The organism is Chitinophaga niabensis, assembly GCF_039545795.1.
Lineage (GTDB): Bacteria > Bacteroidota > Bacteroidia > Chitinophagales > Chitinophagaceae > Chitinophaga > Chitinophaga niabensis_B.
The window spans coordinates 2,427,202-2,542,544 of the sequence record NZ_CP154260.1 but is presented as its reverse complement, the minus strand read 5'-3'; the positions used below and the strand labels follow the sequence as shown (position 1 = coordinate 2,542,544).

The window sequence follows — 115,343 nt, the reverse complement described above, 5'->3', positions numbered from 1 at the left end:
GACAGGAACAGCAACCATTCCTGCAGGCAGTGGCCAGGTAGTTGTGGATGTACCCCCAACAGATGATAATGTGATCGAACAAACAGAAACAGTGACGCTGACTATCACCAGCGGTACAGACGGTACAAATACCTTTACCCCTGCTACCGGCAGTGCAACTGCATCCCTGAATATTGCTGATAATGATGATATCGCAGCCAATAAGATACTAAGGATTGTCAGAACAGCGCATGCTGCAGAACCGGCTACCAACGGTGGGTTCCGAATTGAGTTTGAGGCAGGCGCCGGTATTACATCAGCGGAAGATATTACCGTAAACTATACCATTGCTACCGGTGCAACTGCTGCCACCAATGGAACAGACTATAATACCTTAAGCGGCAGTGTAGTGTTGCCGGCAGGAAACAACGGCGTACCTGTAGCTATACTGGTGAAGGACGATCAGATGATAGAATCCATAACGGAAGTAGTAACACTGACGATTACAGGCGGTACTTCTGCGAGTTATACTTTCACTCCTTCTGCCACTGCAACTTCCCGTACCACAAGCCTGAATATCACGGATGATGACAATATCGCTGCTAACAAGCAGTTGATCCTTACAAAAACTGCTGACGCAGCAGAACCAGCTACGAACGGCAATTTCCGCATCAGCTTGCCGCCGGGCATCACTTGTCAGGTTCCCGTCACGGTGAATTTCTTCATTGGCGCAAGTACGGCAATAGCAACACCAACAGCAAATGCGGACTATACCGGCCTGCTCAATATTATTATTCCGGCAGGCAGTAACTATGTGGATATACCGGTAAAAGTGATCGATGATAGCAGAATTGAACAAACTGAAACGGTTGTACTGCTCCCTAACGGTACAAACACAGCTGGTCTTGTGGGTGGTCCTATCTGGACATTCCCATCCGGGGCCGTTACGGTGAATATCCTGGATGATGACAACACCCCCGCTAACCGTCATGTGAACGTGACCATGGCCTATGAAGGCACTGAAGGCGGTGCCGGGCAACTTGGCCGCATAAGGTTCAATTTCAGTTTGCCAACGGGAATTATACCTTCAGAAAACGTAACAATTAGTTACACCGTAACTGGTACTGCCGTATTAGGCACGGACTTTATCGGCACCCCTACGGCATCTCAATTTAGCGGAACTGCTCAACTTTCTCCAACAGGTTCGGGAGGCACGGCTTCTGTAGGTACTGTGGTAGATGATGATATCATAGAAGGCACAGAAGACGTGGTGATTACAATCACCAGCGTTACTTCGCCAAACTTCACTTATACCTTTGGCCCTGCCGCTACGGCCCTGATCTTAGATAACGATAATGCGCCGGCCAACCTTGAGCTTTCTGTGACCAAAACCGCCGATGCAGTTGAATCCGGCGCTGTTGGCAAATTCACCATCAGCCTGCCCGGTACAACAACCACCTCCACAGAGGATATCACGGTGAATTATACAATAACCGGTACCGCTGTCAATGGTACAGATTATACTAACTTAACCGGTACAGTGCTGATCCCTGCCAATAGCCACAGTGTAGATGTAGATGTAACCGCCGCCACCGATCAGATCTTAGAAGGTCTAGAAACAGTGATCCTTACAATCACAGGTGGTCAATCAACCAGCTTCACCTTCACTCCTGCCGCAGCAAACAGCGCCACCGTAGATATCACAGATGCAGACAACACGCCTGCAAACCTGATCCTCAGCATCAGCAAAGAAAACGATGCTAAAGAAGGCTCCAATCCAGGCAGAGTGAAATTCTCACTGCCAGCAAACATTGTAGCCGCACAGGATATCACGGTGAACTATACAGTGAGCGGCGGTACAGCAACATCAGATGTGGATTACCCCGCACTCTCCGGTACTGCTGTCATCAAAGCCGGTGACGACGGTGTAACGATACCTGTTTCCGTAATAGAGGACCAGGTGATAGAACCACTGGAAACAGTGATCATCACCCTCAACGGCGGTAACGGCGGCGGCCTTACCTATACAGGCGCAGGCAATGTAACGGTGAACATTGAAGACAATGACAATACACCAGACAACCTGTTGCTGAAAGTGATCAAAGACACAGATGCCACAGAGCAGGGTACACCAGGTAATTTCATCGTTTCATTGCCTGATGGTGTAACATCCACAGAAAATATCACGGTGAGCTATATCATAAGTGGAACTGCAACAGCTACTGACGACTATAGTGCTCTCATTGGGTCGGTTGTTATCACTGCCGGAAACAGTACTGCAAACGTACCTGTTACCGCTGTCAACGACCTGGTGATAGAAGGTACAGAAACCGTTACCCTGGAAATTACAGGTGGCTCCCAGAACGGCGGCATCACCTTTGTTCCGGGTCCGGATAAAACAGCCTCACTGGATATTATAGATGATGATCAGGACCCGGCCAACCTGGTACTGAATATCGCTCCGGACGCAGACGGCTCGGAACCTGGTACCAACGGCAGATTTATCATCAGCCTGCCTTTCGGTGTAACTTCTTCAGAAGATATCACTGTGAAGTATACTATCGGTGGTACTGCTACGCCTGGTTCCGATTACACGCCCCTCTCCGGTACTATAATCATTCCTGCCAATAATAACAGCATACCATTATCAGTAGATGTACTGAACGATGACCTCATAGAACCAAGAGAAACAGTGATAGCAACACTCACAGGTGGCAGCAGTACAAACCTCACATTCACCGGCACCAACAGCGCCACCGTGAATATAACAGACGATGAAAGCACCATACCTGCCAACCTCGGGCTGACTGTCACCAAAGTCAGCGATGCAACAGAGGGTGGCGCAGATGGCAGCTATATGATCAGCCTGCCGGGCACTGTACGCGCAGCAAATGATATCACGGTGAATTACATCATCACTGGTACAGCAACACCGGGAACAGACCATACTCTCGTTAGCGGCACTGCGGTGATCCGTGCAGGGGATGCAGGCGTAAGCGTTCCGGTTACTGCTCAGAACGATGATCTGCTGGAAGCAACAGAAACCGTTATACTCACACTCAACGGCGGCACCGGAGCAGGTATCACGTATACCGGTACAGGCAATGCCACTGTGAATATTACGGATGATGAAAACACACCCGCCAATCTGGTACTGAATGTAGCTGCTAATGGCGATGTATCGGAAGCTGGATCAGGCGCAGGCTTTATCATCAAATTGCCTGGCAATATCAAAACGGCAACGGATCTTACCGTTACCTATACAGTAACAGGTACCGCCATCAATGGTACCGACTACGCCACCCTGACCGGTACTGCAGTAATACCTACAGGTGACAATAGCGTTGCCATTCAGATAACCGGTAACGATGACCAGATAATAGAAGGCAATGAAACCATTGTGCTGACTATCGGCAATGGCGCTACTACAACAGGCATCGTTGTGACACCAGGCACCAGCAGCACTGCTACAATAAATCTGATAGACGATGATAACAACCTGGACATTGTGGTAAGCGCAACACCAACTGTTGCTGAACCATCCACGGCTGGTAAATTCACTATCAGCCTGGCCGGTGGCAAAGCGCCAGCAAGGGACGTTACTGTAAGATATACCATCACGGGTACCGCCACCACAGTAACAGATTACACCCAGCTCAGCGGCACTGCAGTGATCCCTGCAGGCAGCACCAGCGTGGATGTTGATTTAACTGTACTGGAAGATGAACTGATAGAGCCAACAGAAACCGTGATCATGACTATTGACGGCGGCTCTTCTACTGGTCTTACTTATACAGTTGGGGCTCCAAATACAGCTACCATAAATATCACAGACAACGATGCTACCGGTAACCTGGTACTGGAAGTTACAGCCAGCAAACCAAATGCTGATGAAGTTGGCAACCATGGTGAATTCACCATCACCATAGCAAATGGTAAACGCACAGTTGAACCTGTTACCGTTCAATACACCATCGGCGGAACTGCTACGTCTAACGCAGACTACCAGTCAATTACAGGCACCATCACCATACCAGCCAATGCAAACAGCATCACGGTTCCGGTACAGGTGATCAATGATCTGCTGGTAGAAGATGCTGAAACAGTGATTTTGACTATCTCCGGCGGTCAATCCACCAGCTTTACTTATACAGCTGGTGCTGCCAGCCAGGCAACGGTAACGATCGTGAGTGAAGATATTCCTGCGGGAGATCTCACCATCACCAAAGAACTGGTAGCTCCTGCAGCAGGCCCTTACCGCATCGGACAGGAGCTCACTTACCGGATCACTGTCAGCAATATCGGAAACGGCATCGCCAACGGTGTGGTGGTTACAGATACACTGGCCCTGCAACTCGGCCTGCCAACCAGCACAACTACCGGAAGAGGTACAGTGAGTGTGGCAGCGAACAGGATAGTTAACTGGACCATTGGTGACGTAATACCTGGTGAGTCAGTACAACTTGAAATACGCGTGAGGATCATTGAAGGCGGTGAACTGGTGGCAGGTTCTGAAGTCGGCTCCGGCTCAATCGATCCCGACATGACGAATAACAAGGCCTCCTTCAGGTTACAGATAGAGGGCCAGGACCTGAACTTCCCGAATGTATTCAGTCCTAACGGTGACGGTAAGAACGAGAAGTTCATTATCGGCGGTATTGAAAAATACCCTGGTGCAAAACTGCAGGTGTTCAACCGCTGGGGCAGCCAGGTCTACCGGTCTAACGATTACCGTAACGACTGGAACGGTTCCGATCTCAACGAAGGCACTTATTTCTATATCCTGGAAGTGAATAAACCGGATGGCATGAAATCTTATAAAGGATGGGTATTTATCGTGCGGTAATGATGAAAAAATGCTCTGCTGATCTTAAAAATAAAAAGATGCAAAAAATACTCAAGGCAGTGATAACAGCTTTGCTCCTCATCCCGGGAGCCTGCGCAACAGCGCAGCAGAACATACAGTTCAGTCAGTATGTTTTCAACGGGCTCAGTGTTAACCCTGCTTATGCAGGTTATAAGGAAGACCTCTACCTGAATGCCACCTACCGTCATCAATGGGCGGGTTTCCCTGGTGCACCACGCACCGGGGGCATATCCCTGGATGGTGTAACGCCTGCCAGCGAGGGCAGGGTTGGCCTGGGCGGACAGGTACTGTTCGATAAACTCGGGCCACAGGAATCAATTGCATTCTATGGTTCCTATTCCTATCGCATTCCGCTGGATGCGGAAAACACGCGCCGCATCTGCTTTGGTATTGGCGCAGGTGTAACCCAGTATTCCATTGATGGTTCTGCATTACAGTACGTGGATAACGATGACCAGGCCATCCCTACAGGCAAAACCAGCACCTGGGTACCCGATGCGCGCTTTGGCATCTATTACTATACTTCGAAATTCTATGCAGGTGTTTCTGTAATGGACCTGTTCTCCCTTTATTCAGATGCTTCGCGGTATAACTGGAAAGGGAATAACTACTCCACCATCCGCAAAACGCAACACATGTATCTTACAGCAGGTACTGTGTTCCCGCTCGGTGAAGGTCTTCAGCTGAAACCTTCCTTTCTTTTGAAAGAAGATTTCAAAGGGCCCACCAGCGTAGACCTCAATGCTTTCCTGCTGATCGGCGAAAAACTGTGGATAGGTGGTTCTTACCGCACGAATGTGAACATCTGGAAAAAGACAGCTTTACAACGCGACCTCCAGGAACAGAACGCAGCCAGCGCCATGATTGAATTCTACGCTACCCCGCAACTGCGCATCGGTTATTCCTATGATCTGAACGTAAACAAAATGGCAGGTTACCAGGGCGGTTCACATGAAATGTCTATCGGATACCTGATCCCTTCCAAAAAATTCACGGTACAGAATCCAAGGTATTTTTAAACCCATTACTCACGAAGTATGATACGACGTAGTTTAACTTTTATCGCAACCATAACGCTGGCTGGCAGCCTGTATGCACAGGAGCAGAAAAGTGTGCTCAGGCTGGCCGATGAAGCATATGCGCGGGAAGAATATGCACTGGCCAGTGCCCTGTACCAACGGCAGGCCAATAAAAAAACACCGGTAGCGCTGCTCATGAAGATAGCACATAGCTACCAGGAGATCGGCCGTTTCCAGGAAGCTGCCGGTTACTACCAGCAGATCATTGCAAAACCAGATCATCCTGCTGCAGCTTCTTTTGCCTACGGTGAAATATTGCGGCAACTGGAACAATACGATGCTGCAAAGCAGCAATATGCACTGTTCTCTTCCGGAAATGCGGATAGCATCAAACTGAAAGAAATAGCACTACGCAGTTGCGATAGCGCCATGATCTGGATTAAAACGCCCGCTCCTCTCCTGCTGCAACCTGTGAAAACGCTGAACACAAGCGGGTCTGATCTGGTGAGCAGTATAGCGGGTCAACGGCTGGTGATAATGTCCAACGGGTACCGCAAGTTATTTTCCAGCGGTATTTCGGAAACGGACAAGCGTACCCAGCAGCCTTTTTATAAAGCCTACGTTTACCAGCAATACCTGGAAGAGTTACTGCCGGAAGTATTTTCAAAATATGATTATCATATTGGGCCTGTATCTCTGAGCAAGGCGGAAGATACCCTCTATGCAACGATCAATATCCAGGGGAAAAATGTACAGAACAGTACCCGTGAGCTACAGCTCTGGCAATCTGTTAAAATTGATGGTAAATGGAGCGGGCTGGCATTGTTATCAGGCATTAACTTAGCAGGGTACTCCTCCAGTCATGCTGTACTGAATACAGCAGGCAATATCCTCTACTTCGTATCAGACCGCCCGGGCGGCCTGGGACAATCGGATATCTGGTATTGTGAAAAACAGGCTGATGGCACCTGGAGTGCACCTGTTAATTGCGGGGATAAGATCAATACCGTTGCGTCAGAAACATTCCCTACCATCAATGAAGAAGGCGTACTCTACTTCTCCAGTAAAGGGCATACTGGTTTCGGCGGATATGATATCTTCCGTGCGAAAGGGGAAAAAGCAAACTGGGCAACAGCTGAGAATATAAAAGCACCTTTCAACTCTGGTGCCGACGATATCGGTTTTGTGCTAAAAGATAACCGAACAGAAGCCTACCTGTCTTCCAACAAACAGGGCGGCGCAGGCAGTGATGATATCTATCACTTTACAGATCCTGATCTTCTCAACAGGCTCAATGGCATTAAAGCAACAGATGTTATCACGCATAACAACCAGCCTCAGGGCACAAGCAGTACCGGTACCGGAACAGGTACCCTAACAGGCGGCCAAAAACAGCTTACCGCCGCCGAAGAAGCTGATAAACGCAGTCTGGAACAGCTGAAGTTCTTATATGACTACAACAGCACCCGCCTGTTACCGGAATCTCAGCGAGTGCTCGATAAGGTTGCAGAAATAATGGCCCGCAACCCCGATTGGAAGCTCGTGGTATTATCGTTTGCAGACAGCCGTGGTGCAGATCAATATAACCTTGACCTCTCTGCACGGCGCTGCTACGCTGCCATTGAATACCTCGTAAATAAAGGCATTGATCTGAAACGGTGCTATTATGCGAACAAAGGAGAAAGCGCACCTGTAAATAAGTGTAAGGATGGCGTTCCTTGTAAGGAGGAAGAATACCAGCAGAACAGGCGCTCAGAACTACAGGTTATGTGGTAAAAAATGATAAAAATGAATAAAAAAGGCTGCCGTTAAGGTGGCCTTTTTTATTTTATGGCATTCGTCATTTCTTATCATTTGACAAACCGACGGTAGCCTATTTTCAGTACATTGCCGGTTCACCAAAACGTAATCTTATGATACAAACCAGTGTTATCAGGGGAACAGGCAAGCTCGGCGACGATGTCGGGTACAGGCGTGGTAAAAAACTCTGCTTCCGTAAGCAAGCTAAAAACGTCAGAAGAAGCGAACCCACCAAAGAAGCCGCTACCGACTTTGGCACCGCCAGCAAAGCAGGTAAACTGATCCGCCGGGCAGTACGCCAGGGGCTGAACATCCGCACGGACAACAATCTCACCAATCGCCTGAATGCAGCACTGCTGAACGTCCTTTATGGCAGCAGCGAAAAAAGGGGCAGCAGAAGTTTTAGGCGGGATAACCTGCCGGCATTAGCAGGCTTCAGGTTCAATATGAACACAGAACTAAGCCAGCTGCTGGACTTTCAACCTAAGGTTGTGCAGGATAAAAAAAGCCTCCGCATAGCCCTGCCTGCACTAACGGCTGAGGATATTCACCACTCAAAGAACACTTCTCATGTCGAAATAAAAGCGATTGCCGTAAACGTGAATTTCAACCAGGGTGAATACCAGGATGCTGCAACAGATAAAGTAATGATCGATTTCAGAAAACCAGCAGAAGCAAAGGAATTAGTACTTCCTTTCAAAGCAGGTGAAGACGAAACGATTGTGGTGTTACAGGTTACTGCATACCATGAATTGAATGGAAAGCTGTACAAGGTAGATAACCGCAAATACTTTGCTGCGGATATTATTGACGTGATACCATCACTGCCACAGGAAGATGAAGTAACTAACATCATACACCATGATCAATCAGGCAGGCATCCACTCTTCCGGCTACATGGAGATCACACTTACGCCGCACCGCAAAGAGAATAAACCAGGGCGAGGCGGGTGACAAAAATTGACGTGAAGTTTCTTCCGCAGGAAAAACTATGTCCCTAAAGTAAAATCAGCACATTTTTTGCTTTAAATTTGTAAAATGAAAGCTTGTTTTCAGATAATGTATCCACTAAAAGCACCCAAAAGGGTCACCATCTCCCCCTATAACACCGAAATACCCGCTTAACCTCCGCTTCACCTCCCCTCCATATCCGGTACACATCCTCTCCACATCCAGTCCACATTGCTCCCGTCTTTCTCATAGGAACCTCATAGCAGACAAGGATATCACCCCCATAGCACACCCTAAACACAGCACCATAAGCCTTCTTCACTGTTCACGGCTCACAAATTCGCCATCTACATAGCCCCCCTTGTTATAACGGAACCTGTCGTTCGTATGCCAGGCATAAACACCGGCAACTGATATACCCAGGTCCTGCACATAATCATAAACCATATCCCGCCATTCTCCAAACGGAGGCAGATGTTCATGCAGCAGCATAAATTCCTTTAGGTAGTTATCATGCATCTCCAGCGCCATCATATAGGCTTCCCTGATGGATACTTTATATTCATGCTGTACTACTTTTATGAGGTTCATGGTATCTCCCTCCCTGTGCAGCTCTTTGGGAAGGGAAATAAAGTCGTTATGTATGCCTATCAGCCAAGCGCAAAGCGTGTGGAGCCGTAAAATGTGCGGGTGCTCCAATATATCATCCGGCAACCGGCGGTAATCCTTCTGCATAGCTATGTATTTACAGAACGGAAGGGCTCCGCTTGTATCTTCCCTGATGATCAGGTAAACAGCAAGCGGCGGAGGAACATTAGCCTTGTAATATACTTTCTCCTCTGCATAACCAACAAATACCCTGCGTATGGCAGCTACAAAATTTTTATACAAACGTTCCGGCATTCCGCATTTAATAGCATCCTGCCTGAGTATCCAGAACTGGTGGAATATTCCATTATCAGTTGGTTCATCAGCATCTTCTCCGGATAACAGGGCCATTATGCGTTTTCCGATCTCATTCATCTCATTTCTCGAACAACGATCCAAATAATCATCCATCATGGCGCCGTTGGCTGCGTAATTGGCAAGAGGCCTTAATTCTGCGAGTGAATTTAAAAAAGGACAGCCACGCGCGGCTATATCCGTCAAATTATGTAACTTATGTTTCTCGCGGGCTTCTTTGCTATGTAAAGTATACTCCCTGTCAATCCAATCATAGTATTCTTCCCGCTGTTGTTGAAAATCCGGGTGTATAAAATCGGGAAAAGGATATGCTGGCTTAGGGAGGTCAAGTAATCCTGCATAAAATTCTTCGTCTGAAATTGTCTTTGACATGGTTAAAATTTTCCTGGGTTAAACATGAGGGTATAGTGTGAAAGTAGCCGTTTTTATTGAAATCATACTGCAGTAACTAATCTAATTATTAATATGAAAAAACAGGTGCTTTTTATCCACGGCGGAGGCGATGATGGTTACGGCGAAGACGCAAAGCTGGCAGCATCACTACAAAAGGAATTAGGAGATGATTATGAGATCACCTACCCTCAGATGCCCTCTATTGACGATTCTCCTGATTTTGGCTGGCTGAAGCAAATTGAGGAAGAGATCAGCCGTCTCAAAGACGGTGCATTTTGGGTGGGGCATTCATTAGGGGCGTCCATGCTGCTAAAATACCTCTCCGAAAATAAAGTACAGAAAAAAGCAGCCGGTATCTTCCTGATAGCTCCCCCATTCTGGCATGGTAAAGAGGAATGGAAGCAGGGTTTGAAACTTCAGAAAGACTTTGCGGAAAATCTTCCAAAAGCATTCCCGATCTTCGTTTATTACTGCCTCGACGATGAAGTAGTGCCTCAGGATCAATTTGCAACCTACAAACAGCAAATGCCATGGGCCACCTTTCGCGAAATTGAAAGCGGCGGACATCAGTTGGATAATAACCTTACCCCCGTATCAACGGATATCAAAAGCCTGTAAACCCTCAGGTTGTCGTATTTAACCCTATCATTGTCGCATTCACACACCGGGCGGCATACTATTGTTTACGAGATTTGCCCTAACAAAAAACCTACTATATGAATAAGCATGTTATAGCCAGTATCTCAATTGCAGTTGTTATGGCAGTGATCGCATCCTGCCAGCAGCCAGGTACAAAGGAAACACCAAAAACAGAACCCAAAGATTCACTCAGCACACAGCAGCTCAAACCCACTGATAGCGGTTATGCTGATGTAAACGGCTTAAAGCTCTATTATGAAGTATATGGAGCAGGCAAACCAATAGTTTTGCTCCACGGCTCCTTCATGAATATTCCCATGAATTGGGCGCAGATCATCCCCCAGTTTGCTAAAAACAGGAAAGTAATAGTTGCAGAAATGCAGGCTCACGGCCGCACAAAGGATATACCCAGGGAGTTTAGTTATGAAAGCATGGCAGACGATGTATCCGGGCTGCTCAAACACCTCAAGGTAGACAGTGCAGATGTATTGGGATACAGCATGGGAGGTGGTGTGGCTTTCCAGTTCGCAGTACGCCATCCTGAGCAGTTACGCCGGCTGGTGGTATTATCAGGTACCTATAAGCATGATGGATGGTGGCCTGATGTAGAAGCAATGTATGGTACCATAAATGCAGATATGTTTAAAGGCTCACCGATAGAACAACAATACCTCAGTTATGGTAACGATTCGGCTCATTTCCCGGAATTTATAAAAAAGGTGATGAGCATAGACCTGAAGCCATACGATTGGTCTAAGGAAGTAAAAAACATCAAGGCGCCGATATTCATGGCTATTGGAGATGCAGATGGCGTACGATATGAACATGCACTGGAACTCTTCCGCGCCAAAGGTGGTGGAAAAATGGGAGATATACACGGGCTGCCTACATCCCGGCTGGCTATTATACCAGGTACTACGCACATAGGTATGATGCTGCATATGGATTGGATGATACCCATGATCAATGATTTCCTGGATTCAGATCTGAATGCTCCTCCCCCAACCTTCTAGTTATGAAAATAAAAGCATACGGAATTAAAGATAAAAACGGCATCGCTGAGCCTTTCTATTATGAAAGGAATGTTGGTGACAACGAAGTAAGCGTGAAGATTATTTATTGCTCTATTGCAAGAGGTGATGTACAATTCATCAGTGATGACTGGGGCGATACAAAATTTCCACTTGTTCCCGGACATGAAATTATAGGGATTGTGGAAGAAACGGGTGCCAATGTAACTACTTTAAAAGCTGGCGACCACGTAGGTGTTGGTTATCAGCAGGAAGCCTGTTTTGAATGTGCGTTTTGCAGAGAAGGTAACGAACAGTTTTGTACGCAGCAGAAAGTAATTGGTGTGCATTGTTATGGTGGTTTGGCAGATCATATTATCGTTGATAACAGGTTTGCCTTCAAACTTCCGCCGGCACTTCAATCGGTTAATTCGGTCCCTTTGATGTCATCGGGCATTACAGTATATTCAGGAATTATGCGGGCACAGTTGCCCGCTAATTCCGTTGTGGGCGTGCTGGGTGCTGGTGGCCTCGGGCAGCTGGCCATCCGGTTCCTGCATAAAATGGGACATGAGGTATATGCATTTTCTCATTCTTTGGAAAAGAAAGAGATGATCAACCAGCTGGGCGCTGAATTTATACTTAGCTCAAACCTCAATACCAGTAAACAATTCGATTTTATCATCTCCACATTAAACGCCCCGTACGACCTGAATGCTTTTCTGAAGATCCTTAAACCGCAGGGAAAATTTTGCCTGGTAGCATCCCCTTTGGAAAAGCAGCCCATTAGTCTTGGCTTGCTCTATGATTATGCGCAGCGAACTATCTATGGAAATTATGTAGGAAGCCGGAAAAGTATGACGGAGATGCTTGCCTTCTCAGCAAAACATAACATTGGCAGCGAGGTAGCCGTTATGCCGCTATCAAAAGTGAATGAAGCAATAGAAAGCGTAAGATCAGGAAAAGTAAAGATCCGGTTAATAATAGAAAACGATAAATAATGAATTCACAGGAGAAAGTTTTGCATTGCTACAACCAGGTAGCTGATGATTATGCAGCTGATCGTTGGGATGAACTCTCCCATAAACATTTCGACAGGATGTTATTGAAGGAATTTGCGGCTGAGAATAAAGGCAAAGGGCTGTGTGCGGACTTTGGCTGCGGTCCCGGGCAAACAACAAAATTCCTGTACGACAATGGTCTAAAAGATCTCGTTGGCATAGATCTGGCACCAGCGATGGTGAATGTTGCCCAAAAGCTTTCTCCGCAGATTAAATTTGAAACCGGGGATCTATTGAATATCGCCTATCCATCTGGCGCTCTTGGAAGTGTACTGGCATTCTATGCGATCGTGCATTTTAATAATGAGCAGATCAGGAAGTGTTTCAGAGAAATTAACAGGGTATTAAAAGCCAAAGGTGCCTTTCTATTTTCATTCCATGTGGGAGAAGAGGTTGTTCATTTTGATAAAGCGCATGAAAAGGAAGTGGATGTTGATCTGATTTTTTTTAAAACTGATGATATTATCACATTACTTCATGAAACAGGCTTCAAGATAATCGATGCTATAGAACGGCGTCCAAACGAGGACGTAGAGTATCAAAGCAGGCGAGGTTATATCTGGGCAGAGAAAAGGTTTTAACATTTTATAAAGGTGCGGATAAACCATATAAAAGCAATTTCCCACCGGTTAAATAGAAAAAGTCCCCTAAAATAAACCCGTGTGTTGGGAAATAGCTGACAACCCCTACTTTCGCTGTTGTAATTTATTTCATAACCCAATTGCCCCAGGTTGATCCCAAAACAGTCTGCATAAATGCCAACAGGCATGGGCAATATTTATTAAAAAGTTTTAATCATAATGAATCCAAACAAAGCATTATGGGAGAAGGGCGACTTTACCAGGCTCGCTGAAACTATGCGTGAAAGCGGCGCAGCACTCGTTTCTAAGTTAGGTATCACTAAAGGTCTCAAAGTACTGGACCTTGGTTGTGGTGATGGAACTACCGCCATCCCCTCCGCAAAACTCGGAGCAGATGTTTTAGGTGTAGACATTGCCAGCAATCTCGTGGAAGCAGGAAACAAACGCGTAAAGGCTGAAGGACTTACCAATATTACCTTCCAGGAAGGCGATGCCACTGATCTGCATGAACTCGAAGATGAAAGCTTTGACCTTGTAGTAAGTATCTTTGGTGCCATGTTTGCACCAAAACCATTGGATGTGGCGAAGGAAATGGTGCGTGTTACCCGCCCCGGAGGAAGAATTGTGATGGGCAACTGGATCCCCGGAGATCCAACACTGGTAGCCCAGATCCTTAAGATCAGTTCCGCTTATACACCACCACCGCCAGAGGGCTTTATCAGCCCTATGCTGTGGGGAGTGGAAGACCAGGTTATAGAACGTTTTGCTAACGCAGGTGTGGCTAAAGAAGACATCTCCTTTGAAAGGGATACTTTCAATTTTGCTGTTGCATCCCCACCATCTGAATTCTTAGACAGGTTCAAAACCTACTACGGTCCTACCATGAATGCATTCGAAGCCGCTGAAAAGAACGGAAAGGCAGCGGAGTTAAAGCAGGAACTGGAGACCTTGTTTAACAATCAAAATAAAAGTGGCAGCAGCGATAGCACACTTATTCCGGCAACCTTTTTAAAAGTGACGGTGAATCGCAGATAGCGATTTAAAAAAGACCTGCGCTTAGCGCGGGTCTTTTTATATTTTAGAGATCAGTTTTAATGTCTTTAAGTCGTAAAGCAATATTTCACTTTTATCTGTCTTATCATATTTGCCGTTACTATTGCTATCATAATGCCCGGTAATAACAATAGTCCCGGTTTGATTATTAACTACCCAGGTACTCACAAAGAATTTATCTTCTGTTAACTGTACCTTCTCCTGCCCGTCTACTGAAACAATAATGATCTGTGTGGGATCATTCCAATCAATATGTTTGTTCTCGTCTAAGTTCACCGTACGGCCTGCCACCAGCACCTTGTTGATCTGCAGGCTATCTATCCTGATCTGCTCAACCTTTCCTATGGAAGCATCGCTGGAAAATTCAACCTTTTTTGACTGGCCGCTCCTGGCGTTGATGAACAAAAGATATTTACTTTTTACAGTAAACATTTTCCCTACATTTTCAATGGTGGCAATAACATAGTCAGAACCACTGAGTTCTATCAGCTTGTTGAAGTAAACATAATTATTCTTGTCTTGTCCGTAAGCTGAAATGGTGCATACTGAGAAGAATAAAAGGATAAGGATAGACTTCATTTTATTAAGTTTTTGTGTTTAAAGCTAAGACGATCCTATTCGGAAAAAGTTTCAGGTAAATCCTTATTAACAGGAAAAGGCCGCCCATTTAAGGTACGGCCTCTTCGCTCTATTAGTATGGCTGGTTTTAACTATCGTCTCTTCCTGTAGAGCAACAGCACGGTTGCAAAGATCAGGAGGGATACCGGTATCACGCCAAAGAAGAATACCCGCATGCTGAGGATCCCATTGTCATCACTGTCAATTACATCCTTTGATCTTACGGCACCGGTATTTACCGGGAACCTGCCATAGGTGAACCAGCGGAATGATTCCGTGATCAGCAGCTGGTTCCAGGTATCCGGTTTGCGCCGTCCCAGTTCTCCTGTGCTCATAAAATCAGCGTCCCCGGTAACGATGATCCGCTGTGTTTTGTCCTTTATTTTTCTTTCCGCCGCAATGGCCAGTGCCTGACCGTTTTTAGCCGTCAGTAACGGAATGGTATGAAAACCAAACTGTTGGCCATATTGAAGGTTTACAGCGCCTACCATGGATACTACCCCGCTATCAGCCTGGTATCCTGCGAGTTTGGGGGTGATCTCCCCTGCTTTATTGGAAAATGAGGCCAGGATAAAATCCGGTGCGTAATCCCTGCTTTCTTCCAGTATGGGAGCATCACCCAGCTGTACATCCAGCTGCTGCAGGATGGGTTTCAGTATTTCCTGCGATCCCGGTTCTGCGATCACAAACAGGTTACCGCCACTGGAAATATATTGGTCCAGCTTTGCCTGTGCTATAGGCGGAATAGCCATTTTAGGATCTGCTATTACCAGCACGGAAGTGGCTGCGGGAATTTCCTCATGGCTGAGGTTAACCGTATCTACATTAAAGCCCTGGTTGATCAGTGCATGCCTGAAGGACAGCTCGTTCACGAACTTCTTCAAAGCAGCATCCCCTTCTTTTGTAATACTTCTTTCACCATTGCCGGTAAGGAAGGTGATAACAGGTATTTCAGCAGGTGTTACAATACGCCTCAGTGCTGCCGTAAACTCCTGTTCACCGGGATAGATCATAAGGTCGTTGTAATACCGGAGGAAGGTTTTTTCCTTACCATATTGCAGCAACCTTACCAGGCGGTTTTCTTCCGGGCCCAGATCTACTGTTTTACGGATCTGATCAGGCGGTAATACTTTTTTATAATCAAGGCTCTGGATGTCTGCTACTTTTTTAGCAATGGCGGCATCACTTTCACCGGGATAATTTTTGTAGAGATTTTTGTTGTTGGAGAAATCATAGTAATACACATACTCCATTTTCAGATCTGGCATAAACCTGCGGTAAGGAGTGAGTACTCTTTCGTCTTCATTTTTTTTCTCCGGTGCACCCAGGTAATAGTTATTATCCAGGATGTTTACATAAGTGGTGATCTTAAGTGGCTTGTTCATCCCAGCGATCAACTCACGGCTTTGAGGCCCGAGTGTATGCATTCTGGTAGCCGTCATATCAACATAACCGGTAAAGATCGGGCGGGAACTGATGTAACCTGTGAGGAAACATAATGCGATTAACCCGATATACCTTGCTGTTCTTATAATAGCAGGTCTTGCTTCCCGCTGGTCCTGTAGGCGCATGCCTGTAATGGCCAGGAAAAAAGCAATCACCAGGAAGAAGTAAAAGGCATCTTCTGTACTGATCAATCCAAAAATGAACTGTTCCGTTCTTCCGGAAATGGACATGAAATGGGTGATACCTCTTACAGCATCATTACCCTGAAAGAGGCCGCCGATAAAGTTCAGGCCGGCTAATACTGCCAATGTGCTGATAGCTGCCACTACCTGGTAACTGGTAAGGGAGGACATGAAAAGCCCTATGGCAGCGTAGGCACAGATCAGCAGGTATAAACCCATTGAACCGGAAGCCAGCAGGGTCCAGTCTATGTTTTCAATGAAAAACGCGCCGGAGATGCTGTATAAACAAATGATGAGCAGCAGCAGTGCGCCATATCCCATCATGGCTACATATTTCCCCAGTACAATATCTCTTACTTTAATGGGAGAAGACAATAACAATTTAATGGAACCACTGTGTGTTTCCCGGCTGATAAGGCCCATTGTTAAGAGTGGAATATAAAGATATAATGTGCCTTTAACGCCAGGATAAAAACCCTGCTGCGGGCTGGCAAAGATCATGGCTGTAACGTTCGAAAAGTGGTTGCCCATCCGCTGCGCTCTGCCTATCATCTGGATGTAATGAATAAAATCCATCCCTATCTGTACGGGAAACACAATTAAAATGAGCCAGGCAACAGGCGAATGGAACAGGAGGCTCAGTTCCTGGCGGGCTATTCTGAATATTATTTTCACTGTATGGCAGGTTTAGATTTTTTATTGGATAACTGTGCAAAAATGGCATCGAGTGAACTCTTCTCCAGCGTGATCTCCTTTAAACGCCATTTCCTGAGAACACTCAGCTCTACGATGTTTTCAGCGATATCTGCCGCAGGTTCAAATCTTACACGGATGGTTTTCTCCGTTAGGAATTCCACATCTTTGATACCATTGATAGCCCTTAGTTCAGCTTCTGCCGGTGGATCTCCCAGGGTAGCAATGAGACTGTCCGGTTCAATGTAATTGTTGAAAGCATCCATGGTGTCTTTGAACACAATCTTACCATCTTCGATCATGATGATATCCTGGCAGGTAGCCTGTATTTCAGAAAGGATGTGCGAAGAAAAGATCACGGCACGATCAGCTGCTATTTCTTTGATAAGGTTGCGTACTTCCAGGATCTGGTTGGGATCAAGGCCGTTGGTGGGTTCATCCAGTACTACCAGCAGCGGCTTATGAATAAGTGCCTGTGCAATCCCTACCCTTTGGCGATAACCACCGGAAAGATTGCTGATGAGCCTGTTACTGAAATGTGCTACACCACATTTTTCCTTCACCGTATCTACTGCTTCTTTTACTTTGCGTTTATCTATCAGCCGGAGATGCGCACAAAAAGTGAGGTATTCATCCACCGTTTGTTCCAGGTAGAGTGGAGCATTCTGTGGCAGAAAACCGATCCTTTTCTTGGCCTCTTCCGGGTTAGCCCTCATATCAATACCCTCTATCAGCACTTTGCCCTGGGTTTGACTTAATACCCCGCAAAGGATGTTCATGGTGGTAGATTTGCCTGCGCCATTGGAACCCAGCAACCCCAGAATACCTTTTTTATTGATCTCGAAGCTCACATCTTTCACCGCCCAGTCTTTGCTGTAGCGGTGCGACAGGCCTTCAATTCTAACGATGTTGTCTTGCATGGTGTAAATTAATTTTCAAAAGGATGATAATGGCGCCGGTTAAATACCGGCGCCTTCAATAAGGCATGGTTATAGGAAAGGCTTATGATGGATTCAGTGGCCAGTCTGGATTAAACACCGTGGCATTGGGCCACAACTGGCGTAAATAACTATTGCTGCCAGGCAGTAATTCATACACTTTGCCTTCGGCTGTATGTTTGATTGTTTTCTGGAAGCGGGTTTCTTTGTTCAGGCGTTTCAGATCTATTACACGCATACCGGTGAATGCCAGTTCCCTCCTTCTTTCTTCCAGTACAAAGCGCAATACTCTTTCAGCATCATTACCAAAGTCTGCAGGTGAAAACGCTACATAAGCTGCAGGTACAATCCTGTTCGATCTTAACTTATTGATATCCGCGAGTGCATCCGTCATGTTATTTTCCCTGGCCAGGCATTCTGCGCGGATCAGGTACAATTCAGGTACGTTGAGGAAGTTGCTGTAAAAATCTCCACGCAGGTAGATCTTCACCTGGTACCTGGTCATATAATTGAACGGAGGCGCAGGAGGCCATCCGTTGGCATAATACAAGGTCCAGCGTTTATCATTGTCTGAAAAGAGTGCTGTCAGTTCCGGTGAAGCGCATACATCCTGTCCGAGTCCGAAGGGCCGGAGGAAATGCCGGGCCACGATGGTTTCTTTATTGAGCTGTCCGTCAGGAATATCCGTCCAGCCTACCGGTGCTCCTGGTACATTAGGGAATGGACCTGGTTTAGTGATCTTATATCCATTCATGTTCACCAGTTCACTTTGCAGGGAGAGTGCGAGGTCTGCATTTTTGCGGGCATTGGCATAGTCTCCCATAAAGAGATACACCCTGGCCAGCAATGCATATCCGCCTGCTTTACTTGCCCTGAACTTTGTGAGTTTATTTTTTACCGGCAGATCAGCAATTGCGGCATTGGCATCGCTCAGGATCTGATCGTATACTTCTTTTACGGTATTCCTCACAAACTTTGCATTGATATCCGCAATCAATGCAATGGGTACGCCGGGTTGTGTGGCAGCGGTAGCAGCATCATAATGATGCGCATATACATTCACCAGTTGCAGGTGTTCCATAGCACGCCCCAGGTAGGCTTCTGCACGAACGCTTTTCTTAGTGGCTTCTGAGCCTTCCGTTGCGTCCATGATATTGTTGATGATAGTATTGAAATAGAAGATCCTTTTATACCCTTCGCTCCATAAATAATCATTGGCTCCCTGTTCGTAAGGAGAAGTATTGAAGGTATAGATCTTCCTGCCCCATAATTGTTGCTTGGTATACAGGTTGCCTGGCTCACCTTCCGGCAGGAATGCATCGTCAGACAAGAGATCCCAGTATTGATCACCGAAGTTCACGATAGTACCGGAATTGAGCATGTTCTCAAAGTCCGTTACTGTAATAGGGATGAATTTATCTTTTGGTTTAATATCCAGGAACTTTGTGCAACCGGATAATATCAATGCGCTGGTGATGATATACAGTGATAATTTTTTCATGTTTCCTGGATTTAAAAAGTGATATCAAGTCCCGCCATATAAGTAGCCATTACCGGTAAAGTTCTGTTAGCATACTGGCTGGCGAACTCATAAGCTTCCGGATCAATTCCGGCAGAGTTGGCATACCAGTGGAAAGGATTCTGCACCTGCAACGTTAATTTAACTGCTGAGAACTTTTTAAAACGGGCCAATGCAGGCGTTAAATTATAAGCCAGGGAGATATCCCTTACTTTGATATAATCCGCCTTGAGCACATTCTGATCTGATGCATACCATGTGAGTGTATAATAGTTGCTTCCGGTACCTTTCAGATCTGGTGCCGGCAACATTCCCGGGATCTTTTCATCTCCCGGTTTACGCCAGTAGTTCAACACTCTTCTGTCTGTATTTGTATAGGGGAAAAGATAACCTACAGACGGCACCACATCTCTGATCACATGGCCCCCATTTCCGATGAGCATAATATTGAGGGTGAACTGGCGGTAGGTAAAACTATTGGTCAGCCCCATCGTATATTTAGGGCGCAGTGTGCCGCTATATACCAGGCCATTAATATCTGTCATATTAGCTACAATGGCACCGGTCTGATCATAGTTCTTTACTACTTTCCCATCTGCATCATATACCATCATAGAACCGTTGGTGGGATCAAGCCCTGCGGACCTGAAACTGAATACTGCATCCATAGGATAACCTATGCGGTTTACACCATAACCACCTGTAAGACCATAAATATTCAGGTCCCGGGTATTTATCTCCGTCATCTTGTTCTTATTGAAACTTAACACCAGTGTGGTACCCCAGGAGAAGTTTTTCTTACTAACATTCACCGTGTTAAGCGCCAGCTCAATACCCTTGTTATTTAAGCTGCCGTAATTGATTAACGCAACAGGAAATGCATTCGTAGGGTCAACAGCTTTTTCACCTAACAAGTCGGTGGACTTACGGATATAATAATCTATTGATCCGGAGATCCTGTTGTTCAGCACCACAAAGTCCACACCGATATTGGTAGTGGCCGTTTTCTCCCACCTCAATGATTTATTAGGCGGATAAAGAATGCTGGTAGCGGGAGCATTGGCTTCTGAGAAGAAAGTAGAAGTTGCCTGCAGGTATGGCCCTACTGTTCTGGCCACGTTTCCGCCGAGCCCATAAGTAGCGCGCACACTCAGGTTATCTATCCAGCTAACATCCTTGATGAAATCTTCTTCGGATACTCTCCAGCTGGCGCCAACTGACCATAAGGGCAGATACCGGTAACGGGGATCGGTACCAAAGAGGTTAGAGTTGTCTACACGTACACTTCCTGTAAGATTATATTTTCCTTTATAGGTATAACCAACATTACCATATGCTGAAATATACCTGTCCTCTCCGTAAGTGAAATAGTTATAGTTATTAAATCTCAGGGAGAAAGTGCTGCCCAGCGCTTCCGTTCCTTTCAGATTACCGAGAGCGATTTCATCTACCGGTGTATATTGAAGGTTATTATCGTTGTATCCCATTTTAAACACGGAAGTAGACGAATAGGCTACTGCTCTGCGTTCCATACCGGCTAATGCAGAGATGTGATGTACGCCATGGATCTGCCTGTCGAAGTTAAGCTGCGCACGGGCTGTATAGGATTTAGAGTTACCCCTTACTTCAAAGATCTGTCCGCCATCCGGTACATTTTTCACGATTGAATCAGGACGGTAATACTCCGTAGCATCATTGATCATCGTCTTCGCGTAGTAGGAATTCGGATTGTAATATTCTTTGTTGTAGGTGTTACGGCGCTCTGTCTGAAGTTTCAGGTCCAGCGTAAGGCCTTTGAGTATTTTAATGGTGAAACCTCCCTGTAGTCTGAAGTAATTTGAATTGTAGGAAAGATCAGAATTATTCATGTCTTCCAGGGGATTAAATGTTTCATCCAGCAGACCAAGGCTCTTCAGGCGCTCTATCTCATAAGGTGATTTTAGCATGGTGAATGATGTAAGGCTGCCATCGGGGTTTTTCAGTGTTTCATAGGGCATTCTTCTTTTGAGAAAACTTTCAGGGCTTTCTCGAAGGAATTTCCCGGTACTCACATTGGTACTAACTCCTATTTCAGCATCCAGCCAGTCAAACACTTTCACTTTATCTCTCATGCCCACGTTAATATTTTCATTACTGGTGCGTAAGGCATACGTTCTGTTACCAGTATAGTTCATGAAGATGTTATACTGATGGATCTCGTTACCGCCGCTGGCAGAAAAGCTGTGGCGCTGCCTGATCTCATCACGCATGAACAGGTCTTTAATCTGACCATAGCCGTCTGCATTCCTTAAATTATTGAGTGTATTGTCCAGTTCGGTTTGCGTGAGCCGGCCCTGCTCATGCTCATAAAGCGCTTCCAATACCGGGTTTTTACCTTCGCGCCTGAGAAGATCATTGTAAGAGCGGTGCCAGGTATTGAAAAGTTCCTTCTGGAGGTCCACCATCTCGGCTGAATTGAGATATTTCATGTAACCCATATCAGGTTTGGCAGTGTAAAACATCGTACTGCTGAAGTTCACCGTCAGTTTCCTGCTGCTGCCATAACGGGTGGTAATAGAGATCACACCATTCGCTGCCCTGGTACCATAAATAGAGGCTGCAGCCGCATCTTTCATCACTGTTACATTCACCACATCCGCAGGGTTAATGTAATTCAGGTCTCCTTCGTAAGGGAAACCATCTACTACATACAGCGGTGCCTGGTTACCATAAAGTGTGGAAAGCCCACGGATGGTTGCATTGCCATTCTGTATAAAGAGGCCGGGCACTGTACCTTCAAGGCGATCCATAAGGCTGGTTTCCATCCTGGCGCCGAGTGTTTTTTCCGTAATTACGCTGAACGATCCTGTTGCCCGTTCCTTTGGAAGGGACTGATATCCTGTGTTAGCAGTTACATTTAATTCTGTTAAGGTAGAAGAGATAACGGACAATGTAAGGTTACCAATGCTGCCGCTTCTAAGCATGGCAGTGGTCACCACTACTTCTTTTGTTCTATATCCTAAAAAGCTGATACGAAGTTTATCTCCTGCGTTTACATTCAGGGTAAAGTTTCCTTCTGTATCTGTAGCAACTGACTGATTGCTGCCCATAACATATACCGAAGCGCCTATCAGGGAAACGCCTGCACTGTCAGACACATGCCCTCTTACAGGTTCTGCCACAGGTGTTGTTACAGTACCCCCGGGTTTGCTATACAGCATAATGGTTTTGTCCGCTATTTTATAATTAAGCGGCTGATCTTTCAGGATCAGTTCAAGGAAGCTGGTCAGCGGCATATTTTGTACTGAAGCGGATACCGCACCTGCCTGTTTCAGGAGGTCCGATTTCCCCCATACCACAAAACCCGTTTGCTTTTTAATAGCCGCAAAAACCTTTTCCATGGGAACGGCCTTACCGGAAAAAGTAACGGATTGCGAAAAAGTGTTAGCTGAAACATGTAAACAAATGGCGAGAAGGAGAACACTGGTAAATCTCATGATCCTGAGCATTTTGGTTGGGAGCCGGCATGGCAAGTTCCAACGGCTCCAATAAGCAGTTTTTTGCATAGATTTGCAACGTTTGGTTGTTAAAAATGGAGGGCCTCGAAACCCGATTTGAATCAACCGGCAACCACCGGAAGTGTTAGTAGCACTTTCGGTTTTTTTATGCCGGCTGGTCCTTTTATTTAATTCATGTCTATGTTTCAGATTAAGGCATTACTATGAGTTTGTGCCCTTCTTCCAGGCGGAAATGCACGTCAGCGCGTTCCAGCCCTGATAATACATCAGAGAGTTTCAGCGTTCTGCTCATCTCCCCAAAGAACACCACATCCGGTACATTTCCTTCATATACAACTTCCAGGTTGTACCAGCGTTCCAGCTGGCGCATCATTTCTCTCAGGCCTACCCCTTCGAAATTGAAAAGCCCGTTTTTCCAGGCAACAGCCTTGTCTACATTTGCCTGTTGCACTAATGCCATGCCTGCGTCTCCTGCCTGCAGCTGATCTCCTGGTTTTAATACAATTCGGCCAGCGGTTTTGCTGGTATGGGATACGCTTACAGACCCTGCTACCAGTGTGGTATAGCTATGCTTTTCATTTGTATAGGCATTTACGTTGAAGGCTGTACCCAGTACTTCTATATCTATTTTTCCCGGCACCTTTACCTTAAATGGCTGTTCTGCATTTTTTGCCACTTCAAAATAGGCTTCGCCGGAGAGCTCCACTCCCCTTTCCTTTCCTTCGAAAGCAACGGGGAATTTCAGCGTACTCGCGGCGTTAAGCCATACTTTGCTGCCGTCTGGCAGGACCACTTTGAATTGCCGTCCTTTGGAGGTACTTATTGTATTGTATGCTATTTCTCCGGTACTACGTTCTCCGGGTGCGTATTGTAATCCGTCACTTTTTAATACCACAGTGGTTCCGTTCTGGCGGGTGATGATCCCATTGCCGGCACTGTCCAGTACCATTTCAGAACCATCGGCTAATGTAAGGATGGCCCCGTTTTTCCCGGGATCAACATCCAGTGGTGCATTCCCGGTGATAACGGCATCCGGTTTTGCGGGATGATTTTGGCTGAAAAACCAGGCGCCCAGGCCAAATAAAACTACCACTGCAGCCGCCCATCCCCATCTGTGCAGGTGATGAATACGGGTTGCCGGTTTGGCAAGCGGATCACCGGATAACTTATCCGATTGCAGGATCTGATCCGCCACCTGCATCCAGTGTTGCCGGTCGAAAGCAGGCCGTGCCTGCGGCTGGTTTACTTCCAGCCAGCTCTCCACGGCATCCATGGAAATGCCGGATTCGTCCTGGTCAACTAAACTTGTTAGTTCATCCAGTTCTTCCTTAGTAGCAGTATGTGCTGCCAGGCGCTCCAGTAAATAGGCTAATCGGTGGTTTTGTTCCATGTAAGGTGTGGTTTATGCCCCTCATCTATACCAGACAACTGAGCGGGAGATTGGTACCGAAAAAAAAGAAGTTTTTTTTCGGTTCAGATGAATATATCTATCAAAATGGCGAGGAATGGCAGGTAATCAGCCTTTTGCAGAGAGGTGCGGATGTTTTTCAATGCCATGACCAGCAGGTTCTTTACCGTACTGATGGCCAGCCCCATATGTGCTGCGATTTCATTGATGCTAAGCCCCTGTTCACGGCTTAAACGGTAGATCTGTTGTTGCTTTTCAGGTAATTGCTGCACGGCCTGGTTTACGAGGTCCAGCAGTTGCCGGAATTCTACCATTTCTCCCAGGTAGTTTTCTTCCTGCCCCACTGCATCCATCACTTTATCGTGGATGTTCTGACGGCGGACATAATTTACTGCCTGAAAAAAGCAGATCTTTTTAATCCAGGCGCCAGGTTGTGTAACTTCCGTCAGCTGGTCGCGTGCTATCCATATTTTAAGAAAGGTATCCTGTACCAGGTCATCTGCCACTGCTGCAGATCCTGTAATACGTGCTGCCATGGCCAGCAGGCGTGGTGCATAGATCTCGAAAAGGCCCCTGAATGCAGATTCATCACCAGCTGCAACCCGTTTATAAAGATCGGGGCCATCTATAAAATGTCCGTCGTTCAATAAAGTGATATTAATAATAAATCAGATAGATTCTGGTTGTTAAAAGGTGCATCCCGTATTTAACTTTCGAAATTGTACGGCAAGTTAAAATAATTGTGGGGTTAAGTTAAATTATTCCGGAACTTTAATGAGCCATGGGTCTTTTAAACTTCATATCACCTAATTTCATCGTTTCCAATCTACAGGAATCGGTATCATTTTATGTAGAGAAGCTGGGGTTTGAAGTATGGCACTTAGTGCCGGAAGAGGCGCCTTTTTTTGCCATGATCGGACGGGAGAATATTTCTATTATGATGAAGGAGATAGGTCCTGATGCAGCACCTATCCCCAACTCAGGTCATCATCCATGGGCAAACTGGGATGCATATATCAATACATCAGACCCGGATCAGTTGTATGAAGAATTCCGTTCAAGAGGTGTAACATTCCGTCAGCCCCTTAAAGTTAATGATGATGGTATACTGGGTTTTGAAGTAACAGATACCAACGGGTATGTTTTATTTTTCGGAAAACCTAACCTTTAAGTTTAGCCAGTCTTCCTTCTATATATTTCTTCTGCCCTTCATTAGCCTGGCCGGTTTTAACCTTCTGCTCTTCCAGTTGCTGCAGCCCCTTCTGGCAATACTTTATCGCTTCCGCTTTGTTTCCTGCATTTTCATATGCTTCACTCATACTATCATACAGGTTTATATCCTCAGGATACCACTTTAAACCCCAGTCAAAGATCTTCACAGCTTCCTGCCAGGTGCCCGGCCGCATAAAATAGTTATAGGATATCATGTTGATCTGGTCTGCATTCAGCTTATACCCGTAATTTTCTGCGAGCGCGGTAAAACGTTTGATGGTGTTCTCTGCCTTCCCGTAAATAGAACGATGATAAGCAGTCAGTCCGTTGATGAACCCGGTGAGGTAAGTATTCCCATGATTGTTTACATCCAGCACTTCATACTGCAGCTCCAGTTTTTCACGGTATAAGGGAACTGCTTTTTCAATACCCGGCGCAAAACGTGTTTCATAACTATCGTCTTTCCCCCTGGCAAGATATACAAAGGTGTTATGGCTGGCAGGCGTTCCTTTAATCCTGCTTATCAGCTGTTCATTGTCGTATTCGTAATTCGGGGAGATCATTATATGTGCATCAAACATTCTCCTGCCACTCGTCAGGCACCAGGTGAGGAAAGTGGCTCCCAGGGAATGCCCCAGTCCTATCCTTACGGGTGATGTTCTGAATTGTTGTGTTATATATGGGAACACCTCTGATTCAAGATGCGGTAACAGGGAGTCTGCTCCTCCGGTCTTCGTCCAGCTTTTATAAGGCCCGTCTGAAAGTAGTTTGGGCGTGAATTCAAAACGCCTGTTTGTTGACCGGATGCCAACAATAATGGTCGGTTCAAAACTGCCGGAGAAATTTAAATTTTGTATCAGCGAGGCCGCATAGCGGAAGAAATAATCATTTTGTGCATCGAATACATAGGCTACCTGGTATCGCTTTTTTAAACTGCTGGAATCATAATAACCTTCCGGCAGCGAGATCAGGAGCTTCCGGTCTGTTCCAAAATATCGGGAAGGAATGGTCCGGGAAATATGTAATTCCTGTGCGAAGAGAACAACACAGGATAACAGTAACAGCATGGTCAGTATTGTTTTTTGCATGGCGGTGCATTTTTAAACAAATAGACTGTTTTCCGCTGCCCTAAAATTGTACTTTTTGGCCAATAACTATTCTTTCAGGAATTGAAAGATCAGGTGATCATCCGCCAGCTTTTCTACCGACTTAAAGAATTTACCGGGATTGGAGCCTGTAATTTTCTTGTACATCTTCACAAAATAAGCCTGATCGTAGAAGTTGCTCTCGTAGCCGATATCTGTCAGGTTCTTAAATTGCTCGTTGAACAGGCGGTTTTTTAAAGAATGCCGGAAACGCGCAATCTTCCTGAAAGACACTGGTGTGATACTCATGTTATTATAGAATAGCCGGTTGAATGAACGAACGCTCACAGAAAGGCTTTCCGCGATTTCCTGCACGGGTAGTTCTGTGCTAAAATCCATTAAACTATGGATAGCTTTTAGAAGCAGTGCCTCATTATCTAATGGTTGGTAATACCTAAGCAGATAGTCTTCCAGCAGGTCCACCCTGGTTTCATTATCATTGGCATGGAAGAATGCCTGCAGGAATGCCGGTGTTTCCGCATATTGATCCCATTCATGGAAAGATTGAGAGTGTTCAGGCGTTACAGCAGCAAGGGGCCTCCTGATAAAATGATTGAGGCCGAGTGGTTTGAAATTGATGGTCACTTTATCCAGTTTACCTTCCAGCAATACCTGCAGCGGTGATTCATATTTTCCCTGTGCAATCATCAGGTACTTCTTTTCCGGCACACCGTATACGTGGGTGGAATTATTACCGATCTCACAACTGGCATTCTTATGGATATTGAAGGATTGTAAAGTATTGGGGAAGGAATAGTAAGCGGTCTTAAAATCCCGGGCATAGGTCCTGAGGAAATAGTAATATTCAATGTGCTCCCTGAGGATAGCATGTCTCGGATAGAAAGTTTCTATTTTCATAGGATCCGCATTCTGTAAGCATTCATGGCTGTATCGCCCAGTTTGGTGATCAGCCGGTAATTCACCACTACGCCTACTGCTGCTCCTACAACAGGCAACAACTGGCCGAGCTTGGCCAGGTCTATATGATCGCGGTACTCTATCTGAAAACTCTGCCAGTCGAAACCATGAATATCATCCGGCAACTGGCTGCTTTTTTCTTTCCAGTCTGTTATCTTTTCATATACATTCCTGCGATGCTCCTGGCTGCTGAAAGCCAGTTGGAAAATATAGAGCAGGTAGAGCCGTTCTTTATAATCCTTTACGTCAAAACCGTAAAAGGTAGCGATATCAAAAAGCAGTTTCAACTTCATGCTGAGCAGGATCGGGAAATCCGCGAGGCCTAATAAGATACCGCCTGCGCCGGTTATACCACCTTCTGCAGCAGCAGTTTTACGGTAAAAGTCCACCCTGCGGAGCACGGCTTCTTCCATATCATATAACGAAGCAAAATCCTGCTGACCAGGTACTGTATAGGTAGCGCCGAATAATACCCCACGTACCATTTGTTTGATGGTAACGGTAATGGCATCATGTACCTTTTGGGGAATAACGCGGTTAATGCGGGACTGCACGGATTTGGACATTTTGTCAAACATGGATGGCCGGCGCTGCATCTTGTGCTGCCAGGCTTCCATTTCTACCCTGATCCGCTGTTCGTATAACATAGCGGATTTAAGATAGCTAAATTTATTCTATTTTAGTCCGAATGAAAAATATCATATATACCCTCCTTGCAATGTTTCTATTTCAACCTGGCTTCAGCCAGGTAAAGGAGTACATTATCAAGCATACCACACCGGTCAGGGAAGCTGATTTTAATACCACAAATGATGCCGACCTTTTACCCATTGAAAAAGCAATCGGCAATAAACGGATCGTGATGCTGGGGGAACTGTATCATGGCGATGGAGAGGAGTTGAGGCTAAAATCAAGGCTTGTCAGGTACCTGCATGAACACATGGGGTTTAACGTTATCGCATTTGAAAGTGATTTCTTCTCACTCAACCACGGATGGGAAGCCTTTAAAAAGAATAAGATATCGCTGGACAGCTTGTTGTATCTCTCTGTGTTTCCGGTATGGACCCAATGCATGCAGGCCAATGATCTGTTTCAGTATATTAACAATAATGCCGGCAAACTAAGGATCACAGGATTTGATAACAGAGGGATCAGCGGATATGGCATGCGGCATCTCAAAAGGAGTATAGACGGGTTCCTGAGGGAACAACAGGTATCGTTTACCACACACCCTTCTTACAATACTTTTATTACAGCAATTGGCAGAACGCCTTGGATCCTGAACGGTAATAACAGAGAGGCGCTGGATAGTCTGTTGAAATTAATGCCCATTGTAATAGAACAGGTATCCGATCCTTTTTATCTGCATGTATTAAAAGGCTTATTGATCAATTATACCCTGGCTTTACATTACCGATATAATAAGGAACGAAAAGATCACCCACAACACGACTTTCAGATGGCGGAAAATTTAAAATGGCTGGCATCAGATAAATTCGCCAATGAAAAGATCATCATCTGGGCCCATAATTCACATGTTGAAAAAGGGCCACTGGAGAACGTAACCCACCGGAGTTATAATAGCATGGGCTATTATTTTAGCCAGGATCCGCAGCTGGCTGCACAAACCTATACCATAGGCTTAACCTGTTACGAAGGGACCGGTGGCTTAACGATCAGTGATGTTACTGAAAAGGTGACTAAACCTCACAAGAAAAGTATAGAGTCCTGGATCCACAGCATGGGATATCCATATGCCTTTACTGATCTTACTTTTCAGCAGGAAGAGGATCTTTATTATATGAAAACTTATATCAACACTGCATCCGAATTACCATGGAAGAAGTTTTATGACGGTATACTTTATGTGCGGGAAGCAAAACCCTGCCTGAAAAAATAAAAGGGGGTGTCTCAAAAGTAATTTTAACCTGATTTTACCCGGTACCTGATGGAGAGAATTTTCGTTTACGCGATTCTCAAGCTCATCAAATTACTTTTGAGACGCCCCCTTATAACGCTAAGCTCCTTACTTCCAGCCCCCTCCTAACTCCCTATACACATTCACTACTGCATTCATCTGTTGTTGTTTCGTTTCTATCAGTTCAAGCTTTGCTTCCAGCGCATCGCGTTGTGTCATCAACACTTCAAGATAATCCGCCCTGGCGGACTTGAAAAGATCATTGGAAATATCGATAGAGCGGGTTAACGCATCCACCTGTTTCTGCTTCAGGTCATAACTACTCCCCAGGTTGCTGATATTGGAGAGCTGTGTAGCCACTTCCAGGTAAGCATTCAGGATGGTACGTTCATAATTATACATCGCCTGTAATTGTCTGGCGTTGGCATTGAAGAACTCCGCTTTGATAGCCTGCCGGTTGATCAATGGGCCTACCAGATCTCCTGCGAGTGAGTACAATACAGACTCAGGGAACTTCACTAAGTAAGAGGGTTTAAAGGCCTGGAAACCAAGCGCAGCCGAAATACCAAAGGAAGGATAAAATTCCGCGCGGGCTACTTTCACATCCAGCTTCGCCGCCATCAACTGCTGTTCCGCCTGTTTAATATCCGGGCGGTTAGCCAGTAATTGAGAAGGAATACCCATGCGTACGGCAGCGGGCAAAGTGTTCAGGAAACTGCTTTTATCCCTGGCTATTTCCTGCGGGAAACGGCCTAAGAGAAAGTTGATCCTGTTCTCTGTTCCTTTTATCTTCTGCCGGATATCGAACTCCAGGCTTTGGGACTTCAGTACTTCCGCCTGGAATTTCTGCACCGCAAGTTCTGTTGCTCTGGCGGCTTCTTTCTGCACTTTCAGGATCTCCAGTGCATTCTTCTGCAGTTCAATATTTTGTTTAACGATTTCCAGCTGATTATCAAGGGCCAGTAATTCATAATAAGAATTGGCCACTTCAGCGATCAGGTTGGTGATCACAAAGTTTTTCCCTTCTACGGTGGACAGGTACCTGGTCACCGCAGCCTTCCTGGCATTGCGCAGTTTCTTCCAGATATCTATTTCCCAGTTTGCACGAACAGCCAGCGAAAAATCTGCCAGCGGATCTGGCATTTCTTTACCGGGTTCTATCTCTGTAGACGCATCTCCTGCACCCTGGCTGGTATAACGTCCTACTTTTTCAATACCGGCACCCACACCTGCTGTCACGGATGGAATTAAAGGGGCCTGTTTGAAACGGATCTCATTCCTGGCAATTTCTACTTCCTGCAAAGTGATCATCAGTTCCTGGTTATGTTTCATTGCTGAATCGATCAGCGTTACCAGGTAAGGATCTGTGAAGAAGTCGTGCCATTGAATGGCGGACATATTGGTAGTATCCGAACTGCTGTAACCGAAGGAATCCGGAACCGACCTGTTTTCATTGGCCGCCGTGATGGCCGGAACTTTACAACCTGCTACAGCCAGGCAAATGCTCAGCACAATAACGCACTGCTGTATCCTGAATTTATACATTATGATCAATTTCTTCGGTTAATGGATTCTCTTCTTCGTCTTTCACAAAGGAGTGTCTTTCTGCGATCTTGCCGAATATGTAATACAATCCGGGAATGATCAGCACACCGAACACGGTTCCGAATAACATCCCTCCTGCTGCTGCAGTACCAATGGTTCTGTTACCAAGCGCACCGGGGCCTGTAGCAAACACCAATGGGATCAATCCTGCAATGAATGCAAAAGAGGTCATCAGGATGGGACGGAACCTTACCCTGGAACCTTCCATGGCAGCCTGCAGCACTGTTGCGCCGGAACGATGTTTTTGTACGGCAAACTCTACGATCAGTACGGCATTCTTACCCAGCAGCCCAATGAGCATTACCATGGCTACCTGTGCATAGATATTGTTTTCCAATCCCAATACTTTCAGCAAAAAGAAGGCGCCGAAAATACCTGCCGGCAGAGAGAGGATCACGGCAAAGGGCAGGATGAAACTTTCATACTGTGCAGCCAGGATAAGGTATACGAAACCAAGGCAGATCAGGAAGATGTAAATAGCCTGGTTGCCCTGCGCCACCTCATCTTTGGAGATACCGGCCCAGTCGATACCAAAACCTCTGGGCAAAGTTTTCGCCGCCACTTCGTTGATCACTTTGATAGCTTCACCACTACTGTAACCGGGTGCGGCAGAACCACTGATCTCTGAAGCGTTGTACATATTATGCCGCGTGATCTCAGAAAGGCCATACACTTTTTCCAGTTTCATGAAAGCAGAAAAGGGCACCATTTCATCCTTATCATTCTTCACATACAGTTGCAGGATATCCTCCGGCAATGCCCTGTATTCAGGAGCTGCCTGCACCATTACTTTGTACTGGCGGCCGAATTTGATAAAGCTGATCTCATAGTTACTCCCTACCAGTGTGGACATGGTGTTCATGGCATTTTCTATACTCACGCCTTTCTGTTGTGCAATATCATTATCCACCTGGAGCATATATTGCGGGAAGCTGGCACTGTAGAAGCTGAAGATGGAAGTAAGCTCCTTCCGTTTTTCCAGTTCCCGTGCAAAATCCTTACTCACCGTTTCCATTTTCCTGTAATCGCCGGAGCCTGCTTTGTCCAGCAAACGCAGCTCGAAACCGCCTGCAGCTCCATATCCTGGTACAGCGGGTGGCAGAAAGAATTCAATGTTGGCACCTGTGATGTCTTTCGACTTCTCTTCCAGTTCCTCAATGATCTCCTGCACGGAATGTTTCCTTTCCGTCCAGTCTTTCAGGTTGATGAGGCAGGTTCCTGAGTTGGCGCCTGTACCTTCTGTTAAGATCTCATAACCTGCGAGGGAAGACACAGATTGTACGCCTTCTACATCTTCTGCTACCTTCTGCAGTTTCTCTGATATTTCATTCGTTCTTTCCAGGGATGAACCGGGAGGTGTTTGAATGATGGCATAGAACATGCCCTGGTCTTCGTTGGGAATAAAACCGGAAGGCACTTTACCATTCAGGTACCATGTTCCCGCACAGAAAGCGCCGAGCATCAAAAAGGTAATTGCTCTCCTGTTAACGATGCGGCCCAGCACCTTTTGATATTTCCCGGAAGTAGCATCAAAGCCCCTGTTAAACCCACCCAGGAATTTATCCATGATGGTTTTCTTCTTCGGCTTTCCGTGATTATTCTTCAGGATCATGGCGCAAAGCGCAGGTGTAAGTGTAAGCGCCACTATACCTGATAAAATGATCGCCGTAGCCATGGTGATGGAGAACTGCCGGTAGAAGATCCCCACGGGGCCGGACATAAATGCCACCGGTATAAATACCGCTGCCATCAAAAAAGTAATGGCTATGATAGCGCCGCTGATCTCATGCAAAGCTTTTTTGGTAGCCTTAAACGGCGAAAGATGTTCTTCTTCCATTTTAGCATGCACGGCCTCAATCACCACAATCGCATCATCCACCACCACACCAATGGCCAGCACCAATGCAAAGAGCGTGATGAGGTTAAGTGTGATACCAAAGAATTGCATGAAGAAGAAGGTACCTACCAGCGATACAGGTACTGCCATGGCCGGGATGAGCGTTGAACGCCAGTCTCCCAGGAACAGGAATACCACCAGCCCCACCAGGATAAAGGCTTCCACTAAGGTGTGAATTACCTTTTCCATGGATGCATCCAGGAATTTGGAAACGTCATAGCTGATCTCATAGTTCATTCCTTTAGGGAAAGACTGGGCTTTGATCTCTTTCATCCTCTCCTTCACGGCCTTGATCACCTGGCTGGCATTACTGCCATAGGATTGTTTTAATACAATCGCAGCAGAAGGTTTACCGTTCAGGTTGGAATAAATATCGTACATGGAACTGCCGAACTCTACGCTGGCCACATCTTTCAGGCGAAGTAATTCTCCGTCCGGGCTGGCCCGCAGCACCACATTTTCATATCCTTCTTTGGTAGTGAACCGGCCGGAGTACTTCAATACATATTCAAATGCCTGCGATCTTTTACCGGAACTTTCCCCGGTTTTTCCCGGTGAAGCTTCCAGGCTCTGATCTGCCAGCGCTTTCATCACTTCATCCGCAGAGATCTTATAGGCCAGCATCCTGTCCGGCTTCAGCCAGATGCGCATGGCATATTCCCTGTTACCAAGAATGTCCGCCACACCTACGCCATCTACCCTTTTTAATTCGGGCAGGATATTGATATCGGCAAAGTTGAAAAGGAATTTCTGGTCTGTATGAGGATCATCGCTGTACAGGTTGATGTACATAAGCATGTTGGATTCCTCGCGGGTGATCTTCACTCCTTCACGCACTACCAGCGGCGGCAACTTGTTCACAACCGATGCCACCCTGTTCTGCACGTTCAGCGATGCCTGGTTAGGATCGGTACCCAGGTTGAAAACCACCTGGATGGTAGCCTCTCCGTCATTACCTGCATCCGAAGCCATGTATTTCATTCCCGGAATACCGTTGATGGCTCTTTCCAGGGGAATGATCACAGATTTGATCATTAATTCACCATTCGCTCCGGGATATTCCGCCGTAACATTCACCTTAGGCGGTGAGATGGAAGGAAACTGTGTAACCGGTAACTGGGTAATAGCCAGCACCCCGAGGAACACGATGATAAGCGATATCACAATAGACAGTACGGGTCGCTGTATAAACTTATTAAACATTGCGCTACACTATTAGTTAGAAAACTATTATTCCGCTTTCAACCGCAGATGGGAGATCACCTCCTCTGGTTTCTGGTATTCAGCATTGATCTTATCATCCTCTTTTACTTTCTGCACACCGTCCAGCAGGATCCTGTCCGTTTCTTCAAGACCGCTTTCGATCACATACAGATCGGGCAATTGGCCACTGATGGTAATGTGCCTGGACTTCACCACATTGCTTTTATCCACTACAAAAACATAACGTTTATCCTGGATCTCGTAAGTGGCTTTTTGCGGAATGATGAGCGCACGGCTAACCGGCAGCGTCATCATCACTTTACCTGTTTCTCCGTGTTTCAAAAGTTTGTCCGGATTCGGGAACCTTGCCCTGAAAGCAATGTTCCCGGTTTCATTGTCGAACTCCCCTTCAATGGTTTCTACTTCTCCTGCGTATGGGAGGAGGCGACTGTTAGCCAGCAGCAGGTTTACCCTGGTGTTTCCTTTTGCTTTTTTATTGGAAGCATAGTCCAGGTATTCCGGTTCAGATACATTGAAATAAGCGAACATCTGGCTGTTGTCTGAAAGGCTGGTCATTAGTTCCCCTTCATCAACGAGACTGCCCAGTTTCAGGGGAATACGGTCGATCACACCATCAAACGGCGCGCGGATCTCTGTAAAAGAGAGATGCACTTTAGCCAGTGCGATCTCTGCTCTCGCCTGGTCCAGTTTGGCCTGGGCCATGGCCTGCTCATTTTTGGAAATCACATTTTTGTCTACCAGCGTTTTGGCGTTCTGCAGTTCTATCTCTGCGGCTTTGGCTTCCGCCTCTGCTTTTAATAGTTCTGCTTCATAAATTTTGGGCATGATCCTGAACAACAGCTGACCGGCTTTTACATTCTGCCCTTCATCTACATAGATGTTCTGCAGAAAGCCTTTTTCCTGTGCCCTGATCTCAATGTTCCGGACAGAACGTATCTGTGAAACATATTCCCTGGTAAAAGAAGTGTCCATCCTAACAGGACTGGTTACAGCATACTTAGCGGCTTCTTCCTTTTCTTTTCCTTCGGAAGATTTACAGCCTGTTTGGCAGAATAATGCCAACAAGCCAGCGAACATGACTAAACTTTTCATGATAATAAATGGGTATTAGAGCGATGGGAAATTCGGTGACAGAGCAATGCCCGGAGGCATGCATGGTTATGCCTTCAGCATCTCTGGAATGATGTAGATCAGATTCTTAACGTTCTTTGGGCTATGTATTTACAGGAAAGATGCCCCAGGTTGGGTGGCGGGGCTTTTAAATATTTGTTGAGGTTCTCTGCTAACAATGGGTCATCTGGCGAGCCTGAATAAGATCTGGCCAGCAGTTTGTATTTTCTGACAAGGAGGTGATTGACCTCATCATCCTCTATATCCTCGGCGATGAAGTATTCAGTTTCTTGCTCCTGGTGGGTTTCTTTGAATTCGGCGAAGTTCTCTTTGTTGTTGTATCCGGGGGCGTAGTGGAAGCTTTTAACGTGATGATGATGCGTAGCAATATACAGGCTGTTTGCCCCTCTTAAGAGGAGAAACCCCAGTAATGCAAAAAAAACAGCTACTCTCATTTGGGGGGCAAAAATAGTAAAATTTGATACCGGGGCAACCGCTTAATAAAATATTAAGGCTATTTTAATTTGAGGGAAATAACAATTTCTTAACCTTTAAAAGGCAGAAGGGATACACTGTTACCAATGTATCCCTTCTCTTTATTTCTTACCGATCCGGTATAGTCTGCCCTGATCAGTGATAGCATATAATGCACCGTCCTTCCCTTCCGTGATGTCACGGAAACGTTGCCCTTCATTGGAAAGTAATCTTTCCTCGCCGGTCACTTTGTTGTTCTCAATTACCAGCCGGGCAATATGCGTACTGCTCAGGCCGGCAATGAAGAGGTTGTTCTTCCATTCAGGAATACCTGCTCCGCTGTAGAAGGTAATACCACTCGGAGAAAGCACAGGGTCCCAGTAATAAACGGGTTGTTCCAGTCCTGCTTTCTGTTGTATACTGTCGCCTATTTTTTTGCCGCTGTATTCAAGGCCGTAAGTGATAATAGGCCAGCCATAGTTTTTACCGGCTTCTACCCTGTTCAGTTCATCTCCGCCTCTTGGACCGAATTCTGTTTCCCAGAGATCACCGGTTTCAGGATGGAATGCAAGCCCCTGTACATTGCGGTGGCCATAGGAATACAATTCCGGTCTTGCATCCGCTTTGCCTTCAAAGGGATTTCCTGCAGCAGGTTTACCTTCTTTAGTGATGCGGATTATCTTACCCAGTCCGGATTTGGTGTCCTGCGCCTGGGGCCTTGTTTCCAGGTCAGAACGTTCGCCGGTGCTGATCACAATATTGCCGCTTTTGTCAAACAGGATCCTTCCGCCATAATGTAAAGTGCCATTATAGGCAGGCGTAGCACGATATATAACGGTAGCACCTTCTATAGTTTTCTCATCGGCAGATAATTTGCCTTTGGCTACAGCGGTGAGGTTACCTTCCGGTAATGGTTCAGAGAACACCCAGTATACCATCCTGTTGCTGGCAAAGTCCGGATCTACACGGATACCCAGCAAACCACCCTGCCCATCGGAACTTACCTTTGGGATGCCGGTAATGGGCTCAGTCACTTTCCCTTCCAGGGTAGCGATGCGCATGGTGCCTTTCTTTTCTGTAATGATAAAACGTCCGTCTGGTAAGGAGGTGATGCCCCAGGGGGATTTAAGGCTGCTATCCAGTACTTTGTAGTCATATGCAGCGATAGTTTGAACGCTGGCTATCCTGGTCTGGCCTTCAAATGCAGGTTTGTAATCCGTATTGGCCGGCTTGGTTTCTACAGAAGCAACACTGTCTTTAGTTTCTGTGTTTTCGACTGATTTAGAGGTAGTCTGACCGCAAGCGGCTAAAGCCAGCACGCCGATCGTCAAAAAATAAGGGTTCAGGAACCTGTTCATAGATGAAATTTTATCCTTAAATATAATCTAAGTTCCTTTAAAATTAAGCATGGTATATTTGTTGTCCCCATTGCTGATCTTCAATCGTTATAAAGTATGAAAGAGTTCCTGCTGATTTTCAGAAACACTTATAACCCGCATGAGCATCCCTCTCCTGAACAATTACAGGAAAGGATGAACTGGCTGGGGAACATCATTGCACAAAACAAACTGGTGGACAAAGGGAACAGCCTTTCTGTTGAACAGGCAAAAACTGTACGGCCGGAAGATGTTGTAACGGATGGCCCTTACACGGAGATCAAGGAATTCATCAGCGGTTATATGATCCTGAGAGCGGAAACCATAGAAGAAGCCATAGCCATAGCAAAAGCAAATCCCAGCCTTAAAGATGGCGGGAATATAGAAGTAAGGGCGATCAATAAAAGTGAATGAACGAAAAGGATACATCCTGGAAAGAACTGCTCCCACACCTCTTCAGGCTGGAGTATACTAAAATGACTGCCGTACTGTGCCGTCACTTTGGCCTGCAGCATATTGAAACAGCTGAAGACATCACCAGCGAAACATTCCTGAAAGCAACAGAGGCCTGGGCACTACACGGCATTCCTGAAAATCCCACGGCCTGGCTGTATACCGTTGCTAAAAACAAAACGAAAGATCACCTGAAACACCTCCGTGTTTTTGAAACACAGGTAAAAGATGCCATCCGGCCGGATGAATTACAGGCAGAAGAAGATCCTGACTTTACACCGCAAACCATTACAGACAGCCAGCTCGCGATGATCTTTGCGGTTTGTAACCCGGCTAATTCGGCGGAAGCACAGATCTGCCTTGCTTTACAGATCCTCTGCGGGTTCAGTGTGGAAGAAATTGCCAATGCCTTTCTCTCCAAAACAGAAACTATCAAAAAGAGGCTGCTCAGGGCAAGAGCGAATCTCCGCAAGGATAATTTCCAGATCAGGCAATTACAGGAAGCCACCATACAATCAAGGCTGGATGTGGTGCTCAGGACCATCTACCTCTTATTCAATGAAGGATATTTTTCCCGCAGCAATAACCACCTGATCCGGAAAGACCTTTGTTCTGAAGCGATCCGCCTGGCACTTATGCTTATTGAGAACCCGCTCACCAACACTACGCATGCCAATGCCCTGCTGGCATTGATGTGCTTTCAAAGCTCAAGGCTGGATGCCCGGGCAGATGAAACCGGGGAATCCATTCTTTTTGAGCAGCAGGATAAAAGCCGCTGGAGCACGGAGCTGATCGAAAAAGGGAATTACTACCTGGTGAATGCCTGCTCAGGGAATTATGTATCCAAATATCACCTGGAGGCCGGAATTGCTTACTGGCATACTACACCTACCGATCACAATAAATGGGAACATATCTTGCAGCTTTACAACCAGCTTATCCTCATAGAGTATTCTCCCATGACGGCCCTGAACAGAACATTCGCTTTTGCAAAGGTACATGGGCATGAGCTGGCTATTGAGGAGGCTGAGAAGCTGAAGCTGGTGGAGCATACGGCTTATCATTCTTTGCTGGGTTATTTATATGCGGGGGTAGATGAGCAAAAGGCGATAGTGCATTATAGTAAAGCCCTCAGCCTTACAAAGTCAAAAGCAGAGAAGAAAACCCTGATGAAGGAAATTGAACGGCTGAGCGGCCAGAACTCCTGGAATGCGGGGTAGGGTTACCAACGGTACCTGGAAGTATAATATACCGGAGTAAAGTATATTTGCTGCTGTTTAATACAATATTTTATGGCAGTGCAGTTACAGACAAGTTTCAAATTCCTGAAAAAGCTAAAAGAGAACAATAACAGGGAGTGGTTCAACGCCCATAAAACGGAATTCCAGGCAGAACAGCAATTCGTGGAAACCTTTGCGGAAGAATTACTGGGAAAACTCAGCAAACATGATCTGATAGAAACCCCTTCAGGCAAAAAAAGCCTGTTCCGCATTTATAGGGATACCCGTTTTTCAAACGATAAAACACCTTATAAAACAAACTGGAGCGGAGCCTTCAGGCGTGCTACCAAACAGCGCAGAGGTGGTTATTACTTCCAGCTGGAACCCGGCAATACTTTTATTGCAGGTGGCTTCTGGGGACCCAGCCCGGAAGACCTGAAAAAGATCAGGGACGATATTGCTTTTGATCCCGCACCACTGAGGAAAATACTCAAAAGCAAATCATTTATGTCCCACTTTGGTACACTGGAAGGAGAACAACTGAAAACCACACCCAAAGGTTTTGATGCTGGTCATGAAGGCATTGATCTGCTGCGCTATAAACAGTTCCTGCTCATTAAAAGGTTCACAGATAAAGAAGCATTGAGCGATACCTTTCTCAAAGAAGCCGATCTCACCTTTCAGGCCATGCGCCCCTTTTTTGATTATATGAGTGATGTGTTGTCTACAGATCCGAATGGTGAATAAGATTGTCGCATTCTACCCTGTATTAAGTCGTGTTTACACATCTCCTGCTACCTCTGCAACGTGTAAATTTGATATAAAAACAGGAAACTATGAGAAAGATAATTATCACTTCATTTGTTACAATGGATGGTGTGCTTCAGGCACCCGGAGGTCCCACAGAAGATCCTACCGGAGGTTTTAAATGGGGCGGCTGGACTGCCTCTTACGGAGACGAAATAACGAACCAGGCCATTGGCAGCATTATGGACCAGCCTTTTGACCTTTTGTTAGGCCGCTTTACGTACGATATCTTTGCGGCATACTGGCCATATATTAAGGACCATCCCATTGCGGATAAGTTCAACAAACTTCAAAAGTTTGTTGTTTCCAGCAAACAAATAGACCTGAGCTGGTCCGGGTCTCACCTGATCACGGGAGACGTGGTAAAAGGCCTGAAAGAACTTAAAAAACAGGATGGTCCTGATCTGTTGGTACATGGTAGCAGTAAACTCATTCAAACATTACTGGCCAATGGTCTTGCCGATAGGCTTCATATCTGGACGTACCCCGTAACCACCGGACCTGGTAAACGTTTATTCGGAGAAAGTACGCCGGCAGCTGAATGGAAACTGCAGGACATCAAGACCTCCGGCAAAGGTGTTATCCTGGCCACTTATGAACCTGCAGGAGAGATCAAGATAGGAACCTTCATAACCGGGGAGGTATCCGAAGCAGAACTAGCCAGAAGAAAACAGATCGCTTCATTATAAAAGAAAAAGCCGCTGATGATAAGCGGCTTTTTTCTTTTCTACGGAACTTGCATTTATAAATATTTCTCTCTACCTTAATGCAAACGATTCCATAACCCGTATTACCAGAACCCAAATATTCACAACCCTTAAAATTTCACGTATGAAAAAGACCCTTATCCTTGTGTGCATGTTATGCATGCTCGTATTACACAACTCCCAGGCAGCACCTGCAAACGTAATCCCACAAACCCTTAGCTGGAACCCTGTAAGCGTTATTGCAGAAAGTTACACCACCACGCCCGGCGTATTCAAAGTGATGGCAAGAGTTGGCAGCAACAATTACCTCACGCCTGTTTACGCAAGGATCAGCCATGAAAACGTTTATTTCATAGGCGTTGCCCGGATGATTGATGTGTATGTGCGCTTTTATGAAGATGCGGCTAACACCATCCCTGCCTATGTAAGCAACCTCCAGGTGAATTACAGGGTAATAGGGTATGATGGTTCTGCCCCCTACGACTTCACCAGTTCTGCATGGGCCAATGGCGATTATGTTGTGCTGGCATCGAATGTAGAAAATGATTACCAGGAAAATGGTGTGATGCGTTACAGAGATTATCACCTGGAGTCAGGAGATTACATTCCTCAACCGCTCTAGCAAAAACAAGAGGGTATGCTGCAGTATACCCTCTTGTTTGAACAACATAGGTCAAATATAAAATGATTTTTGTATTTTGATCAGCATGAGATATTTGCTGTGTTACCTGCTGTTATGCCCATTTACGCTACTGGCCCAGATCACCTTCAAAGTGGAAGGTGCAAACCGTGAACCCGTTCGTGTAATGCAACCCCTGAAGGGAAATTACCACATCGCCGCCTGGAAAAATGATACCCTCAACAACAATGGAGAACTGGTGCTTCCCAACCAGCCCGGCACCAACGAATTCATCTACAAACAGAAAACATACAGGTTATATGTGCGGCCCGGCAAAACCTATGTACTTACACTCAACAAGGATGAAATAAAGATCCAGGCTGAGGATGAAGAAGGACAACTGGCATTGAACCGCCTTTCCTTACCTTTTTACCAGGCGGTGGCTATGAAATACTATAAAGAAGACACGGTATTTGCCCATAACAAAATAAGGGTGCTGGCAGAAATGGAGCAACAGCTGCGACCCTTCCATACTTTAAACATAGATAAAGGATTTCATCAGTACGTTGAAAAGCTGGTAAAGGTCTATTACGCCAATATGCTGGCCTGCACGTTCATTCAGCCTATGATGAAACTGGATTTCAATAAAGACCAGGCGCAGATAAAAGAGATCGCCGGGTACTGGAAAGATGTATTCGCCATTGCTGATCCGCAGGATCCCGCCTGCATGGCCGTGAACACCTATTTCGATTATGCGAACTTCTACAATACCTGGTACCTTGCTTATTTCCTTCCGGGCTCAAAGGGAACGTATAAACGCCAGGTACTGGATGATGAATACTGGACCCGGAAATACGCTGTTATCCAATCTGATTACAAAGAACCATTGAAAGAATACCTGACGGCCCAATGGATCTATGCTATTACTATGGAAGGCGGCTTCCAGCCTTTTGCGCTGGACTGGTACAATGAATTCCAGACCCTCTATCCCCGCAGCATTTATACCGCTTATTTAACAAACGGGATCAATACCATCAGAGAGTACCAGAAAAAAACGAAGAACGATTTCTCCCTTACACAGCATTTCATAGAAGATACTGTTAATAGCTTTGATCAGCTGGCTGCAAAGTTTAAAGGGCAAACGGTATATGTAGATCTATGGGCTACCTGGTGCGGCCCCTGTAAAGAAGAGTTTGCCTATAACGAGGGGCTTAAACAGTTCCTGAAAAAGAACAATATGCAGGCCTTGTATATTTCCATCGATAAAGATGCCGTGGATCAGAAGTGGAAAGACATGATCAAGTATTATGACCTGCAGGGTTATCATATCCGCGCATCCGAAAAACTGTTGAATGACATCCGCAATATTTTCGGGGAGAACCGGGGCCTGGCCATTCCCCGTTATGCCATTATCAAAGACGGGAAAATGGTACTCAACAATGCCAAACGCCCCAGCGACCAGGATGCATTGTACAAACAGATTGCCCGCTTCCTGTAAAAAATAAAGCGCTATGAAAGTTTCCCTTCATAGCGCAACCCTTCCTCTCTGAAGATTACAATCCATTGATCTTAGCCACCGTAGTATCCGGCGCCTGGTGCCACATCTGGTACACATCTCTCGTTAAACCACTTCTAATCGCAAACTGATCATTCTCCACGCCTTCCAGGATGTCTGCTGCCAGGTCTTCCGGTTTCATTTTGTCTACTTCCACACCTTTCGTCATATCCGTGTCTATATATGGAGGGAATACTTCAAACACTTTCACCGCAGCGCCTTTCTGCTGTAATACCAAACGCAGGCCCTGCGAATAAGAATGCAGCGCTGCTTTGGATGCACTATAAGTTAAAGCCATGGTAAGCGGCAGGTAAGATAAAATGGACTGGATATTAATGATCGCAGCATCCCCGCTTTTCTTCAGCACCGGCAGGAACAGTTCTGTTAACTGCAACACCGCAAAGTAATTGAGGTTCATTTCATCTTTTGCCGTAGCCAGGAAGTTAGCTCCACCGTCTACTGAAGCACCATGTAATACACCGGCATTGTTCACCAGTATATCAATCTGACCGGCTTTTTGTACCAGGTTCTCTACATCCTGCTCATTCGTAATATCGCTCACGATATAAGAAGCATTGCTGATGGAAGCCACTGCCTGTTTTAAGCTGGCTTCATTCCTGCCGGTGAGGATCACTTTGGCGCCTTTGGCAGAAAATAATTTAGCGATATGTAAACCGATACCCCGGCCACCGCCTGTAATAAGTGCTGTTTTACCCTGAATGTTCATTTTTTTAGTATTTATGTATATTAGACCGATCGGTCTTTTAATAGGCAAAAAAAATCAAACACTGAATGCTGCTATTTCTGATTTTAGCATACTGATGATCAATTTCATTTGCTGATTGTTTCCAAATATCCTGCTGGTAAGGATCCCGCCCTCTACCAGGGCAAAGATCTTAATACTCAATTCTTTTGCGTTCACTGTATCTTTAAATTCACCCGCCTGAATGCCATCTTTAATTAACTGGCTAAGCCTGTTCTGTGTGAACCTTACTGCATCTGCCACCATACTTTGAATAGCGGGGTCAGTATCATCGCTCTCTGCGCCAAAATTCTGCATAGGGCAACCACCCACATCATTCACTGCCAGTTCCTTGTAATGGTCTAATAAGGCCAGCAGTTTCTCTTTATAAGATGTTTTCCCCTGCAACACCCTGGTTATACCTTCATTTAAATTCTTCATCAGGTAAGTAAACACCTCCCGGCAGATCTCATCCTTGTTCTCAAAATTCCCGTAGATCCCACCCTTTGCCAGTTTGGTAGCAGCCATAATATCAGAGATAGACGTTCCCGCCATACCCTTCTGATTTATGATAGAAGCAGCCTTTTCTATAATGAACTGCCTTGTTTTTTCTGCTGTTGCCATAACGGGAACAAAGATAAGACCGATCGGTCTTATCACCAAATATTTCTTCAATAACCTTACCTTTATTCTTAAGTGAATGTAGAAAAATACATACCATCGGCCACTTTAAGCCCTTTCATCAAGCATTACCTCATCGTTGAAATGCAGGATGAACAGGTAAACCACATCATGCCGGATACTTCCCTGGTAATGGTTTTCCGCTTTAAAGGGCAGGTGAGCTTCCTGGAGAACAACGCCAAAAACCACCTTCCGGCCTCCATGATCTCCGGTCTGAGAAAATCCGGCAAACTCGTAAACTATGCCCGGCACTCCGCCAACCTGATGGTGGTATTCAACGAAGCGGGTGCCAATGCCTTCATCAAAGCACCCCTCTATGAGTTATACGACAGCAGTATTTCGCTGGACAATATCTATAAGGACGTATCCGCCATCGAAGACCAGTTGGCTGAAGCACAAAGTAATACAGCAAGAATAGCGCTCATAGAACAATACCTTCAATCCAAACTCTACCCCGGCGAACCGGATAAACTGGTATTGGCTGCACTGGAAAAGATCCACGCTGCCAAAGGCGTTATTAAAATAAAGGAACTCGCCCAGTCCCTTTATATCAGCCAGGATGCCTTCGAAAAACGCTTCAGGCGCGTTGTAGGAGTGTCCCCCAAACAGTTCTCCAACATCATCCGTATGAAATCCATTGTGAGCAATGGCTTCACCAAAGAAACACTTACGGAGGTAGCATTCAATGCCGGTTATTTTGATCAGCCCCACTTTAACAAAGACTTCAAACTCTTCACTGGTAAAACACCCACCGATTTTATCAAGACCCCTCCCCTCTGGTAAACCAGATCAATGATTTTTTACAAGGCCGGGATTTCACTTGTTGATAGTTTTGTTGCATCAAACCATCACAATGAAACCAATTTATATGTTATTGCTGGTGCTGCACACCGCAGGCCTCACGCATGCACAGACTATTAAAAATGAAACCATGGAAAAGAACAAAGAAGTAGTACGGAAATTGTATGAAGAAACATTGAACAAACGTAACCTGCATTTATTACAGGACCTGGTATCTCCTGAATACACCGCCATTCAGGGTGTAAAAGGCCCCGCCGGATTTGAAACAACGATCAATGGCATCCTTAAAGGATTTGCAGATGCACATTGGGATGTACAGGAATACATCGCGGAGGGTGATAAAGTAATGGTAAGATGGAAATTCCAGGGCACACATACCGGTCAGTTCGCCACATACGCACCCACTGGTAAAGCAGTTAACAATGATGGGCTGGGGATTTATCAGTTGAAAGATGGTAAAGTGATCGCCACACAGATATACACAGACCGGCTGAGCTTTCTGCAGCAACTGGGTATATTGCCTAAGGAGATTTAAAAGAGGCAGTGTGTGTACACTGCCTCTTTACTGCTTACTACTGCATAGTTAAAACCATTGTATCTGGTTTATTAACATAGGCTTGACATAGGCTCAAGATAGGGCATTCCATCTGGAATCCTTATCTTTACCCTATGACTAAAGACTCCACCCAACGATTCTCCAACAAGGTGCAGGACTATATCAAATACAGACCTGACTACCCGCCGGAAGTGCTTACCTATCTCTGTAAAAAAACAGGCTTATCCGAAACATCCACAGTAGCGGATATTGGCGCAGGCACAGGGATCTTCACAAGACACCTGCTCAACCTGGGATGCAAGGTTTATGCCATAGAACCCAACACGGAAATGCGGGAAGCAGCAGATACCATGCTAAAGAAGGCATACCCCAACTACATTTCCATCAATGCGCCTGCAAACAATACTACCTTAAAAGATCATAGCATAGATCTCATCGTCTGCGCACAGGCCTTCCACTGGTTCAACACACAGGAGGCCCGGGCAGAATTCCAGAGAATACTTAAACCGAAAGCACAGGCTACCCTGATCTGGAACAACCGCCAGGTGAACACAGATAATTTCTCAAAGGACTACGATCAGTTATTACGCGAAAAAACAGCAGACTACAATGAAGTGAACCACCAGAAATTATCCCCGGATGATTTTAAAGCATTCTTTAAAGAAGGGAAATATGAAAAGATGATCTTCCCGAGCTACCAGGAATTTGACGAAGCCGGTTTCCTGGGAAGAGCTAACTCCTCTTCCTATGTACCCTCGGCAGACGCAGTTTTCCAGCAGTTACTGAAGGATATTTTCCAACGCCACCAGGTAAATGGCATGGTGAAGTTCCATTACGATACGGAAGTTTATACGGGAGAAGTCTGATTATCCAATCCTTCTATACTGGCAATACCCACTTTCGAAGCCTTCCCTTTTAAACGGATCATACCCAATGGCGTGGTACGGAGCCGGGCATGTTGTTCTCCCATCGCCTCCAGCATATAGGTGGAAATAAGCAGCAGCTTATTATAATCGTTGCAAACGCTTTGTATCCTCGATGCTGTATTCAGCGTATCTCCATGATAAGCAATATCCCGCTTCACCTCTCCTATTTCCACCGCCATTACTTTCCCCATATGCAGGGCTGCTTTAAAACGGGGCTGCACACCGTAATGGGACAAATAATAATCCATACGCTCAAAGAAACGGTATTCACAACCAAAGAAAAACCGTACACAGGAAAGGTCTTTAAGCCCTTCATCGATCCGCCAGGTTACTACAATTTCATCTCCTACATATTGATACACTTCTGCATTAAAAGGTAACAGCACCTGGTTAATGTCCATAAAACTATCGCGGATGAATGCGCTGTATTTCAGATGGCCCAATTGCTCTGCAATGGCTGTGGAAGATTGCAGGTCCATGAACATAAAAATGCGTTCTTCTTCTCTGGGGTTCCTGTATTTACCCAGTAACAAAGGCACCAGCACGCCCGGGCCGTATTTTTTATTCACCTGGTTAATGAAGTTGATGATCATGGTCATGGCCAGGTAATAGATAAGCATAATGTAAAACAGGTATGACCATGCCTTATGGCTGATGCTTAAACGCCAGAACGCCCCCCTGATCAGTATCAGGATCACGAAGATCAGGCTAACGGAAACGGCTGTTTTAAAGAGGATGACCTTACCCATGGAAAGCCGTTTATAAAAACGGCGCTTGTCCAGGTACCAGTCTGTTAACCCCAATGCAATACCATATAAAAAGCCCAGCATGACAGCCACGCGTGCTATCTGTCCATAACTTACCAGGGTTTTAATGTGGGTGGTTTCTTCAATGGATAAAGCCTGCAAATGCATGATGCTTCCCAGGAAAATATTGGCAATGATCCAGAAATTGATCTGTGTACCCAGGTAACTGAGCAATGGAAAACGAGACGTGAACCTCCTGGCTAAACTTGTATAGTCCATCGGATAGAATAAAAGATTTATGTAGCCGGCGATTGTTCACTCTTCAGCCGCCGTTGTGTCACTCGCTTCAGCTTACAGATGGCTGATCAGCTCATCTATCATGCGCTGATAACCTTTGTAACTGCTGGGTTTGCTCACTACCAGGGTTGCGCCAAGCATATTGCTTTCTTTGATAAGGTTATCGTCTGTGGAGGTGGAATACACCATCACCGCAATATCTGAATAGCGGCTGGTGATCTTTAGTTGCTGTAAGGTTTGCAGGCCATTGAGTTTGGGCATGTTCTGGTCCAGTATAATGGCGTCTGGCAGTTCCGTTGTGTTATGCAGGTATTCCAGCAATTCTTCTCCATTGCTGGCAATGGGTAGTAAATGTATATCCTCTCTCTCATGCAGGAAGTCGTGGAAGAAGTCCTGATCATCTTTATCATCCTCGGCCAATAAGATCTTCTTGCGTAGATACATGTTGTGTATTTTTCTCCTGGAAGACGGGTAATAACAGTAAAAATTCGGCCCCTTCTCCAGGTATCCCCCAGGCCTGTACCAAGCCATCATGTTTTTCTATGATCTTTTTGGTGATGGACAGGCCTATCCCACTACCTTCATAACTATCTTTTGAATGTAGCCGTTCAAACAGTGCAAAGATATGGTTCTGATACTTCTGGTCAAATCCTATTCCATTATCTTTTATCCGGATCAAACAATAAGGCCCTTCAGACTGCTGCGGAGCTGCAAATGATTTTTCCTCCAGGTAAGCACCACTAATCTCAATAACAGGTGCCTCCTCTGCCTTTGAAAATTTCAGGGCGTTGGACACCATGTTCTGGAACACCTGCCTGATCTGCCCCCTGTTGGCTTCAATCTGCGGCAGGTCCCCTACCCGGATATCTGCATTTTTCTCCTGGATGATCAGTTCAAAATCTTCCAGCAGGTCCTTTACGATCTCATTCAGATCAACGGGTTCAAATATATTATTGGCCGCAGATAACCTGGAATAGCTGAGTATATCCAGGATCAGGGTTTTCATCCGCTTAGCAGAACTCATTATTTTGTCCAGGAATCTTTTGGATTCAGCGGAAAGCGTTTTCCTGTTATGATCTTTCAGGAGGTTGGAAAATATCTGGATCTTACGAAGCGGTTCCTGCAGATCATGCGAAGCCACGGAAGCAAATTGCTGCAGGTCATGATTGCTCAATCCCAGCTCATGGTTCATCCTGGCCAGCTGTGCATTTTTTCTTTCCAGTTCCTGCTGGGTTTTCTTTTGTGCCGTGAGGTCTGTAACAATTATACTCAGCGCCATGTTCTCATTAAACTCCAGGGCTGTAAGTGAAAGCAGCACCGGTATCTCCAGGTCGCAGGTACGTAGTAATACTTCTTCCTTACAGTCTTTGGACCAGCTGTTTTCAAACAGGCGCCGGAGGTTGCGCTTGCTTTCTTCCGGCACAAAATCCTGGAAAGGCATACCTATCACTTTGGAAATGGGCATGTTCAGCAAAGAGGCAAACTGTGAATTACAGTAGAGGATAATTCCTTCGTAGTTAAGCGACACAGCGCCTTCCGTCATCTTTTCAATGAATACACGATAACTGTAATCCGCTGTTTTCAGCGTATACAGTTCATGACCATTTTTGCCATTCACTACAATGGCATCTATCTGCCCTGTGCGGATAGCTTCTATCGTTTCCTGCGCTTCCCATAGCTGATGCCGTAGTTCTTCCAGCTCAGCCTGCAGCGCTGTTATGTTTTGCTGTTCTTCCATCAGTGAGCTTTTAAACCAAGGCCTTTTAATACTTTGTCAGTATCAGATAAGTCTCCGATCATCCGCCTTTCCGGAAATGGATATTTTTTTATCAGCAAGGGAAGTGCCACAATCTGTTCCTGCTGTGCTATAGCAGTCTCCTGGTACACGTCTATCACTTCCAGGGAATACTTCCCCTTCAAATACTCTTCACAAAGCTCTTTCAGGTTTGAAATAGCCCGTACAGAATTAGGTGAGGCACCTGTTACAAATAGGCGAAGAACAAACTCAGCTTCCGGGGCCGATGGATTGATGTTCAACTGCTGTTCTTCTTTTTTTCGCATCTTATTTTTTTATGGGTCTGATGTTGAGTCCAACCAATACTTTTTCTTCGTTGGACAAGTCGCCTATAATCTTGCGGATGGGTACCGGAACTTTGCGTACCAATGTGGGGATCGCAAAGATCTGATCACCCGCAGCAAGTTGCGGCTGCACCAGGAGATCGATTATTTCAAGGGTGTATTTATCTTGCAAATGTTGTTCACAATATCTTTTCAGATTGGCGAGTGCCGTCATAGATTTCGGCGTATTGCCGGCAATGTATAAACGCAATTCCCATTTCTCTGCTTTTGCCTGTTTAATCTTTTCTTTTGCCATTGCTACGCTTTTTAGATAACTGATTACGGTTCTTTTCCATGATCTCCTTGCGAAGATCCTCTTCCACATACGACTGGTACAGTTCTTCCTGAATAGTAGCAAATTCTTCCTGCAGTGAGGCTACTTTGGCTTCCAGCACTTTGCGCTTACGGTCTATCTGTTTGTCTTTCCTGCCTAAGGTATAACTGCGCATTTCAGCACCGGTGACTTCTACCAATTGCTGTGCCTCCCGGGCAGAGCCTGTAAGGATTTCGCCATGCGGGCCATTATATACATCCATCAGGTCAAGCCCTTCGTCACTGATCATAAATTCACGTACCTTATTGGAATGCTTCATACCGCGGGATTTCATGATATGTAATCCCCGGTTACGTTCTGCATTGGTTTCAATATACCTGATCATGATCCAGGCATCCACCAGTGAGGATACTCCCTCATCCGTCTGCTCACTTACAGCGGTGTTCAAATTAAGTGCCGTAAACATTACCGTGATCTGGTTAACCTGCAGGTAATCGATCAGCCGGATCAGGATGGATTTCACTTCCGGCATCAGACCTGCAGTGATCAGGTTAGTGATGGGATCCAGCACAACAATGCGGGGTTTTAACTCTTCTATCTTTTTATGGATCGTCACCAGGTGCATTTCCAGTCCGTACAAAGTTGGCCGGGAAGCATGAAAATGCAGCAGTCCTGCATCCACATGTTTTTGCAGGTTAAGGCCTATGGATCCCATATTTCGGATGATCTGTGCGGGCGATTCTTCGAAGGCAAAATAAAGACAGCGCTCTTTCCTTTTACACGCAGCATCTACAAAATTAGCAGCAATACTTGTTTTACCTGTTCCTGCTGTTCCGGATATCAGTATAGAACTGCCACGGAAAAACCCTTTGCCATCCATCATCTGATCCATTCCCGTAATGCCGGAAGATACTCTTTGGGAGGAAACCTTGTTATCCAGTTTCAAAGAGGTGATGGGTAATACGGAAATGCCATCTTCCTCTATCAGGAAAGGATATTCATTGGTACCATGTTCTGAGCCACGGTATTTTACGACTCTTAAACGGCGGGTAGAGATCTGCTCAATCACCCTGTGATCCAGCAGGATCACGCAGTCAGATACATATTCTTCCAGCCCGTGGCGGGTTAAAGTACCATCTCCTTTCTCCGCGGTGATCACAGCTGTTACATCTTTATCCTTCAACCAGGCAAAGAGCCTGCGGAGTTCTGCCCGCAGGATACCTTCATTCGTTAAACCACCAAAAAGGTTCTCAATGGTATCCAGCACTACCCGTTTTGCACCAATACTGTCAATGGCATGGTTCAAACGGATGAACAGGCCGCTCAGGTCATATTCCCCTGTTTCTTCTATTTCACTGCGGTCAATATGTACAAAGTCCATTCTAAGCAGGCCGTCCTTTTGCATCTTCTTCAGGTCGTATCCCAATGATGATACGTTCTGCTGCAGATCTTCCGCCTTTTCTTCAAAGGTTACGATCACACCTGGCTCACCATAATCTGTAGCACCCCGCACAATAAATTCTATAGCAAATAATGTTTTTCCTGCTCCTGCACCGCCACAAATAAGGGTTGGGCGCCCTTTGGGCAAACCGCCCATTGTTATTTCGTCCAGCCCGGTTATACCTGTGGGCGTTTTCGGTAATATAGATCTGGTGTTCTTTTTCCTTACTGCCATGAAAATGTTTTTGTCCTACTACTGCTGTTTTACAATTCCTATGCCTTATTATAAAAAAGAAAACCTGCGGCAAGCGCAGGTTTTTCCAATATCTTATAAACAGCTGTTTATCAGGGGTATAAAAGATACTTTTTACGCATCTTCTTATAATTGCTCAATCCCGGTTCCCAACTTTGGCGAATTTCTTCCTCACTTTTCCCCGCTATGATCTGTTCTTTAAATTGAGCAACCCCTGCCAGAAAATCGATATTACCCATTTGTTTGCTCTGTGATCTGTCAAAAAACTTCGCCTTATCAGGATAAGCTTTGTACATTTCTATCATCCAGGCAATATGCACCTTACCCGCTTTACGGATCGCTGCAGTATTATAATTCCTCAGGTCCAGCCCGTAACAGGCCTTATCCTGGTGTAATGGTGTTTCAGATTTACCGGGGATGCTCACAGGGGTAAAAGTAAAGGGATAGATCCCTTTTAATAAAGGTGCACCCAAAACCGTAAAAGGCATATGTGTACCACGTCCCTGGCTGATGATGGTACCTTCAAATAAACACAGGGAGGGATAAAGTAATACCGACTGCTGTGTATTCAGGTTAGGCGAAGGACCTACAGGCAAAGTGTAATCCATGTTGTGCGTCCAGTTCTTTACCTTGATGATCTTAATCTTACATTTTACTTTACCGGCCATCCATCCTTCTCCGTTCACCATCTGCGCAAATTCCCCAACCGTCATGCCATGCGTGATAGGAATGGGAAACTGCCCGATGCCGGATTTATACTTCATATCCAATATAGGCCCATCCACATAGGCATTGGGGTTAGGCCTGTCCAGGATGATCAGTTCCTTGCCGTTTTCAGCACAGGCTTCCATGATGTCCCTCAGGGTATTGATATTTGTGTAGAAACGGCAGCCTACGTCCTGGATATCAAAGATCATGATGTCCAGCGCATCCAGTTCCTTTTTAGTTGGTTTCTTGCGGGCGCCGTATAAAGAGATAATGGGAATGCCCGTTTTGGCATCTATTTCATCCGCCACCTTTGCGCCGTTACTGGCATTTGCACGAAAACCATGTTCCGGGCCAAAGATCATTTTAATGTTCACGCCTAAAGCGAGCAGGCTGTCCACGATGGACTTACCGCCGATCAGGGATGTCTGGTTCACTAACATGCCCACCTTTTTCCCTTTCAGGGAAGGCAGGTAAGCGGATAACTGGTCAGCCCCCGTAAGGATGGGGTCTTTTGCTAAACTGACAAAAGGAAGGGCTATGAGCAATAGCGCAAAACGTAGACGCATGGGAATCTGGTTGATGATCTGATAAAGATATAAATTATTGAAACATTTCGTAACTTAATGTAACAAATCTCCCTGCTTATGGCCGCCGCATTTGAGCATGATATAGAACCCAACCTGGAGCATGATATAGAACCAAACAGAACCGACCTTCTTCCATGGTGGATCAGGTACTGCAACTGGCTCTTTATGCTTGGTATCATTACTGTTCCCATTGCATTTATTATGACGCTGACGGGTAGCGACAATGTGTACTTTGATGCATATGGCATCACTGCAAGAGATGTTTTCTCTCCTGCCGGCATCATCTTAGCCAGCGTTATCCTCTTCAATGCATTTACAGCCTACGCGCTGCTGACTGAAAATGACTGGGCTATTGATATCGCCATCGTAGATGCGCTGATTGGCATTACACTCTGTTCCTATGCCATGTCTGCCGCGCCGGGGATCTTCAGGTATGAATTGATACCTTTGGCACTCTTCCTTGGAAAGTTACTGGGGATCAGAACTCCCTGGGCGCAGCTAAAGAATAAATAAAAAACCCGGACAACATCGTTATCCGGGCTTTCTCTTTACAAAACGATTAGAGGAACTTCAGTACTTCGGCTCCCATTGCTTCCGTACCTAATATTTTATCCGCAGGTGTAGTGCTGTCTGCAATATCCCTGGTGCGGAAACCTTCTTTTAATACTTTATCTACCGCACTGATCACCAGCTCGGATTCTGCTTTCATGCCAAAGGAAATATCCAGCAATAAGGCGGCAGACAGGATAGACGCCAACGGATTGGCCACACCCTTACCGGTAATATCATGTGCAGAACCGTGAATAGGTTCATAAACGCCGGTACCGTCTCCAATAGACGCGGAAGCCAGCATACCCATGGAACCTGCTATCTGTGAAGCTTCATCTGTGAGGATATCGCCAAACAGGTTAGCCGTTACCACCACGTCAAAACGTTTAGGATCTTTGATCAGCAACATGGCGGTAGCATCCACAAACTGATGCTCTACTTCCACATCAGGATATTCCAAAGCGATCTTTTGTACCACTTCTCTCCAGAGACGGGATGTTTCAATCACATTTGCTTTATCTACAGAGCAGAGTTTCTTGCGGCGGGTACGTGCAGCATCAAAAGCTTTACGGGCAATACGCTCTACTTCAAAGCGACTGTATTCTGCAATATCATAGGCAGTATCGCCATTATTCTTCCGGCCTTTTTCACCAAAGTAAATATCGCCGGTGAGTTCACGAAAGAACAGGATATCTGCACCTTTTAATATTTCCGGTTTAATGCTGGAAGCCCCTAACAGCTCATCAAATAATTTAATGGGGCGGAGATTCGCATACAAACCCAGTTCTTTCCGCATTTTCAGCAGGCCTTGTTCCGGTCTTACTTTAGCAGAAGGATCATTATCATATTTAGGATGCCCTACCGCGCCGAATAATACAGCATCAGACTTACGCATCTTTTCCAGGGATTCATCCGGTAAAGGATTACCTGTGGCTTCAATAGCCACGTGGCCTATCAGTGCTTCATCATAAGTAAAAGTATGGCCAAACTTAGCCGCTACTTTATCTAAAACCTTTTTACCGACTGCGGTAACTTCCTGCCCGATGCCATCGCCCGGAACAATTAAAATATGTTTAGTTGCCATGCTATTGTTTTGAACAAAAATTCCGGCCCAAGATACGCAGTAGATCTGTATTTTAATAGGAATAAAATCAGAACTGCCAGGTCCGTTTTACAATGGCATAGTCACGCAGCAGGGAGAGTTCGCGCGTGCGGGTATAAACCATCATGGGATAGGTGGTATCATCTCCGGCTGTGGCACTGGAATACCCGATCTGCATCTCCCGGTCTGCCGTATTCCAGAAAATATGCTGCCGTACGGGCATACCTTCTACCTGTATATCAGATAAAGAGCTGGGCTGGCCGTAATTTTTAGTAAGCACAGCAGGTACATCCTGCTCCTGTTTGCTGAAGAAATGAACGATGATGATATTAATCCTGTCGTTTTTATCCACGCCAATGAAGATATGCTCAATCGCCAGCAGGAGTTCAATGCTGTCTGTGGCTTTGAGGATATCCCCGGTGAAATAGTAGAAAGAGGAAGCAGCAGGGCTTACAACGTAATCCCCGGCCTGCTTAAAATCCCGGAACGGGATCACATCTTTCTGGTCTGTTATCTTTTTGCCTAGGTGGATCTCTCCAATGCCGTGATCATGGAGCATAGTTGTCTTTTGGCCGGTAAGTGTTACCGGGATGATTATACAAATTAAAGAATATAGGATAGACCGGCAAATTCGCATCATAACAGTAAAAGCAGACACCCGGAGGTGCCTGCTCGTTTAATGATCAGCAATCTCTTCCTTTATATTGAAGTGGCCTGTACTTTGTGGCATCTTTTAATCCGAAACTGGCCGAATCATAGCCAACCCGGCTGGGCTTAACATTTTGCCCATCGTAATAATCAACTTGCAGGAAACGGTCCAGGTTCACTTTCAATGCTTCTTTAAACAATCGTTTATAGTGACCGTTGTCGATCTGGCCGGGCAGCGTTCGGGGATTGAGAATCAGGCTTGCGTTCAATACCGCAAGCACTTCTGCTTCAGCCAATGTAGCCGCTTGCGTGATCATGGCCTGGGCCGTACTATGATGAATGATGTTGCCATTGTAAGCAATGTAAGGTAAGCCTACTTCCATGGTACCTATTTCTATATAGTAATCCAGCCCATTGCCTGAGCGGTTGAACAATCCAAAGCGATAACCGGTCACTACAGCGGATTGCCAGCTGTCCTGCCTTACCATGTTAAAGGAAGAAGCACATGGAGGTGCCAGCTTATCTTCTTCAGCTACAGGAACAGGGGCGCCGGGCGGAGGATCTTCAACATGGCAGGGATCAGGGTCCGGGGCAGGATTGCTACCACCGCCACTACTTCCTCCGCCTCCGCCGCCTCCGATATCACCACCATCTCCTCCTCCGCCGCCACTTCCACTTCCGTAATCCGGCAGCCAGAAAGTTTCTGTGAAGCATTCCTGGTGATAATAGATCTCGCCAACGCAATTACCATTGCCATCACCGGCACATGTTGTCCAGGAATAACAGGTTGTAACTTCCAGCATCCTGTACTGCAAATGCATTTCTTTGCCAGGATTAGCTGCCCTGGCTGCTGCCAGCATTTCAGCTTCCCTTATGCTGTTTACACAATCTTCAGGAGGAACGGGATCAAATCCTTCGCCGGGATCATCAGGTGGAAGCCTGAAGTTTAGCGCCATCATCAGGTTACGCACTTTTCTACCGTTCACTGCGCCATTTTTATTGCTGGAGCCGTAACGGATGAAATTGTGGTTTTCATACACTTTGAACCGCATTTGCGCATCCAGTTCAAACACGATGGCACCGGTAAGACTTTTACCTTCCGGTTTCAGGGGAATGGCGTACAGTGTGGTTTCACCACGTTTGTCGATAATACCTTTATCCCATACCGGTTTGCCATATTTCTTCACAATGCCTGCTAAGAAAGGGGTACGGGTTTCCTCTGCTTTAATATGCTTCAGCAGCAATGGTAATCTTTCGTCTGCACCATCGGGAAGGGACAGGTATGCAGCAACTGAAGTGTCAACAGGCGTCTTTGTATCCTCTTTGTTTTTCTGACAGCCTATTGTAAGCAGGATAATGAGGGAGCTAACCGAAAACAGCGTTCGGAGCCATGGGTTAAGAAGGGCTTTCTTCATTTGAAAGGGTTTAGGGTAATTAGAATAAATAGATGTTGGAGCTTTAGTACTCTTGCCTCGCTAATTGTAGTATTAAATTAAATAAAAAACCTGAACAGAAAATATCTGTTCAGGTTTTTTACAGGAGAGTTTATTCCTTAAATTAAGTTCAGCATTTTTTGCGTGGCCTTGATGGCAGACACCGTCTGATCACTATCCAGTCCGCGTGTTTTAAACTCTTTGATATTATGCCGCCAGGTAATGATAGTTTCGCAGAGTGCATCACTTTTACCACCGGGAGGAATACGTACAGTATAGTCCGTAAGCAAAGGCAGGTCCTTCTTCAGCTTCTTATATACTTTCTTTAGTGCATTCATGAACGCATCATACTGCCCGTCTCCCTGGGAATGTTCTTCAAAGATCTCATCTGATATAGCGATCCGCAGGGTTACAGAAGGTTTGAGGGTTTTAGAATGCGTGAGCACATAATCCAGCACCGTTACCTTTTCTTCAATAGTATTACTGTCCAGCACATCGGAAATAATGTAAGGCAGGTCTGCCTGTGTTACCACTTCCTTTTTATCGCCCAGTTCAATGATCCGTTGTGTTACCTTTTTCAGATCAGGATCAGAGAGTTGCAGGCCCAGTTGCTGCAGGTTATTCTCAATGTTCGCTTTTCCGCTGGTTTTGCCCAAAGCGTATTTACGTGTGCGGCCAAAACGTTCAGGGATCAGGTCACTGAAATATAGTTTGTTCTTTTTATCACCGTCTGCATGAATACCCGCCGTTTGCGTGAACACGTTCTCTCCCACTACCGGTTTATTAACAGGAATCCTGAACCCGGAAAATGTTTCCACCAGTTTGCTTACTTTATACAGCGAACCTTCTGCCACACCCGTTTTCAGTTCCGGCATAAAATCATTTAATACGGCAATGGCACTGGCCAAAGGAGCGTTACCGGCTCTTTCTCCCATACCATTGATGGTCAGGTGAATACCATGTGCCCCTGCTTTTACGCCTTCCAGTACATTTGCAGTACCCAGGTCATAATCATTATGCGCATGAAAATCAAAGTGGGTGTTCGGGTAACGTTGTATGATTTCAGATACAAATGTTGTTACCTCTGCTGGCGTGAGGATCCCTAAAGTATCCGGCAGCATCACTCTTTTTACGGGCTGGGTTGTCAGAAAATCCAGGTATTGGAAAACGTATTCTTTCGAATGACGCATACCATTACTCCAGTCTTCCAGGTATACATTACATTCCAGTCCTTTCTTTTTTGCCAGTTTGATCACGGCGCCTACCTCTGCAAAATGCTCTTCCGGTTTTTTCTTCAGCTGGTGCGTAAGATGGTTCAGCGAACCTTTGGTAAGCAGGTTCATCACTTTCGCACCGGCCTTCAGCATCCATTGTACAGATACTTCACCATCCACAAATGTCAGCACTTCCACCCTGTCCAGCAAACCATTTGCCTTAGCCCATTTGGTAATAGACTTCACGGCAGCAAATTCACCTTCGGATACGCGGGCAGATGCAATTTCAATACGGTCCACTTTCACCTCGGTCAATAAAAGCTGGGCGATCGTTAATTTTTCCGAAGGGGAAAAAGAAACGCCACTCGTTTGCTCACCATCGCGGAGCGTGGTATCCATTATTTCTATGTAGCGTTGGGCAGAAGGCATAATAATCTTTCGTGGAATGTTAGTATATACTCTTGGAGGCGAAAGTCTCTATTTCGCTCTTCATGGCTTGCAGATAATCAATATCATCATAGCCATTGGTCATGTTCAGTTTCTTATAAGAATTGATGTCGAAAGACTCGCTTTCTCCTGTAGCCAGGATGGTGATCTTTTGTGAAGGGAGGTTCACTTCTAGCTGTGCATTGGGATCTGCTTCAATAGCAGTAAAGATCTTATCTAAGAATTCAGGGCTCACCTGTACCGGCAGGATGCCGATGTTCAGGGAGTTATTCTTGAAGATATCCGCAAAGAAGCTGGATACCACGCAACGGAAACCATAATCATAAATGGCCCATGCTGCGTGCTCACGACTGCTGCCGCTGCCGAAGTTCCTGCCTGCTACCAGTATTTTACCGGAGTAGATGGAATTATTCAGCACGAAGTCCTGTTTAGGAGTACCATCTCCATTATAACGCCAGTCGCGGAAAAGGTTATCACCAAAACCGGTACGTTCTGTAGCTTTTAAGAAACGGGCGGGGATGATCTGGTCAGTGTCCACATTTTCAATAGGCATGGGAACTGCTGAGCTGGTCAGTATTGTGAATTTATCGTAAGCCATTTTTTAATTTTTAATTGATGTGAATGATCAGTCTGCCATTAATACCCTTGGGTCTGTAACAACACCTGTTACCGCTGCTGCTGCTGCCACTAAAGGGCTGGCCAGCATGGTACGGGAACCAGGGCCCTGGCGGCCTTCGAAGTTCCTGTTGCTGGTACTTACGGCATATTTGCCGGCAGGTACTTTATCATCATTCATGGCCAGGCAGGCAGAGCAGCCTGGTTGGCGCAACTGGAATCCTGCTTCTGTTAAGATGTCCAGGATACCTTCTTCTTTGATCTGTGCTTCCACAATATGCGAACCGGGAACGATCCATGCCGTTACATGTTCTGCTTTTTTGCGGCCTTTTACAATAGAAGCAAATGCGCGGAAGTCTTCAATACGGCCGTTGGTGCAACTGCCAATGAACACATAGTCTACCTTTTTGCCCAGCATGGCATCTTCCTCATGGAAGCCCATGTAATCCAGTGATTTCTCGTAGCTGGCAACGCTGCCGCCTGCTGCTTTCGCGAGGGGGATGTGCTGGCTGATACCCATGCCCATACCGGGATTGGTACCATAGGTGATCATCGGTTCAATGTCTGCTGCGTTGTACACATGTTCCATGTCGAACTTGGCATCAGCATCAGTTTTCAGCGTTTTCCAGTAAGCCAGGGCTTTATCCCATGCTTCTCCTTTCGGTGCTTTTTCTCTTCCTTTGATATATGCAAAAGTGGTTTCGTCCGGCGCAATAATACCGCCGCGCGCACCCATTTCAATACTCATGTTACAAACCGTCATACGGCCTTCCATGCTCATGTTCTCAAATACCTCACCGGCATATTCTACAAAATAACCGGTAGCACCTGCTGCTGTGAGCTTTGAAATAATATAGAGCGTTACGTCTTTAGGTGTTACTCCTTTACCCAGTTTGCCATTCACCTGCACACGCATCTTTTTGGGTTTGGGCTGCATGATACATTGTGAGCTCAGTACCATTTCCACTTCAGAAGTACCGATACCAAAAGCGATTGCACCAAAAGCGCCATGCGTGGAAGTATGAGAATCACCACAAACGATGGTCATGCCCGGGAGGGTGATACCGTTTTCAGGACCTACCACGTGTACAATACCATTTTTAGGATTACCAAGGCCCCAGTGGGAAATGCCGTATTTGGCAGAATTGGTTTCCAAAGCCTTCAGCTGGTTAGCGGAAAGCGGATCTTTTACCGGTAAATGCTGGTTAATGGTAGGTGTGTTGTGGTCTGCCGTAGCAAAAGTCTTCTCCGGGAACATCACCTGGAGCTTCCTGCTTTCCAGTCCCAGGAAAGCCACCGGGCTGGTCACCTCGTGAATAAAGTGCCGGTCGATAAAGAACACGTCAGGTCCGTCTTCAATCTTCCTGACAACATGTGAATCCCATACTTTGTCAAATAATGTAGCAGGCATTTGGCTCATTTTTCATTTTTTAAACGTAACTGCAAAATTGTTAAATTTTATCCACATTTTTAGCATTAATTCCGGATATTTTCTAATCCCACAGTGAAAAAGGGGCTATTTTTACCCGAACAGCAATACATTCAATTAATATTTATGTGACACTAAATTAACGAAACATGCGTTTTGAACGCTTTATTATTCGTATATTATCACTGGATAGTAATTATTTTGCAAGTTCGACAAAAATAATCCCGTTCCATTATCGCATATGTAATTTACTAATGTAACTATTTTATCACCGACCTAAACTGATGGGATATGCGTTCACCGACCTTGCTTCATAAATACAGCAGCACAGCCGGCATCTGGGACGAAATGAGAGACACCGACCAGGTGCGCGAGCATTACAGTAAAGTTTTCCATGCTTTACAGCAGTTGGATACCAGCATCCTTCAGCAAAAGGACAAATTTGCCGGCGAACTCTTCCTCAGCCAGGGCATCACCTTTACCGTTTACAGCGACAATACCGGTATTGAACGGATCTTTCCCTTCGACATTATTCCCCGTATCATCACCGGAAAGGAATGGGACCATGTGGAAAAAGGGATCGCTCAACGGCTGAAAGCCCTCAACCTCTTTTTAAATGACATCTATGGGGAACAGGCCATCCTGAAGGACAAGGTAGTACCGCCGGAACTGATTGCCTCCTGCCCTCATTACAACAGGGATGTGTACGGCATAAAAGTTCCACACGATATCTATTTGCATATTTCAGGTACAGACCTCATCCGGGGAGAAGATGGTAATTTCTATGTACTGGAAGACAATCTCCGCACCCCTTCGGGCGTCAGTTATATGCTGGAGAACCGGGAAGTGACCAAACGTATTTTCCCTGACATGCTGGTGGCCAATCATGTAAGAAGGGTTAGCAATTACCCGCTTATCCTGCATGATATCCTCAAGCAAATGGCCCCCACTCAAATTTCCAATCCAACGGTAGCACTGCTCACACCCGGCATTTACAATTCTGCCTATTACGAACATGCTTTCCTGGCCAGGCAAATGGGTATTTCCTTAGTAGAGGGAAGAGACCTGGTGGTGGATAACCATAAAGTATATATGAAAACAACCAACGGCCTCAAACCTGTGCATGTGATCTACCGCCGGGTAGATGATGAATTCCTCGATCCCCTTACCTTCCGCCCGGATAGTGCATTGGGTGTTGCAGGGCTCATGAGTGCTTACCGCAAAGGGAATGTGGCCATTGTGAATGCTTTGGGCAATGGTGTGGCAGATGATAAAGCAGTGTATGCTTACGTGCCCGCCATGATCAGATATTACCTCAACGAAGAACCCATCCTTTCCAATATCCCTACCTACGAACTGGTGAACAAAGATGCACGTGAGCATGTGTTCAGTAATATTCAGAACATGGTGATAAAACGTACCAACCAATCCGGTGGTTACGGCATGGTTATGGGGAATAGTGTAACGGAAGAAGAATGGAACAAAGCCCGGAAGGAGATAGAAAAAGATCCCCGCAGCTTCATAGCCCAACCCATCATCAAACTATCTACCGTACCCTGTTTTATTGACGGCGCTTTTCAGCCAAGGCATGTAGACCTTCGCCCCTATGCACTTTACGGCCCCAAAGGTGTACAGATAGTACCCGGCGGCCTTACAAGAGTAGCCCTGCGGGAAGGCTCCCTGGTGGTGAATTCTTCACAGGGCGGCGGTAGTAAGGACACCTGGGTGGTAGATTTTTAATTACGAAAAAACACAGCATGCTGAGTAGAATTGCAGATTCATTATACTGGCTGAATAGATATATGGAACGGGCAGACGGATTGCTCAGAGTAGCATCCACCCATTACATCCTTTCCTTTGATAAAGACGTAAATGGTAACCTTACCTGGCGGCCTGTGCTGGAAATGTTCAGCACTACTCCCGATGAAGAGATCACCGCTATAGAAAACGATACGGGCGCTTCCTTAAAAAAGCTGATCACGGATACCACTAATGACAATTCCCTGAAAATGATCATGAGCCGCGCCCGCGAAAATGCAAGAGGTGTGCAGGACCATATCACAAAAGAAGTATGGGAAGAAGTGAATTCCGTCTATCACCTCATGAATTATTCCACCCTGGAAGGAAGGCTGGCCAATTACGAGGCGATTGAAGTACTGGGCGCTTTCACCCGCCACAGTGTGATGTATGCTGGCATCACAGATATCACCATGGCACGCGGCACGGGCTGGCATTTTATGAACCTGGGGAAATATATTGAACGCTGCCTGGAAGCCCTGGTGCTGATCAGTAAACAATATGCACTGATCAATTACAAACTGGATGAAATGAGGGACATTATGCAATGGCGATACCTCCTCATGTCCCTCTCCGGTTATGAACTGCACCTGAAAACATACGGTTCCTCCAATTACAACTACAACGTGATCCACCAGATCCTCTTCAACGAAGAATTCCCGCACTCGGTTATTTACTCACTGGCAAGGATAGAAAGGCACCTGGCGGAAGTGATCAAAGAAAACAACTCTGTTGAAAATGCGAACCTGATGCGGCACCTGGGAAGGATCCACAGCAAAGTACGATACACCGATATGGAATCCCTGAACGATCATACCCTCCCGCAATTCCTGGAAGAGGTACGGATGGAACTGGTGACCTTTGCCAGAAAACTGGCGCAGAACTTTTTCTCTTATTCTTAAGTTTTTTCACATGCCTACATTCAAAATTCATCATACCACCAAATACGAGTACGACAGGCCCGTTTCTGAAAGCATGAACGAAGTGAAGATCTTTCCCTATCAATGCCGGGAACAGGAAACACTGCAGCATGATGTTTTCATCACCGGGCAACCGGAAATAGCTACCTATACTGATTACTGGGGTAATAAATCTGGTAGTTTCAACCTGCTGCATCCGCATAAATTCCTTTCCGTGGAAAGCCGGCTCATCATTCGTACCACCAGTTCTTCCCAGCTGGAATTCAATTTTCATTCCGGCCTGGATCAGTTACAGAAAGAGATGGCAGGTAACCTGCAACTGATAGAACTTGCGGCAGCAGATCCCATTGCCGCACAGCAGGAGATCAGCAGGATTGCAGAGATCATTGTTACGGAAAGCACGAGTGTAGCCGCTATTGTAGAGAAGTGCAGTGAGTATATCTTCAAACATTTCAAATACATCAAAGGCATTACCAATATTGAAACTACGGTAGACGAAATATTAGAACACCGCGCAGGTGTTTGCCAGGATTTTGCGCACCTGATGTTACAGATCCTGCGCAGCCTGCATATCCCCTGCAGGTATGTGAGCGGATATATTTGTCCGAATAAGAACGGTATGCGGGGCCAGGGCGCCACACATGCCTGGGCCGAAGTATGGATTCCGGAATTTGGATGGGCAGGTATTGATCCTACCAATAACGTATGGGTAACCAATAAACATGTGAAACTTTCCGTGGGCAGGAACTTTTGTGATTGCAGCCCGGTGAAGGGAACATTTAAAGGACCTGCTGTACAGGCTTTGTCTGTAGTAGTGGCGGTTAGTTATGAGAACGGGGAGGTATTTGAAGAAGTGAACAAAGTACATTTACCGGGACAGCCTTTTGAGCCGCTTGACAGTTCTGGTAATGGAGTGTTTGCGGGGCAACAGTAAACGGCCCCGATAAATAAATTTGTCTATATTACGAATCATTCGTAGATTTACGAATATCCCGTAATCATATGAGAAGTATCATTTTTATGATCCTTATCTGTGCCGTATGCGGCTTTAGAACATCGTCCGATCTGAAGGCGGATGATGTTCTAAAGCGCATGGCAGATAAGCTAAATACCATTAAGACCCTGCGTTACCAGTACAACCGGGAGATCTCCTATCCTTCCGAAAATTATAAAGCCAGCACATCTGCCAGTATCTTTATTGATTTTTCCAGTAAGGATACCCTGCTGGGTTTCAGGTACCAGATAAACGATGCAGGTTACACCAATGTATTTAATGGCACGGAACAATTTGATCTGAACGAAAGAGACAAGACCATCCGTTTGCGACAGCAACCTTCGGCCAACAGTTTCCGTTCTATTTCCTATTTCTATAATTCCATCCCTACCCTGAAACGGATCATACCGGCGGTACTTTCAGATGAAACCATCACCAAAGAACTTACGGAGGATGATGAATATTATACAGTACTGTTATCCATGAATAAACGGGCATTCAATTACCTGGAAGGTTTTTCTGCCATTACCGCTGAGCGTGTGATCAACTACAGGATATTTATCGATAAAACAACCCTTCTCCCCCGCCGGATCATACAAACCAATAACGTGAACGATGATCTCGTTCAAACGGATTTCTCCAATATTGAAATAGCTGCGCCTTACCCGCCGGAAACATCCTGGTACTATTCCACTTATACAAAGGAGTACAAACCAAAAGAAGAAAAAGTACTCCACCCTATTGCCGTGAACACCATGGCGCCGGACTTTACGCTGCCTGGCTTGCAGGATAGTGTTTCTCTTTTTAAACTAAGAGGACAAGTAGTGATACTGGAATTCTGGATCAGGAACTGCGGGTACTGCATTTCTGCTGTGCCTGCCCTGAATAACTATCCGAATGTTTTTGCCATTAACGTACATGATACGCCTGCGGATATTGCGCTATTTGCGAAGAATAACAAAGCCACTTACAAGATGCTGTACAATGGAAAAAAGGTAGCGGAGCAATATGGCATTGATGCTTACCCTATGGTGGTGATTGTTGATAAGGCAGGGAAAGTAGCATATGTGGGAAGTGTTAATAAAACTGCGATCGATGATATTTTAAAACGGGAAGAAGCAGTTGCTCACTCCCGTTAAACAGCTCTTACAATGCTGGCTAGCGCTTTATAAAGGTGGCCTGCGAGCAGCAGAACGAAGATGAGTATGTTTTTCATACCTTAAAATTAAGGGCAGCAGGAAGAGGGATTGTATAACCTGGGTTATAATCTTTGCTTGGTGTGTAAGTTCATAAGCCAAATTTATGTAGCAACAATACAGAAAGCTGATGCCGGAGTCATCTTCTTAAAAAGGGTATCAACAATGGTATATCCATGGCTGCGTAACATTTCTTCTATGGGTTTTGCTGCTGCTATCGTAATATCATAAGGCGCCTGGTAAAACACATATAACTTCCCGTTGCGTTTGAGGCATTTCCTGATCAGGGCTAATTCTGCGGAAGGGTCTTTCCAGAAGAAATTCACATTAAAAGCCAGTACTTTATCGTAGGTCTTATCAGGAAGTTCCACACTGGCAAAATCACTGGTAATAAAACGCGCGTTAGCAATATTTTTCCTGGTTGCTATCTTTATCATGGCAGCGGAGCTATCTACCGCAGTGATTGTACCTTTTGTCAGCCTGCCTCCTATCTGCTCCACTAAAATACCCGCACCACAGCCGATCTCTAATAAATGACCGGATGGCTTTATATCGAGCACATCAACTGCCCAGGTGAATCTTTCATTTATTTTCATGATATAACACCAGGCTTAAAGATAACCAATTATCTCTTCCACCGTCCGTTTCGCCGTTCTGCCCACACCAATAATGGTAGCAGAAGCAAAACCCGTCCAGGAGCCATAACCTACCAGCCAAAGGCCATCTGCTTCAAGTGCGCGGGTACCTTTGGTGGTAATTTTATGCCCGTTAAAAATTGGTGCGAGATGTGAAAGCGATGGTTTGAAGCCGGTGCAAAAGATCACAACATCCACCTGTTCTTTTCGCCCGTCATTCCAGGCAATGCCATCCGGGGTGAAAGTATCGAACGGAGGCAGCCATGCCTGGTATACCTTACGATCCCTGGCTTCCTTTACAGCAGGTACCATCACAATATGCCCGAGTGACGGAGGTTGCAGCTCTTCTCCCCTTTGTTTCGCTTCATATAACTGTGTAGCGGCATCAAAGAGGTATTTACCATCTATATGGTCCGGCAGGAATTCCGGGCTGTTACGCGTGATCCATAATGTATCTGTTACTTTAGACAGTTCGGCAAGGATCTGCGCCCCGGAATTTCCTTCGCCTACCACTGCTACCCTTTTGCCTCTAAAAGGCGCACGGTATTCCGCAGAGTGAAGTATCCTTCCTTTAAACGATCCTTTATTGGGGATGTCCGGTATTACAGGTGAATGATAGCTCCCTGTAGCACTCACCACTGCTTTCGCATAGTAAGTGTCTCTGTTTGTATGCACCACAAACAAGCCATTCTCTTTGTTTACACGCTTTACTTCTACGGGCCTGATCACGGGTAATTGATATCTTTCCTCGTATGCAGTCAGATAATCCACCGCCTCCTGTTTACCCGGGTAATGCTCTTTTCCGCCGGGCATGATCACACCTGGCAATGAACACCATAATGCAGGAGAAAAAAGGGTCAGGGAATCCCAGGCATGCTGCCATGCACCGCCCGGGGCTTCCTCCCTGTCAAGTATTACATACCTGAGTGTTGTACGCCGTAAATAATAGCCTGTTGCTAAAGCACTTTGCCCGCCTCCTATCACAATTACATCATATGGTTCCATGTGTTTTCAGGTTCTCTTCCACGAATTTCTCACAATATTCTTTAATTAGTTCTCTTACCCTTCTGAATTCTTCCATGTCTGTGGACTTTGCCGGATCAGGAAAATTGTGGTGGAACTTTATCGCTTTGGAAGGAAAAACAGGGCATCGTTCTTTCGCGTTATCACATACGGTGATCACATAGTCAAAATCAATTCCAATGTATTCACTAATGTTGTTAGAGGTATGCCCGGAAATGTCTATTCCATCTTCCGCCATAGTAGCAATAGCTTTCGGATTCACACCATGTGTTTCCACACCGGCGCTGTAAATTTCAGCGAGGCTGCCCGCAAAATGCCGGAGATAACCTTCTGCTATCTGGCTCCGGCAACTGTTACCGGTGCAAAGCACTAATACTTTCTGCATAAATATTTATCTTTTAATGATGATACCATTTTTTACGGATCCAAAAAGCTACGTTCACTAATGCGATCAATGCAGGCACTTCTACCAGCGGGCCGATAACACCTGCAAAAGCCTGCCCGGAATTGATGCCGAATACGCCAATGGCTACTGCAATAGCCAGTTCAAAATTGTTCCCTGCCGCGGTGAATGCAATTGCCGCATTTTGCGAATAATCAGCCCCCATGAGTTTACCCAGTATAAAACTGATCACAAACATGCATACAAAGTAAACTGCCAGCGGAAGGGCAATACGTACCACATCCATAGGGATCTGCACGATCAGGGCTCCTTTCAGGCTAAACATCAATATGATGGTGAAGAGCAGTGCAATGAGCGTAATGGGTGAGATAGCAGGAAGATAACGTTCCCGGAACCATTGCTCTCCTTTCCACCTGGTGAGTGTATAACGACTCACAACACCCGCAGCAAAAGGAATCCCCAGGTAGATGGCCACGCTTTCCGCTATCTGCCCTATGCTCACCTGTATGGCCAAGCCTTTCATACCAAAGAATGGTGGCAGTACGGTGATAAAAACATATGCATACACACTGTACAATAACACCTGGAAAATACTATTCAGCGCTACCAGGCCGGCTGCATACTCCCGGTTACCTTCGGCCAGTTCATTCCATACGATCACCATGGCAATACATCTTGCCAATCCTATCAATATCAGGCCTGTCATGTATTCCGGGTAACCGTGCAGGAAGAGTAACGACAGGCCAAACATCAGTACCGGGCCTATCACCCAGTTCAATAACAGTGAAACGCCCAGTACCTTTGTATTCCTGAACACCTCTCCTATCTTATCGTAGTTCACTTTTGCCAAAGGCGGGTACATCATCAGGATGAGCCCTATAGCAAGAGGAATATTGGTAGTGCCGGATGAAAAAGCCTGGATAAAATTCCCGCTGGACGGGATAAAGTACCCAATACCAACACCCGCTGCCATGGCCAGAAAGATCCAGATCGTGAGATACCTGTCTAAAAAACTTAATCGTTTACGTTGGTTCATGTATGCTGTTTTAACTGCAGCAATCAGGGCCGCATCCACAAACAGGTTTCTCTGCATATACGGTAACACTGTAAATACCCGTGCCACTTTCCCTGAATTGTTTTATCTCTTCTGCTGATAAATAAGCGGAAAGGATATCATCCGGGATGTGAATGGTTTTTTCTTTCTGGAGCGTTATTTTAGAAAAGCCATTCGTTTTGATCAGATCAAGGTATGTTTGCTTTTGAATAGCGCCAGACACACATCCGGCATACATTTCAGCGGCTTGCTGAATATTCTCCGGCAGCGCACCAACCAGCACAATGTCCGAAATACTGAAATGCCCCCCGGGTTTCAAAACGCGGTAGATATCCTTCAGTACAGCATCCTTATCCGGTACCAGGTTCAACACACAATTACTCACTACCACATCTGCTATATCGTTTGATACAGGGATGTTTTCTATATCTCCCTCCCGGAACTCCACGTTATTAAATCCCAGCTTTTCTGCATTCTTCCTTGCCTTTTCCAGCATAGCTGGTGTAAAGTCGATACCGATCACTTTCCCCGTTTCCCCGGTTTCATGCCGGGCAACAAAACAATCATTCCCTGCACCACTGCCAAGGTCTATGACCGTATCGCCCTTTTTGATCTGTGCAAACTCGGTAGGCAATCCGCATCCAAGGCCAAGGTCCGCATCAGGGTTATACCCCTTCAATGCACCATAATCATCACTCATGATGTTATATACCTCTGTAGAACAGGAGCCGGCACCACAGCAGGATGCCTGGTTTTCTGCCTTATCCTGTAAGGCGATCTCCGTGTATTTCTGTTTAACAAGCTCTTTCATCGTATTATTGCGATTTATTTGGGTAAAAAAATAGTTAGCAGCATTTGCCGCTTAGCGTAACGTCTTTAAAGAAGGATTGAAATATATCATGATATTGTTTCCAGACTTTTGGGTTGATGCAGTAACAAACGCTCACTCCATCTATATCACCCTGTATGATCCCGGCATTCTTCAGTTCTTTTAAATGCTGGGAAGTAGTCGCCTGGGCAAGCCCCAGCTCTTCTACAATATCCCCGCATACACAGGCATTCTTTTTCACCAGGTATTGCAGGATGGCAATACGTGCCGGGTGTGCCAGGGCCTTCGCCATATTGGCAATATCGTTCTGTTGTTTCGTAAAGAGGTCTGTTTTAGTTGCGCCCATTATATCGCAATATTACGATAAGGTATTTTATCCACCAAATATTATAAAAGAATGCCCCAATTATATAAGTACTCCCAGCCCGAAAGGCCGGAACTTTGTGGAAAATAGATAATATGTCAACCGCTATCACAAAAGAAACTTTCCCGGTACTGGAAATGACCTGCGCGGCCTGCGCAGTAAGCGTGGAATCCATGCTAAAGTCCGCACCGGGTGTTAAGGATGCGGGTGTGAACTTCGCGAATCAAACAGCCTGGGTGCAATATGACCCTACGGCTGCTACTCCGGAAACCCTTCAGAAAACAGTACGTTCCATTGGTTACGACCTGGTGATAGACAAGGATAACCAGGATGAAGTAAAGGAAGAAGCACAACGCCGCCATTATAATGAAGTAAAACAACGCACCATCTGGTCTTCCATACTGTCCCTCCCCATTGTGATCATTGGTATGTTCTTTATGGATATGCCTTATGGCAACTGGATCATGATGCTCCTGGCCACACCGGTGGTTTTCTTCTTTGGCCGGAACTTCTTTGTGAATGCCTGGAAACAACTGAAACATGGCAAAGCCAACATGGATACCCTCGTGGCATTAAGTACCGGTATCGCCTGGATCTTTAGTGCCTTCAATACTATATACCCTGAATTCTGGCATCAGCGCGGTTTACACCCGCATGTGTACTTTGAAGCTGCTGCGGTGGTGATAGCATTCATCTCTTTAGGTAAACTGCTGGAAGAAAAAGCCAAATCCAATACTTCTTCTGCCATTAAAAAACTCATTGGCCTGCAGCCTAAAACGGTATTGCTGGTAGATGCCTCCGGGGGTACAAAGGAGATCCCCATTTCCAATGTAATGGTGCAGGATGTGCTGCTCGTGAAACCCGGTGAAAAGATCCCCGTGGATGGTAAAGTAGTGAACGGTGAATCTTATGTGGATGAAAGCATGATCAGCGGCGAACCGGTACCTGTGCTTAAAAAACAGGGTGAAACGGTATTTGCCGGTACCATTAACCAGAAAGGCAGTTTTCAGTTCAAAGCAGAAAATGTAGGTGCTGACACCGTGCTGGCGCAGATCATTAAAATGGTACAGGAAGCACAGGGCAGTAAAGCACCGGTACAAAAGCTGGTGGATAAGATCGCCGGTATCTTTGTACCCATAGTGATAGGTATTGCCATCCTTACTTTTATTACCTGGATGCTGCTGGGTGGTGAAAACGCTTTCACACATGGTTTACTGACTGCTGTAACGGTATTGGTGATCGCCTGCCCCTGTGCGCTTGGATTAGCTACTCCTACTGCTATTATGGTAGGCGTTGGTAAAGGTGCAGAAAACAACATCCTTATAAAAGACGCTGAGAGCCTGGAACTGGGCCACAAAGTGAACGCCATCATCCTGGATAAAACGGGTACCATTACAGAAGGTAAACCTGTAGTAACAGATATGATCTGGAATACAACAGCAACAGATCTGAGATCTGTTCTTTTCACACTGGAACAACAATCAGAACATCCGCTGGCAGAAGCAGTTGTATCTTATTTAAAAGTAAAACCGGTAAAACTGGAAAGATTTGAAAGCATCACCGGGCAAGGGATTAAAGGTACTTACGAAGGTAAAACCTACTTCGTGGGCAACAAAAAACTGTTACCTTTTGAATTGAACCAGATACAGCTTTCACAGGCCAGCGAGTTACAGGAAGAAGCTAAAACGGTGATCTATTTCGCCAATGAACAGGAGCTGCTGGCTATTATTGCTATTGCAGATAAGATCAAAGAAACTTCCAGAACTGCTATTACCGCCCTTCTGCTGGATGGTATTGAAGTATATATGCTCACGGGAGACAATGCGCACACTGCAGCTGCCGTTGCACGCAATACAGGAATTAAAAACTACAAAGCTGAAGTATTACCTGCCCATAAAGCGGAATTCGTAAAAGAATTACAACAGGCCGGTAAAGTGGTAGCCATGGTAGGTGATGGCATCAATGACTCACAGGCACTGGCTCAGGCAGATGTAAGTATTGCTATGGGCAAAGGTTCTGATATTGCAATGGATGTGGCCAAGATGACGCTGATCACTTCAGACCTGAACAGTATTCCCAAGGCATTAAAGCTTTCCCGTAAAACGGTAGCTACCATCAAACAGAACCTCTTCTGGGCATTCATCTATAACGTTATTGGTATTCCGCTGGCCGCCGGTGTATTATTCCCCGTGAATGGCTTCCTCTTAAACCCCATGATCGCAGGGGCTGCTATGGCACTTAGTTCTGTGAGCGTGGTGAGTAATAGTCTACGATTGAAAGTGGCTAAACTTTAAATGAAAAGAGGGCATATAGCCCTCTTTTTTTAAGGTTCTACTGCCCCATTCAATATCCAGGGCAGATTGAATTTGTGAAACTCAATAGACCGGTTACTTGTTGAAGAACTTCCTGTATTTTCATTCACTTCTATCAAAGCACCCACCATAAAATCCGCTGTTTTAGCCATACTTGAATAACCTCCTTTCCCCTGGTCAATGGCTTGCTGCTCTGTGAGGTTATCAAAGATCCTTCTGCTGACAGGCCAGGTACCCATTTCATCATAAGTGATCCTTACCCTCATTTTTCCTCTTGTTTCCGTACTGGCGGAGTTCAGGAACATGATCCGGTTAGGACTATCTGTATACCGCAATACAGAAGCCTGGCAGGCAGGATCTAAGAGATCCGGATCAGAGGTCCATGCAGGGAAGCTGGTGATGGAACCAACAGAGATCCTTCTTCTTTTGGAAAGCTCCCACTGGCTCATAACAGGCCTGTCGTTCCGGATCAGCCCGCCATTCAGTTTTTCGATAATAGTTCCTTCACTGGTGCCGGATGGAATGAGCTGATAATGCCAGGTAACTCCATGATCATCGCTGTAGATATTCCGGCCGATAGCAGGAATAATGAGCCGGCCTGTTGCGCCTGTTTTGCTCTTTTGTACTCCAACACCGGGGCCCATGGCATCCCAGGTATAATTGGAAGGTAACAGTGTGGAAGTAAGGTCCTGCTGCGGAGACCAGCTGGCGCCGTTGTTGTCACTGTAGGATACATACACTTTCCTTTCGCCCCAACTGTCTATCTTCTCATAGCCATCCGTACCGGATTGATTATGATCACCACTGTTCCATGACATGAACAACCATACTCTTCCGTTGGATTGATCTACTACAGCAGTTGGATTGCCCCAGGTACCAGGCCCTACACCTACCACTTCTCCCAGTGCAGACCAGGTGGCACCATTGTCCGTAGATCTTTTGTACACCAGGTTAATGTTCCCATAATCTTTGTTGCTGCTCATTCTGCCTTCGGCAAATGCGATGAGTGTGCCGTTGGTGGTTCTGATCAGGGAAGGGATCCTGAAAGAATGATAACCATCGGAACCACCGCCATCGAAGATCTTTGCGGAAGTGTGTACCTGTGCGGCAGCCAGCAGTTGGGCATCTGCAGCGGCATTCGCTTCAGTAGCGGGGTTGGGCTTTTCTGACAGGGTTTGCTGTTTTGTACAGGCAATAGAAAGCACCAGGCATAATGCGCTTATGCCCGCGTTCATTGTTTTTTGCATAACGGGTTTATATTTGGGTTTAAGAAAACTGGTTAACTAGTTCTTCTTCAACTTCACCGCAAATAACAACCAGGTAGCCAGTAACATGGCAACAGCGGATACCTGGTATATGATAGAAAGGTCTATCTGCGCATCTTTTAGCGCGCCACCCACATATACCATCAAACCACCTATGATGGTGCTTAAAAAATTCAGGAAACCATACCCTGTGGCAATGTATCTTCCATCTGCCACCTGTCTTAATATGGGCATCATGTTCGCATCGTTGAAACCTCTTGCCAAACCAAAGAACAACATGGCAATGATGGCAATGCTGAATACAGTAGTAGAGGCCATCAGGAATAAGAACGGTGCGCCCAGGGTAAAACCAATGATCAGTACGTATAAACGGCCCCGGTTGTTCTTACGCGTCCACCTGTCTGCCAGGATACCGCCTAATACAACACCAATAAAGGAACCGATCTGTATGTAACCGGTAGCGGAAATACCTGCTTCTCCCAGGTTAAGATGGAAATGATCTTTGAGGAAGGTAGGTAACCAGCCATATACCAGCCAGTTCACAATGCCCAGTACAGCAAAATATACCAGGAGTATAAAGAAGGAAGCTTTGCTGAATAATTCTTTCAATGCACCGGTAAGACTGATGCTTTCTGTTGCAACGGTTTCTTTCTCTTCTTCCGGAGTGGCTTTATAATCTTTCAATACATACAGCAGTATAATGGAATACACAATCCCTACAATCCCGAATACGTGAAAGCCGGAACGCCATCCCCAGAGCTCAGCAATGTAACCACCCAGGCCGCCTAATGCCAACCCTGCATAAAGGCCGCTCATGTGCAAACCTGTTGCCAGTGAACGTGTACGGCCTTTATGATAATCAGTGATCAAAGCCAGTGCTGCCGGAATATAACAAGCTTCACTCACGCCCATCAGGAAACGGGCGGTCAGCATTTCATAGAAAGAATGGGTAAAGCCTGTCCATAAGGTTACGGCAGACCATACCATCACGCTGAACACAATCACTTTTTTCCTGCTGTACCTGTCTGCAAAGAAACCGCCAAAGGGACTGAGGATACCATAGGACCAGAGGAATACAGAGGTCAGTAATCCGAATTGCGCATCCGTGAGGCCAAAATCGGCCACAATGGGATCGCGCATGGAAGTGATCAGTATCCGGTCCAGGTAGTTCAAAAAAGCCACTATCCAGAGCATGGCTACAATGGTCCAGGAGTAAAAGGAAGTGTTTTGCGTGGAATGCTTCATGTATCAATGCTGTTTAACAATACCTGTCAATACTTTAGTGGTGCGGATGGCGGGTTTTACTTCACCTCCCGGAATCACTACATTACCGTTCCAAACCGTCAATGTGGTTGTTACAGGCGGTGCTGCCGGTAACTCCCCTCTTACTGACCAGGTATCTGTATGTGTATGATAATTCAATATCTGCCTGGAAAAGCCAGGATGTTGATCTCTTTGTGCTGCTGCTCCGGTATCTCCGCCAAAGATCATCAGGCCAAATGCCGGTGAAGGTGCTGCTACTGTTGCATTCGGAAGGTTAGCCAGTTTCTTCCAACCATGTTCCGGGGAATATTCATACGCATCCCTCAGGTAATTGCGTACGCCATTCTCCAGTTCGGCACCACTGAAAAGATATAAATTTCCATTCAGTGTACCCGTTACCGCGAGCATACGGGAAGGGCCTGGCCACGGTGGTAATACCTTCCATGTTTTATCTTCCGCCGCAAGGTCCAGCGCCCAGCAGTTCTTTTCCGTCTGCAAAGCATCCGGTGTTTCCGTACCTCCTGCCACATAGATCACATCGCCTATCAGCACACCCGAGGTGTTAGCGATGGGTTTTGGCAGTGAAGGTAAGGCCGTGCAGGCTATCCTTCCATCTATATATTTCAGCATCCATACTTCCGCATGATGCCCCTGTTCATTGCTGCCGCCGATGAGGATGCATGCATCCTTCCAGCTAACCGTAGCGCCGTAGCCCAATGCATACGGTAGTATACCTGCTGCTTTCCATTCGCCGCCCGGTTTTTCCAGCGCAAAGATCTGCTGGTGCCAAACTTTTTTAGAACCTGTCCAGGGCGTGCCGCCATCAGGGAAGTTAGCACCGCCTGCCACCAGCAAAGTACCATTGGAAACACCGGCAAAAGAACCGGCAAAACCAATGGGATCAGGAATGGAAGGCAGGCTATCCTGCCAGATCAGATAATTCTCTTCTAACGTTTCAATAGCCATGATCAATCTATAAGCTGACGACTCTCTTTCACGATATTGAAAAAGTCTATTTCTTCCAGCGATGCTTTAAAATCTGCTGTTTCCTTTTCGTTCAATGGTTCCAGTGGTAAACGGCAGGTACCTAATTCAAATCCTTCCATTTTCATAATAGCCCTTTGTGCAGGGATGGGCGGATATTTCACCAGGCAACGTACCATGTTCACGGCAACCAATTGTGTAGCTGCAGCTGCTTCACTCATGCCTTCTTCATACAGCTTCATCACCTTCAGGTACAATGGCGCCGCAAAAGTGTAGGTACTGCCGATAGCTCCTTTGGCACCTACTGCCAGTGCAGGCAACAACATTTCATCGTAACCGAATAAGATATCGAACTTACCATTTTTATAATTTACACAAGCATGGTATTCGTGTAAAGTAGCGGATGTGTATTTGATCCCTGCAAGCGTGGGGATCTGTTTCTCCGCCTGCTTTAAGAATTCAATCATATCCATGGCCACACCCGTCAGCGCAGGAATGTTGTAATAATAGAACGGCGTGTTAGGTGCTGCGGATGCGATCTGTGCCATACTTTTCACCAGGTTGCTTACGGAACCGGGTTTGAAATAGAATGCGGCCACAGAGGAAATAGCATCTGCGCCAATCTTTTCTGCATGTGCTGCCAGCTTACGGCATTCTGCAATAGAACTGTGGCCCACATGCACCAGTACCAGGATGCGTTTGCTGGCTGCCTTTACATAAGCCTCTGCAATGGCCATTCTTTCTTCGATCGTGAGATTAGGGCCTTCTCCGTTGGTACCGCAAATAAATACGCCAGATAAACCGTCAGCGATCATTTTTTCAACAATAGCAGGAATGATCTCCAGGTTTACTGCACCATCTTCATGATAAGCTGCAAAGGTTGCAGCTATTAATCCGGTAATTTTGTTCATAATAGTTCTTCTAATTGTATGGTTTGGAACACCAGGTCCGCCTGGCTGCTTTCGTATAAAATACCAATGGTATTATTGTCTATGCTGGTCAGACAGGAATAACCTCTGCTCTTCCCTTCGTCCAGTAAGATCTTTTTATGGCCCGGCCATGTTTTACCATCATCGTAACTTACTTTGATGGTCATGTGCTGACGGGCTGTTTTTGAATCCGGGTTTGCAAACAACAGTACGGACCTTTTCTTTCCATTTTGTATAAAATCATGCCTGATGATGCTGGCCATGCAGGTGGGTTCCGGTAATGCATTGTGAGAAGTGGGATGTATAATCCAATCCTGCCCCAGGTTAACGGTGGTGGCCACTACCCTTCCATTTGTACTGGTGGTATCCCTGCTGTTGGCACCGGAACGCATGTTTAGCATGATGCTGCCGTCAGACAATTCTACCGCCATATTTTCTGTAGTAGATTCTTTTGTAGCGGGATTACTTGTTTTCCAGGTGTTACCACCATCTTTACTGTAGGTAATATTGGAGAAAGCTTTGCCCGTTGCATTCCTGCCCTGTGTGGGCATTACAAGGGTACCGTCTTTCAGGGTAATGCCCTGCCCGGGCGCGGGAGCCAGTAACCACCAGTCTTCCTGTTTGCACATGCGGGTGATGTTTACGGGTTCATTCCAGGTTTTTCCGTTGTCTGTACTTTTAGTGATCAGGAACTGGGAAGATTGTTTCACATCAAAGCCGGGCTGAGAACCTTTGGTTTTCCACTGGTGATTCCAGTCTTTACTTTCTGCGGTTAATCCTTCCACCCATTTCCCCTGTTCGTTGATCACGCCGTGCATCCATAAACCGGCGACAAAGATGTTACCGGTATTTTTATCTACCAGCACATTGGGGTCTGAAACACCATTGAACTTTTGCGGCAGATTGCCCCAGGTGCCCATGTCCAGCACAATCTGCATGGGCTGCCATGTTTTGCCTTTATCCAGGCTGCGGGATAAACCAATGTCTATATTCCCCTGCAGATCACCCCCTTTATCCCTGCGCACATCGTAGACGGCCAGCAGACTACCGTCTTTGGCTGTAGCAAGCCCGGGGATCCGGTACGTGTGTACCGAATCCTGGTTATGCTGTCTTAATGCAATGCCTAATCTGTTCGTATAATTATCAGCGGGTACTTTTACTGTTCTGTTATTTAACTGAACAGCTGTAATATTGATGTTTAAGCGATCTGTCAACAATGCTTTAACATCAGGCGTTACCGTTACCCAGAGATAATTGGCTCCCTGGCGGAGTGCCAGGTTTCCTTTTAAGCTTACTTTACTTCCTGCTTTCGCTTCCGCAAAAAGCGGCTTTTCACCTTTCAGGAAAGCGGAATCTGCTCCGGCGTTGAAAACCTTCAGGTTCCGGATAGCTGCACCTTTTATGGAGACTTCCATCTGCTGAAGGGTTTCGTTCTCCCCTGCCGCATCAATACGGATGCGTATAACAGGGTTGATCTCTTTCCCTTTCAGTACCGGCACTTTATACTTTTTCTGTTCCTGCGCCATCATCATAACGGGCAGTAAACATAGTGCGCTCAATATCCTCTTTGCTCCTCTCATATATTAATATCCAAAAGTTTGTACCATTTTAAAGTTCTTATTCACTTCGCTCTGTGGTAAAGGCAGCAGGTTATACCTGGTGTTCCATACCCGGGTGCTGGTTCTGGTACGTGCATAGAATGCCACATCGCCAAGGCCTGTACCGGTGAATACGTTCATGCCATGGAACTCACCACCCTGGCGGCCTTCCGGCTCCGTTACAATCTTCCATCTGCGCACATCAAAGAAGCGGTGCCCTTCGTATGCCAGTTCAATGCAACGTTCCCTCTGGATCAGTTTACGCATAGTAGCCTGGTCTAATCCTGCAGCTACAGGAGGGATCCCTCCGCGTACACGGATAAAGTTCAGGTAAGTGAGTACATCCGGGTTAGTGGGATTAGATTCGTTCAATGCTTCAGCATAGTTGAGATACAATTCGCCAAGGCGGATGTACATAGCAGGACGAACTACGTTACCTGCATTGGACTGAAGGTTCCTGCTGGCATTGGTATTTTTGCGTACCAGGTAACCAGTTTTAGGATACATGGTTTGTGTACCATTACCGTTGCCGGAATTACCATCAGGCCAGTATTCAACTCTTGTAAGGCCTGTTTTAGGCACAAAAGGAATAGTAGAACCGTTGAAGGTAACGTTGGTATAGAAGCGGGGTTCCCTGTTCACATACATATTGGAAGTACCGGCTACATAGAAGTTGGCTTTTGCCGTAGCGGTAAAACCTGTTTCTACGTAATTGCTGCCGGCTTCGTCAATACGGCGTCCGTTGATCATTCTGTACATATCCACCATTTCCTGTGGCATAGAAAGTACGGCTACGGTTTTGGTACCATTTACGGCACGTGGTGCACAATGTTCTTCCCATACAGCATAACCGGTAACCGTTCTTAACCAGATACCTTCATCCGCCCATCCTGTTAAGAATAAACCTCTATGAGAATTCACTGCTGCCAGGAATGGATCTGCATTGGTCACTGCGTATAATTTCCTGCCGTTTGTAACAGCATGATCGATCGCTATTTTAGCTGCTGTTGCAGCGCGTGCCCATTTCTGAGGATCAGCTGTGAGGTTCATCAGTTCTTTACCATCTGTATTTTTGAATCCTGCATAATCAGGATTACCATTAAAGAGCGGGCTGGCATCATATAATAACACCTGGCTCTTCACCGCTTCCACGATCAGTTTGGTGATGCGGCCGGTTTGTGTAAGATCATCTGCACCGGAAGATGGTACAATGTGTTTCTCAGGCACCATGTCTTTAGCCGCATCCATTTCAGCGAGAATGTAATCCACACATTCGCTCCAGGTATTCCGGGGCAACTGGAAGTCGTCATCCACACCGGCAATCTTATCTCCTACCAATACTACAGGGCCGTAGAACCTGATCAGCATCCAGTAATAGTAAGCTCTAAGAAAACGCGCCTCACCTTTATACTGCTGGATCAGTTCAGCGCCATTGGGTTCCAGCAAAAGATTGGTTTTGCTGTTCTCAATATTGGCCATGAAAATATTGGCCAGGCGGATAGCCTGGTAATAGGAAGTATACACGTTGATACTGCTCTGACCATTGATGGTTCCCGCAGCGATGATGGAAGGAGAATTGAGTTCCAGCTCATCGCAGAGCTCGCCTAATCCCCTGCCGGTAACCGTTCCGTCTGCCCAAACATCCGGCAGGCGGTTGTATACGCCGGCAAGCCAGCTTTCTGCTTCCAGTTTATTCTGGAATACCATTTCAATGGTCTGCAGGTCTTTAGGTGCACCATCAAAGAAACCTTTTTTACATCCGGTGGACAGTAATAAAGTGATGCTGAGTAATGCGGTATATTTTGTGATATGATATCTCATGATAGTATTCTTATGATATTAAAAAGAAGCCCTTACACCAAAATTGTACGCCTTTGTGTTGGGATAAGATTCCCCACGGGTATAGTTCGTTGAACTGGTACCGGTATCGTTCAGCTCAGGATCCCAGTGTTTCCATTTGGACCATGTGAGCAGGTTGGTTCCGTTCAGGAAAACGCGCAGGTTACTGATGCCGATGCGTTTGGTGAGTGTAGCACTTAAAGTATAACCGATCTCTGCACTTTTCAACCTCACGAAGTCGGATGGTTTCAGCCACCAGGTACTGTTCAGGTAATTGGAGTTAGGATCCTGGTTGGTATTCATCCTTGGATAAAATGCATTCGGGTTAGGGTTCGCTTCCGTCCACCTGTCTGTTGCCATACTCATCAAACCAGCGCTGATAGGCCCTTGAGAAAATGGTGTTGTTCCATCTCCCATGCCATAGCTCAACCAGGTTTTTCCGGTACCTTGTACAAAGGCGCCGATGTCAAAACCTTTCCAGCCAAACTGAAGGTTCACACCATACATCATTTTAGGAGTACCGGACACGTCTATCCGTGCAATGTCGTTCGCATCGATCACACCGTCTTCGTTCAGGTCTTTGTATTTAATATCGCCGGGGCGGATATCGCCTGTTTGTTTAGCTGACCTGTCGATCTCAGCCTGGTCTTTAAAAAGTCCTTCAGCGATGTACAGTGTTTTAGCATCTACCTGTTTACCTTTCCACTCCATCCATGGATAACGTTGCGGAGGAAGACCGTCCTGCAGGTTGGTGTTGTCGTTAAAGGTGAAAGTTCCTGTAACGTTTATCCAGCGTTGTTTAGAAAATGTTTTCTTATACGTCATGGTTATATCTATCCCTTCGTTCTTCACAATACCAATGTTGCGGGTAGGGTTCACACCTCCAAAACCTGATAAACCGGGGATGGTCTGATCCGCTCTCAGGATGCCTTTACGCATTTCCCTAAACAATTCTGTTACGATCTTCAGATCATTTTTCAGGAAGTTCATTTCTATACCCAGGTTGTGGCGGTAGGATGTTTCCCATGAAGGGTCTGTAGCGATCTGTGATTCAGCATATCCGCTGTAGGCAGGAGACAATGCGGTAGGTGTACCAAACTGGTAACCGGTTGCAGTTGTTTTTGCCAGTTGTGTGAGGTAGAGGAAACGGGTACTGAAACCGCCATTACCTGTTAAGCCATAGCTATACCTCAGTTTGAAGTAAGGCATGATATCTTTTAACGGCTCATAGAATTTCTCGTTGGAAATAATATAACCTACACCTGCAGACGGGAAGAAACCAAACCTGTTATCCGGGCTGAAGTTCTCAGAACCGGTGTAACCAAAGTTTCCTTCCAGGAAGTAACGGTTATCATAACCATACGTCAGCCTTCCGGTAAGACCGCGGTTGCGGAATGGCACAGCAGAAGTAAAGGTAGAGGCGTTTCCATCGATGTATTCAGACTGGTTAAACAATAACAGACCACCGAACTCATGTTTGCCGAAAGTACGGCCATAGTTCAGGGATGCTTCTGAATACATACGCCTGGTGGAACTCCGGGCGGAATAGTAAGTGAGTGCACCGTTGGCATCGCGGGTAAGCTGGTAGATCAGCTCTCCGTCTGCATCACGGCCTGTTGCGTATACGGATGGCCCGGAACGGGTGGTGGCCGTTGTTCCGTCTGTATAAATATCAAAAGAGAATAAACCGGAGAAGGACAATCCTTTTGTGATGAAATCAAGGTCTTGTTTCAGCCTTAAGTTCGGACGGATGGTAGCGGAATAATCGTTGGTAGCACCCTGGTCAAATGCAATCTTGCTGGGGCTGCTGAAACCACCAGGGTATTGGGAATACACGCCGTTAGGATATCTGCCTGGCATGATGTGCGGAGGAACACGCAACACCTGTAAGAACAGGTTATTGAGTGCATTCACATCTGCACCGCCCCAAACACCATTCCTGCTATCGATGATAGCAGCCATACCCAGGTCTACCTTGGTAGTGGCGGTTACATTCACACCAATGTTAGCCGTGAAGTTGTAACGTTTATAATAAGATTTAGTATCGTAGCTGTCCTGGTCTGCAGGAATATCCCGCAGCATACCGGTTTCCCTGTAATAACCTGCAGAGATGTAATAAGTAGCCCTGTCTGAACCACCGCTGATGTTTACGTTTGCCCTTTGCGTTACACCTGTTTTTCTGAAGATCTCATCATACCAGTTCACGTTAGGATATAATTCAGGATCGGTACCGTTCCTGTGCATTTCTATACGTTCTTCTGTATACAACGGCGCCCTGCCCCTGTTGGTCAAACCTTCGTTATACAAGGTCATCCAGGTGGGCGCATCTACCAGTTTCGGCACCTGTACCAGCTGGGTCATCCCCTGGTTCAGTTCAAATTTAACGGCTGGTTTACCAGCAACACCTTTTTTGGTGGTGATGATGATAACGCCGTTTGCACCACGTGTACCATATACGGCTGTGGATACCGCATCTTTCAATACAGTGAAGGTCTGAATATCTTCAGGGTCTACATCATTCAAAGCTCTGTCCGGCACCCCATCGATAATGATCAGGGGTGTGCGGGTGCTGGTACCAAAAGTAGCTACCCCTCTAACCAGGAAACCGGAGTTATCCTGACCGGGGCCACCACCCCTGGAAGTAGTGATCATACCGGAGATCCTTCCGCCCAATGTACTGGCGATGTCTCTTACCGGTAACTTGATATCGTCTACATCCAATGTTGACTGCGCACCAATTACACTGATCTTTTTCTGCTGGCCGTAACCAACAATGCTTACTTCATTCAGGCCACCTGCGGTGGCTTCTAATTTTACATTCAGGTCTACCCTGTTGCGTACGGCAAAACGGATTGTTTTGTAACCCACATAAGAGAACTCAAGTGAGTCTGTGGGGGCTACACTGATCAGGTATTTTCCGTCTGCGTCAGTTACTGTACCAAGGCGGGTACCTGAAATCCTAACACTGGCCCCGATCACCGGCCCATCCAATTCAGTTGTCACTTTACCAGAAACTTTTAATACTCTGTCCTGGGCATTAGCATCTGCGCCAAGAAGGAAAATGGATAGGGAGAGGAGGCATAAGAGCCTGGGAGAATACCCGGCGAGATAGCTGAGTAGCTTTTTATTCATAACTGGAAATGATTGATTTGGTTAATAGTACTTATGTAGTACATATCAAAAGTGGGAAGTATTTCTTATTAATCCAAATTATTTTTTGCTCCTGATAAGGGGAATTGGTTATAAGCAGCCAGCAGAGCGAATCTGCTGGCTGCCAGGCGGAGAAAGCTTAGTCTTTTTTAGTGATCCATTCGCGGTTGAACCTTTTCAGTACCATGCTATAGTTGAAACCTGTGCCGGCATTGGTTTCATACAGGCAATACACGGTACCGTCAGGCCCTACGGCTACATCGGAATAACCGGATGCACCGGGGTTGAGAACTTTCTTTAGGGGCCAGGTCTGTCCTTCATCAAAACTGACTTTTACGGTAAGGTTCCTGCGGTTGCCTTTGCTGGTATCTCCGCTATCCGGGTTGATGAATAACAGGTCAGGACCGAACCTTGTGATGGTGGCCATACAGATGGGTTCAAACAAACCTTCATCAAAAACAGGTGTGGTCCAGCCACTGATGCCATCAGGGCTGTAGCTCACACCCCTGCGGCGTTTCTCTGTTACGTTCCGGATGTTGAGCATTACACGTCCGTCCTTTAACTGAACAGGCATGGTTTCGCTGGGATTTTTAAATGCTGCTGAATTATCTGCAACGATGGCGCCGCGTTTCCAGGTTTTGCCAAGATCATCGCTATAGATGGTGGCAATGCAGGATGGTGCATGCGCTCTTCTGGGTGTGGTTTTAACCGGATTCGCCAACCATATGGCTGCGAGTAAACGGCCATTGGTCATCTGGATGGCGTGACCTGGGCCGGGAGCCAGTACTTTCCAGTCGTATTCCGGTTTGAAAGCATCAAAGGCATAAGTGATATCTGTTGCTTCGCTCCATGTCAGGCCATCGTCTTTGGAGAAAGTATAATAGGCCTTAGCATAATCGCGCTGGTACAATAAATGGATGGTACCCTCCTTATCCACGATGGGTGTTGCATTGCTGGTTGGCTGCCCGCTTACCTTCGGGGCAATGATCACGTTTGGTTGCCAGTTTTTTCCGCCATCGGTGCTTCTTTTCATGATCATATCCATGTCTGCCCAATCACTGGCAGTGCCGATCCTGCCTTCGCAGAAGGCGAGCAATGTTCCTTTTTTTGTGATCACTAATGCAGGGATACGCATGGAGGCATAAGGGCCTCCGGGTTCAAATACAAGGGAACTGTCGAACAGTGGAGCATTTGAAGTGAGGGTGCGGGAGGTTTTGCAGCCAAATGATATAAAAACAAGTGCTATTAAAAAGTATCTGTACACGGTGTTTATTTTGTTACGTTAAAAACTTCCGGTATAATTTGCCGGCATTGCTGTCTGATAGTTTCCACATCTTCTTCCGGGATCCACCTGTAAGGCCAGCGTAAACGTGTGCTGATGGGGGTCCAGGCACCAACAGCGGCCATGAATTTATCTACTGCCTGGTTCGCGTATCCTTTATCTCTTATATAGGGAACAATGCAATCGTTCATGAACTGCTGGATCCGTGTTTCCAGTTCAAATGCTGCAGGTTCTCCCCTTTTGATGCTGTTATACCATTGCTGTGCGAACAGTGGATTTAAGCAGGCCACATTTGAATAAGCGCCATGTGCACCACGGGAAACACCCGTTGCTAAATGATGGCCGGGGATAAATACGGAGAAAGGGACCGGCAGTTGTTTCATCTCTTCATACCATTGCTCATCGCCGCCGGGGACTTTACAGCCTACCAAAGGGATACCGGCATCCAGGATCTCTTTAAAATCCTTTGGCTGTAATTTCTTTTTGGAATGCGGGGGATTATATAATACCAGGCCAATGGGTGCTGCCACTTCCGCCATTACTTTCAAATAATCGATGATCTCCGGCATGGTGGGGATGAACCAATCCGGCAGGATGATCTGTATGGCAGAGGGTTGCAGAGCCTTTGCGCGTTTCAGTCTTTCCCGGGAAATTTCAGGGCTCATATGTGAGCAACCTACCTGGAAAGGCATGCCTGCGGCGTTGCATTTTGCGGCCAGCAGGGTGTTTACTTTATCGAACTCCTCCTCTGTTTGGTTATAGAATTCTCCGGCGGTGCCGTTGGAGTAGATCCCGTCTACTTTATAGGCGATCAGGGTGTCTATTTCCTGCTCCAGCTGGGCGTAATTGATGCTGTCATCGTTGTTCAGGGGCAACAGCAGGGTTGCCCAGTTGCCATATATCCCGTTTGCGCTTAATACCTTCATTTGGTCATTATGTAGTACATATCAAAAGTAGGAAGTGGTTTTTAGAAATCCTAATTGTATAAAAGGAATCAGGAATTATGTAATAACGGCGCGGGTGACGGGGTGTAATTTTGCAGTATATAAAAGATATTAAAATGGAAACTGTACAATTTAAGACGAATATTAAGTGCTCAGGATGTATTGCTGCTGTATCACCGGTATTGAATGAGCTGGCTGGAGAAGGTAAATGGGAAGTGGATCTGTTGAGTCCTGATAAGGTGTTGACGGTGAAATTAGAGAAAGCTAGTGAGGAAGAGATCCAAAAGGCGATTGAAGGTGTGGGGTATAAGGCGGAGGAGATCACAAGATAAGCGTAAAGACAATTTCCTTATCAGGGGCGATCGGAGAAATGGATCACAAGATCAGTGCAAAGGCAATTCCTTATCAGGGGCGATCGGAGAAATGGATCACAAGATCAGTGCAAAGGCAATTCCTTATCAGGGGCGATCGGAGAAATGGATCACAAGATCAGTGCAAAGGCAATTCCCTATCAGGGGCGATCGGAGAAATGAATCACAAGATAAGTGCGAAGCAATTTCCTTATCAAGAGCAATCAGATGAACAGGCATTATCAGTATCATTTTTACGGGCGGAGCATTCCGCCCGTATTTTTTTGTAGCTTGTCATTAGCGAACACAGCATGTACTAAAACCGGACATTTCTTACCATTTAAAAAATCATATCCATTTGATTTATAACAGGTAATGATTCTGGCATTCTCTTAGTGCATGCCTTGCTGATCAATTACCACGATATGCTGTATAACTACTTCCTTGTATCTTGGAGGAACATTGTAAAAGATAAAGTTTCTTCCCTCATCAATATAGGCGGGCTGGCTGTTGGCCTGGCCATTACCATTATGCTCCTGTTATGGATCAGGGATGCCATGAACTATGATAAATTCCATGCGCATCTTCCACAGATCCACCAGATCATGTACAATCACCAGATAGGTGGAGACATTGGCACCAGCAGGTCTGTAGCGGGGCCTTTAGCTGCTGTACTGCGTGAGGACGTACCTGATATCAAATACGTGTCCCGTACCAGCTACACCAATCAACAAATGATCCATGCCGGTGAAAACAGTTTCTATGAAAGAGGTTTCTATGCCGAGCCGGACCTTTTCCGTATGCTCAGCTTCGAAGCCATTGAAGGAAACCCCGTTACTGCCCTACAAGACCCGGGATCGGTAGTGATCACGGAACGAACGGCTAAAAAACTCTTCGGTACCGAAAGCGCACTCGGTAAAATACTGCGGCATGATAATGTTCGTGATCTGAAAGTTGGCGCAGTGATCCGGGACATTCCACAGAATAGCACTTTCAAGTTTGATATAGTACTCCCCTTCAAAATATTTGAGCAGGTAAACAGCGAATGGATCAACAAATGGGATAACAACAGCATCCAGACCTGGGTAGAATTAACCCCTTCTTCAGACATTACTGTTGTGAATAACAAAATACAGGCTGCTATTAAAAGACATGCAGATGTGGAGAAAACCACCTTCTTTGCTTATCCCCTGGCGGACCTGCACCTGTATGGCAGCTTCAGGAACGGGAAAGTAAGTGGCGGATTAATAGACGGTGTGAAAATAATGGTCATCGTAGGGATCTTCATTTTGCTGATTGCCTGTGTGAACTTCATGAACCTTGCCACAGCACATTCCGAACGCCGTGCAAGAGAAGTAGGTGTGCGTAAAGTTTTAGGCGCTCCGCGGAAAGTGATCATTATGCAATTCCTGGCGGAAGCATTGTGCATGACCTTCCTTGCATTACTTTTAGCCCTATTGCTGGCCAGGATGATATTGCCTTTGGTGAACCGCTTCCCCGATGTTCATTTCAGCTTTGATGTGTTTAACTGGCAGGTCCTGGGCGCATTAACCGGTATTACTATTATCACAGGCCTGGTAGCGGGTAGTTACCCTGCTTTCTTTTTAAGCAATTTCAAACCGGTGAAGGTATTGAAAGGCACAGTAACCAATAACAAAGGAGGCGCGCTGCTGCGCAAGGGATTGGTGACCTTCCAGTTTGTGATCTCCATCTTCCTGATCATTTCCATCGTTGTTATTTTCCGGCAACAACAGCACATACAGAACCGCCCACTGGGTTATGATAAAGAGAACCTGATCATCATACCTGCGAGAGGCGACATGGGTGACAAGTTTAATTTATTCAAAGCAGAAGTGCAGCAGATCCCCGGTGTGCAAAGTGTTTCAGCAGGCAGCAATAATATGATCAAGTTTGGTGGTAGATCAGACGGTGTTCAATGGCCGGGCAAAACAGATGATCAGAATTTCCCTGTCACCCTTACCTGGGTAAATTACGACTGGACAAAAACGGCAGGTTTAAAAATGGCGGCAGGCCGGGATTTCGATCCTGCTTATGGCGCTGATTCAACCGCCTGCCTGCTCAATGAAACAGCGGTAAGAAAAATGGGCCTGAAAGAACCCGTGATAGGTACTAAACTGGGAGATAAAACACTGATAGGTGTGGTAGAGGATTTTGTGTTCAACCAGGCCAGTTCCAATCCCGGCCCCATGATGATCCAGCTGGGCACTGGCGGCAGCTATTTCTTCGTGAGGTTAAGGAATGATAATAACTGGCGTAAAACAGTGAACCTGATAGAAGCTGCCGCTAAACGGAGTAATCCCAATTATCCCTTTGAGCTGCAGTTCATGAAAGCAGAATATGATAAAGAATACCGCGGCCTTCGTGCGGCAGCGCAACTCACTTTCGGATTGGGTGTACTAGCTATCTTCATTTCCTGCCTGGGGCTTTTTGGCCTTTCAACTTTCCTGGCAGAGAGACGTAATAAAGAGATCGGTATCCGCAAAGTATTTGGTGCCGGTATTACAAAGATCTGGTTCTCCTTATCCAAGGATTTTATGAAGCCTGTATTAATAGCTTTTGTACTGGCCTCTCCCCTTGCGGCATTTGTAATGCAACAACTACTGAAGGATGCAGACTACCGCATCGAACTATCCTGGTGGATGTTTGCTATATCCGGATTGGTGGCACTTATTATAGCAGTGATCACCGTGAGTTTCCAGGGCGTGAAAGCTGCCATGAGAAACCCGGTGAAATCGTTGCGGATGGAATAATGGTGCGCGACCTGAATATATTAGATTCCTTGCGGAAATTTGTATTCAGGCCCCCTCCCATTCTGCATAGAACTGTGCCAGGAATGTTTCCATGAAAGCATGTTTTTCTTCTGCCAACGCTTTTCCTGTGGCTGTATTCATCCTGTCTTTCAGCAATAGCAACTTTTCATAAAAGTGATTGATAGTGGGGGCCGTACTGGCCTTGTATTCCTCCCGCGTCATTTGCAGCTGGGGTTTTACTGCCGGATCATATAAGGGACGGTTTTTGAACCCGCCGTAGTTAAACGCGCGTGCTATGCCGATAGCACCTAATGCATCCAGCCTGTCCGCATCCTGCACAATGCCCAGTTCCACTGAATAGAACGCCCGTTCATTATTACCGCCTTTAAAGGATATATGCCGGATGATGTTCTCTACATGTTGGATCGTATCCGCCGGGATATGCTGTGTTTGCATAAAAGCCACTGCTTTAGCAGGCCCTATCTCCTCATCGCCGTCATGGAATTTTGCGTCTGCGATATCATGCAGCAAAGCGCCTAATTCTACCACCAGCAGGTCTGCCTTTTCTTTTTGTGCGATCAGTTTAGATCTTTGCCATACACGGTGGATATGCCACCAATCGTGACCACCTTCGGCCCCTTCCAATTCCTTTTTTACGAACTTAACTGTTGCATTAATAATGTGTTCCATAGTCCCAAATCTACTAAATCTGTATATAAACACGTTTTATGAAAATTATGTATACTTTAGTGTATCCTTAGGCCTGGTTATCCATGAAAAAGTACTTGCTCCTTCTTCTTTTCCTTTCTTTTTTTCAATATTCCTTTAGTCAGCAGAAGCAATGGTACCAATGGTATTACGGTAAGGGCGTGGGTCTTGATTTCCGAACTGTAGGGCCAACCATGATCACCGGCAGCGCATTGAACCAGATGGAAGGCTCCGCATCCGTTGCCGATGATAACGGGGCGCTTTTATTTTATACAGATGGGGTTACGGTTTATAATAAACTACACCAGGTAATGGTGAATGGCACTAACCTGCGGGGAAATATATCCAGTACACAATCAGCCCTGATTGTTCCCAAACCCAATGATAAGAACATCTACTACATCTTTACCATCCCCTGGCGCGGAGAAACCGGTCCGAATGGCTTAATGTATTCAGAAGTGGATATGCGGCTGGATGGCGGGAATGGTGCTGTCACTGCCGTTAAAAATGTTCTGCTGGCGGGGAATTGTTATGAGAAACTGGGAGCAGTGGTGCATTGTAATAAACGGGATGTTTGGGTCACTACTTACCGGCAGCCGGACAATACCTTTATTTCATACCTGGTAACTCCATCCGGCGTTAGTGCTACACCTGTTGTTAGTGGTAATGGGATGCGGATCATACCGGTAAATCAGACGGAAGGATATCTCCGTTACTCATCCAACGGGCGGAAACTGGCTGTTGCTTTTTTTGAGCTGGGCTTTCAGATATTTGACTTCAATAACCGGACAGGTGAACTAACGAACCCTATCTCCTTTAATTCCTGGGACTTCCCGGCTAATTATTTATCTCCATATGGTGTTGAATTTTCCTACAACAGCCAGAACCTTTATATAAGTTCCACCAATTCCTGGGGTGGCGGCGGAGAACTGTTAAGCATGGACATCTCCAGCTTTAACAGGAATGATATCATGGCTTCTGTAAGGCAGGTATTACCATGGGATGATTTCAGGGAAGTATTCAGCCTGGCCCTGGGACCGGATAAAAGGATCTATATGGCTGAAAAAATAACCAGCACTTATACCAGCGTTTTAACAGACCCCGATAACCGCGACCGGCCGGGTTATAGTGTTTATAATTTCCGTTCCGGCAACACCACACTTGGCCTTCCGAATATTATAGCCGGAGGGAATGATGATAATGAGGCTGTTATCAACACGGATTATGTTTGTAATGAACTGAGGACCATTTATAGTTTCAGCAGTATGAACCCTCCGGATTCCGTCCACTGGCATTTCGGAGATGGTACTGATACCACGCGTTTATCCAATGGCATACACGATTTTGCAACAGAAGGCAATTACAACGTGAGCCTTATCCTATATTATCCCTGCCATACTGATACGGTCTGGCAGGACCTTGATATGCGGATCCCCGTTGTAAACATTGGCAACGATACGGCAGTGTGTATCGGTAAACCGCTGGTGCTGAAAAGTGATCTTGCAGGAACCGCCTATGCCTGGAATACGGGGAATACAACACCCGAGCTAAACGTTACACAATCTGGTACCTACTGGCTGGAAGTAACGTATGGGGTAAATAACTGCAAAACACGTGATGAAATATATGTTGACTTCAGGCCTTATCCTGAATTAAAGGCATTGCGCGATACTTTTTTCTGTGATAACATTCCGGTACAGCTCGATGTGGATATACAGCAACCGGGAGCATTATATTACTGGCAACAGGTACAGCAGGGCCCTGCTATCAGTATCACGCAACCGGGCACCTGGCATGTAAGGATCTCGCTGAATGGTTGTGATACTGCTACCAGTTTTAATGTAGAGCAGGATGCACTGCCACGTTTTGAACTCGGGCCGGCTGTGCAGATCTGTTATAATGATAAATTGGTGCTTGATCAATCACAATACAATTATCCGCAGTATACCTGGCAGGATGGTTCTCATGCCGGGTCTATTACGGTAAGGCAGGGCGGGAAATATTATCTTGAAACCGCTAACCGTTGCGGTACTTATAGCGATACACTGATGGTTGTACAAAAGGATTGTGAACCGGAGTTTGTTTTTCCTACTGCATTTTCTCCCAATAAGGATGGTGTGAACGATCTGCTACGGCCCATATTCCGTGGAAATATTACTGACTACCTGCTGCAGGTTTATTCCCGCTGGGGCAATTTGTTGTACCAGTCCAACAATCCGCACCAGGGATGGGACGGGCGCCAGAATGGGACGCTGCTGTCCCCAGGCAGCTATGTATGGCATCTGCAATACCGTTCTCTTACTACCAAAGAGATAAAGCATAACACGGGTAGTGTGGTATTGATCAACTAGCTTTTGATATTATCAAAAATAATACTATATTTACAGGTATTACCCATGCTATAAACCCAATATACTTATGAAATCAATGACATTGTTTTTAGCCTGTAGCTGCGCTATCATGGCTATTTCCTGCCAGAAGAACAAACAAACGCCTCCGGCAGAGCCTCCCGTTAACAATTCCGGAACCGTAAGGGTACAACTGAAGCTTACAGGAGATATCTTAACCAGCGAAAGTCCCCTGGGAAGAAGAGCAAATGAGGATGTTTTATCCGGCGCGAGGAATTTTGGAAATACCACGCTATATTCTATTTCCGTAACAAGGGTGGGCGACTGGCGTCCGGCTTCTACCGGCCTGTTTAGTCATGTTGATTCCATGTACATTAATGCACCTACATCCGGACAATATAAAATAAGCATCAGCGTCTATAAAAAAGGAACAGGCTCTGGCTTATTTTACACAGTTCAGAACGGTTTGTTCTATTTTGATTATCCGATTAATTTCTCATTGAAGAACCGGATGGATTCAATAACAGATTATGTTTTTGCCAGGGATTCCGTGTATCATCTACAGTTAGCGAATCCGCTTGATTCATCAAACTATCTGCAGACCGTATACTATCCTCAGGTAGATTATTACCAGGGAGATACCAGCTATGCAGGATCTGCCAACCCTGCTCCTATCTCGATCAATGTGAAAAGACGTTCATTTGGCGTAAAGCTTAGTGCCACTAATTTTACAGGGGGAAAACTGAAAGCTGAATTTGGCTGGGACGCATCATCTCTTTCCTGGCCCCTCGCCCTGCCATTTAGTGTAACACCTGGCGATATCGGCAGCCGGTCCTATGTGCTTGCATCGGATGAATTAAAGTCAAGAGACAGTACCATGCCTATTTTAACCAGGGTAACATGGGAAAAACCAGGCGGAGGTACCGTTCATTTAGGTGATAAAACTATCTACTATAAACGGAATGTGCTCACAACGCTTCATGTGACCATCCCGACTACCGGCGGTACTTCTGTTGCACCGCGGATCACGGAAACAGACTGGTCCGGTAACGAGATCATAAACTTCTAACCTTTCAACATACGATCATTCAAACTGCCGGTACAATGTACCGGCAGTTTTTTATTAAAGGTTTCGTATACGAATGTCCCTTACGGGAGCATGATTTACCAGTCAATGGGAGAGCAAGAAGGTTACTGGCCGTGTATCTGGGGTGTAGTATGAGGGAACAATACAGGACAGATAAGGGATTGACGAGAGAATACCGGGAGATAGGTGGACTTGATGTGGAGATGATGTGTACTTGTGGTGGAGATGATGTGGGGTTAATGTTTAGGGCTTAAGTTTGGGGTGTTGGGTGCTAAAAGCTGCTTTTTAGCTAATGGAAAGAGAAGGTTGTTCGGATATTGTGTTTCCATTCTACAAATTTACTGCAAATAATGTGCTGTTTTTCCGTTATGCACATTGATTTTCCGGCGGAAGGAACACTTCACGTTAATTTTTGTCACCCGCCTCATTTGTATTCATTCCCTCTGAGGCGCAGCGTAGGTTTTATCAGCGTGCAGCAGGGAAAGGGATGGTTCTGTTGCATATGCCGGTGTTCCTGCTTCCTCTTCAGTGAAAGATGGAATAACATCAATGATGTCTGCTGCACAATATTTCCTGTTACCCGATGCATACAGGATACCATTGTCTTCACTGAAGGCCCTTACCTGTAAGACCACGATCGTTTCTGCTTTTCCTGCTTTGAAAGGGAGTACTAATTCTGTAGCCGCTGCCGGTTGGTGAATGTTGAACAATACTTTGTCTGATACTGCCTGTTCCTGTTCAACACCATTAAAGTTCACACCCGCTGCAATCGCTTTGATCTCAATATGTGTTGTATTCCCGGCATGGCGGATGGCTTTGGCTTCCATGGCTGGTATAGCGATCCGTAATTGATCGCCATCCTGTACTACTTTGGGTGTGGGAAACGGGAGCAACCTATCTAATCCTGTGGTTTTGTTGAACTGGAATCCCTTCAACAGTTCGAGCGCTTTGTTTTGGATACTTCTGCTGCCACGTTCCTGGCTGCCTGTATAAAGTACCTTCAGCATCTCTTTGTTGAGCCGGTTGGTCAGTGTGTGATCCAGCCGGATATCCAGGGTTGGTATTAAGGCCCTGCGGATCAGTTTGCCCGCTCTGCTGGCGGTGCCAAAGTCATTGCCGGAAAGTACCGTGGCGATACTTCTCCGTACATGTTTAGGCATGCGGCGAACGCAGCGTTTTCCCTTTCGGTTGTAACCGAGGGTCTCGTCCAGCTTGCCTTCATACTTGATAATTCCTGATTGTGTTGCCATAACGTATTTGTTTTTGGTGAAATGGCAACGTACGGAATAGGGCAGCCAAAAATGTTGATATAGATTAAGAAAATTGAAGGTTTATTAGTTTTGGGGATACTTTAACCCAGGATATCTGACCCTCGGTCCTTGCACAGGAATACCCGGAATTCCTCCCCAATTAAATCTAAAATTAGTTTGCTGGTTTAATTTCCCCTCTTTATAGTTAGAATACATCAGGCCAAGCTGAACTGTTGTCATGCCTACAGCCGCATTCATAGGGACATTATTTTTTTTAAGTTCGCCATAACTCCACATAAAATTATACTTAAGGTCCTGATTGAAAGTATTTAATCGCTGCTTTTCAGCATTCCATTTCCGTGCCATATAGTTACTCATAGTTCTGTCATCAGGGTGAATAAGTCCTGCTGTATGCCCAAGTTCATGAGCGATTGTATTGCGGTCCCTTCCACTTATGATCTCATTCAGGTGTTCATAATTAACATAAACACGCAGGCCACCCATCGGAGACCTTGCAAATGCATCCGCGTTTTGGCCTGTGAAGATCCCCTGTTGGTTAGGGTTGACGATTTCAATGATATGATCATTATCTCCTATTTCATTTTCTGATTTTACTGTTCGAAGATTCACGTGAATGTTTGAAGAAACTGTTGTTCCTGTATTATTGACTGGTATGTTGGTATTGAAGACCCGTTCGATCTGTTCTTTTATTACCCGTTCAAATGCTGCAGCATCATATGGTTTACCGCTGGAATTCTTGATAACACCATAGAAATAAATTTCAAAATGTATACTTCCATTCTCATATATAGTAATCGTAATCACCCATTTTTTCCCTTCAGGGTCGGTAACGATCATGGGGTTATTAGCAACAGCATGGTAAGGAGACCATTCAGAGTATTTTTCACCCAAAGGATCTTTAACATGCCAGCGTCCAAGCTGAGGCTCGTACATCCTAGCGCCAAAGTCGTACCATTCCAGGCCTTCGCCGTTTGCCATTTCACCATTTTGAAGTTCCTTACCATTGTATAAGAATTTATTTCCTTTTATGCCAAATGATTTGCTACTAATACCAGCCATTAACAACCCAAATGGATAATAGTGAGATTCTTCCAGCAACCGCCCTCTTTCATGCGTTAACATGAAGTTGTCGAAATAAACCATTTCATCACTTTCATTGCTGAAGTAAACATATACGTAGCCACTTTTTTTTGCCAGCACTGCATTTGCCAGCCGTTTATCTATCGTCCCCTTTTGATTCGGAATATAGGCCACGGGGATCACCATACTGCTGGCCTGGTCAAATGCAAACCTTTCATCAAAGAATAATATATTCAGATATGCCTTGGGAGCCTGATTTGCTCCACTGGAAGAAGCTGCGGTATTTAAAAGGCTCACAAGGGATGTATTGGACTGCAGACTGTTAGTGACCATAGTTGCGCCAGCCTTTATGATGCCGGGCACATTACTTAAAACGGGCAATGAGGAGAGCAGGCTGCTTACCAAGCTTGCAATGCCATTAGCCGGTGTATTGTTGGCATTTGCCACTGTATAATAGTATTCAACAGAGGTATGGATCCGGTCTCCTGCCATTACTTTCAGAAGTTTGGTTGCCCCAATGGTACCAGTGGATTTACGTGCCAGGATAACGTAACTTCCGTTACCGGCAGCAGTACCAAAAGCTGCGGGCCGTGCAATACGGCTGCCGGTAATATTGATGGACAGCCCATCTTTATTTTCCCAGTAATTGTTCTGCTGTAGTACTTCCGTAGTGCCTGCTGTACCCTCCAAGGTTAGTTGCGGGTACAGATCATTAGAAATTGCTTCAGACAATACGGCTCTCGTATTGCCCAGGTGGTCCTTCACGAAATAATCATACTGGAATGCCGCAGGATTACCGGCTACTGCAGGGATATATCGTATCCTTCCTTCCTCATGTTCAATCAGCTGAAGGGTATCATTATAATATACCAGCCCATCCATGTAAAGTGTATTGATCGCGGGAAAACCTGTTTCCTGAATCTGTTTTTTTAGTTTCTTCCCTTCTGCGTCATAAATAAAGTTCACTGTTCCTCTTACTACACCTCCGGCGCCTCTGAATGTAACTGTCTGGGGCAGGTTCAGGAAATTATAAACAATGCCATTATTGGCGGCATCACCGATATCTTTGTTACGGTCTTTAATAAGATTACCATTTACGTCATACGCATAGTCTACTGCGGCTGTTGTTTTCACGTTGCTTAAAGCGGTCATATATTGTTTGGAGCTTCTAAAATCCCCCAGCCGCGTGGCTGTGTCGTTACGGCGATCTATAACATTGTTAAGCAGATTGCTGTTTGCCTGATAGTTATATTGTAGGCTGTCAATTGTTACGCTGCCGCCAGGCTTCCATCCCTTATGTTCCATTAATTGAATGTTTCCGTTAGCATCGTACGCTGTGGCAGCATTAATGCCATCTCCGACTTTTGAACTGTAATCTATTCCGGCAGAAGTGTTCCAGGCACCATTGTATTGTGTAAAATCCGATTTCATCAGGCGTTTGTTGGCATCATATCCGAAGCCATAAGAACGCAGCTCTCCATCGCTGGCACCGCGCCATTTTATACCTGCAATATTGCCTGTAAAATAACCGCCTGAAGGAGCACTATGCCCATAGTCATAACTTAATTCCATCCCAAAATAACGGCCAGCATTTGCATTAGTTATATAATCTTTATTAATAGCCGTTAACCAACCCCGGATATTATATGCGAAGTGCAACGTTTCTACGGGATCATTGCTGTAGGTGGTGCCTGTTTTCTTTTGCCCAAGTTTCTTTTGCATGAGTTCTGCCTGTTCATTATAGGTATTGTGGAAGATAATGACCTCTGGATCCGTATTCACCTTTTTCCTGACCTCTGTGAGGCGGCCACCGGCATCGTAATAACTGGTTGTCAGAAGGATGATGTTTGCCGGCGTCATTCCTGTTGCGTTGCGGTTTTCTTTCCTTACCAGTACTTTTCCATCAAAGCTGTATTGGGTTGTTGCCAGGTCAGTGCCTCCTGTTATATTCCTGCGTTGTACCTGGATGGGCCTGCCATGGCTATCATAGAAATAAACAGCATATAGATAAGTACTTGTGCCTAAAACTTTGATCTTTGAACCGGTGAGTACTCCTTTTACATTGTAATCCGGTGTTAAGGCCCGCGCATAAGGAGCTACATCGTTGGATGCAGCATAAAAACCACTGGATGTTTCTGCATTGGTGAAAGTGGAAGCAAGCCCACTGCCACTTGCTGCTACCCATGAATAGTTGTCATAATAATTCTGATTTAATAATTCATACGTGCCGGTTAAAGTTGGATAGCTTGCACTGCCTGCAGCAACCGCTGCGTGAACAGCACGCGATTGATTGTTAGTCCACAGATATATAGCTGTTGGCCTGTTCCACGCATCAAACTGGTTCACCAGCCACTTACCCTGCACCTGCAAGCTACTATCCTGAGACATCACCAGACGGTCAAGATTATCATAGACCATTTTCATAGGGCCACTACCTGGTTCCTTTTTTACACTTACCCTACTCCGGGCATCATACCAGTACCAAAAACAAAGATCTTTTAACAGCGCCGGACCGGCGGCAAAACTCCATCCCGCAGGTTCCAGCAGTTCTACTGCCCTTGGAGATATCACACAGCGGAGATTGCCGAATCCATCAAATACACTGTATGTGCATAACCAGCCGGCATGTGCTGTCACAACCGCAGAGGTCAATTGCACTTTTCGAAGTACTATTTTATCCTGTTTGTTTTTGTACTCAACAATTATCTTACCCTCCTCATCTGTGTAAATGTTCCGGTGTAATTGCCCCGGAAGGTAAAAAGCTGTTGATGCGGGGGTAGCTCCTTCAGTATCTGCGATGGTCCACACCCTCACCTCATTGGCTGCGTTCACGCCGTAACTTCTGGCTGTTCCACGATCACTCCCAGCCCAGCTGTTCCCTGGCGGTATTGATTTCACAACCCGCCCGATAGGTGCCGTTTCATAGTTGATCTTACCATAAAAGAATTTTTCTCCACTTGCATGATGAGAAGGATTGTACAGGTTTTTGATAAAAACGTTTTGCTCAATAAACGGGCTGCTTTTAAATGAACCATTTGTATCTGTTGCTGAAGTATAGGAAATGTACTCATATTGCATCCGCCCCATATTGTCAAATAAATAAGGGGCCACCATATCCTTCCCATTGGCGCTGGTACCTCTGCGTACAACCTGAAGCGTTCTGCCAAGACCATCAAAATAATGATTCTCCTGTTTTACTTCTTGTACCGTCCGGTCGGGGCTCCACACATTCTCAGGAAACAAGTAAGGCTTGGAGGGGATCCATGTGCGGATGGAACTTACTTCAAAAGCGCTGCTATAGGCCTGTTGGACGGGTTGCAACGTTTGCGTAGTAGCAGCCGGAGTGGTTTGCCCATTCGGAACTATCTGGGTAAACCCAATAAGCCATAACATATTACAGAAGCAAAACGTACTGATATATTTTATTTTAGCTGGTATCATTTGCATTTCTTTTTCGGATTTGCAGTTATATGGTTAATTACATGGCGTCACGGAAGTAATGGTTCCGGAACTATTCACATTGAACGTGGCAGTTCCGTTGCTGTAATATCCCTGACCACTAGGTATTGTTAAGGCAATGTCAGCATAGAGCTTCGCTCCCACACCCAATGTTTGGCTATGATATACCGTATTTATTTTAGGCCGTGGGCAAAGAAGACTGCCACTAAGTATATTCTTCGACATTAATGATGTATGAACCGGTACCAGACTGCTACATGAATAAAAGGGGCCGGCTATACCATTTGTTGCACGGAAATAATTACCGTTATAAACATAATAGCCATCTTTGATCTTTGGACTAAAGCCCATATCTGAATACAGCGTATTACCTTGGGCAATTGTTCCGAATACGGGAACTAGGGGAAGGTCGGCGGTACACATAGCATAAAAAGTAGTGTCTGCATACTTTAGCATTTGCGGTGCTACAAATCCACAGGCATTACGGTAGAGGTATCTTCCATCAACCATGTACCAGTAAGTTCCTCCCGAGGTATGGCCGGCTCCGGTATTGATCTTATAAAATCCCGTTGGCAAAGGGTCTGTAAAATTCTTGTCCCAATAAAACTCCTTTCTGTCAAGTAATACCGGTGTGCCGGCGGTGTTGATCAGTTCCGATCTTGGGGAATAAGCACTGTAGGTTTGAATAGGCAGCCCGCTAGTACAAATGCCTGCCGCCGTAGTTGCCCTGAAAACTTCTACAGCTACATAATCTGCCCGTCCTTTACTACAATCCTCCACGTTTCCGGCATAGTTGTAGCAGATCGTTTTTGTGATCAGGCTGTCGTGATCCCTCACAATCGCCAGCCTGCCAAAATTATCATATTCATAATAGCTCCGCTTATTATTTGCATCCGTCATAGAGGTCATGCCGGCCAGTACATCAAAAGTATAGGTATTTACCATTGCAGATGCCATTAGCGGGCTGCTGCGCAGCGGCGCCAGGAAACTACGCACTTCTTCATCTGTTGGCATTTTCGCTGAAAAGGCCACAATCGCAGGTTTGCCGCCAAGAACTGATTCTATGGTAGTATAGTCTGCATTCTCGATCACGGCAACCGGGTGCACCTTATTGTAGCTCCATATATAACAGGTCTTGAGCCCATTATTAGCTCCTGCTGTGCTCATTAAAACATTATCAGTGCTATCATACAAGTTAAACCTGAACCTGGTTTCAGCAGCGTTGTTCATGTATTTTGTCTGGATCTGATAGGGAAAGATGAACGGCGGATTAACCCCTTCGCTGTATTCAACAATGTCTGTTTCCTGCGGCACGAGGTTTTCCTGTCTTTCACGTTCTATCACATAATTAACCATGCTGCGGTTAACCATTTTATTGTAGGTAACTGCAGCACCTGATGAAAGCATATCCTGCGGATACCTGTAAACAGTTTTGTGGCTGCGGCCATTACTGTTAATGATCTCAGTGGTTTTGGTTAACCGGTAGGTAGTGTCATAGGTATGCTTCAATACAGCAACAATGGAATCATTGGCTGTTCCATACAGCGTGGAAACTTCTTCTTTCAGGTAGGGGAAGTAAGTGTAAACTAAATTTGCTACCACCCGATGCGAGGGTATATCTGTTACAGTAAGACTATTAGCAGTTTGGTTAATTACCCTCACATGGTGGGAAAACCTGTTGGGATCATCGTTGTATTTATACACCTTGTTGGCTTTTATGACCTTTGCTGCATCATAAAGCTCTTCAGAAAGTAACTGGCCTCTTTCCAGGTTCATACTGGTGCCTTCATCTTCTTTCCAGAACTGTTTAATAGCTGTATTGTCTGAAACATAGTTCAAAGGTGGATGATCATTATATCCATTATCATAGTTCTTATACTTAAATACTGTAAAACCACCGTTTGCATCTACTTCCGTTACTTCCGAATAATCGACATGGTTACCTCTTGTAAAACCCATTGGAAAAATCGGATTGCTGCTCCAGCGATGATAAGTTAATGTACCATTATAATACGATGTAGACGAGCTTTTCCTTGCCGGCGGAACAACAGGCCCGCTGTAATTTTCAATATACACCGGTGTATAGGCTAATACGCCACTGGATAGGGTGCCATTGGCTTTGTAGTTCTTTTTATAGTAGTACTGCTTAAGCATGGAAAGCTGCCCCGTTCCATCGTAGCTGGAAATTTTTTTTATCCGCAGGCCACCAGTTATCTTATTGGCGTTAGATGGATTGGACTGCACAGCAAATGGCCAGGTTGTTACATAAGCTGCGTACTCATGTGGTTCGTATTCGAATGTTGTATAGCCGCGTGTAGGATAGATGATCTTCTTAAGCATTTCAGCCTGTAAATAAGCAGGGTCTGCATCTTTTGACTGCGTAAACAGCGCGGAATCCAGGTTAATATAATACGTTGCATCAGATGTATTGATATAGGGATTCCGGCCGTTGTAGAAGCCGTAGTGATCCGTTTTGTTAGAAAGATAAGGTGGTAATGGCAGTGTGTCATATTCAAATGCATAGAGCTGTGGAGTAATATAATTACCTCCCATGATCCTGGCCTCCAGTAACTTGAGACGTGTAGAACGGTTTTCCGTATAGGCAAATGCAATACGCCGGAATAATTTTCCATTCAGGTCCCGAACACTGATGGAATCCAATCGCAAGGGTACCAACTCTTCACTCCAGGCATTACCCACGTCCTCATAGCGGTCGAACCTGTTATCATTAATGGTTATGCTATTAAGCGTACTGTCTTTCGGGAATCTTAATTGATTAGTGGCCAGTGAATGGCTGAAACTGACGACCTCTTTAGGCGTGGTGATTGTTTGCAGATAGCAGGCATTTATCATCGTGCTTTTCTCTGCCCTGACCAATGGAAACCCTCCTCCATAATACGGACTCGGCGTGGTTGACCTATGCCAAACGGAACGTTCCACGTTGTTCACCCCTACCTTCGTTACAAAGGTGTGCTGCTTATAGTCCAATGTTATTTTTTGCCCGGTTGGGAATTCTATAGCAGTAAGAAACCAGGACATTGGCGATGCCATGTAACGCATTAAATGAACAGGTAAAGCTGGTGTCATTCCAAACCCAGGCCTGCTGAACTCTATGGAATTGTTGGTGCCTCCAAAAATATATTTAACCCCAAATCCATCTGTAATAGTGAACTTATAAACAAGTTTGCTTTTATTCAGAGAATCTTTATAGGGGAACCCTGGGGGATACCAATCCGGTCTTTGCGCCAGGGTCTGCATTTTGAATGTCTTGTCGTTCACGATTTCCCCTTTGATGGTGTAGTATTGATTATCAGAGCTCTTTAACTGGTAAATAGAATCGTGATCCATGAAAAATCTACCTGTAATACCACCAAACTCAAAGTAATACTCATCCGGGTTGCATATATCATCAGTTACGAAATAGCCTCTATCTAAGTATTCGTTCATTTTAGCTGTGGAGCTCCAATTAGCCAGATAGGTTGGATTATCGAAAATAGGTACAATTTCACTGGTGGCAGGGAGATAAGCCTCGAAATCCGGTATTCCTTTAACAACACGCGTTATAACCCCGCCGGCACTGAGCGCCCATCCTAAACCTACTTCGCCGGGAAATATATCCGGCCTGTTGCCGGAGCCATGATAATTCAGGGCAAAAGGCATCTTAAAGTTCTTATAGGCTAACTCATAGAGAGGCACGCCCACATTAACGGTACCTGTATAGTTGCCTACCGGCACCTGCCCGAACATCCCCAATCCGCCGGCATTTGGTGAAGGGGGTCTGAAGTCTTTACTTAGACCATTTGAAGTAGCCGGATTTTGATTGGTAAGGTTTTGGCCATCCACAGTTGGAACATAGGCCAGGCTCACCGCTACCAGAAGAAAGAAGATCCTTTTCATCATAGGAATTAGGAAGATTAAAAGTTCTGTGTCATCATTTAAAATTATACCCAATCCTGAATTTGACCAGCTGGGTCCGGGGCACCTGGTTGTAGCTTAAGAAGTCCCACATGAGCATGACCTTGGTTTCCTTCATTAGCCTTCCTCCCAGAGGTACTGTTCTGCTAACACCCAACAGGCCGCTTTGCGTCCATTCTTTCATATGGTAAAGATGCCGCACGGCACTGAAAGGCATATTGTAATTCATCTCAAAGGCACTGACTGCATGGAACACTCCTTTAAGGCGCCATTCCAGGAAAGAACGTACTGATGCACCCTGGCCGGTGACAACAATATGCCTGATATCCTTCCCCCAGCCTACTTTGCCCGAGCCGCCAATACCAACCTGGCATTTCTCATTGAGCTTATAGGCAACAGAGAGACCAATATCAGTATAGGCCGGGAAATAAGAACCGGAAGGTGTATTTTCAAAATTAGTTCCGAGCTGTATGCGCTGTAAGAAAGTTTTCTTACGGTCTGCCATACCGGGGGAGCCCGGTAACTCGTTTTCGTGGCTTTTCTTCTGCAGTCCTTCAAGTTTCTCCCTCAGGTCCGGCAACCCGGGCTGTGGAGCCACACCGGAAACCTGGCTCCTCACCATCTGTCCGGGATTTGCTTCTCTGCCCAACCGTTGCATAGTTTCCTGCTGTAACAACTGCCGTGTCTGTAAACCGGCAATGGTGGCCTGTTGCTCCACCTGGGCGCCTGGCAACCGGAACATAGCGGATAGCTGGGAGTTCCTGTTAAAGAAATCCGCAAATGCTTTCTGCTGTGATAGCCATTCTAGCAACCGCCTTTCAAGCAACTCCGGGTGCTCTAACATGGCTTTATACTGCTGCAACCTCCCTTTGTATTTCGCCAGATCTTTCTTCATCAATTGCAATTCTTTCACCCTGCCGAATAACGCCAGCTTTTCAGCGAAGTACGTTTTGCGGACCTCTAAATATTTTTCAAGGTCCCTGGCATTCCCTAACTCATCTTGTAAAGACTTTAGTTTTTTTAACGCGGCTTCAGCCAGCTTGTTATCAGAAAGGAAATTGACCGCCGTTTGCAGAGAATCGAGATAACCGTTATAGGTAACAAGAGATTGATCAACAGGATCCCTTACTTTACCTGATATCCCATTGACGAGGTTCTTTGCGAGGGTAGTATCTTTTCTTTGCAAACGCCTTAGCATACGTTGTTCCTGTTTTGCAAAGTATTTCAAATGTTTTTGGGAAGCAGATTTTATCTTTCGATCCAGCCTGTCAGACTTTTCTGATACCGCTAAAAGTACCTTACTGCCATTGACCTGCGACAATGCACTAACCCTTAAAAGCAGGATCAGTAAAATGAGGGATGGGTAAAAAAACAATTTCATACAGTATTTTATAAGTGGCTTCCTGGATTGTTTTATGCGATATAGGACAACAGCGTATTCCGGTTCACATTAAGTATGATACTGATGAAGATGGGATCGTCAAAACTTGTATCGGGTCAATTTGCACAGAAATGATCAAGCGGGTTACATACAAATTTCCGAATACTAAAATAACTTTCCAATACATAAGGGGAAATAACACATTAGTTGTAAACCTTAGGCAGATAATTTGGGGTAACAAAAAAAGAAAGGTGATATCCTCTTTAGATATACCTTTCTTTATCTTAGATCCGTTTAGATTTTATGCAATTAGGATTATTTCATCAGCGCCTGTAATTGTGCTACGGATAATTCCACTTTCGGTGTAAATGCTTTTGATGCCATGTATTGTTCAAGGCTATACCGTAGTTGCCTTGCTGCGGGCCTTTCTTCCAGTTTATTTGTGAGGTCCAGCGAAGTGAGGATCAGTTTTCCCTTTCCTACTTTTGCTTCTATCACATTGGCCATTTTCCTGTTCTTAAAGAAGTTATCGATCACGCGTACCAGCGGCGTAAGTTCCGGCAAAGGATCCATGACCATGGTTTTGGAAGAGGTGATAAGGTCCCACCACTGCCAGTTACTGTAAAATTCAGTAGGGAAATTTTTAAAGGCAGGATGTTGCGGATCACATAAAATGCCCATGGTGCCGGGCTGATCAGGGAAATGCACGGGGCTCCAGAATACAGGTGCAAAACGGCCCTGTACACCTTTGAGCGCGGCAGTATCCGGGTTCAGCAATACGTTCTTTCCTGCTTCCAGCAAGGGTAATGCTTCATTTAAAGTTTTTACGGCCACACCGGTTTCCAGTTTTTCAGGATATACCCAGATGGTCCATTGGTTCCTGTAACCGGCACCGTTAAGATGAATGGTCACTGCGGTGGCAGTCTTTATCTTTTGCAGATCAAAAGTAAAACTACCAAGGGATTGGCCAGTGCCCATTTCTATATCCTGTGCGGGGATCAGGCCTGCGGCGAGTTCTTTACCTGATGCATCTTTCGCCGTCCAGTTAATAGCGCTGTTTTTCAGGATAGCATTACTAAAATTAGCTACTTCTACTTCTCCTTTGAACTGTTCATTGTTGGTGTAAACGGCTTTATCAAAACGAAGCAATGGTACTACCGGGCCACAATAGGTACGGTGCATTTCTGCTGTTACCAGCCCCTTGCTATCCCAGAAAGCATCCAGGATACCGATCAGTGCAGTGCCCTGCCCGGGGAAATCATGGAGGTCCAGCAGCTGGAAACCGCTCATGCCTTTAGTTTTCAGGGCGCGTTCTATTTCTTCCTTGTAGAGGTTGGCTGCGAATTTACCACTGGCCAGCAGGAATTGATCTGCTAAGGGTAATAAGTTCTTTTTCTCTAAATCTTTTCTTATGGCTTTGAAGTTCAGGGGGTCCAGCACACCGGTGTATTTCTTTATCTCCTGCATGTTCGGGAACACGGAATACTGCCCTATTTCATGTGTAATAATGGGAACGGGGATACTATCTATCGCTTTGGTATAATCAGTAGAGAAGTTGGGGGCGTAGGTGTTGAAGATGCCCTGTCCCCTCACCCATCCTTTTTTAGTATACTGTGTGATGAAAAATTCATCTACCGGCTCCGGGAAGCGCCCATGATCTTTCTGGAAAGAAAAGGTGGTGCTGGTATATAAGTGCCGGGGATCCTGTTTCTTTAAGGAAGTTAAGATGTCTGCCAGCCAGTTGAAATCACCTTCCAGTTCATTACCCATAGACCAGAAACAGAAAGAAGGATGGTTGCCATAGTTTACGATGATGCTTTGCCCTTCTGCTGCCAGCCACTTATCCATCAGATCATCCTTTCCGGCATTCTTATTCCAGAAAGGTAATTCCACCTGCAAATAGAAACCCATGGAATCTGCCACCTCAAAAGCGGCTTCAGGCGGACACCAGGAGTGGAAGCGTAAATGATTCAGGCCATATGCTTTTGCTGCACTGAATACCTTTATCCATCCTGGTTTGGTCATTGGCGGGTAACCGGTTAAAGGAAAGATATTACATTCGAGTGTGCCTCTTAAAAAGATACGCCGGCCATTGATCTGTAATAAACCATTATCGTTGGAAAGCTGCCGCATGCCAAAAGCCGTGTTGGCTGTTTCTCCATTGAACTGTACGGATACTTTATAAAGATCAGGAGAAAATTCATCCCAAAGAGCTACGTTGTTCCCCATTGGAACTACCAGTTCTTTTGATCCGCCGCCGGGAGGGATAGTTACATCCATCTCTTTTTCAAAAACAAATTGTTTTCCTGTTACTTTCATTTTCAAACGGGTGTTGGCAGCGGTGCTCATTTCATTCAGCAGGAAAACAGCGATCTTAGCTGTTTTCTTTTGTACATCCGGAAATGCCTTCACATCATAGATATAGGCCTGGTTCTTTGCGATCAGTTTTATTTGCCCAATGACCCCATTCCACATAATTTGTGTGCCATTGGTATAAGCATGTGCCATATCACGTGTGCTCATATCATATAACTTCCTGTTATCTATCCTGATCACCAGCCTGTGTTTTTTACCAGGTGTCAGTAATCTGTGTAAGGGGAAAATATGTGGCGCACTCAGGCTTTCCTCCGTAAAGGAGGCTTCTTTTCCGTCTACCCATACCTGTGATTTCCAGATCACGCGTTCAAGGAACAGATCAATACGCTTTCCTTTCCAGTTGGCCGGGATATGGATCTCCCTGCTGTACCAGGCAGCACCGATATAGGAATGTTTGCGGGTAAGCATCAGCAATGTTTCCTTATTCAGTGAATCGGCTGTTAAGGTGGTGGGATCACCCACACCGGCATCGTCCAGCGTACCGGGCAGCCGGAGTTTATTTTCGAACGACTGGTTAAACCATTGTTCTTTGATGCCTTTATCCTGTGCATCCAGCCGATACCGCCATTCTCCTTCCAGTGAGATCGTTTGTGCCTGTACATTCAGCATACAGCACAATGCAAACAAAATTAAACTAACGCGCATGTAAAAGTGGTTGTTCCTGCAATTGCGGGATCATTGATAAATGTGTTTGTGCACCAAAGTGCATATCCTGTTCCAGTACCCGTGTAAAGATCTCTGTTGCTTTATCGTACTCCTGCAGTCCCAGCCATCCCAGACCCATCATATAACTGCAATGCAGGGTGTTCCGCAATTTAGCATCATCTTCAAAGATCAGCAGGTCCGGCAGAGAAACCGCAAAGTAATCGATCTTCACTTCATCCTGCAAATGTGTTTCCCCATACTTCAGCAGTTGCCGGAAGATGGTATTGGCTTTTTCCTGCTCTCCCAATGCTGCCCATGCAAGGCCCTGGTAAAAGATCTTATCAGGTGGCTGATCATTATAGAACATGGCGGCAGATGGCTCTGATAATCCCTCTGTAGCTTTCAGCAGGTATTGTTTTGACAACTCTCCATTGTATGCCATGCCCAGCCAGTAAAAGATATCATTTTCCTGTGCGCCGAAGAGTTTCCCTTCTCCTAATCCATCCGGGTATTCCTGCGCCATTTTCAACTTCCTTTTGGCTGCTTCATAATCTTTGTTCTGAAGATCCTGCCGTGCCATACCGGTAAGGCTGTAGAGATATTGGCCGGAGACCTTTCCTTCCCCTCCTTCCCATGGATGGAATTTCCTTTCCATGATCAGCTCAAAGGCTTTTTCATACTGACCCATGAAATTGTAGATGGCGGCTCTTTCCAGGTAAACATCATCCCGCCAGTTCACCAGCTTCAGGTTGTTTTCCAGCAGCAACAGTCGGCTGACAGGATCTTTATGTAATCTTTTATATAACTGGTCCAGCTCCATCAACACACGTGCATCTGTTGGGTCCAGTGCAAAGGCTTTTTCAAAATAATACAGGGCTTTGGTTTTGTTCTTCCTTTTATTGAACCATGCTATGCCCAGGTTCCTGAATACTGTCGGGAAAGTATTATCCCTTACGGCAGACAATTCCCACATTTCTATTGCTTCCGCATACTGCCTTTTATCATACCAGAGGCAGCCCAGGTAATAAGGTGCTTTGGCATCTTCGCTGTTCAGGGTCATGGCCAGTTTCAATACGGCCACATCTTCTATCCTGTTCGGGAAACATAATGCAGGATCTGCTTTGGCTGCTTGTTTAAAGTAAGCAAGTGCCTGTTCTGTATTACCTGTTTTGTAATGGAACCATCCCAGGTAGTATGCCTGCATAGGACCGCCTTTTACAAGGCCGATAAGTGCAATGGCTTCTTCATACAAACCGGCGGACGCATAATCGATGGCGTATTCTATAAAATTATGTTCATTCTCACGACCCAGTTTCAGTAAAGTATCCTGTTCTTTCAGTTCTGCATATAAGGTGAGGTTGAAGATGTCGCGGCGTAATGCATTTTTACATACTTCTCTTGCTTCATCCTGCCTGTCGAGTTTACGGAGGATCATAGCCTTCAATGCCCAGGCTTTACTGTTCCGCGCATTCCTGTCCAGCGACCATTCTATCTGCTCCAGGGCTTCTTCATAATTACCTTTGGCTGTACTGAGCTGGGCAAGGGAGAAGTAACTACTATCTTGCCAGGCACTGTTCCAGGTGGCTTTATAGAACATTTCATATGCTTCTTCTGCCCTGCCCTGTAATTGTAAACAGAGGCCCAGGTTATACAACGGTTCTCCGTAATAGGGATTAGGATTGCGCTGTGTAAGCGTTTCAATCGCCTTACGGAAATAGGCTTCGCTTTTCACTATATTTCCTCTCCTTAAATACCATACGCCCAGCGCATTGTTGCAACGCAGGTCTTTAGGATCGCGGCGTAATGCTTCTTCATAATAATCTACGGGGTTATAGGTAGCATGGCGGTATTGCTCCAGGTGTAAGCCTGTGAGGAAAAGCTGTTCGTTGTTCTCCACATCCTTTGGTTCCTGCGCGGCCATTGCTGCCTGGGGAATTTCATTCTTCCGGTTGGCGGCAGGTTCATAACGCAGTAGTTCTTTCCCGAGCTGGTCCTTCAATATCACCAGCAGCTCTTCTTCTTTTGCCTGTATGGCTTTCTGGTAAACAGCTTCAGGAGATACATTGATCTTCTCCGTGAAAAGTAAGGTGTTGTTCAGATACAACTCCAGTGTGATGCCGGTTTGAATACTGGTGGCAAATACTTTAACAGCGGTATCGCTTGCATAGATCAGCAGGTCTTTATTTGCATTCTTTACGATGCCCAGTTCCCGGTAAGGCATGAAATACTGGGTGAAAGACTTTTCCTCGTAAGGCATCAGCCAGCTGAAATCCGGCTGGTTATCCGTGAAAACACCTGTCATCAGTTCTATATACGGGCCATCTTCATCTGTGAGGTTTTTGTCCCATGCTTTGCCGAAATCACTATGCCCCCATGTCCATTGCTTTTTGCCGGGAGAGATATGGTGATTGGCCACATGCAGTAATCCTGCCTGCGTATCGTTTTCATATCCTCCTACAAAATCATAGTCTGAACGGATAGCCATATACGAAGTGGGTACCGGGATATTCTTATAGCGGGAAATATCTGTGCCAGGCGCGTAATCTACTTTGTAATAAGTACCGGTAGCGATCGGGAAAGTGGACACATCGCGTTTACCATGATCAAAAACGGCATTCACATCCGGCGGGAATACGGACTGATAATCGTCATTCACTTTTACAGCCGGATTGGCCCACCACAGGAAGGTCTGTGGCAGTGAAGTACGGTTGTAGAGTTTCCCTTTTATTTCCAGGTAAGCTTTATCAGGATGTAAGGTAAACCCAGCCATTCCCTTGGTATGGAACATCTTTTCCACTTCATTCACCCACACGGTTTTACTGCCATCCCTGTTTTCTTCTATGGTATGATCCACGGGTTCAAAAGTACTGGGGCGGTGATGCTGCGGCCAGTTGAATTCTATACCGCCGGAGATCCAGGGCCCGCATAAACCAACGAGGGCGGGTTTGATCACCTGGTTGTAATAAATGAAATGCCTCTGCCCTACTTTATCATAAGCCATCTGTATGCGGCCGCCTAATTGTGGCAATACCATGATCTTCAGGTAGCGGTTCTCCAGGAACACCGCTGTATAGACCTCGTCTTTCTTTTCATCAAAGATCTTTTCTATCACCGGGTTAGGATAAACAACGCCACTGCTGCCCTGATACACACGTTTTTCAAAGAACATCGGGTTTTTATCGGGTTTACCTATGCTATAAGTTGGGATACTGATCTTTTCTTCCCAAACATGCACCAAAGAATCACTACTCATGTCTGTGTTTTAATGTCCTGTTAAATGTTGTTCTAATTGCTCAAGGGATTGCCCTTTTGTTTCCTTTACCTTACTTCTGATGAACAGGAAACCCAGTGCGCAGATGCCGGCGTACAGATAGAATGGTCCATAAGTACCGAGTTGCTCTGCCAGGATGGGGAAAGTAAACACCAGGATGAAATAAGCCCCCCACAGGGAAACAACGGCAATGGATGAAGCCAGTCCCCTGATGTGGTTAGGAAATATCTCAGAGATCAATACCCAGGTCACCGGGGCCAGTGAGGTAGCATACAAAGCAATGGCCAGCATCACAAAGAAGGAAACGAGCCGCACATCCACCTGGTGCTGCAGCAGTGATGCCAGTATGATATACACTATGGAAAGGCCTGCCGAACCGATCAGCATCAATGGCCTGCGCCCCAGTTTATCCACCTGCCACATGGCCACTAAGGTGAAAACAAGGTTCACGATGCCAATGGTGATGGTTTCAAATAACTGGCTATTGAGGTCTGCCCCTACGGAAGCAAAAATGGTAGAAGTATAATTGAATACAATATTGATACCGCATAACTGCTGGAACACTGCCAGGGTAATACCTATTATTACTGCCGGCCTTACTGCTTTTTCAAATACGGCTTTATAGGATGGTTCTGCGGAAGGTTTTTCAATCACCACTTCCTCCGTGCCGATCTTTGCCAGGATCTTTTTTGCTTCTGCTGTTTTTCCTTTGCCGATCAGCCAGCGCGGGCTTTCCGGCAACCAGAACACGCCCAGTAAAAAGATAACGGAGGGTACTGCACCCAAACCAAACATCCAGCGCCAGGCTTCTGCACCTTTACCGGCCAGCGTGTAATTCACGAGGTTAGTGATCAATATGCCTATCACGATGGTTAACTGGTTGATGGAAACATTCCTGCCCCGTATATGTGCAGGAGAAACTTCTGCGATATACAAAGGACTGAGGATAGAAGCCATGCCCACACCGATACCTGCGGCAAAACGCATGCAAACAAACATCGTGAGGCTATTGGACCATGCCATACCTAAAGAGGAAAGCGTGAAGATCAGCGCGGCCAGCATCAGCCCCGGTTTTCTGCCGTAGCGGTCTGCCAGTTTTCCGGCAGCAAGGCAACCTACCATACAACCTAATGCCAGTGAGCCGGTTAGAAAACCTTCCCACCATGCATTAAGCCCAAAGGCATCGCGCAGGAAAGGCAGCGCGCCGGAGATCACTGCAAAATCAAAACCAAAGAGATATCCGCCTAATGCCGAAATAAATGAAATGCCGATGATGTAGGTATGATTGAATTGCTTGCTCATTATTGATATTTTCCTGTTAATGTTACAACAGATTTTGCGGGCACCCTAATTTCACTGGCAGTTGATTGTGTTCTCTTCAGGTTATTAGTAGCATCTGTTGTATACTGATCTAACACACCAACCGTTAATCCGTTCAGTTGTATGGTTTTTTCTTTTGCTTCCGGGTTCACCAGCACTACCACTACTTTCTTATCTGCTTCCTGTTTCCAGGCAGAGATCATCAATGTTCCGGCAGCTATGGCAGGATCATTGTTGCCGGGGATGGAAGTTTCCACACGTTTCATACCGGGCCTGATAAAACGAGCGTAGTTACCGAATGCCCAGAGTTGTTTTGATTCCACAACAATACCGTCTGTTTTACAGTTGGCCACATTCATCTGGCCGGCGGGATCATTGATGTATACCAGGGCATCGCTGTAATTATAAGGACTTACAGCCAGCCACCACTGCCAGGAATTCATGTTGGCAATCACAAGATCGTGATGAATGGTTTTGGCAACATACAATCCGTATTCGATGCCGGTGTTCCTTGGGGAGCCGTTGTACTGGCCACAGATATCTCCCAGGATGCCGAATTCAGTTTGCCAGGTGTTCAGTGTGGCATCCACCTGGCTGATCTTATTCAGCAGTTGCTGCCTGGTGCTGATCAGTGTGTTATCCGGACAGGTGGTAAAGTAACTGTGCCCTGAGATAGTATGCGCCATATTGGGCAGGTTGCCGATGTAGTTGGCGGATGCGGTGTTAAAGAACTGCGTGATCTGATCTCCGCGGTTATCCGTATTGGTGCCATAGAGGTAAGCCAGTGTGCCTGCCTCTCCTACTACGATCTGAGAATTTGTGCCTGCCAGTTTAGGCGCAATGGCTTTACAGAGTGCGGCTATTTCATCATTCGTACATTGCGTGCCTTCCTGACCGGCAGAAGTAGGTTGCCCCCAGGCCCATTGCGGTTCGTTTACAGGGCTTAAGTAATCAAACTGGAAGTGTTTGGTTACCTCCGCCATAAAACCCGCGTATGCGTCTAATTTGCCATCCTGTATGTTCAGGGCAGTGCCGCCGGAACTGTTATATGCTTTCCCGTTCTTAGACATGAATACCGGCGGGGTCAGGGAAAAGCCGAGGGTGTATTTCACACCACGTTGTTTAGCTGCCTGCAGGAACCATTGCTGGCCTTGCTGCCTGGACCAGTCGTATGTATTATCCGGGTTCATAAAACACTCCTCCCTTCTCCATTCATCCGCAATATTACTGTTCTGGCCCTGTTCAAAACTGCCGCCGCCGATGTTAAAGCGCCAGAGTGATAAGCCGATCCCCTTTGGCGTTCCGTTTGCCGTAGTGTCCATACTGAATAACAGATCAGCTATCTGATCTTTCTTCTGCACATTGGCCCATTTTCCAATGAACTTGGTGGTCCAGCAATCGGAAGCCCCAAAGCTGTGAATGGTTTGCTTTGTGCTGCCCATATTGATCGTAATAACGGTTTTCGGTTTCTGCAGGCAGGTATCCACGCCCAGGAATATACAGGTATTGGGTTCCTGACCCGGTGGTGTTGAACTTTTCCCACAGTTAATAGCCAGGAGCGCAAGGCAAAACAATTTCATGATCGTTCTCATAATTAAATTCCTTAAAAGTATCCGGGATTCTGCTTCACAGCTCCTTCAGAAATAATGATCTGGTTGGACGGGATAGGCCATAACGCGTGGATCTCAGGATTGAAATTGAAACCCTTGTTCTGCAATTCCACAGGATTCCTCTTTTCCCATACATCCGTACTGGTTTGCGTATTGTACAACACAAAACTTCCGTTCGGCCCCATGATGCTGTTGATCACCGGTTTGCCGGCCTGGTCTTTCCACCTGCGGATATCGTACAAACGGTCTCCTTCAAAAGCGAATTCAAGTCTTCTCTCTTTACGCACTGCATTGATGAGGTCCCAGCCGGTTAATGCCATATTCGTGGTGAGGTTCACCCTGTCGCGCACTCTTTTCAGAGAAGCAAGTGCCTCAGTTGTTTTATTCTGCATAGCACAGGCCTCTGCATGGATCAGCAGGGCTTCAGAAAACCGCAGGATCTTGTCGTTCAAAGCCGGCAATCCGTTCGCCGGTCTTTGTGCTTTTGGTATGTAATGTTTGCGGCTGAAACGTGCAGATTTAGAATGACTGTTCAACGCAGGATAAGGACGGCCATCGAAAGATGGTGTATTCGGATCACCTGCCACCGGTAAGCCATGGCGGTTGATGGTCCATTGCAAACGGATGCTGTCTCCTTCCGACTTATAAGCATTCTCCAGGTCGCTGGTGGCGGAATAATATCCCCAGCCGGCATCAGCAACAGAGTTCAGCATTTTTGCAAAATCGTTTGCCGGCAGGGCGGGTACCTGTGAGGAACCGTTCTGATGTTCAAAGATAGATTCCGTTCCATTCCTGTAAGTATAAGCCCATAACGTAGCAAAACTGGTTTCCAGGTTATATTCACCCTGGTCTATCACCTCTTTGGCTGCCAGCTCTGCCTTGGGCCAGTCTTCTATATACAGGTAGGTTTTAGCCAGCAGTGTTAATGCAGCGCCTTTGGATGCCCTGAACTTTTCCGTGGCAGGGTACTGTGATTTTTTAGGCAGTATTGCCACACCTTCCTGCAGATCGGCAATCACCTGGTCGTACACCTCTTTCACAGTGTTACGCGCAGGATGGTTATCCGGAGAAAGGATGGTTAGCACAATGGGTACACCTCCCCAGTTACGCACCAGGTCAAAGTAACACCAGGCGCGCAGGAACTTCAGTTCCGCAATGAACTGCTTTTTGCTGTTATCATCAATGGGCGCACGCTGGATACCTGCAATGGTGCTGTTGAAACGGCCGATACTTTTATAGAGGTCTATCCATTGAGCTTCATTCCTGTCGTTCGCAGCATCCAGTGTATAATGTGCTACCGCATCGTAAGTAGGGTGTGTGGATTGATAGGTGTTGCCTATCCACGCATTATCACTGGAAGCTTCTCCGGACAGGAAACGAAAGTTGAGTATTTCCCACCAGGTAGCATAATCTATAAAACGGTAAGCTACCAGTGTGGAAGTATTACATTGTGCGAGTGTGGTATAATATTGTGATTCTACGATCGCAGAGCCATAAGGGTCCTGGTCCAGTGAACAGGAACTCCCTCCTATAGCGAACCCTGCAAAGAGTAAGATGAATTTTTTCATAACAATGCTTTTGAAATTTTCTTTACAAACCAATGTTCAATCCGAATAAATAAGTTCTTGGAACCAGCATCTGGTAGTTATCCAACCCGTTGTAGGAGATGGAAGAATACCAGGGCACATCCGGATTCAGGCCTGAATAATTGGTAATGGTAAATAGGTTCTGTGCAGACACGTACACCCTTATATTCTTAATTCCTTTGATCAATTTTGGCGGAACGGTATAACCCAGTTGCATCACATTGCAGCGAACAAAATTTCCTTTCTCCAGGAAGAAGGTGGACATCTTTGTGAAGTTTCCATTGAGGTCTGTTTTCCGCAGGATCGGGAAACTATTCGTAGAACCAGGGCCGCTCCAGAACTGGTTCTGGAAACCAGACAGGAAGTTGTAATTAGGGCCGGGCACCATATTCCTCCTGTAGTTGTTGAAATTCTGCTGACCGAATACGCCGTACAATTCTGTTCTGAAATCAAAGTTGCTGTAATTGAGGGTGAGCGTTAAACCACCGGAGAATTTAGGGTAAGGGGATCCGATATCAGACAGGTCGCTGTTATCCAGTTTGCCATCTCCGTTATAATCCCTGAACTTCAGATCGCCCGCAGTAGCCTGTGGCTGCAGGCGCACGCCGTTCTTGTTCACATAAGCTGCCGCTTCTTCATTGGTCTGGAATACACCGTCTGCAATATACCCCCACCACACACCTGGTGCATGACCCACTGTGGTACGGGAGCGGAAAGTGGAGATCACTTCATTCGCTTCTCCGCCTATGATAGGATCTGAGGTAGAGAGGTAATTAATGGTACTTTTAAACTGGCTGAGGGTGAGGTTCAGGCCAAAGCTCAGTTTACGGGTGATATTATCCTTGTAACCTACTGCGATATCCCAGCCTTTGGTGGTCATCTTCCCGATGTTCACATTTTGTGTTGAAATATATCCCTGCGGATATCCCAGTACAGGATCTACTCTTACCGTTAAGGAAAG

General features: G+C 45.9%; 87 protein-coding genes (2 of these 87 only partly in view). 30 read left to right on the top strand and 57 right to left on the bottom strand.

The window, feature by feature from the left end; genetic code table 11:
• The 4 genes from AAHN97_RS10015 to AAHN97_RS10000 form a co-directional block, all read left to right on the top strand.
• A protein-coding gene (locus AAHN97_RS10015) for a Calx-beta domain-containing protein (RefSeq protein WP_343307459.1) crosses the window boundary here: on the top strand, positions 1–4,825 show its 3' portion. It extends 6,881 nt beyond the left edge of the window; the window shows 4,825 of its 11,706 coding nt (coding positions 6,882–11,706); the start codon falls outside the window, past its left edge; it ends in the stop codon at positions 4,823–4,825.
• A gap of 38 nt (positions 4,826–4,863) precedes the next feature.
• Positions 4,864–5,865: a PorP/SprF family type IX secretion system membrane protein gene (locus tag AAHN97_RS10010; protein ID WP_343307458.1), complete on the top strand. Its 1,002-nt coding sequence runs from the start codon at positions 4,864–4,866 to the stop codon at positions 5,863–5,865.
• An 18-nt stretch (positions 5,866–5,883) separates the two neighbouring features.
• Positions 5,884–7,641 carry an OmpA family protein gene (locus AAHN97_RS10005; protein ID WP_343307457.1) on the top strand — a complete coding sequence of 586 codons (1,758 nt, stop codon included), beginning with the start codon at positions 5,884–5,886 and terminating at the stop codon, positions 7,639–7,641.
• Positions 7,642–7,778: 137 nt separating this feature from the next.
• Positions 7,779–8,600 (top strand): hypothetical protein, encoded by an 822-nt coding sequence (locus tag AAHN97_RS10000; protein WP_343307456.1) that lies wholly within the window; start codon positions 7,779–7,781, stop codon positions 8,598–8,600.
• Positions 8,601–8,934: 334 nt separating this feature from the next.
• On the opposite strand, the gene AAHN97_RS09995 is transcribed toward AAHN97_RS10000, so the two are convergent.
• Positions 8,935–9,951, bottom strand: coding sequence for a terpene synthase family protein (locus tag AAHN97_RS09995; RefSeq protein WP_343307455.1), 1,017 nt, complete (start codon positions 9,949–9,951; stop codon positions 8,935–8,937).
• Positions 9,952–10,044: 93 nt separating this feature from the next.
• Between AAHN97_RS09995 and AAHN97_RS09990 the strand changes: the two genes are divergently transcribed.
• The 5 genes from AAHN97_RS09990 to AAHN97_RS09970 all read left to right on the top strand — a co-directional run bounded on the left by AAHN97_RS09990 (position 10,045) and on the right by AAHN97_RS09970 (position 14,298).
• Positions 10,045–10,590 (top strand): alpha/beta fold hydrolase, encoded by a 546-nt coding sequence (locus AAHN97_RS09990; protein ID WP_343307454.1) that lies wholly within the window; start codon positions 10,045–10,047, stop codon positions 10,588–10,590.
• A gap of 98 nt (positions 10,591–10,688) precedes the next feature.
• A complete protein-coding gene (locus AAHN97_RS09985; RefSeq protein WP_343307453.1) occupies positions 10,689–11,624 on the top strand; it encodes an alpha/beta fold hydrolase in 936 nt (311 codons plus the stop codon).
• Positions 11,625–11,626: 2 nt separating this feature from the next.
• Positions 11,627–12,622 (top strand): NAD(P)-dependent alcohol dehydrogenase, encoded by a 996-nt coding sequence (locus AAHN97_RS09980; protein WP_343307452.1) that lies wholly within the window; start codon positions 11,627–11,629, stop codon positions 12,620–12,622.
• 98 nt (positions 12,623–12,720) lie between these two features.
• Entirely contained in the window at positions 12,721–13,263 is a 543-nt protein-coding gene (locus AAHN97_RS09975) for a class I SAM-dependent methyltransferase (protein ID WP_343307451.1), read from the top strand.
• A gap of 219 nt (positions 13,264–13,482) precedes the next feature.
• The gene (locus AAHN97_RS09970) at positions 13,483–14,298 is read left to right on the top strand and encodes a class I SAM-dependent methyltransferase (RefSeq protein WP_343307450.1); all 816 of its coding nucleotides are present in this window, start codon (positions 13,483–13,485) and stop codon (positions 14,296–14,298) included.
• 36 nt (positions 14,299–14,334) lie between these two features.
• On the opposite strand, the gene AAHN97_RS09965 is transcribed toward AAHN97_RS09970, so the two are convergent.
• The 7 genes from AAHN97_RS09965 to AAHN97_RS09935 form a co-directional block, all read right to left on the bottom strand.
• Complete coding sequence (locus tag AAHN97_RS09965) at positions 14,335–14,895, bottom strand: hypothetical protein (RefSeq protein WP_343307448.1); 561 nt, start codon at positions 14,893–14,895, stop codon at positions 14,335–14,337.
• 131 nt (positions 14,896–15,026) lie between these two features.
• Positions 15,027–17,237: a Gldg family protein gene (locus AAHN97_RS09960; RefSeq protein ID WP_343307447.1), complete on the bottom strand. Its 2,211-nt coding sequence runs from the start codon at positions 17,235–17,237 to the stop codon at positions 15,027–15,029.
• Positions 17,234–18,175: an ABC transporter ATP-binding protein gene (locus AAHN97_RS09955; RefSeq protein WP_343307446.1), complete on the bottom strand. Its 942-nt coding sequence runs from the start codon at positions 18,173–18,175 to the stop codon at positions 17,234–17,236. The genes AAHN97_RS09960 and AAHN97_RS09955 overlap by 4 nt, the downstream gene beginning before the upstream one ends.
• Positions 18,176–18,257: 82 nt before the next feature.
• Complete coding sequence (locus AAHN97_RS09950) at positions 18,258–19,694, bottom strand: RagB/SusD family nutrient uptake outer membrane protein (protein ID WP_343307445.1); 1,437 nt, start codon at positions 19,692–19,694, stop codon at positions 18,258–18,260.
• A gap of 11 nt (positions 19,695–19,705) precedes the next feature.
• Entirely contained in the window at positions 19,706–23,188 is a 3,483-nt protein-coding gene (locus tag AAHN97_RS09945) for a SusC/RagA family TonB-linked outer membrane protein (RefSeq protein ID WP_343307444.1), read from the bottom strand.
• A 211-nt stretch (positions 23,189–23,399) separates the two neighbouring features.
• On the bottom strand, positions 23,400–24,599 hold the full coding sequence (locus AAHN97_RS09940) for a FecR family protein (protein ID WP_343307443.1): 1,200 nt from the start codon (positions 24,597–24,599) through the stop codon (positions 23,400–23,402).
• An 83-nt stretch (positions 24,600–24,682) separates the two neighbouring features.
• Positions 24,683–25,264, bottom strand: coding sequence for an RNA polymerase sigma factor (locus AAHN97_RS09935; RefSeq protein ID WP_343307442.1), 582 nt, complete (start codon positions 25,262–25,264; stop codon positions 24,683–24,685).
• 134 nt (positions 25,265–25,398) lie between these two features.
• On the opposite strand from AAHN97_RS09935, the gene AAHN97_RS09930 reads away from it, so the two are divergent.
• Positions 25,399–25,788 carry a VOC family protein gene (locus tag AAHN97_RS09930; RefSeq protein ID WP_343307441.1) on the top strand — a complete coding sequence of 130 codons (390 nt, stop codon included), beginning with the start codon at positions 25,399–25,401 and terminating at the stop codon, positions 25,786–25,788.
• Here AAHN97_RS09930 and AAHN97_RS09925 read toward each other — a convergent pair.
• The 3 genes from AAHN97_RS09925 to AAHN97_RS09915 all read right to left on the bottom strand — a co-directional run bounded on the left by AAHN97_RS09925 (position 25,778) and on the right by AAHN97_RS09915 (position 28,539).
• Positions 25,778–26,917, bottom strand: coding sequence for an alpha/beta hydrolase-fold protein (locus tag AAHN97_RS09925; RefSeq protein WP_343307440.1), 1,140 nt, complete (start codon positions 26,915–26,917; stop codon positions 25,778–25,780). The genes AAHN97_RS09930 and AAHN97_RS09925 overlap by 11 nt on opposite strands.
• Before the next feature lie 66 nt (positions 26,918–26,983).
• On the bottom strand, positions 26,984–27,832 hold the full coding sequence (locus AAHN97_RS09920; protein ID WP_343307439.1) for a helix-turn-helix domain-containing protein: 849 nt from the start codon (positions 27,830–27,832) through the stop codon (positions 26,984–26,986).
• Complete coding sequence (locus AAHN97_RS09915; RefSeq protein WP_343307438.1) at positions 27,829–28,539, bottom strand: EcsC family protein; 711 nt, start codon at positions 28,537–28,539, stop codon at positions 27,829–27,831. Before AAHN97_RS09915 ends, AAHN97_RS09920 begins: the two co-directional genes overlap by 4 nt.
• Positions 28,540–28,610: 71 nt before the next feature.
• Here AAHN97_RS09915 and AAHN97_RS09910 point away from each other — a divergent pair, with 71 nt between their 5' ends.
• Positions 28,611–29,792 carry an erythromycin esterase family protein gene (locus AAHN97_RS09910; RefSeq protein WP_343307437.1) on the top strand — a complete coding sequence of 394 codons (1,182 nt, stop codon included), beginning with the start codon at positions 28,611–28,613 and terminating at the stop codon, positions 29,790–29,792.
• Positions 29,793–29,918: 126 nt separating this feature from the next.
• On the opposite strand, the gene AAHN97_RS09905 is transcribed toward AAHN97_RS09910, so the two are convergent.
• The 5 genes from AAHN97_RS09905 to AAHN97_RS09885 all read right to left on the bottom strand — a co-directional run bounded on the left by AAHN97_RS09905 (position 29,919) and on the right by AAHN97_RS09885 (position 37,478).
• A complete protein-coding gene (locus tag AAHN97_RS09905) occupies positions 29,919–31,355 on the bottom strand; it encodes a TolC family protein (RefSeq protein ID WP_343307435.1) in 1,437 nt (478 codons plus the stop codon).
• Complete coding sequence (locus AAHN97_RS09900) at positions 31,348–34,515, bottom strand: efflux RND transporter permease subunit (RefSeq protein ID WP_343307434.1); 3,168 nt, start codon at positions 34,513–34,515, stop codon at positions 31,348–31,350. The genes AAHN97_RS09905 and AAHN97_RS09900 overlap by 8 nt, the downstream gene beginning before the upstream one ends.
• Positions 34,516–34,542: 27 nt before the next feature.
• Positions 34,543–35,628, bottom strand: a complete 1,086-nt coding sequence (locus AAHN97_RS09895; protein ID WP_343307433.1) for an efflux RND transporter periplasmic adaptor subunit — start codon at positions 35,626–35,628, stop codon at positions 34,543–34,545.
• 98 nt (positions 35,629–35,726) lie between these two features.
• A complete protein-coding gene (locus AAHN97_RS09890; protein ID WP_343307432.1) occupies positions 35,727–36,101 on the bottom strand; it encodes a hypothetical protein in 375 nt (124 codons plus the stop codon).
• A gap of 141 nt (positions 36,102–36,242) precedes the next feature.
• Positions 36,243–37,478, bottom strand: a complete 1,236-nt coding sequence (locus tag AAHN97_RS09885; protein ID WP_343307431.1) for a PQQ-dependent sugar dehydrogenase — start codon at positions 37,476–37,478, stop codon at positions 36,243–36,245.
• 96 nt (positions 37,479–37,574) lie between these two features.
• On the opposite strand from AAHN97_RS09885, the gene AAHN97_RS09880 reads away from it, so the two are divergent.
• The 6 genes from AAHN97_RS09880 (at position 37,575) to AAHN97_RS09855 (ending at position 42,800) form a co-directional block, all read left to right on the top strand.
• Positions 37,575–37,910 (top strand): YciI family protein, encoded by a 336-nt coding sequence (locus AAHN97_RS09880; RefSeq protein ID WP_343307430.1) that lies wholly within the window; start codon positions 37,575–37,577, stop codon positions 37,908–37,910.
• Positions 37,907–39,169 carry an RNA polymerase sigma factor gene (locus tag AAHN97_RS09875; RefSeq protein WP_343307429.1) on the top strand — a complete coding sequence of 421 codons (1,263 nt, stop codon included), beginning with the start codon at positions 37,907–37,909 and terminating at the stop codon, positions 39,167–39,169. The genes AAHN97_RS09880 and AAHN97_RS09875 overlap by 4 nt, the downstream gene beginning before the upstream one ends.
• A 72-nt stretch (positions 39,170–39,241) precedes the next feature.
• On the top strand, positions 39,242–39,916 hold the full coding sequence (locus tag AAHN97_RS09870) for a DUF2461 domain-containing protein (protein ID WP_343307428.1): 675 nt from the start codon (positions 39,242–39,244) through the stop codon (positions 39,914–39,916).
• 89 nt (positions 39,917–40,005) lie between these two features.
• The gene (locus AAHN97_RS09865) at positions 40,006–40,665 is read left to right on the top strand and encodes a dihydrofolate reductase family protein (RefSeq protein ID WP_343307427.1); all 660 of its coding nucleotides are present in this window, start codon (positions 40,006–40,008) and stop codon (positions 40,663–40,665) included.
• 142 nt (positions 40,666–40,807) lie between these two features.
• Positions 40,808–41,305, top strand: a complete 498-nt coding sequence (locus AAHN97_RS09860) for a hypothetical protein (RefSeq protein WP_343307426.1) — start codon at positions 40,808–40,810, stop codon at positions 41,303–41,305.
• Positions 41,306–41,390: 85 nt separating this feature from the next.
• A complete protein-coding gene (locus tag AAHN97_RS09855) occupies positions 41,391–42,800 on the top strand; it encodes a TlpA family protein disulfide reductase (protein ID WP_343307425.1) in 1,410 nt (469 codons plus the stop codon).
• 55 nt (positions 42,801–42,855) lie between these two features.
• Here AAHN97_RS09855 and AAHN97_RS09850 read toward each other — a convergent pair whose 3' ends face one another.
• Together AAHN97_RS09850 and AAHN97_RS09845 are read right to left on the bottom strand one after the other, a co-directional pair.
• Entirely contained in the window at positions 42,856–43,584 is a 729-nt protein-coding gene (locus AAHN97_RS09850) for an SDR family oxidoreductase (RefSeq protein ID WP_343307424.1), read from the bottom strand.
• Between the two features lie 54 nt (positions 43,585–43,638).
• The gene (locus AAHN97_RS09845) at positions 43,639–44,223 is read right to left on the bottom strand and encodes a TetR/AcrR family transcriptional regulator (RefSeq protein ID WP_343307423.1); all 585 of its coding nucleotides are present in this window, start codon (positions 44,221–44,223) and stop codon (positions 43,639–43,641) included.
• A 72-nt stretch (positions 44,224–44,295) separates the two neighbouring features.
• On the opposite strand from AAHN97_RS09845, the gene AAHN97_RS09840 reads away from it, so the two are divergent.
• The 3 genes from AAHN97_RS09840 to AAHN97_RS09830 all read left to right on the top strand — a co-directional run bounded on the left by AAHN97_RS09840 (position 44,296) and on the right by AAHN97_RS09830 (position 46,503).
• Positions 44,296–45,063: a helix-turn-helix transcriptional regulator gene (locus AAHN97_RS09840; RefSeq protein ID WP_343307422.1), complete on the top strand. Its 768-nt coding sequence runs from the start codon at positions 44,296–44,298 to the stop codon at positions 45,061–45,063.
• A gap of 70 nt (positions 45,064–45,133) precedes the next feature.
• Complete coding sequence (locus AAHN97_RS09835) at positions 45,134–45,616, top strand: ester cyclase (RefSeq protein ID WP_343307421.1); 483 nt, start codon at positions 45,134–45,136, stop codon at positions 45,614–45,616.
• A gap of 134 nt (positions 45,617–45,750) precedes the next feature.
• Complete coding sequence (locus AAHN97_RS09830) at positions 45,751–46,503, top strand: methyltransferase domain-containing protein (RefSeq protein WP_343307420.1); 753 nt, start codon at positions 45,751–45,753, stop codon at positions 46,501–46,503.
• Here the strand turns inward: AAHN97_RS09830 and AAHN97_RS09825 are convergent.
• The 7 genes from AAHN97_RS09825 to AAHN97_RS09795 all read right to left on the bottom strand — a co-directional run bounded on the left by AAHN97_RS09825 (position 46,485) and on the right by AAHN97_RS09795 (position 52,965).
• Positions 46,485–47,588: an adenylate/guanylate cyclase domain-containing protein gene (locus tag AAHN97_RS09825; RefSeq protein WP_343307419.1), complete on the bottom strand. Its 1,104-nt coding sequence runs from the start codon at positions 47,586–47,588 to the stop codon at positions 46,485–46,487. The genes AAHN97_RS09830 and AAHN97_RS09825 overlap by 19 nt on opposite strands.
• Before the next feature lie 72 nt (positions 47,589–47,660).
• Positions 47,661–48,050, bottom strand: coding sequence for a response regulator (locus AAHN97_RS09820; protein ID WP_343307418.1), 390 nt, complete (start codon positions 48,048–48,050; stop codon positions 47,661–47,663).
• A complete protein-coding gene (locus tag AAHN97_RS09815; protein ID WP_343307417.1) occupies positions 48,013–49,344 on the bottom strand; it encodes a sensor histidine kinase in 1,332 nt (443 codons plus the stop codon). The genes AAHN97_RS09820 and AAHN97_RS09815 overlap by 38 nt, the downstream gene beginning before the upstream one ends.
• Entirely contained in the window at positions 49,344–49,667 is a 324-nt protein-coding gene (locus tag AAHN97_RS09810) for a circadian clock KaiB family protein (protein ID WP_343307416.1), read from the bottom strand. Before AAHN97_RS09810 ends, AAHN97_RS09815 begins: the two co-directional genes overlap by 1 nt.
• Position 49,668: 1 nt before the next feature.
• Entirely contained in the window at positions 49,669–49,980 is a 312-nt protein-coding gene (locus AAHN97_RS09805; protein WP_343307415.1) for a circadian clock KaiB family protein, read from the bottom strand.
• Positions 49,961–51,673: a circadian clock protein KaiC gene (gene kaiC / locus AAHN97_RS09800; RefSeq protein WP_343307414.1), complete on the bottom strand. Its 1,713-nt coding sequence runs from the start codon at positions 51,671–51,673 to the stop codon at positions 49,961–49,963. Before kaiC ends, AAHN97_RS09805 begins: the two co-directional genes overlap by 20 nt.
• Before the next feature lie 110 nt (positions 51,674–51,783).
• Complete coding sequence (locus AAHN97_RS09795; protein ID WP_343307413.1) at positions 51,784–52,965, bottom strand: exo-beta-N-acetylmuramidase NamZ family protein; 1,182 nt, start codon at positions 52,963–52,965, stop codon at positions 51,784–51,786.
• Between the two features lie 78 nt (positions 52,966–53,043).
• On the opposite strand from AAHN97_RS09795, the gene AAHN97_RS09790 reads away from it, so the two are divergent.
• Complete coding sequence (locus AAHN97_RS09790; protein WP_343307412.1) at positions 53,044–53,499, top strand: hypothetical protein; 456 nt, start codon at positions 53,044–53,046, stop codon at positions 53,497–53,499.
• A gap of 46 nt (positions 53,500–53,545) precedes the next feature.
• Here AAHN97_RS09790 and leuB read toward each other — a convergent pair whose 3' ends face one another.
• From leuB to leuC, 6 genes are all read right to left on the bottom strand, one after another.
• Complete coding sequence (gene leuB / locus AAHN97_RS09785) at positions 53,546–54,619, bottom strand: 3-isopropylmalate dehydrogenase (protein ID WP_343307411.1); 1,074 nt, start codon at positions 54,617–54,619, stop codon at positions 53,546–53,548.
• A gap of 67 nt (positions 54,620–54,686) precedes the next feature.
• Positions 54,687–55,196 carry a hypothetical protein gene (locus AAHN97_RS09780; RefSeq protein ID WP_343307410.1) on the bottom strand — a complete coding sequence of 170 codons (510 nt, stop codon included), beginning with the start codon at positions 55,194–55,196 and terminating at the stop codon, positions 54,687–54,689.
• A 124-nt stretch (positions 55,197–55,320) separates the two neighbouring features.
• Positions 55,321–56,700 carry a hypothetical protein gene (locus tag AAHN97_RS09775; protein ID WP_343307409.1) on the bottom strand — a complete coding sequence of 460 codons (1,380 nt, stop codon included), beginning with the start codon at positions 56,698–56,700 and terminating at the stop codon, positions 55,321–55,323.
• A gap of 137 nt (positions 56,701–56,837) precedes the next feature.
• On the bottom strand, positions 56,838–58,331 hold the full coding sequence (locus AAHN97_RS09770; RefSeq protein WP_343307408.1) for an alpha-isopropylmalate synthase regulatory domain-containing protein: 1,494 nt from the start codon (positions 58,329–58,331) through the stop codon (positions 56,838–56,840).
• 49 nt (positions 58,332–58,380) lie between these two features.
• Positions 58,381–58,977, bottom strand: coding sequence for a 3-isopropylmalate dehydratase small subunit (gene leuD, locus AAHN97_RS09765; protein ID WP_343307407.1), 597 nt, complete (start codon positions 58,975–58,977; stop codon positions 58,381–58,383).
• A gap of 27 nt (positions 58,978–59,004) precedes the next feature.
• A complete protein-coding gene (gene leuC, locus AAHN97_RS09760) occupies positions 59,005–60,405 on the bottom strand; it encodes a 3-isopropylmalate dehydratase large subunit (protein WP_343307406.1) in 1,401 nt (466 codons plus the stop codon).
• Positions 60,406–60,714: 309 nt separating this feature from the next.
• On the opposite strand from leuC, the gene AAHN97_RS09755 reads away from it, so the two are divergent.
• From AAHN97_RS09755 to AAHN97_RS09740, 4 genes are all read left to right on the top strand, one after another.
• On the top strand, positions 60,715–62,163 hold the full coding sequence (locus tag AAHN97_RS09755) for a circularly permuted type 2 ATP-grasp protein (protein ID WP_343307405.1): 1,449 nt from the start codon (positions 60,715–60,717) through the stop codon (positions 62,161–62,163).
• A 17-nt stretch (positions 62,164–62,180) separates the two neighbouring features.
• Positions 62,181–63,122 carry an alpha-E domain-containing protein gene (locus AAHN97_RS09750; protein WP_343307404.1) on the top strand — a complete coding sequence of 314 codons (942 nt, stop codon included), beginning with the start codon at positions 62,181–62,183 and terminating at the stop codon, positions 63,120–63,122.
• A gap of 10 nt (positions 63,123–63,132) precedes the next feature.
• A complete protein-coding gene (locus tag AAHN97_RS09745) occupies positions 63,133–64,074 on the top strand; it encodes a transglutaminase family protein (protein ID WP_343307403.1) in 942 nt (313 codons plus the stop codon).
• A gap of 68 nt (positions 64,075–64,142) precedes the next feature.
• Positions 64,143–65,273, top strand: a complete 1,131-nt coding sequence (locus AAHN97_RS09740) for a TlpA disulfide reductase family protein (protein ID WP_343307402.1) — start codon at positions 64,143–64,145, stop codon at positions 65,271–65,273.
• Positions 65,274–65,434: 161 nt separating this feature from the next.
• On the opposite strand, the gene AAHN97_RS09735 is transcribed toward AAHN97_RS09740, so the two are convergent.
• From AAHN97_RS09735 to AAHN97_RS09710, 6 genes are read right to left on the bottom strand one after another with little or no spacing between them, the layout of a single operon-like run.
• Positions 65,435–65,926, bottom strand: a complete 492-nt coding sequence (locus tag AAHN97_RS09735) for a class I SAM-dependent methyltransferase (RefSeq protein ID WP_343307401.1) — start codon at positions 65,924–65,926, stop codon at positions 65,435–65,437.
• Positions 65,927–65,941: 15 nt separating this feature from the next.
• Complete coding sequence (locus AAHN97_RS09730; RefSeq protein ID WP_343307400.1) at positions 65,942–66,970, bottom strand: ArsO family NAD(P)H-dependent flavin-containing monooxygenase; 1,029 nt, start codon at positions 66,968–66,970, stop codon at positions 65,942–65,944.
• Positions 66,957–67,373 (bottom strand): arsenate reductase ArsC, encoded by a 417-nt coding sequence (locus AAHN97_RS09725; RefSeq protein ID WP_343307399.1) that lies wholly within the window; start codon positions 67,371–67,373, stop codon positions 66,957–66,959. Before AAHN97_RS09725 ends, AAHN97_RS09730 begins: the two co-directional genes overlap by 14 nt.
• A gap of 13 nt (positions 67,374–67,386) precedes the next feature.
• Entirely contained in the window at positions 67,387–68,427 is a 1,041-nt protein-coding gene (gene arsB / locus AAHN97_RS09720; protein ID WP_343307398.1) for an ACR3 family arsenite efflux transporter, read from the bottom strand.
• 10 nt (positions 68,428–68,437) lie between these two features.
• The gene (locus AAHN97_RS09715) at positions 68,438–69,256 is read right to left on the bottom strand and encodes an arsenite methyltransferase (RefSeq protein ID WP_343307397.1); all 819 of its coding nucleotides are present in this window, start codon (positions 69,254–69,256) and stop codon (positions 68,438–68,440) included.
• Between the two features lie 34 nt (positions 69,257–69,290).
• Entirely contained in the window at positions 69,291–69,620 is a 330-nt protein-coding gene (locus AAHN97_RS09710; protein WP_343307396.1) for an ArsR/SmtB family transcription factor, read from the bottom strand.
• A 113-nt stretch (positions 69,621–69,733) separates the two neighbouring features.
• On the opposite strand from AAHN97_RS09710, the gene AAHN97_RS09705 reads away from it, so the two are divergent.
• On the top strand, positions 69,734–71,932 hold the full coding sequence (locus AAHN97_RS09705; protein WP_343307395.1) for a heavy metal translocating P-type ATPase: 2,199 nt from the start codon (positions 69,734–69,736) through the stop codon (positions 71,930–71,932).
• 29 nt (positions 71,933–71,961) lie between these two features.
• Here the strand turns inward: AAHN97_RS09705 and AAHN97_RS09700 are convergent, their stop codons facing one another.
• From AAHN97_RS09700 to AAHN97_RS09660, 9 genes are all read right to left on the bottom strand, one after another.
• Positions 71,962–73,197, bottom strand: coding sequence for a sialidase family protein (locus tag AAHN97_RS09700; RefSeq protein ID WP_343307394.1), 1,236 nt, complete (start codon positions 73,195–73,197; stop codon positions 71,962–71,964).
• 36 nt (positions 73,198–73,233) lie between these two features.
• On the bottom strand, positions 73,234–74,460 hold the full coding sequence (locus AAHN97_RS09695) for an MFS transporter (RefSeq protein WP_343307393.1): 1,227 nt from the start codon (positions 74,458–74,460) through the stop codon (positions 73,234–73,236).
• A gap of 3 nt (positions 74,461–74,463) precedes the next feature.
• Positions 74,464–75,444, bottom strand: a complete 981-nt coding sequence (locus AAHN97_RS09690) for a kelch repeat-containing protein (RefSeq protein ID WP_343307392.1) — start codon at positions 75,442–75,444, stop codon at positions 74,464–74,466.
• A 2-nt stretch (positions 75,445–75,446) separates the two neighbouring features.
• Positions 75,447–76,373: a dihydrodipicolinate synthase family protein gene (locus AAHN97_RS09685; protein ID WP_343307391.1), complete on the bottom strand. Its 927-nt coding sequence runs from the start codon at positions 76,371–76,373 to the stop codon at positions 75,447–75,449.
• Positions 76,370–77,971, bottom strand: a complete 1,602-nt coding sequence (locus AAHN97_RS09680) for a sialidase family protein (RefSeq protein ID WP_343307390.1) — start codon at positions 77,969–77,971, stop codon at positions 76,370–76,372. The genes AAHN97_RS09685 and AAHN97_RS09680 overlap by 4 nt, the downstream gene beginning before the upstream one ends.
• Before the next feature lie 3 nt (positions 77,972–77,974).
• The gene (locus tag AAHN97_RS09675) at positions 77,975–79,810 is read right to left on the bottom strand and encodes a RagB/SusD family nutrient uptake outer membrane protein (RefSeq protein WP_343307389.1); all 1,836 of its coding nucleotides are present in this window, start codon (positions 79,808–79,810) and stop codon (positions 77,975–77,977) included.
• Between the two features lie 18 nt (positions 79,811–79,828).
• Positions 79,829–82,960, bottom strand: coding sequence for a SusC/RagA family TonB-linked outer membrane protein (locus AAHN97_RS09670; RefSeq protein WP_343307388.1), 3,132 nt, complete (start codon positions 82,958–82,960; stop codon positions 79,829–79,831).
• 157 nt (positions 82,961–83,117) lie between these two features.
• Positions 83,118–84,242 carry a sialidase family protein gene (locus AAHN97_RS09665; RefSeq protein WP_343307387.1) on the bottom strand — a complete coding sequence of 375 codons (1,125 nt, stop codon included), beginning with the start codon at positions 84,240–84,242 and terminating at the stop codon, positions 83,118–83,120.
• Positions 84,243–84,247: 5 nt separating this feature from the next.
• Entirely contained in the window at positions 84,248–85,186 is a 939-nt protein-coding gene (locus AAHN97_RS09660; RefSeq protein WP_343307386.1) for a dihydrodipicolinate synthase family protein, read from the bottom strand.
• A 134-nt stretch (positions 85,187–85,320) separates the two neighbouring features.
• On the opposite strand from AAHN97_RS09660, the gene AAHN97_RS09655 reads away from it, so the two are divergent.
• Both AAHN97_RS09655 and AAHN97_RS09650 read left to right on the top strand, forming a co-directional pair.
• Complete coding sequence (locus tag AAHN97_RS09655; RefSeq protein WP_343307385.1) at positions 85,321–85,536, top strand: heavy-metal-associated domain-containing protein; 216 nt, start codon at positions 85,321–85,323, stop codon at positions 85,534–85,536.
• Between the two features lie 443 nt (positions 85,537–85,979).
• Positions 85,980–88,325, top strand: coding sequence for an ABC transporter permease (locus AAHN97_RS09650; RefSeq protein ID WP_343307384.1), 2,346 nt, complete (start codon positions 85,980–85,982; stop codon positions 88,323–88,325).
• Positions 88,326–88,370: 45 nt separating this feature from the next.
• Here AAHN97_RS09650 and AAHN97_RS09645 read toward each other — a convergent pair whose 3' ends face one another.
• A complete protein-coding gene (locus AAHN97_RS09645; RefSeq protein WP_343307383.1) occupies positions 88,371–89,015 on the bottom strand; it encodes an HD domain-containing protein in 645 nt (214 codons plus the stop codon).
• Positions 89,016–89,098: 83 nt separating this feature from the next.
• Here AAHN97_RS09645 and AAHN97_RS09640 point away from each other — a divergent pair, with 83 nt between their 5' ends.
• Together AAHN97_RS09640 and AAHN97_RS09635 are read left to right on the top strand one after the other, a co-directional pair.
• Positions 89,099–91,384: a gliding motility-associated C-terminal domain-containing protein gene (locus tag AAHN97_RS09640; protein WP_343307382.1), complete on the top strand. Its 2,286-nt coding sequence runs from the start codon at positions 89,099–89,101 to the stop codon at positions 91,382–91,384.
• Between the two features lie 67 nt (positions 91,385–91,451).
• Positions 91,452–92,450 (top strand): hypothetical protein, encoded by a 999-nt coding sequence (locus AAHN97_RS09635; RefSeq protein WP_343307381.1) that lies wholly within the window; start codon positions 91,452–91,454, stop codon positions 92,448–92,450.
• A gap of 452 nt (positions 92,451–92,902) precedes the next feature.
• On the opposite strand, the gene AAHN97_RS09630 is transcribed toward AAHN97_RS09635, so the two are convergent.
• From AAHN97_RS09630 to AAHN97_RS09585, 10 genes are all read right to left on the bottom strand, one after another.
• A complete protein-coding gene (locus AAHN97_RS09630; protein WP_343307380.1) occupies positions 92,903–93,718 on the bottom strand; it encodes a hypothetical protein in 816 nt (271 codons plus the stop codon).
• Positions 93,719–93,802: 84 nt separating this feature from the next.
• The gene (locus AAHN97_RS09625) at positions 93,803–98,266 is read right to left on the bottom strand and encodes a DUF6443 domain-containing protein (RefSeq protein WP_343307379.1); all 4,464 of its coding nucleotides are present in this window, start codon (positions 98,264–98,266) and stop codon (positions 93,803–93,805) included.
• A gap of 27 nt (positions 98,267–98,293) precedes the next feature.
• Positions 98,294–102,178, bottom strand: a complete 3,885-nt coding sequence (locus AAHN97_RS09620) for a hypothetical protein (protein ID WP_343307378.1) — start codon at positions 102,176–102,178, stop codon at positions 98,294–98,296.
• A gap of 31 nt (positions 102,179–102,209) precedes the next feature.
• Positions 102,210–103,574, bottom strand: coding sequence for a hypothetical protein (locus tag AAHN97_RS09615; RefSeq protein WP_343307377.1), 1,365 nt, complete (start codon positions 103,572–103,574; stop codon positions 102,210–102,212).
• Positions 103,575–103,889: 315 nt separating this feature from the next.
• Positions 103,890–106,595: a sugar-binding domain-containing protein gene (locus AAHN97_RS09610; protein WP_343307376.1), complete on the bottom strand. Its 2,706-nt coding sequence runs from the start codon at positions 106,593–106,595 to the stop codon at positions 103,890–103,892.
• The gene (locus tag AAHN97_RS09605; RefSeq protein ID WP_343307375.1) at positions 106,585–109,848 is read right to left on the bottom strand and encodes a DUF5107 domain-containing protein; all 3,264 of its coding nucleotides are present in this window, start codon (positions 109,846–109,848) and stop codon (positions 106,585–106,587) included. Before AAHN97_RS09605 ends, AAHN97_RS09610 begins: the two co-directional genes overlap by 11 nt.
• Before the next feature lie 9 nt (positions 109,849–109,857).
• Positions 109,858–111,168, bottom strand: coding sequence for a sugar porter family MFS transporter (locus AAHN97_RS09600; RefSeq protein ID WP_343307374.1), 1,311 nt, complete (start codon positions 111,166–111,168; stop codon positions 109,858–109,860).
• Positions 111,168–112,766 carry a glycoside hydrolase gene (locus tag AAHN97_RS09595; RefSeq protein ID WP_343307373.1) on the bottom strand — a complete coding sequence of 533 codons (1,599 nt, stop codon included), beginning with the start codon at positions 112,764–112,766 and terminating at the stop codon, positions 111,168–111,170. The genes AAHN97_RS09600 and AAHN97_RS09595 overlap by 1 nt, the downstream gene beginning before the upstream one ends.
• Before the next feature lie 23 nt (positions 112,767–112,789).
• Positions 112,790–114,364: a RagB/SusD family nutrient uptake outer membrane protein gene (locus AAHN97_RS09590; protein ID WP_343307372.1), complete on the bottom strand. Its 1,575-nt coding sequence runs from the start codon at positions 114,362–114,364 to the stop codon at positions 112,790–112,792.
• Between the two features lie 22 nt (positions 114,365–114,386).
• A protein-coding gene (locus tag AAHN97_RS09585) for a SusC/RagA family TonB-linked outer membrane protein (protein WP_343307370.1) crosses the window boundary here: on the bottom strand, positions 114,387–115,343 show its 3' portion. 2,163 nt of this gene lie beyond the right edge of the window; 957 of the gene's 3,120 nt are visible here — the last part of the coding sequence; its start codon lies off the right edge, out of view — the gene reads right to left on this strand; its stop codon occupies positions 114,387–114,389.

Excerpts from the sequence above, each read along its gene's own strand:
- AAHN97_RS09945 (WP_343307444.1), bottom strand. The coding sequence starts at position 23,188 with ATGAGATTTACCAGTGTTCTCCTTCTCGCCATTTGTTTACATGTTTCA.
- AAHN97_RS09670 (WP_343307388.1), bottom strand. The coding sequence starts at position 82,960 with ATGAATAAAAAGCTACTCAGCTATCTCGCCGGGTATTCTCCCAGGCTC.
- AAHN97_RS09750 (WP_343307404.1), top strand. The coding sequence starts at position 62,181 with ATGCTGAGTAGAATTGCAGATTCATTATACTGGCTGAATAGATATATG.
- kaiC (WP_343307414.1), bottom strand. The coding sequence starts at position 51,673 with ATGGCAGTAAGGAAAAAGAACACCAGATCTATATTACCGAAAACGCCC.
- AAHN97_RS09965 (WP_343307448.1), bottom strand. The coding sequence starts at position 14,895 with ATGAAGTCTATCCTTATCCTTTTATTCTTCTCAGTATGCACCATTTCA.
- AAHN97_RS09715 (WP_343307397.1), bottom strand. The coding sequence starts at position 69,256 with ATGAAAGAGCTTGTTAAACAGAAATACACGGAGATCGCCTTACAGGAT.
- AAHN97_RS09675 (WP_343307389.1), bottom strand. The coding sequence starts at position 79,810 with ATGAGATATCATATCACAAAATATACCGCATTACTCAGCATCACTTTA.
- AAHN97_RS09725 (WP_343307399.1), bottom strand. The coding sequence starts at position 67,373 with ATGCAGAAAGTATTAGTGCTTTGCACCGGTAACAGTTGCCGGAGCCAG.
- AAHN97_RS09875 (WP_343307429.1), top strand. The coding sequence starts at position 37,907 with ATGAACGAAAAGGATACATCCTGGAAAGAACTGCTCCCACACCTCTTC.
- AAHN97_RS09995 (WP_343307455.1), bottom strand. The coding sequence starts at position 9,951 with ATGTCAAAGACAATTTCAGACGAAGAATTTTATGCAGGATTACTTGAC.
- AAHN97_RS09930 (WP_343307441.1), top strand. The coding sequence starts at position 25,399 with ATGGGTCTTTTAAACTTCATATCACCTAATTTCATCGTTTCCAATCTA.
- AAHN97_RS09690 (WP_343307392.1), bottom strand. The coding sequence starts at position 75,444 with ATGGCTATTGAAACGTTAGAAGAGAATTATCTGATCTGGCAGGATAGC.
- AAHN97_RS09920 (WP_343307439.1), bottom strand. The coding sequence starts at position 27,832 with ATGAAAATAGAAACTTTCTATCCGAGACATGCTATCCTCAGGGAGCAC.
- AAHN97_RS09980 (WP_343307452.1), top strand. The coding sequence starts at position 11,627 with ATGAAAATAAAAGCATACGGAATTAAAGATAAAAACGGCATCGCTGAG.
- AAHN97_RS09600 (WP_343307374.1), bottom strand. The coding sequence starts at position 111,168 with ATGAGCAAGCAATTCAATCATACCTACATCATCGGCATTTCATTTATT.
- AAHN97_RS09705 (WP_343307395.1), top strand. The coding sequence starts at position 69,734 with ATGTCAACCGCTATCACAAAAGAAACTTTCCCGGTACTGGAAATGACC.
- AAHN97_RS09700 (WP_343307394.1), bottom strand. The coding sequence starts at position 73,197 with ATGCAAAAAACAATGAACGCGGGCATAAGCGCATTATGCCTGGTGCTT.
- AAHN97_RS09755 (WP_343307405.1), top strand. The coding sequence starts at position 60,715 with ATGCGTTCACCGACCTTGCTTCATAAATACAGCAGCACAGCCGGCATC.
- AAHN97_RS09610 (WP_343307376.1), bottom strand. The coding sequence starts at position 106,595 with ATGCGCGTTAGTTTAATTTTGTTTGCATTGTGCTGTATGCTGAATGTA.
- AAHN97_RS09885 (WP_343307431.1), bottom strand. The coding sequence starts at position 37,478 with ATGAACAGGTTCCTGAACCCTTATTTTTTGACGATCGGCGTGCTGGCT.
- AAHN97_RS09810 (WP_343307416.1), bottom strand. The coding sequence starts at position 49,667 with ATGCGAAAAAAAGAAGAACAGCAGTTGAACATCAATCCATCGGCCCCG.
- AAHN97_RS09590 (WP_343307372.1), bottom strand. The coding sequence starts at position 114,364 with ATGAAAAAATTCATCTTACTCTTTGCAGGGTTCGCTATAGGAGGGAGT.
- leuD (WP_343307407.1), bottom strand. The coding sequence starts at position 58,977 with ATGGCTTACGATAAATTCACAATACTGACCAGCTCAGCAGTTCCCATG.
- AAHN97_RS10005 (WP_343307457.1), top strand. The coding sequence starts at position 5,884 with ATGATACGACGTAGTTTAACTTTTATCGCAACCATAACGCTGGCTGGC.
- AAHN97_RS09635 (WP_343307381.1), top strand. The coding sequence starts at position 91,452 with ATGAAATCAATGACATTGTTTTTAGCCTGTAGCTGCGCTATCATGGCT.
- AAHN97_RS09940 (WP_343307443.1), bottom strand. The coding sequence starts at position 24,599 with ATGGAACAAAACCACCGATTAGCCTATTTACTGGAGCGCCTGGCAGCA.
- AAHN97_RS09795 (WP_343307413.1), bottom strand. The coding sequence starts at position 52,965 with ATGCGTCTACGTTTTGCGCTATTGCTCATAGCCCTTCCTTTTGTCAGT.
- AAHN97_RS09625 (WP_343307379.1), bottom strand. The coding sequence starts at position 98,266 with ATGCAAATGATACCAGCTAAAATAAAATATATCAGTACGTTTTGCTTC.
- AAHN97_RS09615 (WP_343307377.1), bottom strand. The coding sequence starts at position 103,574 with ATGAAATTGTTTTTTTACCCATCCCTCATTTTACTGATCCTGCTTTTA.
- AAHN97_RS09730 (WP_343307400.1), bottom strand. The coding sequence starts at position 66,970 with ATGGAACCATATGATGTAATTGTGATAGGAGGCGGGCAAAGTGCTTTA.
- AAHN97_RS09835 (WP_343307421.1), top strand. The coding sequence starts at position 45,134 with ATGAAACCAATTTATATGTTATTGCTGGTGCTGCACACCGCAGGCCTC.
- AAHN97_RS09775 (WP_343307409.1), bottom strand. The coding sequence starts at position 56,700 with ATGAAGAAAGCCCTTCTTAACCCATGGCTCCGAACGCTGTTTTCGGTT.
- AAHN97_RS09825 (WP_343307419.1), bottom strand. The coding sequence starts at position 47,588 with ATGGACTATACAAGTTTAGCCAGGAGGTTCACGTCTCGTTTTCCATTG.
- AAHN97_RS09605 (WP_343307375.1), bottom strand. The coding sequence starts at position 109,848 with ATGAGTAGTGATTCTTTGGTGCATGTTTGGGAAGAAAAGATCAGTATC.
- AAHN97_RS09620 (WP_343307378.1), bottom strand. The coding sequence starts at position 102,178 with ATGATGAAAAGGATCTTCTTTCTTCTGGTAGCGGTGAGCCTGGCCTAT.
- AAHN97_RS09680 (WP_343307390.1), bottom strand. The coding sequence starts at position 77,971 with ATGAGAGGAGCAAAGAGGATATTGAGCGCACTATGTTTACTGCCCGTT.
- AAHN97_RS09595 (WP_343307373.1), bottom strand. The coding sequence starts at position 112,766 with ATGAAATTGTTTTGCCTTGCGCTCCTGGCTATTAACTGTGGGAAAAGT.
- leuB (WP_343307411.1), bottom strand. The coding sequence starts at position 54,619 with ATGGCAACTAAACATATTTTAATTGTTCCGGGCGATGGCATCGGGCAG.
- AAHN97_RS09890 (WP_343307432.1), bottom strand. The coding sequence starts at position 36,101 with ATGAGAGTAGCTGTTTTTTTTGCATTACTGGGGTTTCTCCTCTTAAGA.
- AAHN97_RS09745 (WP_343307403.1), top strand. The coding sequence starts at position 63,133 with ATGCCTACATTCAAAATTCATCATACCACCAAATACGAGTACGACAGG.
- AAHN97_RS09845 (WP_343307423.1), bottom strand. The coding sequence starts at position 44,223 with ATGGCAACAGCAGAAAAAACAAGGCAGTTCATTATAGAAAAGGCTGCT.
- AAHN97_RS09975 (WP_343307451.1), top strand. The coding sequence starts at position 12,721 with ATGTTATTGAAGGAATTTGCGGCTGAGAATAAAGGCAAAGGGCTGTGT.
- AAHN97_RS09990 (WP_343307454.1), top strand. The coding sequence starts at position 10,045 with ATGAAAAAACAGGTGCTTTTTATCCACGGCGGAGGCGATGATGGTTAC.
- AAHN97_RS09640 (WP_343307382.1), top strand. The coding sequence starts at position 89,099 with ATGAAAAAGTACTTGCTCCTTCTTCTTTTCCTTTCTTTTTTTCAATAT.
- AAHN97_RS09650 (WP_343307384.1), top strand. The coding sequence starts at position 85,980 with ATGCTGTATAACTACTTCCTTGTATCTTGGAGGAACATTGTAAAAGAT.
- AAHN97_RS09655 (WP_343307385.1), top strand. The coding sequence starts at position 85,321 with ATGGAAACTGTACAATTTAAGACGAATATTAAGTGCTCAGGATGTATT.
- AAHN97_RS09900 (WP_343307434.1), bottom strand. The coding sequence starts at position 34,515 with ATGTTTAATAAGTTTATACAGCGACCCGTACTGTCTATTGTGATATCG.
- leuC (WP_343307406.1), bottom strand. The coding sequence starts at position 60,405 with ATGCCTGCTACATTATTTGACAAAGTATGGGATTCACATGTTGTCAGG.
- AAHN97_RS09815 (WP_343307417.1), bottom strand. The coding sequence starts at position 49,344 with ATGGAAGAACAGCAAAACATAACAGCGCTGCAGGCTGAGCTGGAAGAA.
- AAHN97_RS09925 (WP_343307440.1), bottom strand. The coding sequence starts at position 26,917 with ATGCAAAAAACAATACTGACCATGCTGTTACTGTTATCCTGTGTTGTT.
- AAHN97_RS09860 (WP_343307426.1), top strand. The coding sequence starts at position 40,808 with ATGAAAAAGACCCTTATCCTTGTGTGCATGTTATGCATGCTCGTATTA.
- AAHN97_RS09865 (WP_343307427.1), top strand. The coding sequence starts at position 40,006 with ATGAGAAAGATAATTATCACTTCATTTGTTACAATGGATGGTGTGCTT.
- AAHN97_RS09790 (WP_343307412.1), top strand. The coding sequence starts at position 53,044 with ATGGCCGCCGCATTTGAGCATGATATAGAACCCAACCTGGAGCATGAT.
- AAHN97_RS09710 (WP_343307396.1), bottom strand. The coding sequence starts at position 69,620 with ATGGGCGCAACTAAAACAGACCTCTTTACGAAACAACAGAACGATATT.
- AAHN97_RS09735 (WP_343307401.1), bottom strand. The coding sequence starts at position 65,926 with ATGAAAATAAATGAAAGATTCACCTGGGCAGTTGATGTGCTCGATATA.
- AAHN97_RS09855 (WP_343307425.1), top strand. The coding sequence starts at position 41,391 with ATGAGATATTTGCTGTGTTACCTGCTGTTATGCCCATTTACGCTACTG.
- arsB (WP_343307398.1), bottom strand. The coding sequence starts at position 68,427 with ATGAACCAACGTAAACGATTAAGTTTTTTAGACAGGTATCTCACGATC.
- AAHN97_RS09905 (WP_343307435.1), bottom strand. The coding sequence starts at position 31,355 with ATGTATAAATTCAGGATACAGCAGTGCGTTATTGTGCTGAGCATTTGC.
- AAHN97_RS10010 (WP_343307458.1), top strand. The coding sequence starts at position 4,864 with ATGCAAAAAATACTCAAGGCAGTGATAACAGCTTTGCTCCTCATCCCG.
- AAHN97_RS09915 (WP_343307438.1), bottom strand. The coding sequence starts at position 28,539 with ATGTTATACGAACAGCGGATCAGGGTAGAAATGGAAGCCTGGCAGCAC.
- AAHN97_RS09685 (WP_343307391.1), bottom strand. The coding sequence starts at position 76,373 with ATGAACAAAATTACCGGATTAATAGCTGCAACCTTTGCAGCTTATCAT.
- AAHN97_RS09660 (WP_343307386.1), bottom strand. The coding sequence starts at position 85,186 with ATGAAGGTATTAAGCGCAAACGGGATATATGGCAACTGGGCAACCCTG.
- AAHN97_RS09880 (WP_343307430.1), top strand. The coding sequence starts at position 37,575 with ATGAAAGAGTTCCTGCTGATTTTCAGAAACACTTATAACCCGCATGAG.
- AAHN97_RS09740 (WP_343307402.1), top strand. The coding sequence starts at position 64,143 with ATGAGAAGTATCATTTTTATGATCCTTATCTGTGCCGTATGCGGCTTT.
- AAHN97_RS09630 (WP_343307380.1), bottom strand. The coding sequence starts at position 93,718 with ATGGCAACACAATCAGGAATTATCAAGTATGAAGGCAAGCTGGACGAG.
- AAHN97_RS09805 (WP_343307415.1), bottom strand. The coding sequence starts at position 49,980 with ATGGCAAAAGAAAAGATTAAACAGGCAAAAGCAGAGAAATGGGAATTG.
- AAHN97_RS09955 (WP_343307446.1), bottom strand. The coding sequence starts at position 18,175 with ATGCAAGACAACATCGTTAGAATTGAAGGCCTGTCGCACCGCTACAGC.
- AAHN97_RS10000 (WP_343307456.1), top strand. The coding sequence starts at position 7,779 with ATGATACAAACCAGTGTTATCAGGGGAACAGGCAAGCTCGGCGACGAT.
- AAHN97_RS09910 (WP_343307437.1), top strand. The coding sequence starts at position 28,611 with ATGTTTCTATTTCAACCTGGCTTCAGCCAGGTAAAGGAGTACATTATC.
- AAHN97_RS09985 (WP_343307453.1), top strand. The coding sequence starts at position 10,689 with ATGAATAAGCATGTTATAGCCAGTATCTCAATTGCAGTTGTTATGGCA.
- AAHN97_RS09850 (WP_343307424.1), bottom strand. The coding sequence starts at position 43,584 with ATGAACATTCAGGGTAAAACAGCACTTATTACAGGCGGTGGCCGGGGT.
- AAHN97_RS09970 (WP_343307450.1), top strand. The coding sequence starts at position 13,483 with ATGAATCCAAACAAAGCATTATGGGAGAAGGGCGACTTTACCAGGCTC.
- AAHN97_RS09820 (WP_343307418.1), bottom strand. The coding sequence starts at position 48,050 with ATGTATCTACGCAAGAAGATCTTATTGGCCGAGGATGATAAAGATGAT.
- AAHN97_RS09770 (WP_343307408.1), bottom strand. The coding sequence starts at position 58,331 with ATGGATACCACGCTCCGCGATGGTGAGCAAACGAGTGGCGTTTCTTTT.
- AAHN97_RS09950 (WP_343307445.1), bottom strand. The coding sequence starts at position 19,694 with ATGAAAAAATTATCACTGTATATCATCACCAGCGCATTGATATTATCC.
- AAHN97_RS09870 (WP_343307428.1), top strand. The coding sequence starts at position 39,242 with ATGGCAGTGCAGTTACAGACAAGTTTCAAATTCCTGAAAAAGCTAAAA.
- AAHN97_RS09695 (WP_343307393.1), bottom strand. The coding sequence starts at position 74,460 with ATGAAGCATTCCACGCAAAACACTTCCTTTTACTCCTGGACCATTGTA.
- AAHN97_RS09830 (WP_343307420.1), top strand. The coding sequence starts at position 45,751 with ATGACTAAAGACTCCACCCAACGATTCTCCAACAAGGTGCAGGACTAT.
- AAHN97_RS09645 (WP_343307383.1), bottom strand. The coding sequence starts at position 89,015 with ATGGAACACATTATTAATGCAACAGTTAAGTTCGTAAAAAAGGAATTG.
- AAHN97_RS09780 (WP_343307410.1), bottom strand. The coding sequence starts at position 55,196 with ATGCTCCATGATCACGGCATTGGAGAGATCCACCTAGGCAAAAAGATA.
- AAHN97_RS09895 (WP_343307433.1), bottom strand. The coding sequence starts at position 35,628 with ATGAAAAGTTTAGTCATGTTCGCTGGCTTGTTGGCATTATTCTGCCAA.